This is a genomic window from Pseudotabrizicola sp. (assembly GCF_030684215.1).
In the GTDB taxonomy this organism is placed as follows: domain Bacteria; phylum Pseudomonadota; class Alphaproteobacteria; order Rhodobacterales; family Rhodobacteraceae; genus Pseudotabrizicola.
This window is the reverse complement of record NZ_JAUXOV010000077.1, coordinates 112423-197354: the sequence shown is the minus strand read 5'-3', so window position 1 is coordinate 197354 and position 84932 is coordinate 112423. Positions and strand designations below refer to the sequence as shown.

At 58.5% G+C, this 84932-nt stretch carries 86 protein-coding genes and 1 pseudogene (1 of these 87 running past the window's edge); 48 read left to right on the top strand and 39 right to left on the bottom strand.

From position 1 onward, the window contains the following. Positions 1 to 34: 34 nt before the first annotated feature. The 4 genes and pseudogenes from Q8K08_RS21245 to Q8K08_RS21230 all read right to left on the bottom strand — a co-directional run. Positions 35 to 142 (bottom strand): annotated as a pseudogene (locus Q8K08_RS21245) (transposase); the annotation flags it as partial. 294 nt (positions 143 to 436) lie between these two features. Beyond that, positions 437 to 778: a DUF2853 family protein gene (locus Q8K08_RS21240; RefSeq protein ID WP_304799705.1), complete on the bottom strand. Its 342-nt coding sequence runs from the start codon at positions 776 to 778 to the stop codon at positions 437 to 439. Between the two features lie 188 nt (positions 779 to 966). Further along, on the bottom strand, positions 967 to 2352 hold the full coding sequence (ahcY, locus tag Q8K08_RS21235) for an adenosylhomocysteinase (protein ID WP_305251630.1): 1386 nt from the start codon (positions 2350 to 2352) through the stop codon (positions 967 to 969). Between the two features lie 74 nt (positions 2353 to 2426). After that, positions 2427 to 2855, bottom strand: coding sequence for a hypothetical protein (locus tag Q8K08_RS21230; protein WP_304799700.1), 429 nt, complete (start codon positions 2853 to 2855; stop codon positions 2427 to 2429). A 169-nt stretch (positions 2856 to 3024) separates the two neighbouring features. On the opposite strand from Q8K08_RS21230, the gene Q8K08_RS21225 reads away from it, so the two are divergent. Then, the gene (locus tag Q8K08_RS21225; RefSeq protein WP_304799706.1) at positions 3025 to 3591 is read left to right on the top strand and encodes an HD family hydrolase; all 567 of its coding nucleotides are present in this window, start codon (positions 3025 to 3027) and stop codon (positions 3589 to 3591) included. Positions 3592 to 3624: 33 nt separating this feature from the next. Here Q8K08_RS21225 and Q8K08_RS21220 read toward each other — a convergent pair whose 3' ends face one another. The 3 genes from Q8K08_RS21220 to Q8K08_RS21210 all read right to left on the bottom strand — a co-directional run bounded on the left by Q8K08_RS21220 (position 3625) and on the right by Q8K08_RS21210 (position 5271). Then, complete coding sequence (locus tag Q8K08_RS21220) at positions 3625 to 3939, bottom strand: H-NS histone family protein (RefSeq protein WP_304799698.1); 315 nt, start codon at positions 3937 to 3939, stop codon at positions 3625 to 3627. Between the two features lie 81 nt (positions 3940 to 4020). Further along, positions 4021 to 4575 (bottom strand): ActR/PrrA/RegA family redox response regulator transcription factor, encoded by a 555-nt coding sequence (locus Q8K08_RS21215; protein ID WP_304799696.1) that lies wholly within the window; start codon positions 4573 to 4575, stop codon positions 4021 to 4023. Positions 4576 to 4635: 60 nt separating this feature from the next. Further along, on the bottom strand, positions 4636 to 5271 hold the full coding sequence (locus tag Q8K08_RS21210) for an SCO family protein (RefSeq protein WP_304799694.1): 636 nt from the start codon (positions 5269 to 5271) through the stop codon (positions 4636 to 4638). Between the two features lie 91 nt (positions 5272 to 5362). Between Q8K08_RS21210 and regB the strand changes: the two genes are divergently transcribed. The 11 genes from regB (at position 5363) to hslU (ending at position 20316) form a co-directional block, all read left to right on the top strand. Next, the gene (gene regB / locus Q8K08_RS21205) at positions 5363 to 6751 is read left to right on the top strand and encodes a sensor histidine kinase RegB (RefSeq protein ID WP_304799692.1); all 1389 of its coding nucleotides are present in this window, start codon (positions 5363 to 5365) and stop codon (positions 6749 to 6751) included. Positions 6752 to 7103: 352 nt separating this feature from the next. Next, positions 7104 to 8438, top strand: a complete 1335-nt coding sequence (locus Q8K08_RS21200; RefSeq protein ID WP_305251629.1) for a PAS-domain containing protein — start codon at positions 7104 to 7106, stop codon at positions 8436 to 8438. Between the two features lie 45 nt (positions 8439 to 8483). Continuing rightward, the gene (gene tsaE / locus Q8K08_RS21195; RefSeq protein ID WP_304799686.1) at positions 8484 to 8948 is read left to right on the top strand and encodes a tRNA (adenosine(37)-N6)-threonylcarbamoyltransferase complex ATPase subunit type 1 TsaE; all 465 of its coding nucleotides are present in this window, start codon (positions 8484 to 8486) and stop codon (positions 8946 to 8948) included. Then, positions 8941 to 9954: an aminoglycoside phosphotransferase family protein gene (locus tag Q8K08_RS21190; protein WP_305251628.1), complete on the top strand. Its 1014-nt coding sequence runs from the start codon at positions 8941 to 8943 to the stop codon at positions 9952 to 9954. The genes tsaE and Q8K08_RS21190 overlap by 8 nt, the downstream gene beginning before the upstream one ends. Continuing rightward, entirely contained in the window at positions 9933 to 10640 is a 708-nt protein-coding gene (locus Q8K08_RS21185) for a nucleotidyltransferase family protein (RefSeq protein WP_305251627.1), read from the top strand. The genes Q8K08_RS21190 and Q8K08_RS21185 overlap by 22 nt, the downstream gene beginning before the upstream one ends. After that, positions 10633 to 13590, top strand: a complete 2958-nt coding sequence (gene addB, locus Q8K08_RS21180; protein ID WP_305251626.1) for a double-strand break repair protein AddB — start codon at positions 10633 to 10635, stop codon at positions 13588 to 13590. Before Q8K08_RS21185 ends, addB begins: the two co-directional genes overlap by 8 nt. Continuing rightward, complete coding sequence (gene addA / locus Q8K08_RS21175; RefSeq protein WP_305251625.1) at positions 13587 to 16928, top strand: double-strand break repair helicase AddA; 3342 nt, start codon at positions 13587 to 13589, stop codon at positions 16926 to 16928. Before addB ends, addA begins: the two co-directional genes overlap by 4 nt. 59 nt (positions 16929 to 16987) lie before the next feature. Continuing rightward, positions 16988 to 17314, top strand: coding sequence for a thioredoxin (gene trxA / locus Q8K08_RS21170; protein WP_304799372.1), 327 nt, complete (start codon positions 16988 to 16990; stop codon positions 17312 to 17314). Between the two features lie 97 nt (positions 17315 to 17411). Further along, positions 17412 to 17972, top strand: coding sequence for an ATP-dependent protease subunit HslV (hslV, locus tag Q8K08_RS21165; RefSeq protein WP_304799370.1), 561 nt, complete (start codon positions 17412 to 17414; stop codon positions 17970 to 17972). Further along, the gene (locus Q8K08_RS21160) at positions 17969 to 19024 is read left to right on the top strand and encodes a hypothetical protein (protein WP_305251624.1); all 1056 of its coding nucleotides are present in this window, start codon (positions 17969 to 17971) and stop codon (positions 19022 to 19024) included. The genes hslV and Q8K08_RS21160 overlap by 4 nt, the downstream gene beginning before the upstream one ends. Next, complete coding sequence (gene hslU / locus Q8K08_RS21155; protein ID WP_304799366.1) at positions 19021 to 20316, top strand: ATP-dependent protease ATPase subunit HslU; 1296 nt, start codon at positions 19021 to 19023, stop codon at positions 20314 to 20316. Before Q8K08_RS21160 ends, hslU begins: the two co-directional genes overlap by 4 nt. Positions 20317 to 20345: 29 nt before the next feature. Here the strand turns inward: hslU and Q8K08_RS21150 are convergent, their stop codons facing one another. From Q8K08_RS21150 to Q8K08_RS21140, 3 genes are read right to left on the bottom strand one after another with little or no spacing between them, the layout of a single operon-like run. Then, complete coding sequence (locus tag Q8K08_RS21150; RefSeq protein WP_304799364.1) at positions 20346 to 20948, bottom strand: Smr/MutS family protein; 603 nt, start codon at positions 20946 to 20948, stop codon at positions 20346 to 20348. Positions 20949 to 20951: 3 nt separating this feature from the next. Beyond that, positions 20952 to 21932: a murein transglycosylase A gene (locus tag Q8K08_RS21145; protein ID WP_305251623.1), complete on the bottom strand. Its 981-nt coding sequence runs from the start codon at positions 21930 to 21932 to the stop codon at positions 20952 to 20954. Positions 21933 to 21991: 59 nt separating this feature from the next. Further along, entirely contained in the window at positions 21992 to 22651 is a 660-nt protein-coding gene (locus Q8K08_RS21140; protein ID WP_304799360.1) for a Tim44/TimA family putative adaptor protein, read from the bottom strand. Positions 22652 to 22790: 139 nt separating this feature from the next. On the opposite strand from Q8K08_RS21140, the gene Q8K08_RS21135 reads away from it, so the two are divergent. Both Q8K08_RS21135 and secB read left to right on the top strand, forming a co-directional pair. Beyond that, positions 22791 to 23267, top strand: a complete 477-nt coding sequence (locus Q8K08_RS21135) for an FxsA family protein (RefSeq protein ID WP_304799358.1) — start codon at positions 22791 to 22793, stop codon at positions 23265 to 23267. A 60-nt stretch (positions 23268 to 23327) separates the two neighbouring features. Continuing rightward, positions 23328 to 23831 carry a protein-export chaperone SecB gene (gene secB, locus Q8K08_RS21130; protein WP_305251622.1) on the top strand — a complete coding sequence of 168 codons (504 nt, stop codon included), beginning with the start codon at positions 23328 to 23330 and terminating at the stop codon, positions 23829 to 23831. Positions 23832 to 23883: 52 nt separating this feature from the next. Here secB and dnaQ read toward each other — a convergent pair whose 3' ends face one another. From dnaQ to Q8K08_RS21110, 4 genes are read right to left on the bottom strand one after another with little or no spacing between them, the layout of a single operon-like run. After that, entirely contained in the window at positions 23884 to 24585 is a 702-nt protein-coding gene (dnaQ, locus tag Q8K08_RS21125; protein WP_305251621.1) for a DNA polymerase III subunit epsilon, read from the bottom strand. Continuing rightward, the gene (gene coaE / locus Q8K08_RS21120) at positions 24578 to 25168 is read right to left on the bottom strand and encodes a dephospho-CoA kinase (protein WP_304801083.1); all 591 of its coding nucleotides are present in this window, start codon (positions 25166 to 25168) and stop codon (positions 24578 to 24580) included. Before coaE ends, dnaQ begins: the two co-directional genes overlap by 8 nt. Beyond that, positions 25165 to 26004, bottom strand: a complete 840-nt coding sequence (locus Q8K08_RS21115) for a shikimate dehydrogenase (RefSeq protein ID WP_305251620.1) — start codon at positions 26002 to 26004, stop codon at positions 25165 to 25167. The genes coaE and Q8K08_RS21115 overlap by 4 nt, the downstream gene beginning before the upstream one ends. Further along, the gene (locus Q8K08_RS21110) at positions 26001 to 26594 is read right to left on the bottom strand and encodes a nucleoside triphosphate pyrophosphatase (protein WP_304801078.1); all 594 of its coding nucleotides are present in this window, start codon (positions 26592 to 26594) and stop codon (positions 26001 to 26003) included. Before Q8K08_RS21110 ends, Q8K08_RS21115 begins: the two co-directional genes overlap by 4 nt. 413 nt (positions 26595 to 27007) lie before the next feature. Between Q8K08_RS21110 and Q8K08_RS21105 the strand changes: the two genes are divergently transcribed. From Q8K08_RS21105 to Q8K08_RS21075, 7 genes are all read left to right on the top strand, one after another. Then, complete coding sequence (locus tag Q8K08_RS21105) at positions 27008 to 27457, top strand: CopD family protein (protein WP_304801075.1); 450 nt, start codon at positions 27008 to 27010, stop codon at positions 27455 to 27457. A gap of 121 nt (positions 27458 to 27578) precedes the next feature. Further along, positions 27579 to 28850 (top strand): transcription termination factor Rho, encoded by a 1272-nt coding sequence (gene rho, locus Q8K08_RS21100; protein ID WP_304801073.1) that lies wholly within the window; start codon positions 27579 to 27581, stop codon positions 28848 to 28850. Positions 28851 to 28874: 24 nt separating this feature from the next. Further along, entirely contained in the window at positions 28875 to 30155 is a 1281-nt protein-coding gene (gene mnmE / locus Q8K08_RS21095) for a tRNA uridine-5-carboxymethylaminomethyl(34) synthesis GTPase MnmE (protein WP_304801070.1), read from the top strand. A gap of 2 nt (positions 30156 to 30157) precedes the next feature. Further along, entirely contained in the window at positions 30158 to 32032 is a 1875-nt protein-coding gene (mnmG, locus tag Q8K08_RS21090) for a tRNA uridine-5-carboxymethylaminomethyl(34) synthesis enzyme MnmG (RefSeq protein WP_305251619.1), read from the top strand. Further along, positions 32032 to 32655, top strand: a complete 624-nt coding sequence (gene rsmG / locus Q8K08_RS21085; RefSeq protein ID WP_304801065.1) for a 16S rRNA (guanine(527)-N(7))-methyltransferase RsmG — start codon at positions 32032 to 32034, stop codon at positions 32653 to 32655. The genes mnmG and rsmG overlap by 1 nt, the downstream gene beginning before the upstream one ends. Further along, a complete protein-coding gene (locus Q8K08_RS21080) occupies positions 32648 to 33475 on the top strand; it encodes a ParA family protein (RefSeq protein WP_304801063.1) in 828 nt (275 codons plus the stop codon). The genes rsmG and Q8K08_RS21080 overlap by 8 nt, the downstream gene beginning before the upstream one ends. Beyond that, positions 33476 to 34390 (top strand): ParB/RepB/Spo0J family partition protein, encoded by a 915-nt coding sequence (locus tag Q8K08_RS21075; RefSeq protein WP_305251618.1) that lies wholly within the window; start codon positions 33476 to 33478, stop codon positions 34388 to 34390. Positions 34391 to 34400: 10 nt separating this feature from the next. Here the strand turns inward: Q8K08_RS21075 and hemW are convergent, their stop codons facing one another. Genes hemW through rph form a run of 3 tightly spaced genes read right to left on the bottom strand, consistent with a single transcriptional unit; the run spans position 34401 to position 36942 of the window. Continuing rightward, positions 34401 to 35561 carry a radical SAM family heme chaperone HemW gene (gene hemW / locus Q8K08_RS21070; protein WP_305251617.1) on the bottom strand — a complete coding sequence of 387 codons (1161 nt, stop codon included), beginning with the start codon at positions 35559 to 35561 and terminating at the stop codon, positions 34401 to 34403. A gap of 53 nt (positions 35562 to 35614) precedes the next feature. Then, complete coding sequence (gene rdgB, locus Q8K08_RS21065; protein ID WP_304802374.1) at positions 35615 to 36223, bottom strand: RdgB/HAM1 family non-canonical purine NTP pyrophosphatase; 609 nt, start codon at positions 36221 to 36223, stop codon at positions 35615 to 35617. Between the two features lie 2 nt (positions 36224 to 36225). Continuing rightward, on the bottom strand, positions 36226 to 36942 hold the full coding sequence (gene rph / locus Q8K08_RS21060) for a ribonuclease PH (RefSeq protein WP_304802376.1): 717 nt from the start codon (positions 36940 to 36942) through the stop codon (positions 36226 to 36228). Between the two features lie 112 nt (positions 36943 to 37054). On the opposite strand from rph, the gene hrcA reads away from it, so the two are divergent. Then, positions 37055 to 38125: a heat-inducible transcriptional repressor HrcA gene (hrcA, locus tag Q8K08_RS21055; protein ID WP_304802378.1), complete on the top strand. Its 1071-nt coding sequence runs from the start codon at positions 37055 to 37057 to the stop codon at positions 38123 to 38125. 32 nt (positions 38126 to 38157) lie between these two features. Further along, on the top strand, positions 38158 to 38691 hold the full coding sequence (locus tag Q8K08_RS21050; protein WP_304802380.1) for a nucleotide exchange factor GrpE: 534 nt from the start codon (positions 38158 to 38160) through the stop codon (positions 38689 to 38691). Between the two features lie 24 nt (positions 38692 to 38715). Here the strand turns inward: Q8K08_RS21050 and Q8K08_RS21045 are convergent, their stop codons facing one another. Further along, the gene (locus tag Q8K08_RS21045) at positions 38716 to 39858 is read right to left on the bottom strand and encodes an alpha-D-ribose 1-methylphosphonate 5-triphosphate diphosphatase (RefSeq protein ID WP_305251616.1); all 1143 of its coding nucleotides are present in this window, start codon (positions 39856 to 39858) and stop codon (positions 38716 to 38718) included. A 41-nt stretch (positions 39859 to 39899) separates the two neighbouring features. On the opposite strand from Q8K08_RS21045, the gene Q8K08_RS21040 reads away from it, so the two are divergent. Next, entirely contained in the window at positions 39900 to 40640 is a 741-nt protein-coding gene (locus Q8K08_RS21040; protein WP_304802385.1) for a DUF1045 domain-containing protein, read from the top strand. Here Q8K08_RS21040 and Q8K08_RS21035 read toward each other — a convergent pair. The 8 genes from Q8K08_RS21035 to phnG are packed head-to-tail and all read right to left on the bottom strand — an operon-like array spanning position 40616 to position 46576. Further along, on the bottom strand, positions 40616 to 41146 hold the full coding sequence (locus Q8K08_RS21035) for a phosphonate metabolism protein/1,5-bisphosphokinase (PRPP-forming) PhnN (protein WP_304802387.1): 531 nt from the start codon (positions 41144 to 41146) through the stop codon (positions 40616 to 40618). The two genes, Q8K08_RS21040 and Q8K08_RS21035, sit on opposite strands and share 25 nt — an antisense overlap. Next, positions 41143 to 41826: a phosphonate C-P lyase system protein PhnL gene (phnL, locus tag Q8K08_RS21030; RefSeq protein ID WP_305251637.1), complete on the bottom strand. Its 684-nt coding sequence runs from the start codon at positions 41824 to 41826 to the stop codon at positions 41143 to 41145. Before phnL ends, Q8K08_RS21035 begins: the two co-directional genes overlap by 4 nt. A 5-nt stretch (positions 41827 to 41831) precedes the next feature. Further along, positions 41832 to 42791 carry a magnesium transporter CorA family protein gene (locus Q8K08_RS21025; RefSeq protein WP_304802389.1) on the bottom strand — a complete coding sequence of 320 codons (960 nt, stop codon included), beginning with the start codon at positions 42789 to 42791 and terminating at the stop codon, positions 41832 to 41834. 3 nt (positions 42792 to 42794) lie between these two features. Further along, entirely contained in the window at positions 42795 to 43574 is a 780-nt protein-coding gene (gene phnK, locus Q8K08_RS21020; RefSeq protein ID WP_305251615.1) for a phosphonate C-P lyase system protein PhnK, read from the bottom strand. A 14-nt stretch (positions 43575 to 43588) separates the two neighbouring features. Further along, positions 43589 to 44479, bottom strand: coding sequence for an alpha-D-ribose 1-methylphosphonate 5-phosphate C-P-lyase PhnJ (locus Q8K08_RS21015; RefSeq protein ID WP_305251614.1), 891 nt, complete (start codon positions 44477 to 44479; stop codon positions 43589 to 43591). Then, positions 44476 to 45558, bottom strand: coding sequence for a carbon-phosphorus lyase complex subunit PhnI (locus tag Q8K08_RS21010; RefSeq protein ID WP_304803558.1), 1083 nt, complete (start codon positions 45556 to 45558; stop codon positions 44476 to 44478). Before Q8K08_RS21010 ends, Q8K08_RS21015 begins: the two co-directional genes overlap by 4 nt. After that, positions 45558 to 46127 carry a phosphonate C-P lyase system protein PhnH gene (phnH, locus tag Q8K08_RS21005; RefSeq protein ID WP_305251613.1) on the bottom strand — a complete coding sequence of 190 codons (570 nt, stop codon included), beginning with the start codon at positions 46125 to 46127 and terminating at the stop codon, positions 45558 to 45560. The genes Q8K08_RS21010 and phnH overlap by 1 nt, the downstream gene beginning before the upstream one ends. After that, positions 46124 to 46576 (bottom strand): phosphonate C-P lyase system protein PhnG, encoded by a 453-nt coding sequence (gene phnG, locus Q8K08_RS21000; RefSeq protein WP_305251612.1) that lies wholly within the window; start codon positions 46574 to 46576, stop codon positions 46124 to 46126. The genes phnH and phnG overlap by 4 nt, the downstream gene beginning before the upstream one ends. Before the next feature lie 102 nt (positions 46577 to 46678). On the opposite strand from phnG, the gene phnF reads away from it, so the two are divergent. Then, entirely contained in the window at positions 46679 to 47401 is a 723-nt protein-coding gene (phnF, locus tag Q8K08_RS20995) for a phosphonate metabolism transcriptional regulator PhnF (RefSeq protein ID WP_304803564.1), read from the top strand. Between the two features lie 7 nt (positions 47402 to 47408). Here phnF and Q8K08_RS20990 read toward each other — a convergent pair whose 3' ends face one another. From Q8K08_RS20990 to mutS, 6 genes are all read right to left on the bottom strand, one after another. Further along, positions 47409 to 48026, bottom strand: a complete 618-nt coding sequence (locus tag Q8K08_RS20990) for a chloramphenicol acetyltransferase (protein WP_305251611.1) — start codon at positions 48024 to 48026, stop codon at positions 47409 to 47411. Between the two features lie 46 nt (positions 48027 to 48072). Next, positions 48073 to 49392: a phosphonate ABC transporter, permease protein PhnE gene (gene phnE, locus Q8K08_RS20985; protein ID WP_305251610.1), complete on the bottom strand. Its 1320-nt coding sequence runs from the start codon at positions 49390 to 49392 to the stop codon at positions 48073 to 48075. A 1-nt stretch (position 49393) separates the two neighbouring features. Further along, on the bottom strand, positions 49394 to 50272 hold the full coding sequence (gene phnE, locus Q8K08_RS20980) for a phosphonate ABC transporter, permease protein PhnE (RefSeq protein WP_304803570.1): 879 nt from the start codon (positions 50270 to 50272) through the stop codon (positions 49394 to 49396). A 63-nt stretch (positions 50273 to 50335) separates the two neighbouring features. Beyond that, positions 50336 to 51235, bottom strand: coding sequence for a phosphonate ABC transporter substrate-binding protein (gene phnD, locus Q8K08_RS20975; protein ID WP_304803573.1), 900 nt, complete (start codon positions 51233 to 51235; stop codon positions 50336 to 50338). Positions 51236 to 51258: 23 nt separating this feature from the next. Further along, positions 51259 to 52077 carry a phosphonate ABC transporter ATP-binding protein gene (gene phnC / locus Q8K08_RS20970; protein WP_304803575.1) on the bottom strand — a complete coding sequence of 273 codons (819 nt, stop codon included), beginning with the start codon at positions 52075 to 52077 and terminating at the stop codon, positions 51259 to 51261. 91 nt (positions 52078 to 52168) lie between these two features. Next, positions 52169 to 54772, bottom strand: coding sequence for a DNA mismatch repair protein MutS (mutS, locus tag Q8K08_RS20965; RefSeq protein ID WP_305251636.1), 2604 nt, complete (start codon positions 54770 to 54772; stop codon positions 52169 to 52171). A gap of 148 nt (positions 54773 to 54920) precedes the next feature. Here mutS and Q8K08_RS20960 point away from each other — a divergent pair, with 148 nt between their 5' ends. Both Q8K08_RS20960 and Q8K08_RS20955 read left to right on the top strand, forming a co-directional pair. Next, the gene (locus tag Q8K08_RS20960) at positions 54921 to 56639 is read left to right on the top strand and encodes a DUF563 domain-containing protein (RefSeq protein ID WP_304803577.1); all 1719 of its coding nucleotides are present in this window, start codon (positions 54921 to 54923) and stop codon (positions 56637 to 56639) included. Positions 56640 to 56714: 75 nt separating this feature from the next. After that, positions 56715 to 58976, top strand: a complete 2262-nt coding sequence (locus tag Q8K08_RS20955) for an NADP-dependent malic enzyme (RefSeq protein WP_304803580.1) — start codon at positions 56715 to 56717, stop codon at positions 58974 to 58976. Positions 58977 to 59009: 33 nt separating this feature from the next. On the opposite strand, the gene msrA is transcribed toward Q8K08_RS20955, so the two are convergent. Then, a complete protein-coding gene (gene msrA / locus Q8K08_RS20950) occupies positions 59010 to 59642 on the bottom strand; it encodes a peptide-methionine (S)-S-oxide reductase MsrA (RefSeq protein ID WP_370870575.1) in 633 nt (210 codons plus the stop codon). A 142-nt stretch (positions 59643 to 59784) separates the two neighbouring features. Between msrA and Q8K08_RS20945 the strand changes: the two genes are divergently transcribed. Further along, positions 59785 to 60684, top strand: coding sequence for a D-amino acid aminotransferase (locus tag Q8K08_RS20945; protein ID WP_304803582.1), 900 nt, complete (start codon positions 59785 to 59787; stop codon positions 60682 to 60684). 54 nt (positions 60685 to 60738) lie between these two features. Next, positions 60739 to 61455: an HAD family hydrolase gene (locus Q8K08_RS20940; protein WP_305251609.1), complete on the top strand. Its 717-nt coding sequence runs from the start codon at positions 60739 to 60741 to the stop codon at positions 61453 to 61455. 46 nt (positions 61456 to 61501) lie between these two features. Here the strand turns inward: Q8K08_RS20940 and Q8K08_RS20935 are convergent, their stop codons facing one another. Further along, the gene (locus Q8K08_RS20935) at positions 61502 to 62734 is read right to left on the bottom strand and encodes an argininosuccinate synthase (protein ID WP_304803586.1); all 1233 of its coding nucleotides are present in this window, start codon (positions 62732 to 62734) and stop codon (positions 61502 to 61504) included. A gap of 125 nt (positions 62735 to 62859) precedes the next feature. Here Q8K08_RS20935 and ilvA point away from each other — a divergent pair, with 125 nt between their 5' ends. Further along, positions 62860 to 64107 (top strand): threonine ammonia-lyase IlvA, encoded by a 1248-nt coding sequence (gene ilvA, locus Q8K08_RS20930; RefSeq protein ID WP_305251608.1) that lies wholly within the window; start codon positions 62860 to 62862, stop codon positions 64105 to 64107. Here ilvA and Q8K08_RS20925 read toward each other — a convergent pair. After that, complete coding sequence (locus Q8K08_RS20925) at positions 64104 to 64430, bottom strand: Hpt domain-containing protein (RefSeq protein WP_304796613.1); 327 nt, start codon at positions 64428 to 64430, stop codon at positions 64104 to 64106. The two genes, ilvA and Q8K08_RS20925, sit on opposite strands and share 4 nt — an antisense overlap. Before the next feature lie 189 nt (positions 64431 to 64619). Between Q8K08_RS20925 and Q8K08_RS20920 the strand changes: the two genes are divergently transcribed. Next, the gene (locus Q8K08_RS20920) at positions 64620 to 65882 is read left to right on the top strand and encodes a PP2C family protein-serine/threonine phosphatase (RefSeq protein WP_305251634.1); all 1263 of its coding nucleotides are present in this window, start codon (positions 64620 to 64622) and stop codon (positions 65880 to 65882) included. On the opposite strand, the gene Q8K08_RS20915 is transcribed toward Q8K08_RS20920, so the two are convergent. Further along, positions 65870 to 66316, bottom strand: a complete 447-nt coding sequence (locus Q8K08_RS20915) for an NUDIX hydrolase (protein ID WP_304796615.1) — start codon at positions 66314 to 66316, stop codon at positions 65870 to 65872. The genes Q8K08_RS20920 and Q8K08_RS20915 overlap by 13 nt on opposite strands. Positions 66317 to 66394: 78 nt before the next feature. On the opposite strand from Q8K08_RS20915, the gene Q8K08_RS20910 reads away from it, so the two are divergent. The 8 genes from Q8K08_RS20910 to Q8K08_RS20875 all read left to right on the top strand — a co-directional run bounded on the left by Q8K08_RS20910 (position 66395) and on the right by Q8K08_RS20875 (position 75462). Beyond that, a complete protein-coding gene (locus Q8K08_RS20910; protein WP_304796618.1) occupies positions 66395 to 67381 on the top strand; it encodes an Hsp33 family molecular chaperone HslO in 987 nt (328 codons plus the stop codon). Further along, complete coding sequence (locus Q8K08_RS20905) at positions 67374 to 67967, top strand: CoA pyrophosphatase (protein WP_304796621.1); 594 nt, start codon at positions 67374 to 67376, stop codon at positions 67965 to 67967. Before Q8K08_RS20910 ends, Q8K08_RS20905 begins: the two co-directional genes overlap by 8 nt. After that, complete coding sequence (locus Q8K08_RS20900) at positions 67964 to 69106, top strand: CCA tRNA nucleotidyltransferase (protein ID WP_305251607.1); 1143 nt, start codon at positions 67964 to 67966, stop codon at positions 69104 to 69106. Before Q8K08_RS20905 ends, Q8K08_RS20900 begins: the two co-directional genes overlap by 4 nt. 62 nt (positions 69107 to 69168) lie before the next feature. Continuing rightward, positions 69169 to 71010: an ABC transporter ATP-binding protein gene (locus Q8K08_RS20895; protein WP_304796628.1), complete on the top strand. Its 1842-nt coding sequence runs from the start codon at positions 69169 to 69171 to the stop codon at positions 71008 to 71010. Next, positions 71007 to 72857: an ABC transporter ATP-binding protein gene (locus Q8K08_RS20890; protein WP_304796631.1), complete on the top strand. Its 1851-nt coding sequence runs from the start codon at positions 71007 to 71009 to the stop codon at positions 72855 to 72857. Before Q8K08_RS20895 ends, Q8K08_RS20890 begins: the two co-directional genes overlap by 4 nt. Beyond that, complete coding sequence (locus Q8K08_RS20885; RefSeq protein WP_305251606.1) at positions 72854 to 74074, top strand: class I SAM-dependent RNA methyltransferase; 1221 nt, start codon at positions 72854 to 72856, stop codon at positions 74072 to 74074. The genes Q8K08_RS20890 and Q8K08_RS20885 overlap by 4 nt, the downstream gene beginning before the upstream one ends. A 32-nt stretch (positions 74075 to 74106) precedes the next feature. Beyond that, positions 74107 to 74898 carry an ion transporter gene (locus tag Q8K08_RS20880; RefSeq protein ID WP_304796636.1) on the top strand — a complete coding sequence of 264 codons (792 nt, stop codon included), beginning with the start codon at positions 74107 to 74109 and terminating at the stop codon, positions 74896 to 74898. Between the two features lie 66 nt (positions 74899 to 74964). Next, on the top strand, positions 74965 to 75462 hold the full coding sequence (locus tag Q8K08_RS20875) for a murein L,D-transpeptidase family protein (RefSeq protein WP_304796639.1): 498 nt from the start codon (positions 74965 to 74967) through the stop codon (positions 75460 to 75462). A gap of 20 nt (positions 75463 to 75482) precedes the next feature. Here Q8K08_RS20875 and Q8K08_RS20870 read toward each other — a convergent pair whose 3' ends face one another. After that, complete coding sequence (locus Q8K08_RS20870; protein ID WP_304796641.1) at positions 75483 to 75998, bottom strand: CAP domain-containing protein; 516 nt, start codon at positions 75996 to 75998, stop codon at positions 75483 to 75485. Positions 75999 to 76175: 177 nt separating this feature from the next. On the opposite strand from Q8K08_RS20870, the gene Q8K08_RS20865 reads away from it, so the two are divergent. Together Q8K08_RS20865 and Q8K08_RS20860 are read left to right on the top strand one after the other, a co-directional pair. After that, complete coding sequence (locus Q8K08_RS20865) at positions 76176 to 76781, top strand: L,D-transpeptidase (protein WP_304796644.1); 606 nt, start codon at positions 76176 to 76178, stop codon at positions 76779 to 76781. Between the two features lie 147 nt (positions 76782 to 76928). Then, entirely contained in the window at positions 76929 to 77108 is a 180-nt protein-coding gene (locus Q8K08_RS20860) for a hypothetical protein (RefSeq protein WP_305251605.1), read from the top strand. Between the two features lie 92 nt (positions 77109 to 77200). Here the strand turns inward: Q8K08_RS20860 and hemH are convergent, their stop codons facing one another. Together hemH and Q8K08_RS20850 are read right to left on the bottom strand one after the other, a co-directional pair. Continuing rightward, positions 77201 to 78280 (bottom strand): ferrochelatase, encoded by a 1080-nt coding sequence (hemH, locus tag Q8K08_RS20855; protein ID WP_305251633.1) that lies wholly within the window; start codon positions 78278 to 78280, stop codon positions 77201 to 77203. A gap of 79 nt (positions 78281 to 78359) precedes the next feature. Further along, positions 78360 to 79178 (bottom strand): SAM-dependent methyltransferase, encoded by an 819-nt coding sequence (locus tag Q8K08_RS20850; protein WP_304796651.1) that lies wholly within the window; start codon positions 79176 to 79178, stop codon positions 78360 to 78362. 24 nt (positions 79179 to 79202) lie between these two features. Here Q8K08_RS20850 and Q8K08_RS20845 point away from each other — a divergent pair, with 24 nt between their 5' ends. The 7 genes from Q8K08_RS20845 to Q8K08_RS20815 form a co-directional block, all read left to right on the top strand. Beyond that, on the top strand, positions 79203 to 79928 hold the full coding sequence (locus Q8K08_RS20845; protein ID WP_304796654.1) for a ComF family protein: 726 nt from the start codon (positions 79203 to 79205) through the stop codon (positions 79926 to 79928). Between the two features lie 45 nt (positions 79929 to 79973). Next, complete coding sequence (gene grxC / locus Q8K08_RS20840; RefSeq protein WP_305251604.1) at positions 79974 to 80231, top strand: glutaredoxin 3; 258 nt, start codon at positions 79974 to 79976, stop codon at positions 80229 to 80231. Beyond that, a complete protein-coding gene (locus Q8K08_RS20835; RefSeq protein WP_305251632.1) occupies positions 80231 to 81061 on the top strand; it encodes a carbon-nitrogen hydrolase family protein in 831 nt (276 codons plus the stop codon). Before grxC ends, Q8K08_RS20835 begins: the two co-directional genes overlap by 1 nt. Continuing rightward, complete coding sequence (locus tag Q8K08_RS20830; RefSeq protein ID WP_304796659.1) at positions 81058 to 81507, top strand: MarR family winged helix-turn-helix transcriptional regulator; 450 nt, start codon at positions 81058 to 81060, stop codon at positions 81505 to 81507. Before Q8K08_RS20835 ends, Q8K08_RS20830 begins: the two co-directional genes overlap by 4 nt. Before the next feature lie 42 nt (positions 81508 to 81549). Beyond that, on the top strand, positions 81550 to 82179 hold the full coding sequence (locus tag Q8K08_RS20825; protein ID WP_304796661.1) for a sugar transferase: 630 nt from the start codon (positions 81550 to 81552) through the stop codon (positions 82177 to 82179). A gap of 173 nt (positions 82180 to 82352) precedes the next feature. Then, positions 82353 to 84200, top strand: coding sequence for a nucleoside-diphosphate sugar epimerase/dehydratase (locus Q8K08_RS20820; protein ID WP_322573393.1), 1848 nt, complete (start codon positions 82353 to 82355; stop codon positions 84198 to 84200). A 105-nt stretch (positions 84201 to 84305) separates the two neighbouring features. Further along, on the top strand, positions 84306 to 84932 hold the 5' portion of the coding sequence (locus Q8K08_RS20815; RefSeq protein ID WP_305251602.1) for a YjbH domain-containing protein. Its footprint extends 1587 nt past the window's final position; only the first 627 of its 2214 coding nucleotides appear in the window; its start codon is at positions 84306 to 84308; its stop codon lies beyond the right edge, outside the window.

Here is an 84932-nt window from a genome sequence, read left to right as displayed (position 1 = left end):
GGGCGTTCTCGTCCTAAAGGCCTTTAAGTTGTTTCGCCTCGCTGACGCCGTGCTCGCGGCACAGATCGGCGACGGAAACCCCCGCCCCATGCTCTTGCAGAATGCCGACAATCTGGTCTTCGGTGAACCTGCTGCGCTTCATCTCTGGTCCTTTCGGTTGGGCCAGAGTCTACCTCAAACTGGATTAGGCGGATGCGGCAACGTCAATGTAAATGGAGGGCCCCGAATCACGCAGGACCCTCCATCCACCCCACGTGCTCCCCTAGCACCACACGTGTTCTGAAAAAGGGTCCGAGGCATACTGCCTGTTACATCCGACGTTATGCGCAGTCGCCCCCCACTCGCAAGCGATGCGAACTTAAAACTGTCTCGACTTTTGAAACACAACAAAAGACCCCGCAAGACGGGGCCTTTTTGGGTCAACCCAATGAAACCCTTAGGCGTAAGCGCTTTCTTTGCCGAAATGCTTGACGAGCATATAGTAAACGACTGCCCGGTACTTACTGCGGTTCGACCGGCCATAGGTGTCGATCACAGCGTCGATGGCTTCCATCAGCTTTGGGCTGTCTTCCAGACCAAGCTTTTTCATCAGGAAGTTCTTTTTGATCGTCTCCAACTCTGACGGATCACTGCCTGCGACAGTTGACGCATCATTGTTATAGATCGCGGGGCCGCACCCGATGGTCACCTTCGTAAGAAGCGCCATATCGGGTGTCATGCTGCACTTGGAGGAAAGGTCTTCGGCGTATTTCGCGATTAAATCGTCACGTTTGCTCATGCTTACTGTCCCTGTCAGGCTTGGTTACCGTTCACCAAGTACCTTTATGTCTTGGCTAACACGAAGCTTAGCCAGAAAAGACCCAATGAACCAAGGGAAAAGTCGTGGGGTTTTCACCCCAGACCCTGACGTGGAAGGCCACCACCGCTGACCTACAAGAGAGGCGCAGCGGTGGCGGTGGCATCACTTCAATAGCGATAGTGTTCCGACTTGAACGGCCCATCAATCGCCACACCGATGTAATCGGCTTGATCGCGGCGCAGTTCGGTCAGCTTTACGCCAATCTTTTTCAGGTGCAGACGCGCTACTTTTTCATCAAGTGCCTTGGGCAGGATGTAGACACCCGGCTTGTATTCCGTGCCTTTGGTCCAAAGTTCAATCTGCGCCAGAACCTGATTGGTAAAGCTTGCCGACATCACAAAAGACGGGTGGCCGGTGGCATTGCCAAGGTTCAGCAGGCGCCCCTCGGACAGAAGAATGATCCGGTTGCCCGAAGGCATCTCGATCATATCCACCTGTTCCTTAATGTTGGTCCACTTGTGGTTCTTCAGCGCGGCAACCTGGATTTCATTGTCGAAGTGGCCAATGTTTCCGACAATCGCCATATCCTTCATCTCACGCAGGTGCTCGATGCGGATGACATCCTTGTTGCCGGTTGTCGTGATGAAGATATCCGCCGTGTCGATCACGTCTTCCAGAACAACAACTTCAAACCCATCCATGGCGGCCTGTAGTGCGCAGATCGGGTCAACTTCCGTTACCTTGACGCGCGCACCCGCACCCTGAAGCGACGCAGCAGAGCCTTTGCCCACATCGCCATAACCGCAGACAACAGCGACCTTGCCGGCCATCATGGTGTCGGTGGCGCGGCGGATGCCATCGACCAGCGATTCCTTGCAGCCGTATTTATTGTCGAACTTCGACTTGGTCACCGAGTCGTTCACGTTGATCGCCGGGAAGGGAAGCTGGCCCGTCTTGTGCAGTTCATAAAGACGGTGAACACCCGTGGTGGTTTCTTCGGATACACCCTTGATCGCAGCTTTGGTCTTGGTGAACCAACCGGGGCTTTCCTTCATCCGCTTGTGGATCTGCACCTTGATTACTTCTTCTTCTTCGGACTGCGGCACAGCGAGGATTTCTTCGCCAGCTTCGGCACGCGCACCCAAAAGGACGTACAGCGTGGCATCGCCGCCATCGTCCAGAATCATGTTGGCGCCTGCCGGGAACATGAACGACCGGTCGAGGTAATCCCAATGCTCGGTCAAGGTCTGGCCCTTGACTGCAAAGACCGGCGTGCCGCCCGCAGCGATGGCGGCGGCAGCGTGGTCTTGGGTTGAAAAGATATTGCATGAGGCCCAGCGCACATCGGCTCCAAGGGCGGTCAACGTCTCGATCAGAACCGCTGTCTGGATTGTCATGTGAAGCGATCCGACAATGCGCGCGCCTTTCAGAGGCTGGCTTGCGCCGAATTCCTCGCGGCACGCCATCAGGCCGGGCATTTCGGTTTCTGCGATGGTCAGTTCTTTACGCCCAAAGTCTGCGAGCGTGATGTCCTTAACGATGTAGTCAACCATGTCCTGAACTCTCCTGTCTGTTGGACGTGGCTTTATCATCGAAGGCTTGTTTGAACAACTTGCCAAACCGGGCATTAGCTGAGCGGACGATCCGGAACAACATCCTGCACACCCATCCCGTCAGTCCAGCCGAAGCCGGATGCGACAATGCATGCCAGACCGTCTTCTTGCACTTGCAACAACGTCCATGTGCCCATCAGTTCCGACGCCCAAAGTTCCATCGATACCTGCTGTTGCTGCATCCATGTGCTTTCAAACGTTTCGGCGAAATCATCCGCAAGGGATGCGGTCAAAACGTCTGTATCATCGCACAACGGATCCTGAATCGACTGTGGCAGTTGCCCGACAAAGCCTTGCACCGACAGATTGGGCGCGGCGGCAAAAGCCACGATCGACGGATTGGCATCCGGACCAAGATCGTTTGCGCTTCTCAGATTATCGACAGCACCCGCATATCCGGCTGCCACGACGCCAAGGGCCAACAATGGAAGTGGATTGAACATTTTACGTCTTCCGTTCTACTTCAACACAGCGGTAACGATCCAAGAGTGCTAAAAGTTCCATTTATGGAAACGGATAGGGTTTGAACCCGCCGTGACGCTGCGTTACGCAGCGATACTGAAAAGACCGCCGGAGGCGAACGTGGCAAAACCAAAACGTGCATGGCAACGCATGCTGTCGGGCCGCCGCCTTGATTTGCTGGACCCGACGCCTGTTGATATCGAGATCGAAGATATTGCACATGGATTGGCGTTTGTTGCACGGTGGAACGGCCAGACGCGCGGCGATTGGCCCTATTCGGTTGCCGAGCATTCGCTTTTGGTCGAAGCGATCTTCAGCCGCCAAAATCCTGGCATTTCCGCAAAATGGAAGCTTGCAGCTTTGCTGCATGATGCGCCCGAATACGTCATCGGTGATATGATTTCACCGGTAAAGGCCGCCGTTGGTCCAGCCTATGGCGCGCTGGATGAAAGACTGACAGCAGCAGTTCACTTGCGGTTTGGCCTACCTGCGACATTGCCTGCTGCGATCAAAGCTCAGATCAAGGCGGCAGACCATATTTCCGCCTGGATGGAGGCCGTGAATATCGCAGGCTTCTCCGAGCAAGAGGCAAACAAGCTGTTTGGCAACCCAAAAGCCCCGCTTTTCACGGGGCTGGCCATTCGCTTGCGTCCACCTGCAGTGGTGCGGTCCGATTTTGTCAGCCGCCATCTGGTTCTTCTGGCCGAGATCGGCTGACAGTAAAAAGCCACCCCGAGGGGTGGCTTTTGTTCAGATTGCCAGATCTTCGGGCTTCTTCCCGGCCCGAAGAGCCGCTTCAAACCAGCGAGGCTTGCGGCCGCGACCCGACCATGTATCGGAAGGATCGGTAGGATTGGCATATTTTGCCGCTGCGGGCGTGCGCTTGCGAACAGGCGCAATGCCCGTCAGTTCTGCAAGCGAAAAGCCCATCGCGCGTGCTTTTTCTTCAAGCTCTATTAAGGCTTCTTTTTTACGGCGATCCTCAAAACCACTAATCGCCTTGGCGACTTGGGATTGAAGATCTTTCAACTCTTTAAGGGACAGTGCGTTCAGATCCATGTCCACGGTTGTTTTCCTTGTTGGAAGTATATTTAAACTTAATTAAACCCAAACTCCCAAATACTCAAGCTCTTGTGGTGCAGTGGGTTATTTTGGACTCCGCTTCGCCAAAATACGTTGAAGGGTCCGGCGATGCATCGAAAGCCTGCGCGCTGTTTCAGATACATTGCGGTCGCACATCTCATACACTCGCTGAATATGTTCCCAGCGCACACGGTCGGCTGACATTGGGTTTTCTGGCGGGCCCGGCAACGCTTCGCCCTTTGCCAACAAAGCGTTGGTCACATCATTCGCATCTGCGGGCTTTGACAGATAGTCCGTCGCGCCGATTTTCACAGCCGCAACCGCCGTGGCAATGGCACCATAGCCGGTCAGAACAACGATACGACAGTCAGGCCGACGTTCGCGCAACGCCTCAACAACATCCAGCCCGTTGCCGTCCTCCAGACGAAGATCAACCACGGCATAGGCTGGCGGGCGCGACTGGGCGATTGCCTTTCCGGCGGCAACGCTTTCAGCGGTTTCGGTAATGAAACCACGGCGCTCCATGGCGCGGGCAAGGCGTTTGACAAAGGGCTCGTCGTCGTCGACCAGCAGCAGAGTCCGGTCCGGTCCAAGGTCTGCCGTAACGTCATCTGCCATCTTCTGTCCCCTTTAAGGTCTGTCTTCTGCCGTGAAAGGTAGGGCGGAGAGTCTACGCGGTCAATTTATCTTGGCGTTTGGGGCATTCAGCACAAAGCAGGCCACCCGGTCTGCCATCTGAACAGCCGTATCCTCGCGCCGAAAAAAATCGACAAAGCCAATTCCGGGCAAGGTCAGATAGGTAAATGTAGAGTGGTCGACCAGATAAAACTCTGGGTCGCCACCGTCTTGCTTGCGATAAAAGGTCTTATAGGCCTGTGACGCCACCCTGACCTGTTCAGGCGATCCTGTCAGGCCAATCATGTGAGGGTGTAGGTTCTCGGTAAATTCGGCCATGACCTCTGGCGTGTCACGTTCAGGGTCGATCGAGATAAAGATGGGTGTGACGTCAAAGCCCTGCTCTTCCAGAATATCCACCGCTTCGGCATTGCGGGCGGCATCCAAAGGACAGACATCCGGGCAGAAGGTATAGCCGAAGTAGATAAGCGATGGCTTGGCCAGCACGTCAACATCGGTCACGGTCGCGCCGGCTTCGTCGACCAGCGTGAAGGCGCCGCCAATATCACCACCGCCAACCTGCCCGCCGCGACACTGGGCAAAGGCGTCGTCGCCCTGCCCCAGATAGATGTAAAGCGCCGTGCCTCCCAGAAGCCCGACCACCGCCGCCGCTGCCATAGCCGCATACGTCTTTTCCATTGTCACACCTCACCTGCCTCATCGCCGCATTGATCCCGGATCGCTGCGGGCCTAACACTGAGTGTGATAATGCCTTTGGATAAGGGATGCCATGCTTTCCCCCGGTATAAACCTGCTTTCCCGCGACACGCGTAGCGATTGGGTTCGCCTGCGTACCCTTATTCTACTGCGCTGGATGGCAATTGCAGGACAACTTGCCGCAATCACGGTTGCGGACCGCTACTATGAAATGCAGTTGCCGCTTGGGCTTTGCTACCTTGCGGTTGGGGCGTCGATCATCGCCAACTTGGTGTCTGTGTTCGTTTTCCCGGAAAACAAGCGTCTGTCAGAGGCAGAGGCGATGCTGACCCTGCTGTTCGATCTGTCGCAACTATCGTTTCTCTTGTATCTGACCGGAGGGCTTGCAAACCCGTTTGCGCTGCTCATCCTTGCACCGGTTACCATTTCGGCTTCAGCGCTGGAGCTTCGGACAACGCTGTTTCTGGGCAGCCTGTCGATTGTCTTCATCACACTGATCGCATTTGTCCATGTTCCCCTGCGATATGCCGATGGGTCCGTCCTGTCGGTGCCCGTTCTGTTCGAGTTCGGGTTCTGGCTGTCGATTGTCATTGGTATCTTGTTTCTTGGCCTTTACTCGCGCCGCGTGGCAACCGAGATCCGGTCAATGTCAGACGCTTTGCTGGCCACTCAGATGGCCTTGGCGCGTGAACAGAAACTGACCGATCTTGGCGGCGTTGTCGCGGCTGCCGCGCATGAGTTGGGCACACCATTGGCCACCATCAAATTGGTTTCCGCCGAGATGATGGATGAGCTGAAAGACCAACCCGCACTGCTGGAAGATGCGCGTCTGATCCGGGAACAGGCCGACAGATGCCGCGATATCCTTCATTCCATGGGCCGCATGGGCAAGGATGACCTGCACATGCGCATCGTGCCGCTTGCCCTGTTGGTGCAAGAGGCCGCCGAACCGCATCAAGGGCGTGGAAAGCGGCTTGAGTTAACGTTTCAGGCAGGTCCAGGCGGGGGTGAGCGCCAGCCTACGGTAAACCGAAGACCAGAGGTGGTTCACGGCCTGCGCAATCTGATTCAAAACGCCGTAGACTTTGCCCGCAGCACTGTCTGGATTCATGGCGAGTGGTCGGCAGATGCTATCACAATCCGCATTGCAGATGATGGCGAAGGGTTTCCATCGCATGTTATCGGCCGGATTGGCGATCCCTTTGTGCGCAGCCGCAGGTCGTCGCAGGATTTGGCGATGCGCCCGGAGTACGAAGGTATGGGTCTTGGCCTGTTCATCGCAAAAACACTTCTGGAGCGCACCGGGGCAGAGCTGACGTTTGCAAATGCTTCTGATCCGTTTTTAACGCCCAGCGAGAGGCCGGAAAGAAGCGGAGCGGTTGTAGAGGTCGTCTGGCCAATGGCCCGGATTGCGCAGTCAAACGAGCACGGTCTTGGACAAAACAAACAGATCAAGGTGTGAGCCATGGGCCTCAGTGTTGAAACTTTAAAACGCGGGCACATGTAGGCCTCTGGTTAACTCATCATTAATAAAATAACCCTTAGGTTGATCTCAGCCCCTAAACGAGACACCTATGGATTCGCACGATATCATTGGAATAGGATTGGGGCTGACGGCTATGCTGTCCGCGCTGGGCGGTCTTTTTCTGATAACAGCATTCCATTCTTCTAAACCACAGGCATTAAACAGTATTTTTGAAGAACATCAAAAGGGAACTTTGTTTCTTTTTGATGGTGAGGTTTTGGTTGACTGCACACCGGGCGGTCGCGCGGTCCTTTCCTCGTCACCCGTGCCAGGCCCTGATTGGGCTAAGATGCTTGCATATCTCTCGGTCCCATTTCCTCAGGTTGAACAGCATCTGGCGCGCCTTCCTGAAGAGGGCGCGATCACACTGGCATCAGAGGATTCGGACGGCCAATCCTTGGTGTTGATTGCAGAATATCGCGGTGGATTGTCGCACATCACCCTGATTGACCCGGAAACGCGCGGAGCGTCTTTTGGCTTTGATTTGCTTGCGCAGCAATCAATGACGGAAGAAGTGGCCTTCCTGCGGTCAATGATGTCTCATGCGCCATTTCTGGCATGGCGCGAAAGGGAAAACGGCGATGTGATCTGGGCGAATACCGCGTATTTGTTGCGCGCAGGTGACCTTTTGCCGCCCGGACAGGAACTGACGTGGCCATTGCCACGATTGTTTGATCGCACCGCAACAGTCCAGGGCGTCGACGGTCAACGGCAAAAGCTGCGCTTCCCGGACGGGTCAGTTTTGTGGTTCGAACTTGTCAGTATGCCCGATGGCGACGGGCGACGGGTCTATGCGCTACGCGCCGATTCTGCAGTGCAGGCTGAAACCAATCTACGCGACTTCATGCAGACACTGACCAAGACCTTTGCCCATCTTCCGATCGCCCTTGCGATATTTGACAGTCGGCGCCAATTGCAATTGTTCAACCCCGCACTGCTGGATCTCACCGGGTTGCCACCTGATTTTCTATCGTTGCGTCCATCACTTTTGTCCGTTCTGGATGCACTTCGCGACCGCAATATGGTTCCTGAACCAAAAGATTATCGCGGCTGGCGGCGACAGATCACAGACCTGGAGCGGGCGGCATCGACTGGTGTCTATGAGGAAACCTGGAACCTGCCAGGCGGTCAAACGTACCGGGTGATCGGCAGGCCACATCCGAATGGGGCCTTGGCGCTGATGATTGAAGATATTTCAACCGAGATAACGCGAACCAGACGCTATCGAGCGGATCTGGAGCTTGGGCAGTCTGTCATCGACACCATGGAAGAAGCGATGGCCGTGTTTTCGGAAACCGGGCTTCTGGTGATGACCAACGCCTCTTATCCAAAGCTTTGGGGTCACGATCCTGCCGAGGATTTGGCAGGCGGGGGGATAGCGTCAGTCTCACGCATGTGGCGCACCCAGACTGCGCCCAGCGCGCTGTGGTCTGAGGTTGAAGACTTTGTCTGCACCGTCGGTGACCGTGAAGCGTGGAGCGGGGACGCGCGTCTGCTGGACGGCCGGCTTATCAGCTGCAAGCTGACCCCGCTTGCGGGTGGGGCAACTCTGGTCGGGTTTCGGGTGCACGTGGCCGCAGCAGAAGAGGCTCCCGCCTCTCCGCCTGATCGACGCTCGGCCTGACGGGTTCAGCTTGCGGCTGCGCCCGGCAGCGTTAAGACTGCATTTATGTTTGATCCGCTTCGCCACTCCCTGTTTTTGCCCACAGACGAAGCGACCGATGCGCTTGGTCGGCTTTTGGCAGAACGGTTGGCGCCGGGCGATACGGTTCTGCTGTCCGGGCCAATCGGCGCCGGAAAATCCCACCTGTCACGCGCTATTATCCGGGCACGGCTGGGCCGGATGGAAGACGTGCCATCACCGACATTTACGCTGGTTCAGACGTATGAAGATCCGGCTGGTGATATCTGGCACGCCGATCTTTACCGGCTTTCCCACCCGGACGAGGTGCTGGAACTTGGTCTGGAAGACGCATTCACAACGGCGATTTGTTTGGTCGAATGGCCTGACAGGCTTGGGCCGCATCAACCGGAAGATGCCATCCACATCTCCCTTGCGGTTGAGGGAGATGGCCGTAACGCCCTGATTTCGTTCTTCGGGCGACCCGAACTGGCAAGGGCGCTTGATGGCTGACCGGAAAACTGCCTCCACCAGCTTTCTGAGCGCCCAAGGTTGGGGAAATGCCCGGAGGCACTTCCTTGCTGGTGATGCGTCTGACCGCAGGTATGATCGTGTGGTGCTGTCGGGCAAAACGGCCATTCTGATGGACGCTCCGCCCGGCACGGGCGATGATCCGGCAGATTTCGTATCTGTCGCCCACCATTTGCACGGCATCGGACTGTCTGCGCCAAAAATCTTAGCTAAAGATCTGACGCAGGGCTTTTTGCTGATCGAAGACTTGGGCGACGAACTTTTCGCGCGTGTGCTGGACCATGCACCCCAGCGCGAAGCCGCGCTATACCAAGCGGCGGCAGCGGTGCTGGCGCATCTTCACCGCCACTCCCCGCCGCCCGGCCTGCCCGATCTGTCCGCGCAAGACTGGGCGTCGGCCGCTGCTTTTGCGCTGGATTGGTATGCTTTTGGCGCCACGGGCGAACGGCCGGACCGCGCGGCCTTTGTCGCTGCCTTGGCGGATGCTTTGCACAACCATGCCGACGGCCCACGCGTGATGATCCTGCGCGATTACCATACCGAAAACCTTCTGGATCTGCCAGACCGGGATGGGGTGGCAGCGGTAGGATTGCTGGATTTCCAACTCGCGCAGATGGGGCAGCCGGGATATGATCTGGTGTCGCTGCTGCAAGATGCGCGCCGCGATGTATCGGCCGATGTTGCAACCCTGACAATGGCCCGGTTTGCAGATGCAACCGGGCGCGACAGGCATACATTCGAGGCGTCCTGCGCGGTTCTGGGCGCCCAGCGCGCTTTGCGCATCTTGGGAATTTTTACGCGGCTCTGTATGGTTGGGGGAAAGCCCGGCTATCTTCGCCTGATGCCGCGGGTCTGGGGGCAGCTGCATCACAATCTTGCGCACCCGGCCCTGTCAGACCTGCGCCAGATTTGCGCGACGCTCTTGCCCGCGCCCACAGACACCATTTTGCAAAAGATCGGGGATCAATGCGCCACCCATTCCCCCTGATGCTGTTTGCTGCCGGGTTCGGCACCCGCATGGGCACGCTGACCAAACATCAGCCCAAGCCGCTGATTAAAGTGGCCGGTCTGCCGCTGATTGATCATGCCCGCCGGATTGCCGCGCAAGCCGGGATCACGCATCAGGCCGTCAACCTGCATTACCGGGGCGATCAGCTGGCCGCCCATCTGCAAGGCAGCAATGTCGCGCTGTCATGGGAGCGTGATGCAATTCTTGACACAGGCGGCGGGCTGAAGGCCGCATTGCCGTTGCTTGGGGATGGCCCCGTGCTGACACTGAACACCGATGCCGTCTGGACCGGGGAAAACCCACTAGCCCGCTTGCTTGACACATGGGACGACGACCGGATGGACCAGTTGTTCCTGCTATTGCCTGCCGATCAGGCCCGCAGCGCGTCAGGTCGGTCTGACTTTGTGTTGGACGATCAGGGCCGGGTAGATTGGGCCAAGGGGCGTGATGGCTTCCTGTACCTTGGGGCGCAGATCATTCACCCACGCCTGCTGACAGAGGCCGGGCCCGCGTTTTCCCTGCATGCGCCATGGACACGCGCAATGGCAGCAGGGCGTGCCTATGGTGTGATCCACAATGGCGGCTGGTGTGACGTGGGCCACCCCGCTGGTATCGCCAAGGCAGAGGCAATGTTGCGCGATGCAGGAGAATGCCCTGATGTTTGACCCAAGCGCGCCCCGTCTTTTTGCCCTGCCGCCCGGCGCTGATTTTCCTGCCGTTCTGGTCGCGGGTCTGCGCGCCCGGATGCAGGATCAGCCGCCCGAGGCAATGGCGCGGGTGACGCTGTATCTGAACACCACGCGGATGCGCCGCCGTGTGGTTCAGATCTTTGGCCAAAAGGGCGCGGGATTTCTGCCGCGCATCCGGTTGGTCAGCGATCTTGCCGCGGATATGGTTGTCCCCGACCTGCCACTTGCGATCCCGGCGCTGCGGCGCAAGCTGCAACTGACCGTCCTTATCGGACGCTTGCTTGACGCACTGCCCGATCTGGCGCCCCGCTCAGCGCTGGCCGATCTGGCGGAAAGCCTGTCATCGTTGATGTCTGAAATGCAGGGCGAAGGTGTCGCGCCCGAACGGGTGGCCGCGCTGGATGTGTCAGACCATTCCGAGCATTGGGCGCGCACCCGTGAATTCCTGACCATCATCGCCCCGTTTTTCACCGATACCGAGCAGCCCGATGCCGAAGGCCGCCAGCGTCGTCTGGCGCTGATGTTGGCAGAGCTTTGGGCCAAGGCCCCGCCCGGAGACCCGGTGATCGTTGCCGGGTCTACGGGTTCACGCGGGACAACGGCGCTTTTCATGCAGGCGATTGCACGGTTACCCCAAGGCGCGATTGTGTTGCCGGGGTATGATTTCGACATGCCGGATCAGGTTTGGGCAGGGCTGGGCGATGCGCTTACGTCGGAAGATCACCCGCAGTTCAGGTTCCACAAGCTGATGGTACTGACAGGCGCTGACCCTTCCGACGTGCAGCTTTGGCACGATTGCACCCCGCCCAGCGCGGCGCGCAACCGTGTTGTGTCGCTTGCCTTGCGCCCTGCCCCGGTCACCGATCAGTGGCTAGTGGAAGGGCCGCACCTGCCCGATCTGCCGGGGGCGATGGAGGGCGTGGCGCTGATGGAATCCGCCACCCCGCGCCAGGAGGCGCTTTCAATCGCGCTGATCCTGCGCGACGCGGCTGAACACGGCACGCCTGCCGCGCTGATCTCTCCCGACCGGGTGCTGACCCGTCAGGTCGCTGCGGCGCTGGATCGTTGGGGCATCCGGCCCGACGACAGCGCGGGCGTGCCGCTGAACCAATCAGCGCCGGGTCGGTTTCTGCGCCATGTGGTGCGGATGTTCGGGCAAAAGCTGACCGCAGACTCGCTACTGACGGTGCTGAAGCACCCGCTGACAGCTTCGGCAATGGACCGCGGCCAGCATCTGCTGTTGACCCGCGATCTGGAGCTGAAACTGCGCAGCAAGGGGCCCGCGTTTCCAACCGGGCCCGATCTGATCACTTGGGCAATGACGCAGCCGAATGACCATGCGCTGGGTTGGGCAACCGCTTTGGCGGGGGCGATTGATGGGCTCGAAGATGCCGGCAGCGTCCATCTGGTCGATCATCTGGCCCGCACCCGCACGCTTGCCGAGCGATTGTCGCGAGGCCCGGCCCCGGAGGGAACGGGCGGGTTGTGGGATGAAGCGGCAGGCGAGGCCGCCATAGATTTCTTGACCCAGCTTGAGGCCGAAGCCGCGCATGGGGCCATCCTGTCCCCAGGTGAGTTCCGTGACCTGTTTGAGGGCCTGATCTCGGGTGCCGAGGTGCGCGCGCCTATGATCGTGCATCCCGGCGTGATGATCTGGGGCACGTTGGAAGCGCGGGTGCAGGGTGCCGAACTGGTAATCCTTGCCGGGCTGAATGATGGCACATGGCCCGCGCTGCCGCCGCCAGACCCGTGGCTGAACCGCAAAATGCGGTTGGATGCAGGGCTGTTGTTGCCCGAACGGCGCATTGGTCTGTCGGCGCATGACTTTCAGCAAGCGGTTGCCGCGCCAAGGGTCATTCTCTCGCGGGCGCTGCGCAATGCCGAGGCTGAAACCGTGCCGTCCCGTTGGATCAACCGCCTGACCAACCTGATGGACGGTTTGCCAAACCGAAACGGGCCAGATGCGTTGCGCCAGATGCGCGCGCGCGGGCGGGTCTGGATAGACCTTGCGGCAGCGATGGACCGCCCGCTGCCCAACCCCGATGCGGGGTTGCTGCCTGCCCGCCGCCCTGCCCCGCGACCACCGCTGGCGGCGCGACCCAAGGCGCTGTCATTGACACGGGTAGAGGTTCTGATCCGCGATCCCTATGCCATTTATGCCGATAAAGTGCTGAACCTGCGCCCTCTGGACCCGATACGGCAAACCCCGGATGCGCGCGACCGTGGCACCGTGGTGCATGAAATCCTTGAACGGTTCGTGCGCAAGCGCCCTGTTGTTGAGGACCGGGCTGACGCCCGTGCGCGGCTGATGGCCATTACCGCAGAGGTGTTGGACGCTCAGGTGCCGTGGCCCGCCGCTCGCGCACTTTGGGCCGCACGGATGGACCGGGCGGCCGATCACTTCCTGACGATTGATGCGGCCGAGGGCGGCGAAAGTGTGCTGGTCGAGGGCCGGGGAGAGCTTTCATTGCAAGACCTGGACTTCACCCTGTTCGGCACGCCTGACCGCATTGACATGCTGCCCTCTGGCAGGCTGCACCTGATCGACTATAAAACCGGCAGTCCGCCGTCTGACAAAGAGCAGAAGTCCTTTGCCAAGCAGCTGCACCTTGCAGCGCTTTTGGCGGAAGACGGCGGGTTCAAAGGCTTGGGCCCGCAAGAGGTGGCCAAGATTACCTATGTAGGGCTTGGGTCTGCGGGCAAGGTGACCGAAGATGACATCACCCCCGAAAAACTGGCTGCGGTGCGTGACGGCTTGTATCATCTGATCGGATCTTATGCACGGCTGGGTCAGGGCTATACTTCGCGTCGTGCGGTGTTCACCGAACGGTTTCCCGGCGATTACGATCATCTGGCGCGCTTTGGCGAATGGGAAATGACCGACAGTCCAGACCCGCAAGACGTGGGCCAAGGGGGCAAGACATGACCCATGATGCCAGCCTTGCGCAAATGGCAGCAGCCCAACCTGCCCTGTCCACATGGCTTTCGGCCAATGCCGGTTCGGGCAAAACACGGGTGCTGACTGACCGGGTGGCGCGGCTTTTGCTCAGCAATGTGCAGCCCCAGCACATCTTGTGTCTGACATATACCAAGGCCGCCGCCACCGAGATGCAAAACCGTCTGTTCCGTCGACTGGGCGAATGGGCGATGAAGCCGGATGCCGAGCTGCGCGCAGATCTGGTAGATCTGGGCGAAGGCGACAAACTGGACGCCGCCCAACTGGCACTTGCTCGCCAGTTGTTTGCGCGCGCCATTGAAACACCGGGCGGTCTGCGGATTCAGACGATCCACAGCTTTTGCGCCACCTTGCTGCGGCGCTATCCGCTAGAAGCAGGCGTGACGCCCGGTTTTCAGGAAATGGATGACCGCACTGCCAGAACCCTGCGCGAAGACATCGTGCAGGACATGGCTGACAGGCTGGCCCCACAGCAGGTGGCGCAACTTGCCCGGCACTACACCGCCGAAGACTTTGGCGCCCTGATGGGCGAGATTTGCAGCCGCGCCGATGACTTCGCCGTGCCGCTTTCCCGCGCGGCAGCACTCGCCCGCTTTGGCCAGCCCGACGGCCTTTCCACAAACAGCCTTTTGACCGCGGTGTTTTTGGGGGATGAGGCAGACATTCTTGCCGAACTGACCGCGCGGCTGGCGATGGGCAAGTCCACAGACCTGAAGGCCGCCGAAAAGCTGGCGGCGCTGGACCCCTTCACCCCCGATCTGCGCAGCCTTTCAATTTTGGAAGGCCTCTTTCTCTTCGGATCCGGCGACAAGATTCACACGGCAAAGGTTGATAGCTTTCCGACCAAAGACCTGCGCGATGCGCTTGGTCTTCTTGGTGAGAGATTGAAAAACCTGATGGGGCGTGTCGAAGCCGCACGGGCCGTCCGCGTGGCACTGGAAGCGGCCGAGAAAACCATCGCGTTGCATGACTTTGCCCGAGTGTTCCTGCGGCTTTACACAGCGCGCAAGGCTGATCGCGGATATCTCGATTTCGACGACCTGATCCGCAAGGCAGGACAATTGCTGAACGATCCGGGTCTTGCGGCGTGGGTTTTGTTTCGGCTTGATGGCGGCATTGACCACATTCTGGTCGACGAAGCGCAAGACACCTCGCCCGCACAATGGGCGGTGATCGAAAAGCTGACGGGTGAATTCACGGCAGGCCAAGGGGCCAGTGACAAAGCTCGCACGCTGTTCGTGGTGGGCGACAAGAAGCAGTCAATCTATTCATTTCAGGGCGCAGACCTGTCTGCCTTTGACGCCAAACGGGGGGAGTTTGGCGCGAGGTTTGCCGCCGTTGAACAGCCGATGCAGGACCGAACGCTGGACTATTCGTTCCGGTCGTCGCGCGCAGTGCTGGATGTGGTGGACGCCAGCTTTGGCGACGCCTTTCCCGCCGCGCTTGGCGACCCCCCGCGCCATCTGGCGTTTTTCGACGGCCTTCCGGGCCGGGTAGACCTGTGGCCACTGATCCCAAAGGCCGACACCACCGCCGACGAAGATGGCTGGAGCCCGGTCGATCTGATCTCTGACAGCCATCACACGGTGGAACTGGCGCGCATGGTTGCGGCGGAAATTCGCGACATGATAGATGCGGGCGTTCATATTCCAACCGCCAATGCAGAAAGCCGCCCGGTTCAGGCAGGGGATGTGCTGATCCTTGTGCAGACCCGCGGCCCGTTGTTCGCGCAGATCATCCGGGCCTGCAAACAGGCCGGGTTGCCAATCGCCGGAGCAGACAGGCTGAAACTGGGCGAAGAGTTGGCCGTGAAGGATCTGGTGGCACTGCTGTCGTTTCTGGCCACGCCCGAAGATAGCCTGTCGCTTGCCGCCGCCCTGCGCTCACCCTTGTTCGGCTGGTCCGAAGATCGGCTGTTTCGTTTGGCCCATGGTCGGCCTGAGCGTCATCTTTGGGCCAGCTTGCGCCACGCAGATGCGCCCGAAACGCTGGCCGTGCTGCATGATCTGCGCAACCAAACCGACTTTCTGCGCCCTTATGAGATGCTGGAACGCATTCTGACCCGGCATAATGGTCGACAAAGACTGCTGACCCGGCTGGGGCCAGAGGCCGAAGATGGCATCGACGAATTGCTTAACCAGGCGCTGGCCTATGAGAACAACGATGTGCCAAGCCTGACCGGTTTTCTGATCTGGCTGGAGAGCGATGTGGTCGAAGTGAAGCGTCAGCTTGACAGCGAAGGCACGAACATTCGGGTGATGACGGTGCATGGGTCAAAGGGGTTGGAGGCCCCCATCGTCATATTGCCCGACACCGCCGACCGCAGCCCGCGCGACCGGGGTGAAACGATAAAACTGGCCGATGGTCTACCTGTGTGGAAGACCTCGGAAAAGGAAAGCCCACCCGATGTTGCGGCGGCGCTGGGTCTGCGCAAGGAAAAGATGGCCGAGGAAAACCTGCGCCTGCTTTACGTTGCGCTGACGCGCGCGCGGTCATGGCTGATTGTAGCCGGAGCCGGAGAGGCCAAGGTGACATCTGGCAAAGACGCCAAACCGCGCGAGAAATGGGCGTGGTATCGGCAGGTAGAGGCGGGCTTGAAGGCTTTGGGTGCGCCCGCCGATGCAGCGGGGCGTTTGCGCCACGCGTTCGGGGTGTGGCCTGCGAATGCGCCGGCGCCAGTGGCACAGGCCGCGCCTTTGGTCATGCCCGAATGGGTATCACACCCCGCACCAGAGGTGATACGCGACCTTGGCGCGCTTTCACCATCAGACCTTGGCGGAGCAAAGGCACTGCCGGGCGAGGGCGATGAGACGCGGATCGCAAAGGCGCGCGGCACGATCCTGCATCGCTTGTTGGAACATTTGCCCGCCGATGACCCCAGCCTGTGGCCCTCGCTTGCGCAGGCCGTGACCCCGCCAGAATTTGACGCTGGCCAGCTTTTGTCCGAAGCTGTTGGCGTCTTGTCATCGCCCGAACTGTCGGGCCTGTTCGCACCCGACACTCTGGCCGAGGTATCTGTCACGGCGAACCTGAACGGACGGCAAATCGCGGGCACGATTGACAGGGTGATCATTGCAGCTGACCGGGTACTGGCCATCGATTTCAAATCCAATCGCGTAGTGCCTTACACTGCGGCACAATTGCCTGACGGGATTTTGCGCCAGATGGGAGCCTATGCGCATGCCTTGGCCCAAATCTACCCTGATCGGCGGATTGAGACGGCGATTTTGTGGACGGCAACACCCAGACTCATGTATCTTGATCCCGATGCCGTGACGGCGGCCTTGGCACGTGCCGCCATCGCTTGACCTTTCCTTCACCAGTGCCTAGCTTCGATAGCTAATACATTCCATTCAGGAGATATGAAATGGGCGCTGCGACCGTTGCCGTCACCGACGCCACCTTTGATGCCGAAGTCCGCCAGTCGGACATTCCGGTTGTGGTGGATTTCTGGGCCGAATGGTGCGGCCCTTGCCGCCAGATCGGCCCAGCTCTGGAGGAGTTGGCCACCGAATATGCGGGCAAGGTGAAGATCGTGAAGATCAACGTCGATGAAAATCCTGACAGCCCGGCACAACTGGGCGTGCGTGGGATTCCGGCGCTGTTCCTGTTCAAGGATGGCCAGGTCGTGTCGAACAAGGTTGGCGCCGCACCAAAGGCGGCACTTGCCACTTGGATTCAATCGGCCATCTGATCCTTGGTTTTACAGATTAAGGGGCGGTCCATCGGGCCGCCCTTTTGTTTTGACACCCAGTCGCCATATAAAAGGGCGCAGTGACGGAGGCGCGGCGATGGCAGAAGACAAATTTCCCGGCTGGCATGGGACAACAATTCTGGCGGTGCGCCGGGGGGGTGAGGTTGTGATGGCTGGTGACGGTCAGGTCAGTCTTGGGCAGACGGTGATCAAGGGCTCGGCGCGTAAGGTGCGGCGGCTGTCACCCGGCGGTCATGACGTGGTGTGCGGGTTTGCCGGATCAACTGCAGATGCCTTTACCCTGCTGGAACGGCTTGAGAAAAAGCTGGAGGCCGCGCCCGGCCACTTGGCCCGCGCCTGCGTTGATCTGGCGAAAGACTGGCGCATGGACAAATACCTGCGCAATCTGGAGGCCATGCTGATCGTGACTGACGGGCAGGGACTTTACGTCATCACCGGGGCGGGCGATGTGCTGGAGCCCGAACACGATGTTGCGGCGATTGGGTCGGGCGGGAATTTTGCGCTGGCAGCCGCGCGCGGACTTATGGAAACCGATCTGGACGCCGAAGAGGTCGCCCGCAAGGCCATGGCGATTGCCGCCAGCATTTGCGTTTACACCAATGGCAACCTGACGGTTGAACGGATCGCCGCCGCATGATCGACCCCCAAGATCTTCGCACCGCCGTTCAACGCGGGCTGATAACAGAATCGCAGGCCGCTGGTCTGACTGGCATAGCCGAGTCTCGCAGGCAGGCCGTTGCAGGGGTAGAGCCCGGCGAGGAACCCTTTGTGCTGTTCAAAGGCTTTAACGAAATCTTCATCGTCATTGGCCTGAGCATTCTGTTCATGGGCTGGGTCGGTGTTTCGGCAGTGCTTGGTGCTGAAGTCTTTAACCCCGGCGGGCTGGATACGGTTCTGGTGGCGCTGGTCACGCTGGGCGGCCTGGCGGTTGTGCAGGGGTATTGCACGCTGACGCGCCGGATGATTGCGCCCTCGATCGCGCTGGCCATCATGTCTGCACTGACCGCATGGGTGCTGGGGGCGGCCTTTGCTGATGTGATCGGGCTGCGGGGTCTGACGGCCTCGGCCCTGACATCGGCCGTGGTCGCGGCGCTGATGCTGCTGCATTACCAGCGCTTTCGGGTGCCGTTTGATGCCGCCATCATTGCGACAGCGGTGTTTTCCACCGTCTGGTCGCTTTTGGCTGGGGCGGGCGTCTTGCCAGACACCAGCGCCGGGTTCCTGCACCTGTCGGGAACCGGGTCGCTTTCCGTTTTGTCGCTGATCTTTGGGTTGCTGACCTTTGCGTTTGCCATGCGGTTTGACATGACAGACCCGTTACGCGTGTCTACCCGCAGCACAACCGGGTTCTGGCTGCACGTCACGGCCGCCCCCGCCATCGTTAACACAGTCGCGGTGTTTCTGTTGTCGGGCGGGCAGGGCGGCAAGCTGGTATTGATGGTTTTCCTGCTTGCGATTGCTTTGGTCGCGCTTGCCATCGACCGGCGGTCGTTTCTGGTGTCGGGCGCGGGCTATGCGGTCTGGCTGATATTCGAGCTGTTCGACGGGTCAGCCATGGTGATCCTGTTTCTTGGCTTTGGCCTTGTTTTCCTTGGGGCGCAATGGGAACGCTTGCGCTCTGCCCTGATGCGGGGCTTGCCTGACTTTCCCGGCAAAACCCGCCTTCCCCCCTATGGGAGCAATACATGACAGACCTGACCCCGCGCGAGATTGTCTCCGAGCTTGATCGCTTTATCATCGGCCAGAATGACGCAAAGCGCGCCGTTGCCGTGGCCTTGCGCAACCGCTGGCGGCGCAAGCTGCTGGCCGACGATCTGCGCGATGAGGTTTATCCGAAAAATATCCTGATGATCGGGCCGACCGGCGTGGGCAAGACCGAGATTTCGCGCCGTCTGGCCAAGCTGGCGAAAGCCCCGTTCCTGAAGGTTGAGGCGACCAAGTTCACCGAGGTGGGCTATGTGGGCCGCGACGTCGAAAGCATCATCCGCGATCTGGTTGATGCCGCCATGATCGACACCCGTGACCGCATGCGCGAGGATGTGAAGGCCCGCGCACAGGCCGCCGCCGAAGAGCGCGTGATAGAGGCTTTGGCAGGCAAGGATGCCCGCGACCAGACCCGCGAAATGTTCCGCGGCAAGCTGCGGCGCGGCGAGTTGGACTCGACCGTGATTGAGCTGGACATCGCCGACACCTCCAGCCCGATGCCGATGATGGGCGCGCCGGGGATGGAAATGCAGATGCAGGGGCTGCAAGACCTGTTCAAGGCGTTTGGCGGCCGAACTGTGCGCAAGAAAGTGACCGTCTCTGACAGCTATGAACTGCTGATCGGTCAAGAGGCCGACAAACTGCTGGATGATGAAGCGGTAAAGGCGGCGGCCATGTCGGCTGTGCAAGAAAACGGCATCGTATTTCTGGACGAAATCGACAAAATCTGCGCCCGCTCTGACGCGCGGGGCGGCGATATCAGCCGTGAAGGCGTGCAACGCGATTTGCTGCCGCTGATCGAAGGCACAACCGTTTCCACCAAGTACGGACCGGTAAAGACCGACCATATCCTGTTTATCGCCAGCGGGGCGTTCCACATTGCCAAGCCGTCCGACTTGCTGCCCGAATTACAGGGCCGCCTGCCGATCCGCGTCGAGTTGCGCCCGCTGACCGAGGGTGATTTCGTGCGTATCCTGACCGAGACCGAAAACGCGCTTACGCGTCAATACTCTGCCCTGATGGCCACTGAACAGGTGTCGGTGTCGTTTACGACCGACGGAATTGCGGCCTTGGCTCGCATCGCTGCCGAGGTGAACCAATCGGTTGAAAACATCGGGGCCAGACGGCTTTACACCATTCTGGAGCGGGTTTTCGAAGAGCTGAGTTTTACTGCGCCAGACCGTTCAGGCGACTCTGTCACCATTGATGCAGAGTTTGTCGAGGTAAATGTCGGCGCGCTTGCCCGGTCTGCCGATCTGTCACGATATGTGTTGTAGGGCGGGACCGAATAGTTTTGGCTCTGGCGTCATCTACCCCGGCGCAGATAGACATAATAAGCCCCCGTGCCACCATGGCGCACATGGGATTCAGTGACCTGAAGCACAAGAGGCCCAAGGGGCGGCAGGCGCAGCCATTGCGGCACATGATGGCGCAGAACGCCAATGCGCGATGGGATCGGGCCATGGTCGGGCTTTGCCTTGCCTTTGCCTGTGATCACCAAAACCAGCCGCAATCCCTGCCCATGCGCATTCAGGATAAACCGTGTGAGATCAGGGTGGGCCTCGGCCAAGGTCAGGCCATGCAAATCTATGCGCGCCTCTGGCACCAGCTTGCCGCGCGTCATCCGACCAAAGGCTTTCGCATCCATCTGCAACGCCGCACCTGTCAGACTTGCAGGAAGGCTGGGGGCCACGTGCTGACTCATGGCCGATTTCGCCCGTTCGCCAAGCCGAAATTTCGGCAGCGGTGTTGCCGCATCATGCTTTGAGGGAGGTGTGGTTTGCCTTTTAGGGGCCTCAGCGCTGCCGTGAAGAATCTTTGTGCCGTTGGAATGCATCGCACGGGCCGTGCGGGCCACCGCATGCCATAGGTCTACTTCATCCGGACGAAGGGTGCGACGCCGTGCCATCGATCATCCGTCGGACAAAAGCGCATAGGCGCGGTCGATGGGTAAAAGCTGGATCAATCGGCCACCGTCTTTGATCCGTCCGGCTTCCTCACCCGCGGCAAGGCCGGTTCCATAAAAGATATCCGCCCGCTGCGCGCCCTTGATCGCACCGCCGGTATCCTGGGCAATCATCAATCGCCGCAGGGGTTGGCGGCCCTCTTTCTCGATCCAGACGGGCGCGCCAAGAGGGACATGCGCAGGGTCAATCGCAACCGAACGCATACCCGTGATCGGTCGCCCCATTGCGCCAATCGGACCGCTTTCTGCGGGAAGATTATCAAGCTTTCGAAAAAACACGAAAGACGGATTTGTATTCAGCAGCGCCCTGCCGGGGCCGGGGTTGGACCGGACCCACGCTTTGATATCCTGCGCGGAAACATCGGCCATAGAAGCGCCCCGGCGGATAAGTTCCTGCCCGATAGAGCGGTATGGGTGGCCATTCTTGCCACCATAAGCCACTCGCATCACCCGGCCATCTGGCAGGCGAATGCGGCCAGAGCCTTGAACTTGAAGAAAATAAACCTCTACCGGGTCATCCAGCCAGACCAGCTCCAGCCCCCTCCCGCGCAACGCGCCAGACTCGATCATCTCACGCGAGTGATACTGCTGCCCTTCGGTCATTTCCGACGGCTTGCGGTAAAGTGGATAGGTAAAGCGTGGGGTGCGGGTCAGTGATCCACTAAGTTCCGGTTCATAATAGCCGGTGAACAAGGCAGGTGGCGATCCGACGATGACTGGGCGGAACAGAAGCTCAAAGAACTGACGCGCCTCAACCCGGCTGTCACCCGTAGCGCTGGCCAGCCTGCAAATCGGCGACCAAAGCGGGTCACGAAGAAGGCTGCAGGTGCTGCGGAAAACGACAAACGCTGCGCGATGATCATCCTGCGCCCAGCCGTCAAGATCTTCAAAATCAAGGACTTGTGCAGGGGCGGCGGGCGCGGACATCAGCGCCGCGCCAACCAACATAGCGTTAAGAGCATTCCCGACCCACCCCACGCGAAACCTTAGTCGCCCGTGGCGACAAGTTGCCAGTTTGGATCAGAGGCACCCATCACGCGCGCAAAGGTCCAGACGTCGCGCTGGCGCTTGATTTCTCTGGTGTTGCCTTCAACCACTTCGCCAGCCTTGTTTCGGATAACAGAGGTGAGTTCGCCAACATAGCGTACCGAAATTTCTGCGCGCTTGGTGTCACGGTTAAAGGTGGCATTGTGCAGCGCCAATTCGCGCAGACCGACAAAGGTTGCTTCGATTGTCAGCCCTTCGGCCTCACGCGCGTTGATGGCCTGAGCGAAGGCTGCTTCGATCTCGTCATCCAGAAATGGCCGGATCGGATCCAGCTCGCCACGCTCGAATGACATGAGGATCATCTCATAAGCGCCGCGCGCACCCTGAAGAAAGGTGTTCACCGAAAAGCTCGGCTCGGCCACTTTCATCGCTGCAAGCGCCTTGGCGGCATCAGATCCGTCAGCAACATGGTCAGTGATATCCTGATCAGGGCCGCCTTCGATCACCTCAAAGTCGCGCCTCACTTTCGGGCGCACGTCATCCAAAGGAACGGGCGGCTTTTCAAAACCGTCGCGCGTTCCCAGAACCGAACGCAGCTTCAGGATCAGGAAAACTGCGATCCCGGCGAGGACAAGAAGCTGGATCAGGGAAGAGTTCATTCATAACCTCGATCAGACGCCGCGATAGGCACGGCTTGTATTGGGGGTTGGTAACTTTGACCATCGGATCTTATGTAGGGCTGGCAACGGGCGGTGTCTACCGCCACTCCGCCCGCAATTATCGATGAAGGAGGCCAAGATGTGGCTTTTCGCACTGTTCTTGATTGTTCCGCTCGTCGAAATTGCTCTTTTCATCACAGTTGGGGGCTGGCTGACGTTGTGGCCCACGCTGGCACTGGTGATGCTGACCGGTATTGTCGGAACGATCCTGATGCGGTGGCAGGGGCTTAAGGTTCTGGCCGAATTACGCGGCGATATGGGCCAGCTGAAGAATCCGCTGTCACCGCTTGCCCATGGTGCACTGATTGTTCTGGCTGGGCTGCTGCTGCTGACGCCGGGGTTTTTCACCGACACGATCGGATTTCTTCTGATGGTGCCAAAGCTGCGCGAGGCGGTGATCGCCTTTGTCGGGTCACGGGTTCAGGTCCAGACCTTTGGCGCAGACACACGTGAGGGGCGCAACACAAGCGGTGGACCAACAGTGATTGACGGCGAGTATTTCGAGGTGGAAGAAAACCCGCCACCAAACCGCCCCTCTGGCTGGACCCGGCATTGAGAACGCTTCTGTGACCTGCTAGGAACGCACCCGAACAGTTTCTCAGGGAGACGAAACAGTATGGCCGAGGAAAATGGCGCTGATGCCCAGCCACAGGCCCAGCCGCAGATCAAGATGCAAGTGCTGGCCCAATTCATCCGTGACATGTCTTTTGAAAACGCTGTCGCTCAGAAGGGTTTGAACGGCGGAGAAGTGCAGCCTGACATTCAGGTTGCAGTCAGTCTGGATGCGCGCAAGCGCCCACAGGATCACCAGTACGAGGTGATTCAGAAGTTTCGGGTGACATCCAAGAACCGCGCCAACAATGAGACCCTGTTCTTGCTGGAGGTCGACTACGGCGGCGTTTTCCACATCGAGGGCGTCCCGGACGAGCAGATGCATCCGTTCCTGCTGATCGAATGCCCGCGCCTTTTGTTCCCGTTCATCCGCCGCATCGTCAGTGATGTAACCCGTGACGGTGGCTTCCCGCCACTGAACATCGACACGGTGGACTATCTGGCGCTGTATCGTCAGGAATTGGCCCGCCGCGCGCAAACGCCTGCGCAAGAAGGTCAGCCGAACTAGGGTTCAGACCTCTGAGCCGTTGGGCCGGCCCATTTGGGCCGGCCTTTTGCGTTTACTGGCGCTTTAGCCAGATTGCCGCATCGCCCAGTTTGGCCACAAAGCTGGCATGCGCAGCCGCCTCTTCCTCTGTCACCCGCGTGGGAAGGGCAGTCGGGCGCGGACGCGGACGCCAGTTGGCAACAGCATCAGACGCGTCGGCCTGTCTGGTCTTGTCTGACGCCGCAGACAAAACCAGATCCGGCTGTCGTCCGCCGATCAGTTCCAGATAAACCTCGGCCAGAATTTCAGAGTCGAGCAAAGCGCCGTGTTTTTCACGCGCCGAATTGTCCACACCAAAGCGTCGACACAGCGCGTCAAGCGAAGCAGGCGACCCGGGATACTTTTGGCGTGCGATTTGAAGCGTGTCTGTGGCCCGGCTGTTAGGCAGGGTCGGAAGGCCAGCGCGCTGCAATTCGAAATTCAGAAACTTCATATCAAAGGCCGCGTTATGGATGACCATCTGCGCATCGGCAACAAAATCGAGAAAGGCTTGCCCGACCGCAGTAAACAAAGGCTTATCCCTTAAGAAATCATCACCCAGACCGTGAACTTCGAACGCTTCTTTGGGCATGGAGCGTTCAGGGTTGATATATTGGTGATAGGTTTTGCCTGTCGGCAGGTGGTTGAACAGCTCTACCGCGCCGATTTCGACGATCCGGTGACCTTCGGACGGCTCAAAGCCGGTGGTTTCGGTATCAAGAACGATTTCACGCATAGCCACTCCGCAGATGGGCAATCAGCGCCTGAACATAGGAGCGCGTCTGGTCGATGGACAGGGTTTCGACAATATGTGTGGCGCGGGCGCGCTTTTCCGCATCGGGCATCTGGCGCGAGAGGATCAGCGCGAACTGTTCTGCTGTCATGCCGGGGCGCGACAGGACCCGCTGACGTTGAATCGCGGGCGGTGCCGTCACCAACAGGGTGGCATCCATTTCTGCCTCGGTGCCTTTTTCGAACAGCAACGGAATGTCGAACACAACAATGCCGTCTGCCTGTTGATCTGAAAACGCTGCGCGGTCTGCTGCCACAAACGGGTGCACCACAGCCTCTAGCCGGGGGAGGGCGGAGGGATCAGATTTGATCCACTCGCGTAAAATCGTGCGGTCAATGCTTCCATGGTCAAGCGCCACCGGGCACAGATCGGCGACCACACCAACGGCCAGCCCCCCCGGTGCGTAAAGGCGATGCACTGCGGCGTCGGCGTCCCATACCGGGATGTCCTCTGCGGCGAACAGGGCCGCCGTGGTGGATTTACCCATGCCGATAGAGCCGGTCAGGCCCAGCCGAAGAAACGTCATGCCAACAGCACAGCGCGGCGGGTTGCGTCGTCCACCTCGGGCCTGGTGCCGAACCAGCGCTCAAAGCCGGGGGCGGCCTGATGCAGCAACATGCCCAAACCATCAACCACGGTGCAGCCCATGGCCTGTGCCTCGATCAGAAACTGAGTCATCAGCGGAGTGTAGACCAGGTCAGTCACGACAGCATCTGACCGCAACCCGTCGAGCGGAACCCGGAAATCAGATTTGCCGGTCATGCCCAGCGAGGTTGTGTTTACAACCGTGGTCGCGCCATCGAGCATATTCGCGGCCTGCACCCATTCACTGACCACGAGTTTCGCACCGAAATCAGACCGAAGCGCCTCGGCCCGTCGGCGGGTGCGGTTGGCGATTCGAATTTCGGGAACGCCCACTTCTATCAGCGCGGCAACCACTGCACGCGCAGCGCCCCCGGCACCAAAGACCACGGCGGGACCGCTGGACGGAACCCAATGCGGCGCGTTCTGGCGCAGGTTGGCGATAAAGCCAGAGCCGTCGGTGTTGTCGGCCTGAATCCGGCCATCCTTTCGGAATATCAGGGTGTTGGCAGCCCCGATCAGCGCCGCGCGGTCAGTGATGACATCCGCAATCTGAAGAATGGCCTCCTTGTGCGGGATCGTAATGTTTACCCCGACAAAGCCCATCCGCGGCAAGGCCTGCAGCATATGGGCCAGATCGGCCGGTGCGATATCCAGCGGGATGTAATGGCCACGGATGCCGTAGCGCTTCAGCCAATATCCGTGCAGCGCCGGAGAACGGCTATGCGCGATCGGGTGACCGATAACGCCGGCAAGGGGGATACGCGGATGATCTGTCATGTCGGGATGATGCCTCTGTCCCCCAGATAGCCCAAAACCGGTAAAAGAGGAAGACCGAGCACGGTGAAGTAATCCCCATCGACCGCGGAAAACAGCCGGGAGCCTTGCTCCTCAAGCTTGTAAGCACCGACACTGTGGCGGATACTGTCCCAGTTGCGGGTGACGTAGTCATCAAGATACGCGTCCGACAGGGGGCGCATCGTAAGCCGGGCCTCACCCATGAACCGCCAGACTGGCTTGGCATCATGATAGATCACGGCCGCAGACCAGAGTTTGTGGGTCTGACCTCTGAGACGGCGCAGTTGGGCGCGGGCCTCATCCGGTGTTTCGGGCTTTGCGAGTACGTCTCCCTGAATGTCGAGGACTTGATCGCAGCCCAGCACCATGGCTTCTGGGCTACGCTCGGCAATCTTGCGGGCCTTCATTTCAGCAAGCGTGTCAGCGATATCGCGCGGACGGGCATGTTCGGCTTGCAGCGCCCGGCGGATGGTGTCCTCATCAACACGTGCAGCATGTGCGGTGAACGGTACGCCTGCCGCGGTCAGCATTTGCTGTCTGATCTGAGAGGTGGAGGCAAGGATCAGCTTCATTTTGGGTGGGACAGCTCTGTGGATATGCTTGCTTTGTTCTTGCTGTGCCAAATGTGCGCATCTTCTTGGCAAAGGTGAAGGGTGATGATGGGGACTGTTTTGTCAAGCTGCCCACGGAAGATATCCCGCTGTGCATAGCGACGCCTTGGCCTTCTGAACAGTTGGTATTTTTGGTGGATCAGCGAAAACCTGTATAGTTCTGCTGGGAGTCTTAAGATATTAAACTACTGATATTTATATACTTATGACAAATTATCCACAGAGTTACCGAGTTTTCCATAGGCTTATACAAGATGCCCGCGCTGTGGACAGACCAAGGGAAAAGATCGACAATTCTGTTTTCCACAGGCCCTACAACTACATTCCTTTCCTATATTTCTTTTAATAAAGAAGAAGAGAACGAAGAGGATGCGATGACTGATTTTCTGGCTGACTGGTATCTTTGGACGAAGTCTCTGCATGTGGTGTCAGTCATCGCGTGGATGGCAGGCTTGTTCTATTTGCCGCGACTATTTGTGTATCACGTAGAAGTTGTTGAGGCGGCTACCAAAACGGATCAGTTGTTTCAGACAATGGAGCGACGCTTGCTGCGGGCCATCATGAACCCTGCGATGATTTCTACCTGGGTGTTTGGGTTGTTGTTGGTTGCAACGCCCGGTGTGGTGGATTGGTCGATGGTCTGGCCTTGGGTGAAGGCTGGGTCCGTTCTGATGATGACCTGGTTTCACATGTGGCTGGCCGGGCGGCGCAAGGATTTTTCCCTTGGATTGAACGTGCTGAGCGGGCGGCGATATCGGATGATGAACGAAGTTCCGACTGTCTTGCTGCTTTTGATCGTGTTCTCGGTGATTGTGAAATTCTGATTTGTTGACTTTTTCTGCGTCTGGCCTTAACCGACGCGTAACGGGACCGTCCGGTCTTTGTTTTTCCCCCTGACACTGTGGCGCTGCTTGTTGATCAGACAGGTAGCCAAAGGACTATTCCATGACCGTAGAACGTTTGAACCTTGCCGATCTGAAGGCCAAGACCCCAGCCGATTTGCTGGCGATGGCTGAAGAATGGGAAATTGAGAACGCGCCCAGCATGCGTAAGGGCGAGATGATGTTCCAGATTTTGAAGGAACATGCGGAGGAAGGGTTTGAGATCGGGGGAGACGGTGTTCTTGAGGTGCTGCAGGACGGGTTTGGCTTCCTTCGCAGCCCGTCAGCCAACTACTTGTCTGGACCGGATGATATTTATGTTAGCCCGGATATGATCCGGCAGTTCAGCCTTCGGACTGGTGATTCCATAGAAGGGGTCATTCAGGCGCCGCGTGAAAACGAGAAGTATTTCAGCCTGATCAAGGCGACAAAGATCAACTTTGATGATCCGGAGCGTGCAAAGCACAAGGTTCATTTCGACAACCTAACGCCGTTGTACCCGGATGAGCGGTTGAAGATGGAGGTTGACGATCCGACGGTGAAGGATCGGTCAGCGCGGATCATTGACCTGGTCTGTCCAATCGGCAAGGGACAGCGGGCTTTGATCGTTGCGCCGCCGCGGACGGGTAAAACCGTTCTGTTGCAGAACATCGCTCATTCGGTGGCGACAAATCATCCGGAATGCTACCTGATCGTTCTTTTGATCGATGAACGCCCCGAGGAAGTCACCGACATGCAGCGCAGTGTGCGGGGCGAAGTTGTTTCGTCAACCTTTGATGAGCCGGCAACCCGCCACGTCGCCGTGGCGGAGATGGTGATTGAGAAGGCAAAGCGCCTTGTGGAACACAAGCGCGATGTGGTGATTCTTCTTGATTCGATTACACGTTTGGGCCGCGCCTTTAACACGGTTGTTCCGTCATCGGGCAAAGTGTTGACGGGCGGCGTGGACGCAAACGCCTTGCAACGGCCAAAGCGGTTCTTTGGAGCGGCGCGGAACATCGAGGAAGGCGGGTCGCTGACCATCATCGCCACGGCGTTGATCGATACAGGCAGCCGGATGGATGAAGTGATCTTTGAGGAATTCAAAGGAACAGGTAACAGTGAGATCGTGCTTGATCGTAAGGTTGCTGACAAGCGTGTGTTCCCGGCGATTGATATTCTGAAATCCGGGACGCGGAAGGAGGATCTTTTGATCGAGAAGATCGATCTTCAGAAGACCTACGTTCTGCGTCGGATTCTAAACCCGATGGGCACCACAGATGCAATCGAGTTCTTGATTTCGAAGCTTAAGCAGACCAAGTCGAACGCTGAGTTCTTCGAATCAATGAACACCTAAGCTCTTAACCCTAGAGAGTTTATCATGACGGATACGATCTTTGCGCTGGCCACGGCACGCGGCAAGGCAGGCATTGCTGTTGTGCGTGTTTCCGGGCCGTTGGCATTGGACTCCGCTGCGTCCTTCGGTGTGGTTGGACTAACGCCAAGACGTGCAACTTTGCGTGATCTGGTTGTTGGCGGCGAGTTGTTGGATACTGCGCTTGTCCTGTTTTTCGAAGCGGGCGCCAGTTTCACTGGTGAGACCAGCGTTGAGTTTCAGATACACGGCAGTGAAGCGGTTGTCGCAGCGGTCTTAGCTTCCTTGGGGGGGCTTTCCGGCCTGCGGATGGCCGAGGCGGGCGAATTCACTCGAAGGGCGCTTGAAAACGGGATGCTGGACCTGACGCAGGTTGAGGCGCTTGCGGATCTGATAGATGCAGAGACCGAGGCCCAGCGGAGGCAAGCGCAGCGCGTTTTATCGGGTGCGATCGGGGCGCGGGCGGCAGAGTGGCGGAAGGAATTGATCCGTGCGGCAGCCTTGATAGAGGCCACGATTGACTTTGCGGATGAGGATATTCCGGTCAACGTTATCCCAGAGGTCAGTGAGATTGTAGACCGGCTATGTTCTGCCTTTTTGGCAGAAGTCGCTGGCAGCCATGCGTCAGAGCGGATTCGTGCGGGCTTTGAGGTTGCGATTATTGGCGCCCCTAATGTTGGAAAATCTAGTCTTTTGAATGTGTTAGTGGGTCGCCAAGCCGCAATCACATCGGCTGTCGCCGGGACGACGCGTGATATCATCGAGGTTCGGATGGATATCGGGGGATTGCCCGTTACTTTGCTTGATACGGCTGGACTGCGCGATGCGACAGACGAGATTGAAAGGATTGGCGTCGAGATTGCGAAAGAGCGTGCGCAGCTTGCAGATCTACGGATTGCTTTGCTTGAGCCCGGAGACAGCGCAGAGTCAGGCGGTGGTGCTGATATTATTGTATGGGGGAAGGCCGATATTGTTCCTGGACCAAATTCGATATCAAGTCATACCGGTTTTGGTCTGGATCGACTTTTGGAAGATATTCGTGCAAAGCTCGAGGGCAAGGTTTCGGGCTCGGGGCTTCTGATCCGAGACAGACAGCGAACAGCGTTGTTGGCCGCTAGCGAATCCATGGTATCTGCCCAGCGTTGTCTATATACTGAAGATCCGTCTTTGGAGCTGGTAGCGGCTGATATTCGATCTGCCTGCCATGCGTTGGATTTGCTTGTCGGTAAAATTGGGGTCGAGATGCTGTTAGATGAGATATTCAGCAGTTTCTGTATTGGGAAATAGGATTGTTTCACGTGAAACATTTTGATGTCATAGTGATAGGTGGAGGCCATGCTGGCACAGAGGCAGCCTCTGCCGCGTCCCGTGCGGGGGCAAGTGTCGCGCTGATTACCCAAAGCCTGAAGTCAATTGGAGCAATGTCATGCAATCCTGCGATTGGGGGTCTTGGAAAGGGTCACCTTGTCCGGGAGATTGATGCTTTGGATGGCCTGATGGGCCGTGCGGCAGATGCTGCAGGGATTCAATTCAGGCTGCTGAACAGGCGAAAGGGCCCCGCCGTCCAAGGCCCCAGAGCCCAAACGGACAGGTCATTGTATCGCGCGTTTGTGCAAGCAGAGCTTGTCAAGTTGCAGAACTTAACTCTGATTGAAGGCGAGGTCGTAGATCTGCTTCTTCGAAACTCTCGCGTTGACGGCGTTGTTATGGCCGACGGACAGGAGGTCAGTGCTCATGCTGTCGTGTTGACTGCTGGCACATTTTTAAACGGTGTGATCCACATTGGGGATAAACAGCATCAAGGCGGTCGGATGGGCGACGCGGCATCAACGCGGCTTGGTCAGCGTTTGAATGATTTGGGATTGAATCGCGGTCGGCTTAAGACGGGCACACCCCCTCGGCTTGATGGTCGGACAGTTGATTGGTCAAGCCTTGAGAAGCAAGGTGGCGATGATGTTCCAACAATGTTCTCATTTTTGAACGCTCGACCATTTGTCCGTCAGGTATCCTGTGGGGTCACGCGCACAAATGAGCTTACCCACGACATAATACGACGCAACCTTTCGAAATCAGCGCTGTATAGCGGCAATATCGAGGGCGTTGGCCCCAGATACTGCCCATCAATTGAGGATAAGATTACACGCTTTTCTGATAAGGACAGCCATCAGATTTTCTTGGAGCCAGAGGGGCTGGATGACCATACCGTTTACCCAAACGGTATATCTTCATCGCTTCCAATCGAAGTGCAGAAGGCATATGTTGCCTCCATAGAGGGTCTAGAGAACGCAACAATTCTTCAGCCTGCTTACGCGATTGAATATGACTATTTCGATCCTCGTTCGCTGTCTGCATCACTTGAGCTTGATCGCCTTCAAGGGTTGTTCTTTGCGGGTCAGATCAATGGTACAACGGGGTATGAAGAAGCCGCTGCCCAGGGCCTCGTCGCAGGCTTGAATGCGGCGCGCCTCTCGCTTGGAGCGTCATTGGTGGCCTTCTCAAGGTCCGACAGTTACATTGGCGTGCTTGTTGATGACCTTCGGTCGAGGGGTGTCTCAGAGCCCTACAGGATGTTTACGTCTCGTGCTGAATACCGTCTGTCTTTGCGTGCAGATAACGCCGATCAGAGATTGACAGAGATGGGATGTCATATCGGCATTATATCGCAGACAAGAAGTGTAGCATTCCATAGTAAACTTGAAGAGTTGGAGCGCGCAAAGTCTTACTTGTCACAGGTGGTTTTTACCCCGCGAGATTTAGTTGAGCATGGCATCCATGTCAGCTTGGACGGTTCACGTAGAAATGGGCTCGAAGTGTTGGGCGCATATCCGATGACACTTGATGCCCAAGAGCAGTTGCTTCCAGGGTTGAAGGCTGTCGAGGCGCCAATCCGCGAACAAGTTTTGCGCGACGCGCAGTACGGTCGTTATCTTGACCGCCAGCACGACCAAATCACTCAATTGAAGCTGCAAGAGCAAACTCTGATCCCGGCATCAATTTCTTTCATTGATATGCCGGGACTGTCGGGTGAGTTAAGACTAAAGCTATCAAGCCGCAGGCCGGCGTCGCTTGCTGACGCCGCTCAAATCGAAGGAATCACGCCCGCTGCCATGGCGTTGATTTTGGCGAATATTCGGAAGGCGGATCTAACGCGAAAGGCCGTCTGATGTCCGGCGCGACGGAAAAGGATCTGAACGCAATTGTTTCACGTGAAACACTGGGTCGTTTGTTGTTGCTTGAGGCTTTGGTGAAAAAGTGGAATCCTGTTATTAATCTGGTTTCCGCCGGTACGATTCCCCATATTCAGCAGCGCCACATCCTTGATTCAATTCAGATATTCAGACTTTCAGGGCCAAACCAAGGTGTTTGGTGTGATTTGGGGAGTGGCGGCGGCTTTCCGGGACTGGTGGTGGCCCTGTTGGCGCAAGAAGATGGGGATAGATTTCACGTCCAGCTTGTTGAGTCTGACGGGCGTAAATGCACGTTTCTTCGCGAGGCTGCACGGCAACTTGGATTGAATGTCACTGTATTCAATTCAAGAATAGAAGATCTGCCAGCCATATCTGCCAGCGTCCTTTCTGCGAGAGCGCTCACCTCGCTTCCAAACCTCTGCAAGTTTGCAAGCCTTCATCTTGACTCCAGCGGCGTTGCGCTTTTTCCAAAGGGAGCCAGATATCATGACGAAGTTATCAGCGCGCGCCAGCATTGGCGCTTTGATTTAACCGTACATCCCAGCAAAACAGATTCAGCGGCGGCTGTCCTGGAAATGAGGAATATTCGTCATGCCTGAACCAGAGCGTCGGGGCTCTCCCCACATTATTGCTGTGGCGAATCAAAAGGGTGGCGTTGGAAAGACCACAACAACGATCAATCTGGCTGCAGGCTTGGCTGAATTTGGCTACCGCGTCCTTGTGATCGACATGGACCCGCAGGGAAACGCTTCGACCGGCCTAGGAGTCCCTCCAGAGGCACGATCGAAAACCAGTTATGAATTGCTCTTAGAGCAGGCCTTGTTGATTGATCTGATCCAGAAAACGACGGTCCCTGGAATATCCCTGTGTCCGGCAAATGCGGACCTTGCTTCTGCTGATATTGATCTCGTGGCCAGCGAAAAGCGGTCCTTTCTGATGTCTGATGCAATGCATGAAGCAAGCTTTCTGGCGGCGGAATTTGACTTTGTGCTGGTGGATTGTCCACCATCATTGTCGCTGCTGACCGTCAACGCTCTTGTAGCCGCCGAATCAGTTCTCATTCCGTTGCAGAGCGAGTTTTTTGCACTTGAGGGTTTGTCGCAGCTCATGCTGACGATCCGAGATATTCGTAAATCCGCTAATCCACGCTTAAGAATTGAGGGTGTTTTGGTAACGATGACTGACAGCAGAAACCGGCTGTCTCAACAGGTAGAGGCAGATGCGCGCGCCAATCTTGGTGACATGGTTTTCTCAACGACAATTCCACGCAACGTTAGGGTTTCTGAGGCGCCTTCGTTTGCATTGCCTGTCTTGCAATATGATCCGACGTCAAAGGGCGCTGAAGCTTACCGGCGCTTGTCGCTTGAAGTTATTGCACGCAGATCAAATGGTCGAGTGGCCAGTAAGGAAAAGGTATAAATGGAAAAGAAACAGGAAAGAAAAGGGCTGGGTCGCGGTCTATCCGCGCTGATGGCGGACGTTAACCTTGTTAGGGGTGATATTGAACCTCAAGACGGCCCCCGCAGTCAGCCAGAGTCCTTTCTACCGATTGAGCAGGTTTTTCCAAACCCCAATCAGCCAAGGCGTGATTTTGATCCTGCTCTTCTTGAGGAGCTTGCAGCATCTATTCGGGCCAAGGGTATTATCCAGCCGCTGGTCGTTAGACTGAACGAGAAAGATGGAAATTATCAGATTGTAGCGGGTGAGCGGAGATGGCGCGCCGCTCAGATGGCTCGGTTGCACCGGGTTCCAGTCGTCATCCGTGATTTTTCTGATGACGAAGTTCTTGAAATTGCTATCATTGAGAACATTCAGAGAGCGGATCTTAATGCGGTGGAAGAGGCTTTGGGCTTCAGGCAGCTGATGGACAACTTTGGGCATACGCAAGAGAAGCTTGCCGAAGCGTTGTCCAAAAGTCGGTCTCACGTCGCCAACACCATGCGCCTTTTGAGCCTGCCTGACGGTGTTCTTACCATGATACGATCTGGTAAACTGACCGCTGGCCACGCGCGGGCGATGATTGGCTCTCCCGATCCTCTGGCTTTGGCTCAGAAGGTGGTCGGAGCTGGTCTTTCTGTTCGCGAGACAGAGAAACTTGCAAAAAGCGTAACGACGAGCCCATCGAAGGGAGCAAAGAGGTCTGACAGATCGGAAAAAGATGCGGATACTCGTGCGATCGAATCGGACTTGGCAGCAAACTTAGGTATGTCCGTCAGCATCGATCATGATGCCTCGGGCGAGGGGGGTAGCCTGCGCCTGCGATATAAAACCCTGGAACAACTGGACATGCTTTGTCAGGTTTTATCCGTTGTGCCGCGCGACTTCACCCCATAGGAAGTCGCGCCTACTCCTGTAGCAATCTGTTCAGCACCCAATTGAGCACAAGTCGCCCTTTTAGCGTTGTCCGCAGGCGGCCATCAGAAATGTCGACGACACCTTGCGTGCGCAGTCGCTCAATTCTCTCCAAAGGAAGGGGTGCGCCCGCAATGCTTTGATATTCCTTAAGGCATACGCCTGACACCAGCCGCAGGCCCATAAGAACAAACTCTGTCGCCTGTGCGTCGCGCGATAAGTCCTCACGATCATGCTTCCCATCAGAGGTTGGGTGACTTGCTGCGAGCCAGAGATTTGGCGCAGACGGTTGGACAGTAGAAACCCGCCGTCCCTCTGCATCTGTTAGCCTCCCATGCGCCCCCGGTCCTATGCCGATATAGTCTCCGCAGCGCCAATATATCATGTTGTGGCGCGACTCTCCGCCAAGGGGAGCATGATTTGAAATCTCGTACTGTGGTCTTCCGTGTGCGATACAGACGTCTTGGGTCAGCTCATACATGTCAGCGGCAGCATCTTCTTCCGGCAGGCCCCGCAACAGTCCGAGAGCGTGGCGGGCGCCAAAGACGGTTCCGGGCTCAATTGTAAGCTGATAAAGTGAGAGATGGTCACCCGCGAGCTTCAGCGCTTCTGAAAGCTCTGCTTCCCACGCCACGAGGCTTTGATCTTGTCTTGCGTAGATCAGATCAAAGCTTGTTCTGTCAAAAACCTTTTGCGAAATATCAATTGCGGCCCGCGCTTCTTGCGCATCATGCATTCGACCAAGTCGTCGAAGGTCAGCATTGTTTAGGGCTTGAACTCCAACAGAGACGCGGTTGACGCCAGCGGCCCGAAAATCTTTGAAGCCACCAATCTCCACAGACGTTGGATTGGCCTCCAGCGTAATCTCTATGTCATTTGCCGGGGTCCAAAGTTGTGTTGCCTCGTCAATGATCGCCGCCACAGTGCGCGCGCGCATCAGAGAAGGAGTGCCGCCACCAAAAAAGATACTCTGTAGGACTCGGCCTGGAGTTTCCTCGGCGAACCGGCGTAACTGTGCAAGATACGCGACTCTCCATTCATCGTGGTCAATTTGCGATGAAACGTGACTGTTGAAGTCGCAGTAGGGACATTTTGATTGGCAAAAGGGCCAGTGAACATAAAGGCCAAAGCCGGCGGTCTGCCATCTGTGCACCGATCATACTCCCAAATCACCATATTCTGCTGCCGTTGATCCCACAGTTTGTTTCACGTGAAACAATGCGCAATCAGCTTTCGAAAGGCCTCTGCCCTATGGCTGACTTTTCCCTTTTGGTCACCTGACATTTCGGCAAACGTGGTTCCAAACCCCACGGGTTGAAACATCGGGTCGTAGCCGTGGCCTTGCTCTCCGCGCATCGGCCAGACCAAAGTTCCTGAAACGGTGCCCTCAAAAACAAAGTCGCGACCATCCGGCCAAGCGAGGACCAACGTACAGCAAAACTGGGCGTGACGGGGAAGTGGCGCGCCAATCGCGTCGCACGCATTCCAGGTTCGGGTCATTGCCAAGGAAAAGTCGCGACCTTTTTCAGTCTCCGCCCAATCTGCTGTATAAACCCCAGGCGCCCCCTCCAGAGCATCAACACAGATACCCGAGTCATCCGCCAGCGCGGGCAGCCCAGTTGCCTTTGACGCCGCATGCGCTTTGATGCGCGCATTTCCAACAAAGGTGCTCTCAGTTTCTTCTGGCTCTGGCAGGCCAAAATCAGCCGCTGAGATTGCCTCAACTCCGTAGGGCTGCAGGAGGGAGAGCATTTCCTGAAGCTTACCCTTGTTGTGCGTCGCGATCACCAATTTTGGCCCGATAATATTCGCCATTCTCACGATCCCAGTGCCTGACTTTGTGCAGAAACCAATAGGCGTGAACCTGCTTCTGCCAAATCCAGAAGCTGCCCCATCTCATCGCGAGAGAACGAGGCACCTTCCGCAGACATCTGCACTTCGATCAATCGACCCCGTCCCGTCATCACAAAGTTGCCATCGGTTCCCGCCGCAGAATCTTCAGGGTAATCCAGATCAAGCAGGGGCTGCCCGGCATAAATCCCGCACGAGATGGCAGCAACATGATCGATAATCGGATCACTAGTAATTGTGCCAGCGGTCAAAAGCCGGTTTACAGCCAAGCGCAGGGCGACCCAGCCGCCAGTGATAGAGGCGCAACGTGTCCCTCCGTCGGCTTGAAGTACGTCACAATCGACAACAATCTGCCGCTCGCCCAGCGCGCTGCGATCCACGCCAGCGCGCAGAGATCTTCCGATAAGCCTTTGAATTTCTTGTGTTCTTCCACTTTGCTTCCCAGCAGCCGCCTCTCGGCGCATCCGGCTGTTTGTGGCGCGCGGCAACATTCCGTACTCGGCGGTAACCCAGCCCAGCCCGGTGTTCTTCAGAAACGGTGGCGCCTTGTCTTCGATTGTTGCAGAGCACAATACATGGGTGTCGCCCATTTTAATCAGGCACGATCCTTCCGCGTGTCGCATTACACCGGTTTCAATTGAAATCGACCGCATTTGGTCCAGTTGCCGTCCAGAGGGGCGCATCTTTGTTCCTTTCCATGAATAGGAGCCAGATATGCGTCCCGATGGGTCTGATGCAACCCCGATTGACCATTGCGCTGATCGGAATACTCTGGCGATCCAAAGGGAGTCTCAAATGAGCGACGGCGCAAATTTACTCGCAGAGATGAATGACCGCTCTCGGGAAGTGTTCCGGCGTGTGGTTGAGGGGTATCTGACCTCGGGCGAGCCGATGGGCTCCCGCAGTCTGTCGCGCACCATGACAGAAAAGGTGTCTGCCGCCACGATCCGCAACGTAATGCAGGATCTGGAGTTTCTCGGCCTGCTCGACAGCCCCCATGTTTCTGCGGGGCGCATCCCAACACAGCGTGGCTTGCGGATGTTTGTTGACGGCCTGCTCGAAGTCGGAACTGTCGCAAAAGAAGACCAGGAGCGGATCGACGCAACCCTTGGCGATTCAGATCGCGATGTGGCCACCTTGCTGGATCAGGTTGGCTCCACCCTGTCAGGCATTACACGCGGTGCCAGCCTTGTTCTTTCGCCAAAGCATGAAGCCCCAATCAAACATATCGAGTTTGTCAGCCTGTCTCCTGATCGCGCGCTTGTGGTTCTGGTTTTTGCCGATGGGCATGTCGAGAACCGCCTGTTCACGCCGCCCGCCGGTCAGACTCCGTCCTCTATGCGAGAGGCCGCAAACTTTCTGAATGCTCTTGCCGGGGGACGCACGCTGTCTGACCTGCGTCGGACAATGACCCAGGATATCGCCAGGCATCGGCAGGAAATTGACGTGCTTGCTCGCGAACTGGTCGAGAGCGGGCTTGCGATCTGGGAAAATGGCGGTGAACAGGGAGAGAGGTTGATCGTCCGGGGCCGTGCCAATCTGCTGGAAGGCGCGACCGAAGGGCAAGAGATTGACCGCATCCGCAGCCTCTTTGACGATCTGGAACGCAAGCGTGACATCTCAGACTTCCTTGAATTGACCGAGGCGGGCGACGGTGTGCGCATTTTTATCGGTTCAGAGAACAAGCTTTTCTCACTTTCGGGTTCCTCTCTGGTGGTCTCTCCCTATATGAACGCTGATCGTAAGATCATCGGTGCCGTTGGCGTCATTGGTCCGACGCGTCTCAACTACGGACGTATCGTTCCAATCGTCGATTACACGGCGCAGCTTCTCGGGCGCCTGGTGTCCGATCGCGGCAAGGGATGATCGCCCGAACGTAAGAGCAAGGAAGACAAAAGATGGCGCAGGAAAATCCGAGCCCCGAGAACATTGAGATCGACGAGATCGAGGAATTCATCGAAGCCGAAGAGCTGGACGCTTTGCGCGCAGAGCGCGACGAACTTCGTGATCGCTTCATGCGTGCTCTTGCAGATGCTGAGAACGCACGCAAGCGCGCCGATCGTGATCGTCGTGAAGCCGAGCAATATGGCAGCACCCGTCTGGCCCGCGATTTGCTGCCAGTGTTCGACAACCTGAATCGCGCGCTTGAGGCGGCAACAGATGAAACCCGCACACAAGCCTCTGCGCTGATCGAGGGGGTGGAGCTGACACTGCGGGAACTGACAAATGTCATGACCAAACACGGCATGACGCCAATTTCCCCAGCGCCGGGCGATACGTTTGACCCGCAGCTGCATCAGGCCATGTTCGAAGCCCCGGTTCCCGGCACAAAGGCTGGCCATATCATTCAGGTGATGACAGACGGGTTCATGCTGCATGATCGCCTGTTGCGTCCGGCACAGGTCGGCGTGTCATCCATGCCTGCGTCCTGATCCTAGCGGATCGGGGTGGCCGTCTCAGGCCACCCTGTTCCCCATGACCCAAGTTCCGTGCACAGCAGCTGCTCCGGAAATCCGCTTGACCCGAAGCACATCGGCCCGCGCGCCCACGGCGAGTTGTCCGCGGTCCGTCAGGCCGGTCGCCAGAGCGGGGGCGCGTGTCACGGTCTGCACGCCGCGCGCAATGTCGCCCCACAGATCCCCCAGCAGCAAAGCCGCAGACAGCAGAGACGACGGCACATAATCCGAAGAGACGATATCCAGCAGATCGGCCTCTGCCAATGTGCTTGCCGCCACATTACCCGAATGAGAGCCGCCCCGGATCAGGTTCGGCGCACCCATCATCACCTTGATGCCGTGCTGCACACAGGCCTTTGCCGCCTCTACAGTCGTGGGAAACTCGGCAAAGGTTACGCCATGACTAGCCGACGCCGCCACCTGCGATGTTGTCGTATCGTCATGGCTGGCCAAAGTTGCGCCATAGCGCCGAGATTCTGCCACGGCCGTTGCCTCATGCAGCGCGCCCAGCCTGTCGCGCAGCGCACGCTGGCTGGCAACGTGGTCATCAAAACCTTCGTCTGTCAGACCGTGTTTGCCGCAAACATAGTCCCTCAATTTCGAAACATCCCGGAACTGCCGTTCTCCCGGTGTATGGTCCATCAAGCTGACGATGCCGATCCGGTCTTCCGGCCCGAACTTTGCCATTTCGCTGACCAACGTTTCCGAACACACTTCAGCCCTCAGGTGCAGAAAGTGGCTGATCCGAAGCGCGCCGCGGCTCCTCAGGTCCAGAATCTCATCGGCCAGCGCGCGGGCATATTCGCCGTAGTTCGCCTTTGCGTTTGATGTCACCGACCCGACCCGCAGGGCGTCAAACACTGTCGTAATCCCAACGCTTGCCAGTTCTGCATCATGTGCAATGATCGCCGCCTGATGGGGCCAGTTTACCTTTGGCCGAGGTTCGATATGGCGCTCCAGATTGTCTGTGTGCAACTCGATCAGCCCCGGCATCACCAGATCGCCTTCACAATCCACCACGCCTGCCACGCGGCTGGGGCTGTCGCTGATATCAACAATCACGCCCTCTTTCATGCGAACAGAGCCTCTGCGCACCCCGTCAGGCAACACCAGCATGGCATTTTCAAGGATTACATCCGTCATGTTTCAAGTCCTGTCTTGCGATCCGTGGGGCAAGGGGTGCAATGACACGGAAGCGTCACGCTTGTGTGACAATTCCACCTTATGCCGTCGCCATGGATCAGATGAATCGTTTCGCCGTCTATTTCGCGCCGCGCCCCGGAGCGTTTGCCGATGCAACGGCCGCGCTTTTGGGTTGGGACAGCGTATCGGGCCTGTCCGTGCCACAGCCGGCCCTTCCCGGCCTGCACGCGCCCTTGTCTGAATTGACCGCCGAGCCGCGCAAATATGGCTTTCATGGAACAATCCGCGCGCCATTCCGGCTTGCGCCCTCGCTGTCGCCCGATGCTGTTGTCCACACGGTTCGCGCTCTCTCGACGGGGCTTTCGCCAGCGGTCTGTGATGGGCTGCGCGTTGAAAACCTCCACGGCTTTCTTGCCCTCATCCCATCTGGTGATCTGGCCGACCTGAACCACCTCGCGGCAAAGGTTGTGCGTGCAACCAACCCCCTGCGCGCGCCGCTCAGCCCGGAAGAGCGGTCGCGGCGTCGCCCCGAGTCGCTCTCGGACCATCAGCGCGCGTTGCTTGATGAATGGGGCTACCCGCATGTGATGGATGAGTTCCATTTTCATCTGACACTCACCAACCGCCTTGCGCCCCAGCATGCCGAAAACACAGCGGCTGCGTTGTCCGCATATCTTGCGCCGGTGCTGCCAAGCCCCTTTCGCGTCGATGATCTCTGCCTGTTTGGTGAGGATGCGCAGGGCCTCTTTCATCTGCTTCACCGTTTCCCATTAGGCGGGTAGAGCGCAGCAAGAAAGCGGGCAACACCTATGTCCGGGCTGCTGTCATTCACCACAATCCGTGGGACAATCCCGTCAGGCAGCGCAAACCCGGCCCGCTCCAGTCTTGCGCGCACGTCTTCCACGCATTCACGCCCCCGCGCAGCCAATCGCATGGCCAGAACCTCGGCCGGGGCTGTGACAAGAATAACCACCAGATCCGGCATAAGCGCCATCGCGGCCATAAGTGCAGCGCGAGAGCCGTTGAACAAGATTGGCCCGTTTGCTGTTAGGTGTTGTTTTGGTATACCATACCAAAGCCCATGTGCCTGCCAGTCCAGTGCGAATTCACCCATTGCGCGACGCCGCAGAAACTGCGCCTCGGTCACGCCTTCGAAATCTTCTCCACCTGCATCTGCAGGCCGTGTGATCACCCGGCGCACCAGCTGAAGCTCAGGATACAAGGCACAGGCACCTGCGATCAGCGTGTCCTTTCCAGCGCCCGATGGGCCAACAACGGCAAAGATCATGCGGCAAGGCCCGGCGTAAACCCGGTCACATCCACCAAGCGGTCACAGACCCGCGCCCGCGCGCCTTCGTCGTGAAAAATCCCAAGGATCGCCGCGCCCCGCGCCTTGGCTTCCTCGATCAGGGTCAGCACCACGTCGCGGTTTGCGGCGTCGAGGCTGGCTGTCGGCTCATCCAGTAGCAGAACCGGAAAGGTGTGGGCAAAGCCGCGCGCAATGTTAACGCGTTGTTGCTCACCGCCCGAAAATGTGGTGGGCGACAAGGGCCAAAGCCGGGTTGGGATATTCAGTCGCGACAGCAGATCTTCAGCCCTCGCCCTCGCCTTTGTGGGGTGCATACCCAACCGCAGCAGTGGTTCGGCGACCACATCCACTGTCGGCACACGTGGCACCACCCGCAGAAACTGGCTGACATAGCCCAGAGTATTCCGTCGCAGGGCGATGATGTCACGTGGCGCGGCCTGCGCCACATCCGTTCCGGCCACCAGCAGCCGGCCCCCGGCCGTCAGGTAATTGCCATACACCATCCGCATCAGCGTTGATTTGCCGGCGCCCGATTGCCCGGTCAGGCCAACGCATTCGCCTGCCGCCACCTGCAACGCCGCCCCTGCCATCACCGGTATTACTGCCCCGCCCTGATTGTGCAGGATGAATGCCTTGGACAGGTCGGAAATTTCGATCATCGCTGTCATAGCCAGCGCCTCCATTTGAAGAAAAGATAGGTGCCCACTGCCGAGGCCACCATCATGCTCAGCGCCATCGGATAGCCGAGCGTCCATTGCAATTCGGGCATGACCTCGAAGTTCATGCCATAAGCGCTTGCGATCACTGTAGGTGGCAGGAACACCACTGCCACGACGGATACGATCTTGATGGTCTGGCTCTGGCTCAGATTGATCATGCCCATCGTCGAGTCGCTGGCCAGCGCCACGCGCGCCGACAGATGATCGGCATGAACCTCCAGCGCATGCAGATCTCGCATCAAGCCCTTCACGGGGCCTTTTAGCGCGGTCCCGCGATGCTCGGTCGTCAGGCTTTGGCCAAAATAGCTCACCGCGCGTTCGATGGTCAGCAATGACAGCCGCACACGGGCAATTTGTTCGCCTTCGCGACCTGTGCGGCGCAGCGCGCCCTGCAGTTGGGCGGCATCTGTGGTCCCGGTCTCACTGTAAACCTCGCGTGCCAGCGCATCGAGTGCCCGCCCCGACCCTTCCAGCAGATCGGCCAGTCGACCGGTCACTTCCTCCAGCAGGCTCAGGAACAGGCGCGCGCTGTCGGTGCAGCCCGGCCCCACCTTGTTGGCCCGCTCGGGGTATGTGGTGAAGGGTCGTGGCGCATGGTGGCGCACCGTGAACAGACGCTCCGGGGTCATGATAAAGGTCACAGGCCCCGAGATTGGTTCGTTGGTTTCCGACATGCCCGGCAGCACTACAGTCATGTAATCGAAGCCGTTTTCGCGATACAGCCGGTTAGAGATTTCGATCTCCTCCATATCGGCAAGGGTCGGCACCTCGATGCCCATGGCCTGCGCCGCCAGCACCTGAGCGTCCAGCGGCTGGTAAAGGTCGATCCATACCGCCTCGTCCAGCGAGCCATCATTTGGCAGTTTTTCAAGTTTCGTATCAGTCGGGCGATAGGCAAAGAGCATAGGTCACACCTGCAAGACAGAGGAGACCAGAAGCTGGGTATAGGCGTCCTGCGGATCGTCCAGCACCTGATCGGTCAAGCCCTGCTCTACCACGCGCCCGCCTTTCATGACCATCAATCGGTCAGCCAGCAACCTCACAACAGCCAGATCATGTGTTACGATGATTGCCGACAGACCCAGATCTCGCACCAGCCCACGCAGCAGGTCCAGCAACCGCGCTTGTACGCTGACATCAAGTCCCCCGGTCGGTTCGTCCATGAACACCAGCCGTGGCGCGGTCACCAGATTGCGCGCAATCTGCAACCGCTGCTGCATGCCGCCGGAAAAAGCGCTTGGTCGTTCGTCTATCCGATCGGCTGCAATTTCCACGCGGCCAAGCCAGTCTGTTGCCGTGTCGCGGATGCTGCCATAGTGGCGGGCGCCGACGGCCATCAGCCGCTCGCCAACGTTACCGCCCGCACTGACCCCCATACGCAAGCCGTCGCGTGGGTTTTGGTGAACATAGGCCCATTCTGTGCGGGAAAGCCGCCTGCGCTCCGTCTCGGGCATGGCCAAAACATCGCGGCCGCAATAGGTTACCCGCCCCAGATCGGGCTGCAAATGCCCGGCAAGGCACGACAGCAAGGTTGATTTCCCAGATCCGCTCTCGCCGACAATCCCAATCACCTCGCCGGGGAAGAGGTCAAAAGACACATCTGCACAGCCAATCCGTATGCCGTAGCGTTTGGTCAGGGTGTTGACGGTCAACAAAGGCCGATCCAGCCCCAGGTTTTGCACAGTCATATCTATGACCCCCATCACATTCCCTTTCCGGCGGCTTTGGGTGATAATCGCCCGCGATGGCCTGCCGTTTGCCGCCCAGCACAAAAGTCGGTGTCGGAACAGACAAACATTCGTCCTCCAGCGTCATCGATAATCACCTCATCCAGATAACTTTCATCGGCGCCGCACAAGTCGCAGTCGTGCGGTGCCTTGGATGCGGTAAAGGGGTGATCGTCGAAATCCAGACTCACTACCGCGGTATAGGGTGGCAGGGCGTAGATCCGCTGTTCGCGTCCCGCCCCAAAGATCTGAATGGCCGGACAGCCCCCCAGTTTTGGGTTATCGAATTTTGGTATGGGTGAGGGGTCCATGACATAGCGCCCCTCGACCTTGACCGGATAGGCATAGCTGGTGGCAATCTGGCCGTGACGCGCGATGTCTTCGTATAGCTTCACATGCATAAGACCGTATTCTTCCAACTCGTGCATCTTGCGGGTCTCTGCTTCGCGTGGCTCCAGAAAGCGCAGGGGTTCGGGGATCGGCACTTGATACACAAGGATCTGCCCTTCGTGCAGCGGCACCTCAGGGATGCGATGCCGGGTTTGAATCACGGTTGCATCTGCTGTCGCCTCGGTTGCGGCAACGCCGGCGGTCCGCTGAAAAAACTTGCGGATGCTGACGGCGTTTGTGGTGTCGTCTGCCCCTTGGTCGATCACTTTGAGAACATCATCGGGCGTCAGGCAGGCGGCAGTCACCTGCACACCACCCGTGCCCCAGCCATAGGGCATTGGCATTTCTCGACTGGCAAACGGCACCTGATATCCCGGCACGGCAATTGCCTTCAGGATTGCGCGACGGATCATCCGCTTGGTCTGTTCGTCCAGGTAGGCGAAGTTATAGGCTGGGTCTTGGGTCAGGGCGGTCATTCTGCGGCCTCCTGTGCGGCCATCGCCTCGGCACGCAATCGCCGGACCAGCTCCAGCTCTGATTGAAAATCAACGTAGTGGGGCAGCTTGATATGCTCCAGAAATCCGGTGGCCTGAATATTATCGCAATGCATCAGCACGAACTCCTCATCCTGAGCCGGGGCGCCGATGGAATCTTCTCCCAACTCTTTCCAGCGCAGGGCCCGGTCCACCAAAGACATCGCAATCGCCTTGCGCTCGCTTTGGCCAAATACAAGGCCGTAGCCGCGCGTGAACTGGGGCGGCTCTGTCTTTGACCCTTTGAACTGATTGACCGTTTCGCATTCTGTCACCTCGATTTCACCAATCTCGATAGGGAAGCCAAGCTCTGGAATGTCCATCGACACAGACACCGTGCCGATCCGCAACTCGCCGACGAAGGCATGGGTGCGCCCATATCCGCGCTGCGTCGAATAGGCCATCGACAAGATAAATCCCTCATCACCGCGCGTAATAGCCTGCAAACGCAAGGCGCGGTCGGCGGGCAGCTCCATTGGCTCGCGGGTCAGGTCCGGGGGGGCGGTGTCAGATGGCTCTGCGGTCTCGATCAGGCCATCCCGGTTCAGGAACTCTGTCACATGAGGGACCGGGGCGGAATCTGCCGGGGCGGTGTGGGCCGTCGGGCTTTCTCCTTCCGCCGCCAGTTTGAAATCCAGCAGACGATGGGTGTAGTCGAATGTTGGCCCAAGGATTTGCCCGCCCGGCAAGTCTTTGAACGTTGCGCTGACCCGGCGATCAACGGCCATGGCGTCAGTGCTGATGGGCTGTGATGCGCCAAATCTGGGAAGTGTTGTTCGATAGGCGCGAATCAGGAACACCGCTTCAATCAAGTCGCCGCGCGCCTGTTTGATCGCAAGCGCAGCAAGATCCGGGTCGTAAAGCGACCCCTCTGCCATCACACGATTGACGGCCAGCTTCAGTTGCTCACGAATTTGCGTGACGCTCAGCTCTGGCACAGAGGGATCACCCCGGCGCTCTGCTGCCAGCCATGCGTGGGCGTTGTCGATGGCCCGCTCGCCTCCCTTGACCGCAACATACATTACGCGCCCTCCACTTTGGTAGATCGGGGCAGACCTGCCACGCGGTTGCCTGCAACAAACAGAAAATCGAGGCCCAGGGGAAACCGAGCCGCATTGTCTTGAAATGCCGCAATCTCGGGCAATGACAGAAGGGTCTTCGTTGCAATTCCCGGCCCGGTCAGGTGCGCGCCGCTGTTTGACAACCCGTCCATCAGAACAATCAGCGTTGCCGCCCGGTCAGGGTAATCCGGCGCGCCGATGTGAAACCGGCTCAGGGGGGCCAGGCTTTCCCATCGGCCAATCGCAAACATGGCTTGCTGTGGGGCCACCAGCGGTGCGCCGATATGAAAGGTGATCCAGTCGCGCACAGGCTGGCAATCTGCATCTCCAGCCAGATGAACCGGCGTTGTCCCGTCCGCAAGCGTCAGCAACGCGGTGCCCGCCGCCACTGAAAGCGGTGCAGGAGGTTGCGCGCCGCGAATGGTCAAAAGGGTTCCGGGGCGCGCAAAAGACTCTAGTATGGCGCGAAAAGCATGTGATGATTGGTGTGGCGGGTTGGAAAAGCCACCGGATAGCGCTTGCGCGGTCATGCGTCTTCTCCCCGAACCATTGTGAAGAAATCTACCTTTGTCGCGGCTGCCTTTTCTGCGCGCAGCGCTCGTGCCAACTCGGCCTTTGCCGTCAGCACGTCTAAAATGCGTGTCCGAACCTGCGCTGCCTGATCAGTTTGCATCAGCGCATCAAGGACCGCTGCCCGCAGTGCGTGGGGTTTGTCCCGTCCCTGCGCGTAGCCATGTCCCACAGTGCCGTCAGACAGTCGGACCGAACAGCGTGTGACGGTCATTTCGCCAAGATTGAATGGCGCGCCTGTCGCCCCGATCCGTCCCTGAACCATCACGGCCCCAACCTCTGGTGGGCGAAGGCAGGTCAACGGCGGAAGATCCGGCATCAGTTCTTCCAGTCTGGCGGGGTTCGCTTTGGCTATGGCCGACATCCATATCTGCCGCTCTCGCTGCCCTGTGTTTGCGCCTTCGGTCATGCTGCCCTCGACATCTTGCAAATACGTCTGCTTTTCTATACAACTATACAACTTCTATCGCCAACTAGACCCAAAGACAACAAACCGAGGCATGAAATTTTCATGACAGACACCACCGCCCGCAGCGCACTTTGGAAATCCATCGCGCAAACCCTGTCGGACGAGATTGCGAAGGGGCACTACCAGCCGGGCGACAAGCTGCCGACCGAAGCGCACCTTTCGACGCGCTTTGGCGTGAATAGACACACAATTCGTCATGCTACTCAGTCTTTGGTACAGGACGGTGTGCTGCATTCACGTCGCGGCTCGGGTGTCTATGTCGTGATGCAGCCAACGGAATACCCGCTTGGCCGCCGGGTCCGGTTCCATCAGAATATTACCGCGTCTGGCCGCACTGCTTCGCGCAGTTTCAGTCGGCTAGAGACGCGCGCTTCGGACCCAACCGAGGCTGACGGTCTGAACCTTGAATCCGGCGCTTTTGTACATGTGGTCGAAGGAACGTCCATGGCGGACGATCAGCCCGTGGCGGTGTTCCTGTCGGTGTTCCCGGCAGAACGGTTTCCCGCGCTACTGGTGCAGATTGAAAACCTACAGTCGATCACGGCGGCGCTGGGTGCTTGTGGGGTCGAGGATTACACCCGGCAGTCAACCCGGATAACTGCAGGCGTTGCAACGACGGTGCAAGGCATTTCGCTGCGTCTGGCCGAGGGCGCGCCAGTCCTGCGCACCGAAGCTATCAATGTGGACAGTACCGGGCGCCCGGTCGAGTATGGGATAACATGGTTTGCCGGGGATCGGGTCACACTGACCTATGCCCCCGAATAGCCCCCAATTAGCCGTTGTATTTCTCTAGAAACGCTTCTGCTTCCAGAGAGCGAAAATCCATCAGCGCAGTTCGCAGCAGATCGTGGCTCCAATCCCACCAGGCTAGCGCCATCAACCGGTCTGCGATTGCTGGCGTGAAGCGCGGGCGCAGGGGGATCGCGGGCACACCGGCAACAATGGTATAGGGTGGCACATCGCGCGTGACCACTGCACCAGCGGCGATGACCGCGCCTGCACCGATAGTAACATCCGGTTTGATAATCGCGCCGTGCCCGACCCAGGTATCTGGGCCAATCACGGTGCGTCGGGTCTTACGGCGTTCAAAAAAGGCCGCGTCATCTTCGACGTCGTCCCAGTAGTAGCTGGAGCGATACGAAAAGTGGTGCAGGCTTGCGTGATCCATCGGGTGATCAGTCGGACCAATGCGGGTCATCGCGGCAATGTTGGCGAATTTGCCGATTGTCGCATTGGCAATGTCGGAAAGGCGGTCGCAATAGGCGTAGTCGTCAAAACGCGTGTTCTGGATCCGGCTACCCGGCCCCACCTCGACATAAGCGCCAAAGGTGCTGCCAGAGATTTGGCAATCGGATTGGATCAATGGAGCGTCGGGCGATAGTTTGGGCATGGGCGGGCCTTATACCATTGAAAACGTGTGGCGGGGTGAACCCGCCCTACGACCCTTTTATCAGCTTGCGCCGCAACCAGCCGGAAAGCGTGTCCATCGCCATCACCATCAGCACGATCAGCGTCATGTAATAGGCGACTTCTTCCCAGTCCTTCTGAGTCTGGATTGCCTGTGTCAGCAACAGTCCGATGCCGCCGCCCACAATCGCGCCAATCACGGTGGCGCTGCGGGTGTTTGACTCCAGATAGTACAAGACCTGTGAAATCAGCACTGGCGTAACCTGTGGGATCACACCAAAGCGAGCGCGCAGCAGGCTGTTGGCTCCGGTGGATCGGACCCCCTCGACCTGCTTTTCATCGATATTTTCTAACGCTTCAGAAAACATTTTACCAAAAGAGCCAGTATCGGTGATGAGGATCGCCAGAGCGCCCGTCATCGGACCGGGCCCAAAGGCGCGCGACAGGATGATGGTCCAGATCAGACCGTCCACCCCTCGGATGAAGTCGAACACCCGGCGGAAGGCAAAGCGCAAAGGGGCCAACGGGTTGAAGTTGGAAGCCGCCAGAAAGCCAAGCGGCAGAGCGATGATCGCCGCACCCATTGTCCCTAGAAATGCCATCAGAATCGTCTCAAACAATGCCCAGAATACATCTGAGTGCCGCCACATCTTGTTGGTCCAGAACTCTGAAACCATGTAGCCGATATTGCTGCGATCAGGGTCAACCCGGTCGCCCCACGCGGCCAGATTAAGCAGCTCCAGCGGGCCTTTGCGGGCAAATGGGCTGTCGAGGGTGAAGAAAAACAGCTCCCACCCGGCTTGATATTTGAATGTCTCAACCTTTGACCGGGTGTAATTGAACCGGCCAGCCGGGGTGGTCACAGCGATGCGGGTATCGCTGGCGTTTATCCAGCCGGGTAGCGGTTTAGGTGCGCTCAGGACCAAGCGGTTGCCATCCGGACGAATGTCGATGGTGCCGTAGCCGGGCACGATCATGCGCGCGCCCGCAGCGTCATAGGTGACGATATGGCCGGTGCCAAGGTCAATGGTTGTCACATCGCCCGCGATGGTGACCCAGTAAGGAAACTCGCCCGGGGGATAGGCGCCTTTGGATTCACCCTCAATCGCAGCCGAAACTGCGCCGTTGCGGTTGTCACGGGTGATATGGGTTTTGTGGGTCCAGAAATCTGATAGCAGGATCGCGGCATTGTCCATCCGGGCGCGCTGGGCTAGACCGGCAAGGTCAAACGCCACGGCGGTATACAGCAGATATAGCAGGATCACACCCGGCACGGCAAAGGCCATAAGCCGCTTGCGGGCGAAACCGGCAGTGATCTGGCCGGACAGGTTGATATCAACAGCGGCCATCTTAACGCCCTTTCACCAGACGATTGCGGAAATAGTCAGAGGTGCGGTCGATGACCACAATGGCAAAGAACAGCAGCAGGAAGATCGCAACCACCTGATCATAGCGCCCCTGACCCCATTGCATCGCAAGCTTCAGGTCATAGCCGATGCCGCCTTCACCGACGAACCCAAGGATGGCAGAGGCGCGTACGTTGATTTCAAAGCGCAAGAGCGCATAGGACAACCAGTTTGGCGCAACCTGCGGGATCACGCCAAGCCACATGCGCTGGGTCCAGTTGGCACCAACCGATTGCAGGCCTTCGACCGGCTTCAGATCTGCGTTTTCGGCAACTTCGGAAAACAGTTTACCCAATGCGCCGCCCGTATGCAGGGCGATAGCAATGACAGCGGGGACGGGGCCGCCGCCTAGAATATAAATCAAAACCAATGCTATAACGATTTCAGGAATTGCCCGCAGTGCATCCATGCTGCGGCGAAACACCGGGATCATCGTGGGCCAGCGTGCAAGGCCGCGTGTGGCCAAGAGTGACAGCGCCATGGCCGCAAGGCCGCCCAGCAGCGTGGCAACCGCGGCGATATTCAGCGTCTCGATCAACGAGGGCATGTGCTTGACGAACAGCGCCGGGATAGCCGCGCGCTTTTCCCAAGCCTCGGCGACAACTTCGGAGGGGAATTCAAATACATTGAGGATGCCATTCCAGAACCCGCCCGCATTGCGGCTGTCGGCCAGAATCCAGCCTGAGGCCATGGTGGCGATGAACAAAGCCAGCAGAATGCCGCCATACATCCGCTTGCGGCGGACCATTTCAAGATAGGTGTCTTGTAAGTTGGCGGTGTCGGGGCGCTTTCCCCGTTCTGGCCCGAAAGCGATATCAACCATGTCTGGCCTCCAAAAAAATTGCCGGGCCACCCATGGGGCGGCCCGGCAGATCATGATCAGATCTTACATGCCTTCTTGCAGCTTGCGGGCGGCAAGGACGCCCAGATAGTCTTCGTGCGAGACCGGAACGAAGTCTTGTGCTTCACCGGCGGCTACGTTGTAGGCGCATTCCGGATCGGTTTCCCACATGGTGTCAAGCAGGGCGAACATCTTGTCCTTGGCGTCTTGCGGCAGCGATCTGCGCAGAACCATTGGGCCTTCGGGGATCAGTTTGGAGCGCCAGATTTCGACCAGATCATTCATGTCGACGAGACCGGAATCCGCAGCCTTGCGGAACGCTCCCGAGGTAAAGCCGTCTTCCCATTCGCCAAGCCCGTCGGCCCAAGCGACAGCAGCATCGAAATCACCGTTCGCGACGCCGACCAGAGATTGCTCATGACCGCCCGACATTTTGACTTGGGAAAAGTAAGATTCCAGGTTGCCAAATTTCTCGCGCAGCTCTGCGCCAGGGATCAGATAGCCCGAAGCTGAGTTCGGATCGGCGAAAGCAAAGGTCTTACCCTTGGCATCTTCCATCGAGGTGATGCCGGAGTCAGCGCGCGCAAAGCCAATGGAGTAATAGCCGGTGGTGCCGTCCAAGTTCTGCTTGGTCAGGATAACATCAACTGCTTCGGGGTTGGTCAGGTAGGTCTTGGCATAGGCCGAGGCGCCCAACCATGCATAGTCAAGCGTGCCGCCCAGAAGGCCCTGGATCACGCCGTCATAGTCGGCGGGAGTGAACAGCTTGACCGGAACGCCCAGTTCAGCTTCGACCATTGCGCGGAAACACTCGGTGTTGGTCATGCGGTCCTGTGCGTTCTCGCCGCCCAGGATGCCAATGTTAAAGCCGGTGATGGCGTCTTGTGCCATGGCAGTGGATGCAAGCGCGGTAGAGACAACAAGGGAAAGGAGCAGCGGTTTCATCAGAAAGTTCCTTTGGTTGAGGATCAGGAAAGCATCATGTCCGCGTAGGTGCGGTCTGCTGTGTCATCAGCGGGAATCGCCGTGGAGGTCGCGGATTCGTTGAACGAAGCGTCGGCACCGTAAATGTCGCGTGCAACGCCGGTCGAAAGCTGGTCGGGCGTGCCGTCAAACACGATGCGGCCGTCGCGCATACCAATCACGCGGTCACAATAGCGGCGGGCCGTGTCCAGGGTATGCAGGTTGGCGATGACCATGCGGCCATCCTCGACATTGATCTTTTTGAGCGCGTCCATAACGATTTGCGCGTTCATAGGGTCAAGCGAGGCAATCGGCTCGTCTGCAAGAATGATTTTTGGGTCTTGCATCAGGGCGCGGGCAATGGCTACGCGCTGCTGCTGGCCGCCCGACAAGGCCTCGGCGCGTTTAGGCGCTTGTTCCGCAATGCCAAGACGGTCGAGGATTTCAAGCGCGCGAATGATATCCGCCCGCGGCCAAAGGCTGAACATGGTCTGAACGGTCGAGCGGCGATTGAGGATACCGTGCAGCACGTTCGAGGCAACATCCATCCGGGGGACCAGATTGAACTGCTGAAAAATCATCGCGCACTGGCTTTGCCACGCGCGCGCCTGAGCGCCACGAAGGGCCAGAATGTCGGTGCCATCGATGCGGATCTCGCCCGATGTGGCATCGGTCAAACGGTTCATCATGCGCAAAAAGGTGGACTTGCCCGCACCAGAACGACCGATGATCCCGACAAAGGCTGGTCCGTCTACTGAAAAGCTGACCCTATCAACGGCGGCTTTTTCCCCGAACATACGGGTTACGTCTTTTACGTGCAGCATTGTCAGGCCCCCATGGCAGTTGAGGGCTGCATAGGCGCAATCTGTGACGGTTCTTCTGCGCGGGCGTGAAGTTTTGGTAACGCAGCGGGCGCTAGAGCAGTTGTTTTAATTCATAGACCAGACGCAGCGCCTCGATCGGGGTTAACTCGTCGGGCTGAATGCTGCGCAAGCGCGCCTCAATGTCCGAAGGTTTGGCGTTGGCTTTGGGTGCGGGGGACGGTGAGGCTGCGCGGAACAGGGGTAGATCGTCGATCAGGGCCATTTGTTTGCCGCCGTCGCGGTCGCCTTTCTCCAGCGCCTCCAGCACAGCTTTCGCCCGGTCCACGACCGATTGCGGCAATCCGGCCAGCTTTGCCACCTGTACGCCATAGCTGCGGTCGGCGGCTCCCTTGCGCACTTCATGGAGGAAAATGACGTCGCCTTTCCATTCCTTGACAGCTACGGTCGCATTCTCGACCCCGGCCAGCTTGCCCGACAGGGCTGTCATCTCATGGTAATGGGTGGCGAACAGCGCGCGGCAGCGGTTGGTTTCGTGCAGATGTTCCAGCGTGGCCCATGCAATCGACAAGCCGTCATAGGTGGCCGTGCCGCGCCCGATCTCATCAAGAATGACCAGCGCCCGGTCGTCGGCTTGGTTCAGGATGGCTGCGGTTTCCACCATCTCTACCATAAATGTAGAGCGTCCACGTGCCAGATCATCGGCGGCCCCGACCCGACTGAAAAGTTGGCTGACAAGACCGATATGGGCAGCGCGCGCCGGAACAAAACTGCCAGCTTGGGCCAGCAGTGCAATCAGTGCGTTCTGGCGCAAAAAGGTGGATTTACCGGCCATGTTCGGCCCGGTCAGCAACCAGATCGCGGGGGTAGCAGCATCGGTCAGGGCACAGTCATTCGCTACGAACGGGCCGCTTCCCTGCCGCTTCAGGGCGCGCTCAACAACCGGGTGTCGCCCGGCTGTGATGGTGAATGCGTGGCTGTCGTCAACGGTGGGTGCCGCCCAATCCTCGGCCACGGCCAGATCTGCAAAGCCGCAGGCCAGGTCGATTTCCGCCAGCGCGCGTGCGGTCGCGCCAATGGGGCCTGATCCTGCCATAATCGCCTGTTTAAGGCGGTCATAGTATCGCTTTTCAATCTCAAGCGCGTGATTGCCGGCGTTCAGGATGCGGGTTTCAATCTCGTTCAGATCGACCGTTGTAAAGCGAACCTGCCCCGCTGTGGTCTGGCGGTGAATGAAAAGGTCGGGTTTGGCGCGCATCCGGTCTTCGTGAGTGGTTGTAACCTCAATGAAGTAACCCAGCACGTTGTTATGCTTGATCTTTAGCCCCGGAACACCGGAAATCTCGGCATATTCCGCCTGCATCTTGCCGATGACAGAGCGGCCTTCATCCCGAAGCGCGCGGGTGTCGTCCAGTTCGGTATCGTAGCCAGTGGCGATAAAGCCGCCATCGCGCGCCATCAGCGGCGGTTCGGCGACCAGTGCGGCATCCAGCAAATTGACCAGATCATCGTGGCCGAGCAGTGCCGTTGCGGCTTCGGCCAGCAGGTCAGGCGCATCTTGCAGCATGGGATGAATGGCATTGGCCTGCGCCAGACCGGCGCGAATCGCGGTAAGATCACGCGGGCCACCCCTGTCCAGAGCAAGCCGTGACAGAGCCCGGTCGATGTCTGGCACGCGGCGCAAATGGCTGCGCAAATCCTCGCGCAATCGACCCTGTTCCAGCAAAACACGCACGGTTTCATGTCGGGCGCGAATGGTGGGCAGATCGCAGGACGGCGCAGAAATGCGCCGTTCCAGCAGGCGTGCGCCCGCAGGGGTCACGGTGCGGTCGATGGCCAGCAGAAGCGAGCCTTCGCGGCCACCAGACAGTGCTTGGGTCAGTTCCAGATTGCGGCGGGTGGCAAAATCTATCTGCATCGCGCCGCCCGCGGTTTCACGCACAGGCGGGCGCAACAGGGGCAGCTTGCCGCGCTGTGTCAGATCAAGATAATCCACCAGTGCGCCCATAGCCGACACCTCGGCCCGGTCAAAGCTGCCGAAAGCATCCAGCGAGCCGACGCCGAACAATGCGCAGAGCCGCTTTTCTGCCGAAACAGAGTCGAAACTTCCCCGCGAAAGCGGCGTCAGCGCGGACCCCAGATCTTCAGCAATCGGCGCAAGATCGCGGTCGCGGGTTTCACTGACCAACACCTCACGCGGGGCCAGCCGCGCCAACTCTGGCGACAGGCGCGACAAGGGGCAGGCAATGACGCGCAGCTCGCCCGTCGAAATATCGGCCCACGCCAATGCCGCTTGATCGCGCACCTCGGACCATGCGGCCAGATAGTTATGGCGGCGGGCGTCCAGCAGCGCATCTTCGGTCAGGGTGCCGGGGGTGACAAGGCGCACCACATCACGTTTGACCACGGACTTGGAGCCGCGCTTTTTCGCCTCTGCCGGATCTTCAAGCTGTTCGGCAATGGCCACGCGAAAGCCCTTGCGGATCAGGGTCAGCAGGTAGCCTTCGGCGGCATGAACCGGCACGCCGCACATCGGAATCGGCTCGCCCATGTGAAAGCCGCGCTTGGTCAGGGCGATATCCAACGCTTCGGCCGCTGCAAGGGCGTCGTCGAAAAACATCTCGTAGAAATCGCCCATGCGGTAAAACAGCAGCGAGCCGGGGTTTGCCTGCCGGATCTCAAGGTATTGCGCCATCATCGGCGTTACATTGGCGTCGTCTTGCGGCACACTTTGCCCCCCTGCTGCGGGCTGACCCTACAAAACCGGGGCGACGGGGGAAAGGGCTATCCCTCTGGACCTGTGCGGGCCACATGCTAGGGTGCATTTCTCGGATAAAGGGGAAATCGTGCGCAACCAGATTGATCACGAGGCGGAGGCAGGGGCGCTGTTTCTGGACCCGGCGCGGGATCCGGGGATCGGGTTTTTGGCCGCGCCGGCCTTCTGGTGGCGCTTGCGTGATCCGGCGGTGATTGAAGGGTTCGCGGCGTCTGGTGATGCTGGCATGAACGCCCGGATTGAGGCGCATGTCCGGCAAGTGAAGCGGCACCGAACCTTTGCGCGAGTGGCCGAGTTCAACGTGGTTCCGGTACTGCTTCAAGGCGCTGCGTTTCGCAGATCTTACGCGACCGTGGGGGGCAAAGCGCTTTTGAATGGCGCAGCGGGGGCGCGGTTGTTGAACCGGTACAACTGGGACCGGGTGGGTGAAGACAGTGAGGCCGCGCTGAGCCGATACTTCGCAGGTTGTCAGGTGGCGAATGAAGGTGCGGCGCTGCCTCTGGTCGTGGCACCAGAGGATCTGGATTTTGCGTTGGAGTGTCGCAATACTTTCAATTTCTTTCACTTTCTGACCGAAACCCTGCCGCAGCTTTGTGTACTGGACGCGATGACGTTTCGGGGCCGGGTGTTTTTGCATTTTCCCAACCACCCCGACAAAACCCGCGCCTTTGTGCTTGCGTTTATCGAAGCGCTTTTTCCTGAACTGGCGGGTCGGGTGGTGCTGGAGCGCACACCAAAGGATTATGCCCAAGTGCTGTCTGCGTTCAGCTTTCAGTGGACCTATTTCCAGATGCCGCCCTCGGTGATCGGGTCGCTGGACGGTTTGGCGCCGTCGGGTCTGTCTTGGCACGGTCACAGCGGCACCCGGACCACGCGGGCCATGGTATCGATGAACTCTGTCGAAAGCAGCTTGCCGGCTTTGCGCGAGCGTGCACTGCGGGCGATTGAGGGTCTGGATTTCAGCCATCTGCCTAAACGTGTCTACATTGCCCGCGCTCCGGGGTTGGCTCGTGACCGCAAGATGCTGGGCGAGGCCGCGTTGGTGGAACTGCTAGAAGCGTTCGGCTTTGTCCGGTTGGCGTTCGAGGATCTTACCCCACTGGAGCAAATTGCCCTGATGGCGCGGGCCGAAGTGGTTGTGTCGGCGCATGGGGCTGGGTTCGCCAATATGCTGTTCGCCAACCCGGATGCCACGATGATCGAGATCGCCACGTTGCAGACCGCACAAATTCGCTGGGGCGATTTCTGGCCGGTCGCCCATGCCTCGGGTTGCCGCTATGTGTCGTTCATTGCCGATCATCACAGCGATGCCCCGCTGGAAGTGCCGGATTTCAACACCGCAGGAATCGTGCCAGCGCACTTGACCGAGCGTGGTTTGGGCCGGGTGATGGCCTTTATCGCCGCGCTATGTGGCCATGTTCCGCGCTTGAACCGGGCCGAGGATGTGGCGCGGCTGGCAGGGCAATTGCTGCGCTCGGGCCATCTGGATCGGGCCGGGGCGGTGCTGGACCGCCACCATGACATGCAAGCGGACCATGCTGATCTGTGTCTGGCGCAGGCCGAGTTGCACAAGGCGCGCGCGGAATGGGGTGCAGAACTGGTTGCCCTGTATGGGGCGCGGCAGGCGGACCCCAGCCGTTGGCAGATTCTGGCGCAAGTGTTGTGGTGCGCGCGCCGCCTGAACAAGACCGAAGTGCAGGTCTGGGCCATCCGGTTGTTGCAGGCCGAATTCCCCGACCGCATTGCCGAGTTGTCAAAGGGTCGCGACTGGGTAAGGCAACTGCTGTAGCTCCGCCACCTGTGCATTGTGCGGTGCGCTTTGCCTCGCTATGACGGACGAAACCCATCAAGGAACATATGGCCCATGTCCTCGAAAAACCGTGTGACCCCCGAAGAAGCGCTTGCCTATCATCTGGAGCCGCGCCCCGGAAAATATGAAATTGTCGCATCGACCCCGATGGCGACGCAGCGCGATTTGTCGTTGGCCTATAGCCCTGGCGTTGCGGTGCCCGTGCAGGCCATCGCAGACAATCCGGCGTTGGCCTATGACTATACGGTCAAGGGCAACATGGTGGCGGTGATTTCCAACGGCACTGCAATCCTTGGCATGGGCAACCTTGGCGCTCTGGCGTCAAAGCCGGTGATGGAAGGCAAGGCGGTGCTGTTCAAGCGCTTTGCCGACGTGAACGCGATTGATATCGAGCTGGATACCGAAGACCCCGAAGAAATCATCAAGGCAATCAGCCTGATGGGCCCGACGTTTGGCGGCATCAACCTTGAAGATATCAAGGCCCCCGAATGTTTCATCATCGAGCAGCGGCTAAAGGAAATCATGGACATTCCGGTGTTCCACGACGACCAGCACGGCACGGCGGTGATCTGTGCGGCAGGGCTTATCAACGCGCTGGAGCTGTCGGGCAAAAAGATTGAAGACTGCCGGATCGTGCTGAATGGTGCGGGCGCGGCGGGGATTGCCTGTCTGGAGCTGTTGAAATCCATGGGCGCCAAACATGATAATTGCATCATGTGCGACACCAAGGGCGTGATCTATCAGGGCCGCACCGAGGGCATGAACCAGTGGAAATCGGCCCATGCCGCGCGCACCGATCTGCGCACTCTGGATGAGGCGATGAATGGTGCCGACGTGTTCCTTGGTGTGTCGGCCAAGGGCGCGGTGACACCTGAAATGGTGTCGAGTATGGCGGAAAACCCGGTCATTTTCGCCATGGCCAACCCCGATCCAGAGATTACCCCGGAAGAAGCGCATGCCGTGCGTCCCGATGCGATTGTAGCCACGGGGCGGTCGGACTATCCCAATCAGGTCAATAACGTGCTTGGGTTCCCCTACCTGTTCCGGGGCGCTTTAGATATTCATGCCCGCGCCATCAATGACGAAATGAAGATCGCCTGTGCACGTGCGCTTGCGGCCCTTGCGCGCGAAGATGTGCCCGATGAGGTGGCGATGGCTTACGGTCGCAAGCTGTCATTTGGCCGCGACTACATTATCCCGACCCCGTTTGATCCGCGGCTGATCTATGTGATCCCGCCTGCCGTGGCCAAGGCCGGTATGGATACCGGGGTTGCCCGACGCCCGATCATCGACCTGAAGGCCTATGAGCAAGCCCTCAAAGGCCGCATGGATCCGACCGCCAGCATTTTGCAGGGCATTCATGCACGCGCCAAGCAAGCACAGGCCCGCATGATCTTTGCCGAAGGCGACGACCCGCGTGTGCTGCGCGCCGCCGTCGCCTATCAGCGCGCCGGTCTGGGCAAGGCGATCGTGGTGGGCCGCGAACCGGATGTGCGCGAAAAGCTGGAAGCTGCCGGCCTTGGCGACGCGGTGCGCGAGCTGGAAGTGGTAAACGCCGCCAACACCCGGCATCTGGAGACCTATAAGGAGTTTCTGTACAGCCGCCTTCAACGCAGCGGCCATGACCGGGAGGATATTCACCGACTCGCGGCCCGTGACCGGCACGTGTTTTCGGCGCTGATGCTGCAACACGGCCATGGTGATGGTCTGGTCACCGGGGTGACGCGTAAATCGGCGCATATCCTTTCGCTGATCAATCACGTCTTTGATGCAACCGCCGCCGATGGCGCGGTGGGCGTCACGGCGCTGCTGCACAAGGGGCGAATCATTCTGATTGCCGATACTTTGGTGCAGGAATGGCCAGAGCCGGAAGATCTGGCAACGATTGCGATCCGCTCTGCCGGGGTGGCGCGGTCCCTAGGGTTAGAGCCGCGTGTGGCGTTTGTGTCGTTCTCCACCTTTGGCTATCCGGTATCTGAGCGGGCAACCAAGATGCATGCCGCACCACGGGTTCTGGACAAGATGGGCGTCGATTTCGAATACGAAGGCGAAATGACCGTCGATGTCGCGCTGAATGCAGACCAGATGAAGCACTATCCGTTCTGCCGCCTGACCGGGCCTGCCAATATTCTGGTGGTGCCCGCGCGGCACTCGGCCAGCATCTCGGTCAAACTGATGCAGGAAATGGCGGGGGCCACGGTTATCGGGCCAATCCTGACCGGGGTGAAAAAGCCGATCCAGATCTGTTCGACCAATTCGACGGTGAACGATATTCTGAACATGGCAGTGATGACCGCCTGCAAGATTGGTCAGTAAAGCAAAAGGCCCGCCGGTGTGGCGGGCCTTTGGTTACTTGGCAAAGGCAGCCTGACTGCCCCAGAGCTGCTTGACCCTTGCATCGCGCCCACAGGCTTGGCGGTAGAAGGTATAAGCGTTCTTCTTCTGCTTTGGCCCGGCGCGTGTCAGGATGATTTCAGAGCTTTTGTAGTAGTCCTGATGATAGGCCTCGGCCATCCAGAAGGTGCTTGCTGGGATAACCGGGGTCACAACCTTTTTGCCCAAGGCGCGTCCGGCCTCGACCACCGCAGCCTCGGCTGCGGCCTTTTGTGCTGGGTTAGAGACGAAAATCGCTGTGCGATAGGCTGGCCCACGGTCACAGAATTGCCCCTCTGCATCGGTCACATCAACCGAACGCAGAAACATCGCGATCAGTTGGGCATAAGTGATCCTGCTGTTGTCAAAGGTGATCTCGACGGCCTCATAATGGCCGTCATGGTTTTGATAGGTCGGGTTCTGCATGCGTCCGCCGGTATAGCCCGACACCACAGACCGCACCCCCGGCACCTTTTCAAAATCCGACTCAACGCACCAGAAACAGCCCCCGGCCACAATTGCCTTTTCGGTTGCGGCATGGCTGCCACCCGTGGCTGCGACCAGCACCATAAGGGCCAGACCGGCCACAATCGACAACATCCGCTTCATACCGCGCTCCTTGTTCTGATTTTTAACATGCTCTGTTTGCCTGCGGCGTCCACTCACCCCTGAGTGATGTCACGCATAGGTGAAGCCACCCCTTTCCCTTCGCGCACGACCCGCATAGCGTTACACCGAAACGGAGGGCCCCATGACCAACCATGTCTCAACCCATCAGGCCGAAGATGATGCGCGCAACGAAAACATCCTGATCTGGGTGAATGGGGCGCTGAAGCCACGGGCCGAAGCAACTGTATCAGTCTACGATTCCGGCTTCATGCTCGGCGATGGTGTGTGGGAAGGAATAAGGCTCTATAATGGCGCTTGGACGTTCCTTGATGAACACATGGACCGCCTGTTCGAGGCGGCAAAGGCGATCGATCTGGATATCGGGATGACCCGGAATCAAATCATCGCCGCCGTGCTGGAAACGCAGGCCGCAAACGCGATGACCACGGATGCCCACGCACGGCTGATGGTGACGCGCGGCGTCAAGACCCGCCCGTTCCAGCACCCCAAGCTGTCGCAGCGGGGCCCGACCGTGGTGATCATCATGGAACATTCACGCCAAAAACTGCCGCGCCCCATTCGCTTGGCCACAGTGCCGCATCTGCGCGGCTTGCCAATGACGCAAGACCCCAAGCTGAATTCGCATTCCAAGCTGAACTGCATTCTCGCCTGCATTGCCGCCGAAAAGGCTGGCGCGGATGAAGCGCTGATGCTGGATGCGCATGGCTTCGTGAACACCACCAACGCCTGCAATTTCTTTATCGTGAGAAAGGGGCAGGTCTGGACCAGCACCGGCGACTATTGCATGAACGGAATCACTCGGGGCAAGGTCATCGACCTGTGCCGCGCCAACGGCATCCCGGTGTTTGAACGCAACTTCAGCCTTGTCGACACCTATGGCGCGGATGAGGCATTTCTGACAGGAACCTTCGGCGCGCAGACTCCGGTGGGTATGATCGACGGGCGCAGGATCGGTGACGGTCAGATGGGCCCGATGACCGAACGCCTGCGCGGGCTTTACAAGGCCTTGGTCGGTGCGTGAACGTAGGGCTGTCAGCCATACACTTGCCATACATGAACTATACGGAAATCAGCCATGAAAATCGCGATGTGGTCCGGGCCACGCAATCTGTCGACGGCCATGATGTATGCCTTTGCCGCGCGGGGCGATTGTGCGGTTTGGGATGAGCCGTTTTATGCGGCGTATCTGCGGCAAACCGTGATTGACCACCCGATGCGCGATCAGATCATCGCAGCGCATGAGTCAGACCCCGCTAAGGTTGCCGCCACCTGCATCGGTGAGATTCCGCAAGCTCAGAGCCTATTTTACCAAAAACACATGACGTTGCACATGATCCCGCAGTTTGACCGACAGTTTATGCGGGATCTGACCAATGTGTTTCTGATCCGCCATCCGGCGCGGGTGGTGGCGTCCTATGCGAAAAAGCGCGAGGGGCCGACCCTGATGGATATCGGCTTTGTTCAGCAGGCGGAATTGTTCGATCAGGTGGCCGATTGGATGGGTGAGGCACCGCTGGTCATCGACAGTGCCGATCTTCGTGCAGACCCGTATGCGGCGCTTAACAATCTGTGCGATGCGCTGGGCATTCTGTTCATTAAAAACATGCTGCACTGGCCCGCCGGGCCAAAGCCCTATGACGGGGTTTGGGGGCCGCATTGGTATGGGGCTGTGCATCGGTCGACCGGGTTCGAAGACCCGGAGGGGCCTTTGCCCGATCTACCCAGCGGCTATCAATCAATTGTCGATCAGGCACTGCCTTACTACAAAAAACTGGCCGCATTCAAAATGTGAAAAAGGGCCAGAGTACCGGCCCTTTTCGCAAGCACAGAGGCTATTTTCAGCCCTTGCCTGCCACCCGCGTGTTGCGGTTGGCAATCAGTTTCAGGCGCAGAGCGTTCAGGCGGATAAAGCCCGCGGCGTCTTTCTGGTCATAGGCGCCGGCGTCGTCTTCAAAGGTCACATGAGCCTCTGAATACAGCGAATGATCCGACCAGCGGCCAATGCAGGTGGCGGAACCCTTGTAGAGCTTCAGCCGCACGGTGCCGGTCACGTGTTCCTGACTCTTGTCAATCAGGGCTTGCAGCATTTCCCGCTCGGGCGAGAACCAGAAGCCGTTGTAGATCAGCTCGGCATAGCGCGGCATGATGCTGTCTTTAAGGTGGCCTGCACCTGCATCCAGCGTGATCTGCTCAATCCCGCGATGTGCCTCCAGCAGAACGGTACCGCCGGGGGTTTCATAAATGCCGCGCGATTTCATGCCAACAAATCGGTTTTCCACGAAATCGAGACGGCCAATGCCATGCGCGCCGCCCAGCTCGTTCAGCTTGGTAAGGATCGTGGCGGGCGACATCGCTTCGCCGTTGATCGCCACCGCGTCGCCGCGCTCAAAGCTGATCTCGACGTATTCCGGCGTGTTTGGCGCGTCTTCGGGCGATACGGTACGCTGATAGACATACTCTGGCGCTTCTTCGGCCGGGTTTTCCAGCGCCTTGCCTTCGGACGAGGTGTGCAACAGGTTGGCATCAACTGAAAACGGTGCCTCGCCGCGCTTGTCTTTGGCAATCGGGATCTGGTTCGCCTCGGCAAATTCGATAAGCTTTGTGCGGCTGGTCAGATCCCATTCGCGCCAAGGCGCAATCACCCGGATCGACGGGTCAAGCGCATAAGCCGACAGCTCAAACCGGACCTGATCATTGCCCTTGCCGGTCGCGCCATGCGCCACCGCATCTGCGCCATGGGCATGGGCGATATCAACCAGGTGTTTGGAGATCAGCGGGCGGGCGATGGAGGTGCCCAGAAGATACAGCCCCTCATACAACGCATTGGCGCGGAACATCGGGAAGACGTAATCGCGCACAAACTCTTCGCGCACGTCAACGATGTGGATGTTTTCTGGCTTGATCCCCAGCAGGACCGCCTTTTCGCGGGCTGGCTCCAGCTCTTCTCCCTGGCCCAGATCGGCGGTAAAGGTGATTACCTCGCAGCCGTATTCTGTTTGCAGCCATTTCAGGATGATCGAGGTATCCAGACCGCCGGAATAGGCGAGGACGACTTTCTTGGGTTTCGACATGTGCACGCTCCCTTTGGGATTTGCGCGGGTCTAAGGGGATTTGGCGCAAAGGGCAAGAAACACGGGTGTTATGGATACAAAATCGTCGTGCTTGCCAAAGCACTGCCGCTGCGGCATCCAAGGGCATGAGTGATTTTGCCGCAAACGCCCGCCTTGCCACCGATGCCCTGCGCGATCTTTTTGATCCGACGCCGTTGCAGCGAAATGACTATCTGTCGCAGCGGTTCGGCGCTGATATCTGGCTTAAGCGCGAAGACCTGTCGCCTGTGCGATCCTATAAGTTGCGCGGCGCGTTTACTGCCATGCGCAAGGTGCGGGAGGGGCAGCCGGGGCAAGAGCACTTCGTCTGTGCCAGTGCGGGCAATCATGCGCAGGGGGTAGCTTTTGCTTGCCGTCATTTTGGCGTGCGGGGCACGATTTTCATGCCGGTGACGACGCCACAGCAAAAAATTGACAAGACTCGGGTTTTTGGCGCCGGTCAGGTGAAGATTGTGCTGACTGGCGACTATTTTGACCAGACCTTGGCGGCAGCCAAGGCGTTTTGCGCCGAACAAGGGGCGGTGTTTCTATCGCCCTTTGATGATGACGACGTGATCCTTGGTCAGGCTTCTGTCGCGGTCGAGATGCTGGATCAGTTGGGCGGCGCGCCTGATCTGGTGATCTTACCGGTCGGCGGTGGCGGATTGTCGTCAGGGGTCACACGGTATCTGCGAAGCATTGCGCCAGAGGTGGAGTATCGCTTTGTCGAGCCCATGGGTGGTGCGTCTTTGACAGCGGCGCTGCAGGTTGGCGCCCCGGAAACCTTGGGGCAGGTGAACAGTTTTGTCGATGGGGCGGCTGTAGCGCGGTTGGGGGACAAGACCTTTGCCCTGCTGGATTGGGTTGATCCGGCCCATGTGTTGCTGGCACCAGAGGACCGCATCTGCATCACGATGCTGGAGATGCTGAACGTTGAAGGCGTGGTTCTGGAGCCTGCCGGAGCGTTGTCGGTGGATGTGCTGGCCGATGTGGCGGACGTGATCCGGGGCAAGACGGTGGTTTGTATCACCTCGGGCGGGAATTTTGATTTTGAGCGCTTGCCCGAAGTGAAAGAGCGGGCGCAGCGTTTTGCTGGGCTGAAGAAGTACTTCATTCTACGAATGCCGCAGCGACCGGGTGCGCTGCGTGAGTTCTTGGAAATGCTGGGGCCAGAGGATGACATCGCGCGGTTTGAGTATCTCAAGAAATCTGCACGAAACTTTGGATCGGTTCTGATCGGGATCGAGACAAAAGCACCAGAGAATTTCACGCGGCTTTTTGCGCGGTTGGATCAGGCGGCGTTTCCGTACCGTGACATCACCAATGACGGTATTTTGTCAGAGTTCCTGATCTAGGCCGCCACGCCATTTATTCCGCCCAGAAAGGCACTGCGCGACTTTTGATAAATCTCTATCACGGTTTCAATCGCCACATCGACAGAGCCAGATGCCGCCTCACGCTCACCGTTCTGACAAATCCGTGCCAGATCTGAAAAGCCAAGGTTCAGGGCGCTTCCCTTCAGGAAATGCAGATCATTTTCCAGCGATCTTGCATCGGCCAGCGCCCGCAGCCGGCTGATGACATCATCGGCTTCCTCAAGGAAAAGTGCGACAATTTCGCCAAAGCAATCCGGCCCGATTTCCGTTTGCAGTTCCTGCACGCGGCCCCAGTCAATCATAACACCACCCACCGCTTTACCCCAAGGGGTGACCAACCCTCAGGACTACTATTTACATTTGCCTTTAAAGTTCTGTTACCGTGCAAAGGCAAGGTTTGGTTGTTCGACGAAAGCTTTATTTTTCACAGACGGTTAAGGTCCTCGCCGCAAATGTGCTTTAAAGCGCATGGACCTGACCTGATGACTTTAATGGACCTGACCAACCCCACCCTGACCGGCGCCGTCACTGCGCCTGTGCTGCCGTTGCGTGTGCTTGTGGTCGATGACAGCAAAGCGCAACGGGTGATGTTGTCGATGTCCCTGTCCCGTTGGGGGTATCACGTGACAGAAGCTGCATCGGGCGAAGAGGCTTTGCTTGCCTGTCAGGCAGCGGCTTTTGATATTATTGTGTCCGACTGGATGATGGACGGAATGTCGGGTCTTGATCTGTGCGCAGCGTTCCGGTCGCTTGGACAAGAGGGGTATGCCTATTTCATTCTGCTTACGTCTAAGTCCGAAAAAACGGAAATCGCCAAGGGGTTGGAGGGGGGGGCCGATGATTTTCTGACCAAACCCGTGTCACCCGATGAATTGCGCGCGCGCCTGCGTGCGGGTGAGCGAATTGTCGGGATGCAAAAGGAATTGGTGCAGAAGAATCGCCTGCTGGGCGCAACGCTGACGGAGCTGCAGCGGGCACAGGAAATGGTAGATCGCGATCTGATCGAAGCGCGCAAGTTGCAGCAAACATTGGTCCGCGACCGGTTTCGCGATTGGGGGCGTGGGGCGGCTACATTGTTTTTGCGCACATCGGGGCATGTCGGTGGTGATTTGGCCGGGTTCTTTGAACTGAATGCAACGCATGTGGCGCTATATTCGGTGGATGTCTCTGGGCATGGGGTGGCCTCGGCCATGATGACGGCGCGTTTGGCGGGTTATCTGTCGGCGGCATCGCCTGACCAAAATATAGCACTGCAGCGTCGCGCTGATGGTGGGTTTGATCCTTTGCCCGCTGAACAGGTGGCGGCAAGGTTCAACCGCACCATGCTGGAGGATTTGCAGGTCGATCAGTATTTTACCATGGTCTATGCGCAGGTTGATCTTTTCAGCGGCGCAGTTTCGCTGGTTCAGGCGGGGCATCCACACCCGTTGATCCTGCGGGCGGATGGTCGGATTGACCGGCTTGGTGGGGGTGGTTTACCGATTGGTCTTTTGGGGGATGCAGTGCACGATCGGGTGACGGCACAGCTATATGCAGGTGATCGGCTGTTTCTGCTGTCCGACGGGCTGACAGAATGCCCATCGCGGCAGGGGGAGGAACTGGGCGAAGCTGGGTTGGAGGCGTTGATCAGAAAGAACAGCGACCTTGAATCCGCGCAACTGCTGGATGCCCTGATATGGGATCTTTCGGCTCATATGGGGTCTGAAGATTTCCCCGATGACGTTTCCGGGCTTTTGTTCGATTACCGGGGCTGACTGCGCAACGCGTGCGCCAGAAAGGCACGGTCGCCGACATTGCTGATCTGTCCCACCGCGTGTTCGGCGCTCATCCAGATGGCGCTGTGACCCGGTTCTGACGGTGGCCCAAGGCGCAGGATGGGACGGGCCAGATAGATGGTGCAGATTTTCTCGGCCCATTTGTCGTAATCGGGCATATAGGTAAACCGACGATATACCCCCATTTTTCGGGTCACTTCGATTTTCCATCCGGTTTCTTCAAGCACTTCGCGGTGTAGCGCGGGGATCGGGTGTTCGCCCGGATCAATGCCGCCGCCGGGCAGTTGGTATTCAGGAATTGGCTCTGCCTGATACGTTGTCAGCAGGCGATTGCCATCCAGCAGCACGGCATAGACGCCTGGCCTGGGGCGGTATTTCTGGCCGGCTTTGACGGGTTCTCCATAGCGTCGCATGCGATTGCCCCCTTGGTCGTGGTGTTGCCCTGCCTATATAGGCGCGGTATGCCAAGATTGGCTCGCTAAGGAAACCCCATGACCACCGGTTCGCAGATCGCCTGGGACGATACCGTCCTGCCCTTTCAACTTGACCAGTCCGATATCCGGGGCCGTGTGGTGCGGCTGGATGGTGTGCTGGAGCAGGTTTTGTCGCAACACAATTACCCCCCGCTGATCGAGGCGTTGGTGGCGGAGGCCGCATTGCTGACCGCGCTGATTGGGCAGACGGTGAAACTGCGCTGGAAGCTGAGCCTGCAAATTCGCGGCAATGGACCGGCGCGGTTGATCGCGACTGATTATTATGGGCCAACGGATGATGGCGAACCCGCGCGCATTCGGGCCTATGCCAGCTATGACGCCGACCGGCTGGACCTGAACGCAGACCGGTTCAGCCAGATCGGCACCGGTTATTTCGCGGTGATGCTTGATCAGGGCGAAGGCATGCTGCCGTATCAGGGCTTTACCCCGATTGCGGGCAATTCGCTTGCGGACTGCGCAGAGACATACTTCGCCCAGTCCGAACAGCTACCGACGCGGTTCTCGCTTTCCTTTGGCCAAAGTGCCGAGCCCGGTCGCGAAGCCCATTGGCGCGGTGGCGGGGTGATGTTGCAGCACATGCCGAAAGTTGGCATGAGCGTGGCTGCCGAGGCAGGCTCGGGCGAGGGCGGGTTGCTGATGCACAGCGACATTTTGGGTGGTGAGGAAGGCGAAAGCTGGACCCGCGCGAATGTGCTGCTGGATACAGTTGAAGAGATCGAGCTGATCGGCCCGCAGGTCACCCCGGCAGAGTTGTTGGTGCGGCTGTTCCATGAGGAAGGCCCAAGGGTGTTCGAATCGCAGCCGATCCGTTTCGGCTGCTCGTGTTCCGAGGACAAGGTGCGCAACACGATGTCGATCTATTCGCAGAAAGACATTGAAAAGATGACAACGCCCGAAGGTGTGGTCACGGCCGATTGCCAGTTCTGCGGGGCGCATTACGAAATGGACCCGAAGACTTTGGGCTTTGAGGGCAAAAATGGATGAGGTGACCCGCCTGCTACGCGCCATACAGCGTCCGGCAGGCGAGTCGTCTGATTTTGACCTGAACCCCGGCATTCAGCCGCCCGCCGGCCGTAGTTTGCGCCCGGCGGGCGTGCTGGTTCCGGTCTGGTTGCGGCCCGAGGGCGCGCGGGTGATTTTGACCAAACGGGCATCGCACCTAAAGCACCATCCGGGGCAGATCTCTTTGCCGGGGGGCAAGGTCGAGCCGGGTGATGCATCAGTGCAGGCAGCAGCACTGCGCGAGGCGATGGAAGAAATCGCCCTGCCGCCCGGATTGGTCGAGGTGCTTGGCCATCTGCCGATGCATGAAACCGTGACAGGGTTCAGCATGACGCCGGTTTTGGGCATTATCAGAGACGATTTTGTGCCGTTGCCTGAAGTGGGTGAGGTGGACGAAGTGTTCTCTGTACCGCTGTCGCATGTGCTGGACCCAGCACATTATGTGATTGAACGGCGTCTGTGGATGGGTCAGTGGCGGCGCTATTATGTTGTGCCTTATGGGCCATATTACATCTGGGGGGCCACAGCGCGGATTCTGCGTGGACTGGCCGAGAGGGCGTCGTCGTGAAGGTGGCGGGAGATTGGGTAGATCATCCGGGCACTCAAGCGCTGTGCCGGGTGTTGGAGGACGCGGGGCATCGCGCGCTGTTTGTTGGCGGCTGTGTGCGCAATGCGCTGATGGGGGTGCCGGTCAGCGATATTGACATAGCGACCGATGCGCTGCCAACAATAGTGTCTGAGCTGGCGGAAAGTGCTGGCTTTCGGGTGATCCCGACTGGAATTGACCACGGCACGGTGACGGTGATCGCAAACGGAGTCGCGCATGAGGTGACAACCTTTCGTCGTGACGAGGAAACGGATGGCCGCCATGCCGTGGTAGCCTTCTCGGCACGGGTCGAAGAAGACGCGGCGCGGCGCGATTTTACGATGAACGCGCTTTATGCCGACCGGGCAGGCGCAGTGATTGATCCGCTTGGCGGACTGCCTGACCTTATGGCGCGGCGCGTGCGGTTTGTTGGGAATGCCGATGCGCGGATTATCGAAGATTTTCTGCGCATCCTTCGGTTCTTTCGTTTCCATGCGCATTATGGCGACCCCGACAGTGGGGTTGACGTCGAAGGATTGGCAGCGTGTGCGGCCTATTCCACTGAAATAGAGACGCTTTCAAGGGAACGTATCGGCGCTGAAATGCGCAAACTACTCGCCGCACCCGACCCTGCACCCGCAGTGGCAGCAATGGCGGCGGCTGGGGTTCTGGCGGTGGTTTTGCCCGGTGCAGAAGCGAGGGCCTTGGCGCCCTTGGTGTATCTGGAGTCGGGGCGCTCACCGGGTTGGTTGCGGCGGTTGGCCGTTCTGGGCGGGCAGGATGTGGGCAATCGTTTGCGCTTGTCGCGGCGCGAAGCGGCAGATTTGGGCCGTATCAGAGCCGAAATTGGCGGTGTGCTTGGCCCAGCAGCGCTGGGGTTTGTATTGGGCGATGCTCTTGGTGCGGACGCTGTTCTGGCACGCGCGGCGATGCTGGAGCAGGCCTTGCCCGAGGATTGGGAGAAGGACATTGCGCGGGGCGCTGCGGCACAGTTTCCTTTGCGGGCAGCCGATTTCATTGATCGCGTGCAGGGCCCTGCTCTGGGCGCTGCTCTGGCGGCGGCCCAAAAGCGGTGGTTGGCAAGCGACCTGATGCTTACCCGCGCAGAACTTTTGGGCTGACCGGTTTTACCCGGGCATTATTGGGCGTATATGCCCTTGGTAACCAGCAAGAGGTTGTCCCCGTGTTTTCCTATTTTGAACGGCTCGTGGATCCTTACGGTCCTTACGAGCAGACCGATACGCCACCGCGCAAACTGTGGCCGTTTTTAAAGCAATATATTCAACCTTTCCGGGGCGTTTTTGCCATTACCGCGACGCTGTCTGTGGTGTCGGCTTTCGCGGATGTCGCGATGATCTGGTATGTCGGGCGTTTGGTGGATTTGCTGTCAACGACCGGCCCACAAGCGGTTTGGATCGACCATGGGACCGAAATTCTGTCTGTGGCTGCCGCGATCCTGATTTTGCGCCCCATCTTGTTGGTCGCCAATGTGGCCTTGTTGCACAATACGATTTTGCCGAACTTTGGCACCATGATTCGCTGGCGGGCGCATAGTCATGTGATCCGGCAACCTGTGGGCTGGTTCGAGAGCGATTTTGCAGGGCGGATTGCCAATCGAATCATGCAGACCCCTCCGGCGGCCGGGGATGCGGTCTTTCAGACCTTTGACGCGGTGGCGTTTGCCAGCGTGACCGTGGTGGGCGCTGCAATTATGCTGGCCGGAGCCGATGTGAGACTTTTGTTGCCGCTGGTAATCTGGTTTGTGCTGTATGCGGTATTGGTGCGCTGGACGGTGCAGCGCGCCGGACCTGCGGCCAAGGCGAGTTCGGATGCCCGCTCGGCCGTTACCGGGCGGGTGGTGGATGCCTATACCAATATTCATTCGGTAAAGCTGTTCGCGCATCATGATATGGAGCTGAATTACGCCCGCGATGCGATTGAACATGCGCGCAGCACTTTTGCGCGCGAAATGCGGATCGTTACCAAGATGGATCTGGCTCTGACCGTGCTGAATGGCGGCTTGATCGTGGGGGTGACTGGCTGGGCGCTGGTGCTTTGGTATCAGGGGCAGGCGACGGTTGGCACGGTGGCGGCGGCAACGGCATTGGTTTTGCGGCTAAACAACATGACCTATTGGATCATGTGGGCGTTTACCTCGTTGGTGCAGGCACTTGGCATCGTGGCCGAGGGCATGGAGACGATCACCCAGCCGATTCATCTGGTGGATGCGAAAGGGGCAAAGCCATTGGTATTGACCGCTGGCAAGATTGAGCTGGACAGGGTGAGCCACCATTATGGCCGTGGGTCGGGCGGGTTGCAGGATTTGTTGCTGACCGTGCAGCCGGGCGAAAAGATCGGTGTTGTTGGGCGATCGGGCGCGGGGAAATCGACCCTCGTCAAGCTGCTTTTGCGGTTTTACGACACCGAGGGCGGGATCATTCGTATTGATGGTCAGGATATTGCGCAGGTCACGCAGGATTCTGTTCGCCGGGTGATCGGGATGGTGCAACAAGACAGCAGCCTGATGCACCGATCCGTGCGCGACAACATTCTGTATGGCCGCCCTGATGCGTCAGAGGCCGATATGATTGCCGCCGCCAAGCGAGCTGATGCACATGAGTTTATTCTTACGCTGGAGGACCCCGAGGGTCGTACAGGTTATGACGCGCATGTGGGTGAACGTGGGGTGAAGCTGTCGGGCGGGCAGCGGCAACGCGTCGCGTTGGCGCGGGTAATCCTGAAAGACGCGCCGATCCTGATTCTGGACGAGGCGACAAGCGCGCTTGATTCCGAGGCCGAGGCGGCGATTCAGGAGGCCCTGTTTGGGGTGATGCAGGGCAAGACAGTGATCGCGATTGCGCACCGTCTGTCCACCATTGCTGCGATGGACCGGATCGTGGTGCTGGAAGACGGGCACATTGCCGAGCAGGGAACGCATGCCGAGCTTTTGGCGTTGAACGGGCTATATGCAAGGTTCTGGTCTCGCCAATCTGGGGGGTTTATCGGGCTTGAGGAAACGGCATGAGTGTTTTGCGGCGGCTGGGCGGATTTATCGACGCGTTTCGTCCGGCAGACGGACAACCACCGCAACAATTGTGGCCGTTCATGCGCTGGTGCCTGAAGGGGTCTTGGCCGATGCTGGGGCTGGCCGGGGTGTTCTCATCCATTGCCGGGGCCACAGAGGTGGTTTCAGCCATCATTCTGGGCTGGGTGATTGATGCGGCGTTAAACGCGGGACCCGAGCGGTTTTTCAGCGATCATGTGGTGCTGATCGGCATGTTTGTGCTGTTCTATCTGGTACTACGCCCGATGGCCTTTGGCATTGCGGCGGCGTCGAACAGCATTGTGGTGGGGCCGAATGTAATGCCGCTGGTGCTGTCGCGGTTGCATCGCTGGACGCTGGGTCAGGCGGTGACGTTCTTTGACAATGATTTTGCGGGCCGGATCGCGCAAAAGCAGATGCAGGCGGCGCGGGCGGTGACGGATGTGGCGACCGAGGTGATCAACACGGTCTGTTTTGCGCTGGCTTCGGTCATAGGGTCGGTGGTGTTTCTGGTGGCGATTGACGCGCGGATTGCCTTGGCGCTGGCGGCGTGGCTGGTGGTTTACATTCTGCTTATCCGGTTTTTTATGCCGCGGGTGCGGGTGAATTCGGCGGCGCGGGCATCGGCACGGGCGATGGTTTCCGGGCAGGTGGTGGATACGATCACCAATATCAAGACGGTAAAACTGTTCGCTCATGCCGCTTTTGAGGACCGGGTGGCATTGAAAGCAATGGAGGTTTTCCGCGAGCGTAGTCTTGAGTTCGGGGTGATCTCGACGTGGTTCCGGCTGTCTTTGATGACCGTGGCGGGCGTTTTGCCAGTGCTGCTGATTGGTGGCACGGTGGTGCTGTGGCAGCAGGGACAGGCGACTGCGGGCGCGATTGCGGCTGCGGGCGCGATTTCGATGCGGATCGCACAGATGTCGGGTTGGGTCAGCTTTACGCTGATGTCGATTTATACTTCGGTGGGTGAGGTAGAGGACGGGATGAAAACTCTGTCGGCGCCGCACGATCTGGCCGATGCGTCGGATGCGGTGGATCTGGTCAAGGTGCAGGGCCAGATCACTTTTGCCGGTGCCAGCTTTGCCTATGGGCGTCGTCGGGGTGGGGTCGAAGACCTGAACCTGACAATTCGCGCCGGGGAAAAGCTGGGGATTGTCGGGGCCAGCGGGGCGGGAAAATCGACGCTGGTTGCAATGCTGTTGCGGCTCTATGATTGCGAAAAAGGGGCAGTTCTGGTTGACGGGCAGGATGTGCGCCATGTGACGCAGGAAAGTCTGCGGCGGCAGATCGGGATGGTCACGCAGGAAACTGCGATGTTCAATCGCAGTGCGCGCGACAACATCGCCTATGGCCGTCCGGATGCGACCGAGGATGAGATTATTGCCGCTGCTCGTTCGGCCGAAGCGGATGGGTTCATCAGCCAGATGATCGACCATACCGGTCGCAAGGGCTATGCAGCGTTTCTGGGTGAGCGCGGCGTTAAGTTGTCAGGCGGGCAACGGCAACGGATCGCGCTGGCGCGGGCCTTTGTGAAGGATGCGCCGATTCTGGTGCTGGATGAGGCGACGAGCGCGCTGGATTCGGAAGTTGAGGCCAATATCCAGAGCGCGCTGGACCGGGTGATGGAAGGCAAAACCGTGCTGGCGATTGCGCACCGTTTGTCCACGATCGCGGCGATGGACCGGATTGTGGTGCTTGACGAAGGGCGGATTGTCGAACAAGGCAGACATGAAGCGCTTTTGGCGCAAAATGGCCTGTATGCCCGCTATTGGAACCGTCAATCGGGCGGGTTCATCGGGGCAGATGAAAAGGAAGCGGCAGAGTGATCATTACCATAGAGCGGCTGGGACACCTTGGCGACGGGATCGCCCAAGGCGAAAACGGGCCGATCTTTGTCGCCGGCATGCTGCCCGGCGAGGTGGTTGAGGGCGATCTGGAGGGCGACCGTCTGGTCAACACAAAGATCGTGACGCCAAGCGCGGCACGCATCAAGCCGCCCTGTTCGCATGCGCGAGCCTGTGGCGGTTGTCTGATGCAGCACGCATCTGACGACATGGTGGCCGATTGGAAGACTGCGAGCGTTGAGGGCGCGCTGGCTGGTCAGGGCCTGCACGCGCCATTCCGGCCGATTATGACATCTCCGCCTCGGTCGCGGCGGCGGGCGACATTTGCCGCCCGGCGAACCAAGGGCGGGTCGATGATCGGGTTTCATGCCCGCGGGTCGGATGCCTTGGTGCAGATCCCGAATTGCCAGCTGGTGCATCCCGATCTGATGGCCGCGATGCCGGGGCTGGAAGAGTTGGTGCGTCTTGGAGGATCACGCTCGCAGGAAGTGGCGCTGATGGTGACACGCGCACTGGGCGGGCCGGATGTGGTGGTGACGGGCGGCAAGCCGCTTGATGGACCCTTGAGGCTGGAACTGGCGCGGGTGGTCGAAGCGCATGCGTTGGCGCGGCTGACGTGGGACGGCGAAACGGTCGCGCTGCGGGCAACGCCAATTCAGACCATTGGCAAAGCCAAAGTCGCCCCTCCTGCCGGCGCATTCTTGCAGGCCACAGAGCATGGCGAACGTGCCTTGTTAGAGACGGTTCGTGAGGCTTTGGGGCCACAGAAAAAGATCGTCGATCTGTTTGCCGGAATTGGTACATTCGCGCTGCCACTGGCCGAGGGGGCCGAAGTGCATGCGGTGGAAGGTGACCCGGCCATGGTGGCCGCATTGGACAAAGCCTCACGCAATACCGAAGGACTTAAGCCGATCAAGGCCGAAGCGCGCGACCTGTTCCGCCGTCCGCTTGAGCCGGATGAGTTCAAATATGTAACCGGGGTGGTTGTTGACCCGCCACGTGCCGGGGCTGAGGCGCAGATGCGCTGCCTGGCAGAAGCCAAGGTTCCGGTGATTGCCATGGTGTCGTGCAACCCGGTGACATTCGCACGGGATGCAAAGATTCTGGTTCAGGCGGGTTATTTGCTGGAATGGATACAAGTTGTCGATCAATTCCGCTGGTCGGCGCATGTGGAACTTGTGGGCCGCTTCGTTCGGTAGCATATCCCCTGACAACCTTGGATCAGGAGACGATGATGACGCGCGAAAATGTGGGTGACTGGCTGGATCGCCCATGGGTCAGAAACGCCATTATTGGCGTGATCCTGTTCAACGCGGTGATTCTAGGGTTAGAGACCTCGTCTGCGGTGATGGGGCGGGTTGGTGGTTTGATCCTGCTGTTGGATAAGATCTGCCTGGCGATTTTCGTCGCTGAAATTGCGGCAAAGCTTTACGCGCAGGGGCTGCGCTATTTCCGCAATGGCTGGAACCTGTTTGATTTTGTGATCGTCGGCGTGGCGCTGGTGCCTGCTGGCCAGGGCCTATCTGTGCTGCGGGCACTGCGGATTCTGCGGGTGCTGCGGGTGATTTCAGTCGCGCCGCGTCTGCGTCGCGTGGTCGAGGGCTTTATCACTGCTTTGCCCGGTATGGGGTCGGTGTTCTTGCTGATGGCGATCATCTTCTACATCGGCGCTGTCATGGCGACAAAGCTGTTCGGCGGGGCTTTTCCTGATTGGTTCGGCGACTTGGGCAATTCGGCTTATACTCTGTTCCAGATCATGACGCTGGAAAGCTGGTCGATGGGTATTGTGCGCCCGGTGATGGACGCATTCCCCTATGCGTGGATGTTCTTTGTGCCGTTCATCATGGTCACCACATTTGCGGTGGTGAACCTGCTGGTGGGCCTGATCGTAAACTCGATGCAAGACGCCCACTCTGCCGAAGACAACTTGAAAACTGACGCTTATCGCGACGAGGTTCTGACCCGGTTGGCAGCGATCGAGGCGCGTCTGTCCAAGGGTGATGACACAGGCGTGAGCAAGTGAGCCGCCAAACCCGCTAGGCAGAACCGGGAAAATTCGGTATGCGGGCAAAAAAGTGGGGCAGAGCAGATGTGGGTTTTTCGGGTATTGGTGCTTTTGGTGTTGGCTTTTGGGCTGGCGGCCTGTGGCAACAAAAGCAAGTTTAAAACATATAACGGTCCCGAAGTCACATCGGTTCAGGTCCACAAGGGCGCGCGCAAGATGTATTTGCTGCATCATCAGAAGGTGTTGAAAAAATACGATATTGCGCTTGGGTTTGCGCCTTCTGGGCATAAAGAGTTTGAAGGCGACGGCCGGACGCCCGAAGGAACCTACATCATCGACCGGCGCAATCCGAATTCGGAATTCCACCTTTCAATCGGCATTTCCTATCCCAATCAGGCTGACCGCGAATACGCAAAATCATTGGGCAAATCGCCGGGTGGCGACATCTTCATTCATGGCGGGCCGCGCAGGCCGGTGTCACGTCGCGACTGGACCGCAGGCTGTATTGCGGTGACCGACAAGGAAATGGAGCGGATTTATGCGATGGTGAAGAACGGAACACCGATTCAGATTCTACCCTGAGGTTTTGGTGCCCGCCGGGGTCAGCCCCCGGTCACAACACACCACCAGATCTTGCCGCTTGGCTCTTGATACCAGGAGAAGCCCATTTCACGGGCAGATGTATCAAGGATGATGGCGCGGGTTTCGGGCTGGCGCATCCACGCTGCAAGCGTGACCAGTTCGGTTTCGAATGTCTCAGAGATAAGCTCGCCCTTCAGGCCGCCTGTGTAGCCGACACGCTGCACGCGGGTCAGCGGCGAAGAGCCGTCAGAGCCGAAGTGCCAAGGACGATTCTGTACCGCCATATCACGCGCATGGGTGGCGGCGGCGGCGTTCAGCGCGGCATTGAACGCAAGTGGCTGGGCGTTTTGGGCGCGGCGCAGCGCGTTAACCGAATCAAGCAGGCGGAATGAAATCTCATTCTCGGAGCCAGGGGCGATCTTGTAGACCTGTGGCAATGGCTGGCCGCTGGCATCGACCGGCACCGCCGACATTTGTTGGGCACATGCTGAAAGCAGACCAACCGCACCGAGGGTCAGAACCACGCGTCTGTTCATCTTGAATTCCGATCGTTCCCGCCCGAGGGCATCATGTTTCCTGCGCTGTGTATCTAAACTGCATGGGCATTTCAAACCCAACTCTGCGTGACTCCGCCGGTTGACGGCGGTTTGATTTGCGGGTTTTGGCCGATGGGCGTATGAATCCCCCAATAAATCAATCTCAGGAGACCTCGTATGAGCGTCGAAGATCGGACCAAACTGAACCGGCGGGCCTTTCTGGGAACCGCTGCTGCCGGCCTTGGGGCCGGACTGTCCCCCGCTTTTGCAATGGACGGATCAACGGAAATGGATGGCAGCGTTGCGACTGGCAGCGTTCGCAACAATGTTTCCAGCTTTAGGATGCTTCGTTGGCAGGACTACTTTGACAGCACCCGCAACGGGGCGATTCTTGTCGACCTGACATCGCGCGCGCTGCACTATTGGTCTGACGATCAGGGCACCTATCGGCTTTACCCGACGTCAGTCCCGCTGTCCGAAGATCTGACCCGTCGCGGGCGGACGGAAGTGGTGCAAAAGGTCGTCGCCCCAAGCTGGCGCCCGACCCCTTCAATGAAGCAGCGCAACCCTGAATGGCCCGATGTGGTGGAGGGCGGCTCGCCTGACAACCCACTGGGATCGCATGCGCTTTACCTGTCCTGGACCTATTACCGAATTCATGGCACCCATGACACACGCAAGATCGGTCGCCGATCTTCGAACGGATGTGTCGGACTTTATAATGAACACATCTCGGAACTCTTTTCGATGACGAAAGTTGGCACTCAGGTGTTGCTAATTTGACGACAAGTCGGTGAAGCGAAGGCTGCTTCAACAAGCCAGATTGCAAATCTTGTGCCAAGCTGGTTATGAAGTCGATACGAGGTACAGTCTTGGGTGCATGCCGTCGCCTCTGCAACATTCGGCGGTATGCTATAACTGGAGGTTATTATGAAGAAACTTGCGCTTGCTGCCGCTCTGACGGTCGCTGCTTCCACCGCTTACGCTGGTGGTATGATGGAACCTGTTATGGAACCAACCGTTGTTGCCGCTCAGACGTCTTCGTCGGCTGGTGGTATTGTTGTTCCTTTGCTGCTCCTGCTCATCATTGCAGCTGCTGCATCGAAGTGATCTGATCCTAGGATCGGTTTTAAGGAAAAGGCGGTGGGATATCCCACCGCCTTTTTCTGTTTCTGGCCTAAGTTTCGCGATGATAAGTTGCGTCAGCGCAGCCAGCCCGAGAGGTTCTCAGAAATGACCGCCATCAACGCGGTGATGTGGGCGTCGTCATCATTCAGGCAGGGGATATAGGTAAAGGTCTCGCCGCCCGCGTGTTCAAAAGCCTCGCGAATCTCTCCGTTGATTTCTTCCAGCGTTTCAATGCAGTCGGACGAAAAGGCCGGAGCCATCACGGCGATGTTCTTTTTGCCCTGCTTTGCCAATTCGGCCACATGCTCAACGGTGTAGGGTTTCAACCACTCCTCGGGGCCAAATACCGACTGGAACGTGGTGTCGATGCTGCCCTTTTCCCAGCCCAGCCGCTCGCGCAGCAGGCGCGAGGTTTTTGCGCATTGGCAATGGTAGGGATCGCCCTCCATCAGATACCGTTTGGGCATGCCATGGTAGCTGGCGACCAGCACATCGGGCTTTGCATCCAGCGCGGCATATGCGTGTTCAACCGATTGCGCCAAGGCCTCGATATACAGCGGGTGGTCAAAGTATTCGGGGACCGTGCGCACGGATGGCTGACGCTTTTCCTTCATCAAGGCGCGGAAAAACTCATCATTTGCGGTTGCTGATGTGGCCCCTGCGTAATGTGGGTAAAGCGGGAAGAACAGGATCTTCTCGCATCCCGCCTCAACCATTGCCCGGACTTTTGATTCGGTAGACGGGTTGCCATAGCGCATGCAGAAATCAACCATGATGCCATCGCCATATTTGGCGGCGATGCCTTCGGCGATCTTGCGGGTCTGATCCTTGGTGATGGTCAGCAGCGGGCTTTCATTGCGATCGTGATTCCAGATCAGCTTGTAGTTTGCGCCCGAGCTAAAGGGGCGTTTGGTAAGAATCACCAATTGCAGAAGCGGTTGCCAAAGCCATGCCGAGTAATCGACGACGCGCTTGTCAGACAAAAACTCATTCAGATAGCGGCGCATCGACCAATAGTCGTAATTATCAGGCGTGCCCAGGTTGGCCACCAGAACACCGATCTTTGCCTGTCGCACCGGGGGGTGGTCGACAGGCGCATGGGCAAGACGGCCCTGACCGGGCGCAATGACAGTGCCCTGTGTGGCATGGGTCATTTCGTGCTTGGCATCGAGCATCGCGTACGTCCTTGGCTGATCAGGTAATAGGCGGGACATATAGGCTTATTCGCCGGGGTCAACCTTTGCGCGGGTGCAGGGGCAGCGGCATTTCAGCCGTATTCAGCGCATCTGCCAGACTTTGGACTGCTGAACCGGGGCGAAGCGGCTTTTGCTGGCTGTCATGCGGGGCCCAGCCCGTGAGGCAGATGATTTCAAACGTGGCGGGGATACGGCCCTCGGCATCCGCATATTGCGTCTGATAAATCTCGGCAGCACGCAGCAGCACGGCGCGGCGGGTGGGGTGACGCAGGCGCGCGGTAAGCGCGTTGCCCTCGCCCATCAGGCGCAGGTCGCGCATCAGGTGCAGTGCATCGCGGTAGCGCACCGTTTTGGTAAAGCTGTCCGCGACCGGCAGGGCGAAACCCGCGCGTTGCAGCAGACCCCCCAGATCACGGATTTCGCCCATCGGCAGCACGCGGGGTGACAGGCCACCTGCGATCTCGGCCTCGGCCTCGGCCAGACAGGCGCGCAGCTCGTGCAAGGTCTGGCCGCCGAACATCAGCGCAAGGAAAAGGCCATCGGGGCGCAGAGCGTGGCGACACTGCACAAGTTGACCCACGGGGTCGTTCGCCCAGTGCAGGCACAGCGCATGGATCACCAGATCATGCGCGCCAGGGGTAAGGGCCAGCAGGTCATCATCCGCGACGGGGGTGCCGATATCTTGCCAAAGTTTCGGAAAACCTGTCACCACGGCAGGCGATGTAAAGGCTCTGTTAACCTCGATCAGTCTTTCCTGAACTTCGGCGTGCGCCTCGTCTTGCAAAAAGAACTCAGTGGCCCGGTTGCGATTGCGCAACAGGGCGGGGCGGTCGGTCAGGATGGGTGGCGTCTGCATGGCGCGGAAGATGGGGGGCGGATGATGGGAATGCAAGCGGCGCTGCTGCATATGGTCTATCCGCCGCAATGCGTGGCCTGCGATGCGATGGTGGCCAGTGATTTCGGGCTGTGCGGGGCATGCTGGCGCGAGACGCCGTTTGTGACCGGGTTGGTCTGCGACCAATGCGGCACGCCCTTGCCGGGGCAGGATCCGGGCCACGCGGTGCATTGTGATGACTGTCTGGCCATCGCGCGGCCCTGGTCTCGGGGGCGGTCGGCGATGCTTTATCGGGACAAGGCGCGCAGCTTGGTCTTGCAGCTAAAGCATGCCGACCGGCAAGATCTGGCACGGCCTGCGGGTGGGTGGCTGATGCGGGCGGCGCAGCCGATCTTGCGGCCGGGTATGCTGATCGCCCCGGTGCCGCTGCACTGGCTGCGGCTGCTCCGGCGGCGCTATAACCAGTCGGCGCTGCTGTCGGCGCAGGTGGCGCGGTTGTCGGGCCTCGATCATTGCCCGGATCTGTTGCAGCGCCAACGCAACACACAAACTCAGGAAGGCCGAAGCCGCGACGGGCGGTTTGCCAATCTGGCCGACAGTATCCGGGTTCATCCACGTCGGAGTGCGCGGGTAGAGGGGCGGCATGTTCTGCTTATTGATGATGTGATGACATCGGGTGCGACTCTGGCTGCCTCGGCAGAGGCCTGTCTGGCCATGGGCGCAGCCGAGATTTCGGTTCTGGTGCTGTGCCGCGTTGCGAAGGAATGCTAAATCCGTATAGTCCCGCGCAACACCGCCGCTTGCGCAGGATCTGCCATGAAACCCGTTGAAATCTATACCACGCCTTATTGCCCCTATTGTATCGCGGCCAAGCGGCTGCTGGATAAAAAGGGTGTCGTCTATGCCGAAACCGATGTCAGCCGTGACCCTGATTTGCGCGCAGCCATGACCAAGCGCGCCGGCGGCTCGCGGACAGTGCCGCAGATCTTTGTCGGCGGACAGCATGTGGGTGGATGTGATGATCTGCACGCGCTGGACCATCGCGGTGCTCTTGATCCGTTGCTGGCCGGATGATGCGGGTCGGTTTGGTGCAACTGACGGTCAGCGATGACCCGGTGGCGAACCTGACCGGGACGCTTGCTTTGGTTCGGGAAGCTGCCGCCGGAGGTGCGGGCTTTGTGCTGACCCCGGAATGTACCAATGCGCTGTCGTCCAGCCGCGATCATCAGTGGGCAGTGTTCCACCATGAGGCGGCGGATCCAAGTCTTGCCGCGCTCCGGGCAGAGGCAAAGGCGCTTGGCATCTGGTTGTTGATCGGATCACTTGGGCTAAAGACAGATGACGTCGATGGCCGCTTTGCCAACCGATCATTTTTGATCGGGCCAGATGGCGCGGTAGCGGCGCGCTATGACAAGATCCACATGTTTGATGTAACGGTGTCAGAGGTTGAATCCTATCGCGAATCGGCAGGCTATCGGCCCGGTGCCCGCGCGGTGGTTGTGGAAACGCCCTTTGGCCAAGTGGGCATGACGGTGTGCTATGATGTGCGGTTTCCCTATCTTTACAGGGCTTTGGCGCAGGCTGGCGCGCAGATCATCACCGTGCCTTCCGCCTTCAACCACATTACAGGGGTCGCCCATTGGGAAGTGCTTTTGCGCGCGCGCGCGATTGAAACCGGGTGTTTTGTTCTGGCCCCGGCGCAGACCGGGTTTCACCCCGAAAGCGCGGGCAAGGGCCGGCGGACGCATGGGCATTCACTTGTGATTGCCCCTTGGGGCGAGGTGTTGGCCGATGCCGGGGAAGAGACTGGGGTGACATTTGCCGATCTGGATCTGTCCCGCGTGGCAACGGCGCGGGGGCGGGTGCCGTCTCTGACGCATGACCGGAGGTTCACCGGACCATGAGCGAGCGGGAGAGGGTTGAGGAAATTGCGGTTGCCCTGTTTGGCGAATTGTTCATGGCCGATCAGTTGGCGCGCAACCGAATTTCCAAAGTGCTGCCCAAAGGAATGGAACTGTCGCATTTCGGGGTGCTGAACCATCTGGCGCGGCTGAACGAAGAGCGGACCCCGGCGCAACTTGCACGGTCTTTTCACGTAACGCGCGGGGCGATGACCAACACGTTGGCCAAGCTCGAATGGGCAGGGCATGTGCATATCCGCCCTGACTGGGATGACGCCCGGCGCAAGTTTGTGGCGATCAGCCCTTCAGGTCGCGCGGCGCGCGATGCGGCTGTGCAGGCGGTTGCCCCGTTGATCGGAGAAGTGGTGCAGGCGTTGGGTGCCGAGCGGGTGCGGGCGCTGGTGCCTGTCCTGCGGGAAATGCGGACGCGCCTTGAAGGTGATGGCTAAGGTGGATCACATTGTCGTGACGCGTTTGGGTGGAGAAGCCCGGTGACCCCTGCAAAGCGTCTGTTTGATATTGCTACGGCACTGTTTCTGGGGTCGTTGTTGGCGGCGCCTTTTGGGCTTTTGCTGATCTATCTTTTGCTACGTGAAGGGCGGCCTGTGTTTTACGTATCCGAACGGATGTCCACACCGGGGCGTCCCTTTATGTTGTGGAAGCTGCGCACGATGCGTGTGGTCGAGGCGGACTGGGGTGTGTCGGGCGGCGACAAGGCGGATCGTGTGACACCCATGGGAAAGTGGCTGCGCAAATACCGCGCTGATGAAATTCCTCAGCTTTGGAATGTGTTGAAGGGTGACATGAGTTTCGTCGGGCCAAGACCGCCGTTGCGAAGATATGTCGAACGCTTCCCTGACCTATACGCAAAAGTGCTGCAATCTCGTCCCGGCGTGACGGGGCTTGCGACCCTTTACTTTCACGCCCACGAAGAACGTCTGCTTGGCGAATGCGTTACGCCTGAGCAGACAGACGAAGTCTACGCCCGCCGCTGCGTTCCGAGAAAGGCGCAACTGGATGAAATTTACGGCAGGCGTCGAAATCTTTGCATGGATGTCATGCTGATGATAGAAACCGTGCGCGGGATAACGCACATCAACAAGAAATCCCGTTCTGGTTGAACGATGCGGCGGTTAAGGTTACCAAGCCGGAGTAAGGTCGAAAAACGCCTTTCTCATCCCTTTTGATGTTTTTTTGTGTCGGGGCCCTACCGTTGAAAATTACTGCATCCAGACTTTTACTTCGACTGGTCGGACATCTGTCCAGACTTCAAAAGCAGATCATCCTCTTTTTGATGGATGTATTTTTGGCACCTCTGTCTTTGTTGGCCAGTTACTACTGTCTGTATCAGGCATCCAGCGCATCTGCGATGGCGGCAGCCGGGATTTTTGGCTTTGGGGCCGTTACCCTTTTCACCGCTATTGGATCGCTGTTGCTTGGCATCCCGCTGATCAAGCTGAAGTCCTATGAGGCAGTCGGTGCCGTGAAGACGGGCCTCTTGGCGATCTTTGCCGGGTTTGGGCTTTTGCTGGCACATAAACTGTCAGATTTTCGGCCGCCAATTGCAGTACTGCCTTTGTTTTTACTGATTTTTATTCTGTCGATGGTGGTCGCACGCTTTGCGCTCCTCGCTTTATTGCTGGCCGTGTTGCGTCAGGGTCAGGTGCGCCGAAATGTGGTGATTTACGGTGCCGGCAGCACCGGCGCGATGCTTGCCACGGCACTGCGGTCGCATGAAAGCATTCACGTGGTGGCCTTTGTCGATGACGATCCGCAGGTACAGCGCATGACGCTGCTGGGCCTGAAGGTTTATCCTGCTAACCAGCTGGAACGAATCGTTCTGCGCTACGATGTCGAGCGGGTGCTTCTTGCAATGCCATCCGCATCATCGGCCCGGCAGGCTATGATCGTGCGGGATCTGGTGTCGCGGGGGCTGGATGTTCACGCCCTGCCGTCCTTTGCCCAGCTGGTCGGAACAGAGGTCATTGTGGATGCACTGGCGCCTGTGTCCCCCGGTGTGTTTTTGGGCCGTGATCCGGTCACCGATTTGCGACCTGAAGCAACCGATGCCTATGGCGGCAAGACCATTCTGGTCACAGGTGCTGGTGGGTCTGTCGGATCTGAACTGTGCCGCCAGTTGTTGCCGTATCGGCCGGCCCGGATCGTTTTGTACGAAGTGAGTGAAATCGCGCTTTATACGATCGAGCGGGAGATGGCCGAACGTGCGGATGCGCAAGGCATCAGCTTCGTGGCGGTGCTTGGCACGGTCACAGAATCACGGCAGGTCAGGGCCGTTCTGGCGGAATACAAAGTCGATGTGATCCTGCATGCAGCGGCTTACAAGCATGTGCCTTTGGTTGAGAGCAATCCTATTGCTGGTCTGGTCAACAATGTGCTGGGCACCCGCACTTTGGCCGAAGCCGCGCTGGAGCAGGGGGTGAAGCGGTTCATCCTGATTTCGACCGACAAAGCCGTGCGCCCGACAAATGTGATGGGCGCATCCAAGCGGATGGCAGAGTTTGTCGTGCAGGATATGGCGCGTCGGTCTTCCAACACAGATTTTTCGATTGTGCGCTTTGGGAATGTGCTTGGAAGTTCGGGATCGGTCGTTCCTCTGTTCCGCGAGCAGATCAAGAAGGGCGGCCCGGTTACGCTGACCCATGAAGACGTGACCCGCTATTTCATGACGATTTCTGAAGCCGCCAACCTTGTACTGATCGCCGGGGGGCTGTCACTGTCCCGTGGGGCGCATGAGGGGGATCTGTTTGTTCTTGATATGGGGCAACCAATCAAAATCAGGGATCTGGCCGAACGCATGATCTGCGCCGCCGGGTTTACCGTCAAATCGGCAGAAAACCCCGATGGCCATATTGAAGTTTCGGTGATCGGTCTGCGACCGGGTGAAAAGCTGCACGAAGAACTGTTGATCCAGCCCGGAATGCTGACCACGCCACATGAAAAAATCCTTCGTGTTCAAGAGCGTGGCCTGACAAGCATACAAATGACGTCTGCTTTGCGTGAATTGCGCAACGCGGTTGCGGTTGGCAATGCAGCCGCGGCCCGTCGTGTCATTGAAGCCTATGTTGAGGGGTATGGAAATTCGGCAACCTCGGCGATCCGCATGGAGCGCACTGGTGCATGATTGTGCAACTTTGCACCAGCGGTCAGGCAAGTTGGGCTTGGATATTGCGACCCGGCACGTCGTGTCTATGATGCACCAAACTCGCGCTAAAAGGACGGCAGTCGGATGATCAAGCTTAAGATATCAACGGCTGTAGTGGCGCTGGTCGCCGCTGGGGCCCTTGCTACAACAGCGGCTCTGACAGAGACCCGGCCCACTCTCAATATGTATGGCGCGACAGGCCTGATTGACATGCCGTCGGCTGAAATGCAGCCCGATGGAATTTTGTCAGGAACTTCCAGCCATTTCGGTCCGATCAGCCGGACAACGCTTACTTTTCAGATCACGCCGCGCATTTCGGGCAGCTTTCGGTTCCAGGGGATTCGTGATTGGAACAAGGTTCTTTGCTGCGATGGCGTGAACCAGTTTGAAACGTACTACGACCGCTCGTTTGATCTGCGATACAAGATCCTTGATGAAGGGCGCTATCTGCCAGCGATCGCTATTGGCCTGCAGGATTTTGTGGGAACGGGCGTGATCGCGGGCGAATATGTGGTCGCGACCAAGCATGTTACCCCTGATGTAAAGGTTTCAGCCGGTTTGGGCTGGGGACGTCTGGGCAGTTTTCAATCGATCGGCAGTCCTTTGGGTGACCGGCCCGAACTGGTGATCGGCAAGGGTGGGAATTTCAATTTCGGCCAATGGTTCCGTGGCCCTGCGGCACCCTTTGCCGGTGTTGAATGGCAGATAAAC

Excerpts from the sequence above, each read along its gene's own strand:
- Q8K08_RS21240 (WP_304799705.1), bottom strand. The coding sequence starts at position 778 with ATGAGCAAACGTGACGATTTAATCGCGAAATACGCCGAAGACCTTTCC.
- ahcY (WP_305251630.1), bottom strand. The coding sequence starts at position 2,352 with ATGGTTGACTACATCGTTAAGGACATCACGCTCGCAGACTTTGGGCGT.
- Q8K08_RS21230 (WP_304799700.1), bottom strand. The coding sequence starts at position 2,855 with ATGTTCAATCCACTTCCATTGTTGGCCCTTGGCGTCGTGGCAGCCGGA.
- Q8K08_RS21225 (WP_304799706.1), top strand. The coding sequence starts at position 3,025 with ATGCTGTCGGGCCGCCGCCTTGATTTGCTGGACCCGACGCCTGTTGAT.
- Q8K08_RS21215 (WP_304799696.1), bottom strand. The coding sequence starts at position 4,575 with ATGGCAGATGACGTTACGGCAGACCTTGGACCGGACCGGACTCTGCTG.
- Q8K08_RS21210 (WP_304799694.1), bottom strand. The coding sequence starts at position 5,271 with ATGGAAAAGACGTATGCGGCTATGGCAGCGGCGGCGGTGGTCGGGCTT.
- regB (WP_304799692.1), top strand. The coding sequence starts at position 5,363 with ATGCTTTCCCCCGGTATAAACCTGCTTTCCCGCGACACGCGTAGCGAT.
- Q8K08_RS21200 (WP_305251629.1), top strand. The coding sequence starts at position 7,104 with ATGCTTGCATATCTCTCGGTCCCATTTCCTCAGGTTGAACAGCATCTG.
- tsaE (WP_304799686.1), top strand. The coding sequence starts at position 8,484 with ATGTTTGATCCGCTTCGCCACTCCCTGTTTTTGCCCACAGACGAAGCG.
- Q8K08_RS21190 (WP_305251628.1), top strand. The coding sequence starts at position 8,941 with ATGGCTGACCGGAAAACTGCCTCCACCAGCTTTCTGAGCGCCCAAGGT.
- Q8K08_RS21185 (WP_305251627.1), top strand. The coding sequence starts at position 9,933 with ATGCGCCACCCATTCCCCCTGATGCTGTTTGCTGCCGGGTTCGGCACC.
- addB (WP_305251626.1), top strand. The coding sequence starts at position 10,633 with ATGTTTGACCCAAGCGCGCCCCGTCTTTTTGCCCTGCCGCCCGGCGCT.
- addA (WP_305251625.1), top strand. The coding sequence starts at position 13,587 with ATGACCCATGATGCCAGCCTTGCGCAAATGGCAGCAGCCCAACCTGCC.
- trxA (WP_304799372.1), top strand. The coding sequence starts at position 16,988 with ATGGGCGCTGCGACCGTTGCCGTCACCGACGCCACCTTTGATGCCGAA.
- hslV (WP_304799370.1), top strand. The coding sequence starts at position 17,412 with ATGGCAGAAGACAAATTTCCCGGCTGGCATGGGACAACAATTCTGGCG.
- Q8K08_RS21160 (WP_305251624.1), top strand. The coding sequence starts at position 17,969 with ATGATCGACCCCCAAGATCTTCGCACCGCCGTTCAACGCGGGCTGATA.
- hslU (WP_304799366.1), top strand. The coding sequence starts at position 19,021 with ATGACAGACCTGACCCCGCGCGAGATTGTCTCCGAGCTTGATCGCTTT.
- Q8K08_RS21150 (WP_304799364.1), bottom strand. The coding sequence starts at position 20,948 with ATGGCACGGCGTCGCACCCTTCGTCCGGATGAAGTAGACCTATGGCAT.
- Q8K08_RS21145 (WP_305251623.1), bottom strand. The coding sequence starts at position 21,932 with ATGTCCGCGCCCGCCGCCCCTGCACAAGTCCTTGATTTTGAAGATCTT.
- Q8K08_RS21140 (WP_304799360.1), bottom strand. The coding sequence starts at position 22,651 with ATGAACTCTTCCCTGATCCAGCTTCTTGTCCTCGCCGGGATCGCAGTT.
- Q8K08_RS21135 (WP_304799358.1), top strand. The coding sequence starts at position 22,791 with ATGTGGCTTTTCGCACTGTTCTTGATTGTTCCGCTCGTCGAAATTGCT.
- secB (WP_305251622.1), top strand. The coding sequence starts at position 23,328 with ATGGCCGAGGAAAATGGCGCTGATGCCCAGCCACAGGCCCAGCCGCAG.
- dnaQ (WP_305251621.1), bottom strand. The coding sequence starts at position 24,585 with ATGCGTGAAATCGTTCTTGATACCGAAACCACCGGCTTTGAGCCGTCC.
- coaE (WP_304801083.1), bottom strand. The coding sequence starts at position 25,168 with ATGACGTTTCTTCGGCTGGGCCTGACCGGCTCTATCGGCATGGGTAAA.
- Q8K08_RS21115 (WP_305251620.1), bottom strand. The coding sequence starts at position 26,004 with ATGACAGATCATCCGCGTATCCCCCTTGCCGGCGTTATCGGTCACCCG.
- Q8K08_RS21110 (WP_304801078.1), bottom strand. The coding sequence starts at position 26,594 with ATGAAGCTGATCCTTGCCTCCACCTCTCAGATCAGACAGCAAATGCTG.
- Q8K08_RS21105 (WP_304801075.1), top strand. The coding sequence starts at position 27,008 with ATGACTGATTTTCTGGCTGACTGGTATCTTTGGACGAAGTCTCTGCAT.
- rho (WP_304801073.1), top strand. The coding sequence starts at position 27,579 with ATGACCGTAGAACGTTTGAACCTTGCCGATCTGAAGGCCAAGACCCCA.
- mnmE (WP_304801070.1), top strand. The coding sequence starts at position 28,875 with ATGACGGATACGATCTTTGCGCTGGCCACGGCACGCGGCAAGGCAGGC.
- rsmG (WP_304801065.1), top strand. The coding sequence starts at position 32,032 with ATGTCCGGCGCGACGGAAAAGGATCTGAACGCAATTGTTTCACGTGAA.
- Q8K08_RS21080 (WP_304801063.1), top strand. The coding sequence starts at position 32,648 with ATGCCTGAACCAGAGCGTCGGGGCTCTCCCCACATTATTGCTGTGGCG.
- Q8K08_RS21075 (WP_305251618.1), top strand. The coding sequence starts at position 33,476 with ATGGAAAAGAAACAGGAAAGAAAAGGGCTGGGTCGCGGTCTATCCGCG.
- rdgB (WP_304802374.1), bottom strand. The coding sequence starts at position 36,223 with ATGGCGAATATTATCGGGCCAAAATTGGTGATCGCGACGCACAACAAG.
- rph (WP_304802376.1), bottom strand. The coding sequence starts at position 36,942 with ATGCGCCCCTCTGGACGGCAACTGGACCAAATGCGGTCGATTTCAATT.
- hrcA (WP_304802378.1), top strand. The coding sequence starts at position 37,055 with ATGAGCGACGGCGCAAATTTACTCGCAGAGATGAATGACCGCTCTCGG.
- Q8K08_RS21050 (WP_304802380.1), top strand. The coding sequence starts at position 38,158 with ATGGCGCAGGAAAATCCGAGCCCCGAGAACATTGAGATCGACGAGATC.
- Q8K08_RS21045 (WP_305251616.1), bottom strand. The coding sequence starts at position 39,858 with ATGACGGATGTAATCCTTGAAAATGCCATGCTGGTGTTGCCTGACGGG.
- Q8K08_RS21040 (WP_304802385.1), top strand. The coding sequence starts at position 39,900 with ATGACACGGAAGCGTCACGCTTGTGTGACAATTCCACCTTATGCCGTC.
- Q8K08_RS21035 (WP_304802387.1), bottom strand. The coding sequence starts at position 41,146 with ATGATCTTTGCCGTTGTTGGCCCATCGGGCGCTGGAAAGGACACGCTG.
- phnL (WP_305251637.1), bottom strand. The coding sequence starts at position 41,826 with ATGATCGAAATTTCCGACCTGTCCAAGGCATTCATCCTGCACAATCAG.
- Q8K08_RS21025 (WP_304802389.1), bottom strand. The coding sequence starts at position 42,791 with ATGCTCTTTGCCTATCGCCCGACTGATACGAAACTTGAAAAACTGCCA.
- phnK (WP_305251615.1), bottom strand. The coding sequence starts at position 43,574 with ATGACTGTGCAAAACCTGGGGCTGGATCGGCCTTTGTTGACCGTCAAC.
- Q8K08_RS21015 (WP_305251614.1), bottom strand. The coding sequence starts at position 44,479 with ATGACCGCCCTGACCCAAGACCCAGCCTATAACTTCGCCTACCTGGAC.
- Q8K08_RS21010 (WP_304803558.1), bottom strand. The coding sequence starts at position 45,558 with ATGTATGTTGCGGTCAAGGGAGGCGAGCGGGCCATCGACAACGCCCAC.
- phnH (WP_305251613.1), bottom strand. The coding sequence starts at position 46,127 with ATGACCGCGCAAGCGCTATCCGGTGGCTTTTCCAACCCGCCACACCAA.
- phnG (WP_305251612.1), bottom strand. The coding sequence starts at position 46,576 with ATGACCGAAGGCGCAAACACAGGGCAGCGAGAGCGGCAGATATGGATG.
- phnF (WP_304803564.1), top strand. The coding sequence starts at position 46,679 with ATGACAGACACCACCGCCCGCAGCGCACTTTGGAAATCCATCGCGCAA.
- Q8K08_RS20990 (WP_305251611.1), bottom strand. The coding sequence starts at position 48,026 with ATGCCCAAACTATCGCCCGACGCTCCATTGATCCAATCCGATTGCCAA.
- phnE (WP_305251610.1), bottom strand. The coding sequence starts at position 49,392 with ATGGCCGCTGTTGATATCAACCTGTCCGGCCAGATCACTGCCGGTTTC.
- phnE (WP_304803570.1), bottom strand. The coding sequence starts at position 50,272 with ATGGTTGATATCGCTTTCGGGCCAGAACGGGGAAAGCGCCCCGACACC.
- phnD (WP_304803573.1), bottom strand. The coding sequence starts at position 51,235 with ATGAAACCGCTGCTCCTTTCCCTTGTTGTCTCTACCGCGCTTGCATCC.
- phnC (WP_304803575.1), bottom strand. The coding sequence starts at position 52,077 with ATGCTGCACGTAAAAGACGTAACCCGTATGTTCGGGGAAAAAGCCGCC.
- mutS (WP_305251636.1), bottom strand. The coding sequence starts at position 54,772 with ATGATGGCGCAATACCTTGAGATCCGGCAGGCAAACCCCGGCTCGCTG.
- Q8K08_RS20955 (WP_304803580.1), top strand. The coding sequence starts at position 56,715 with ATGTCCTCGAAAAACCGTGTGACCCCCGAAGAAGCGCTTGCCTATCAT.
- msrA (WP_370870575.1), bottom strand. The coding sequence starts at position 59,642 with ATGAAGCGGATGTTGTCGATTGTGGCCGGTCTGGCCCTTATGGTGCTG.
- Q8K08_RS20945 (WP_304803582.1), top strand. The coding sequence starts at position 59,785 with ATGACCAACCATGTCTCAACCCATCAGGCCGAAGATGATGCGCGCAAC.
- Q8K08_RS20940 (WP_305251609.1), top strand. The coding sequence starts at position 60,739 with ATGAAAATCGCGATGTGGTCCGGGCCACGCAATCTGTCGACGGCCATG.
- Q8K08_RS20935 (WP_304803586.1), bottom strand. The coding sequence starts at position 62,734 with ATGTCGAAACCCAAGAAAGTCGTCCTCGCCTATTCCGGCGGTCTGGAT.
- ilvA (WP_305251608.1), top strand. The coding sequence starts at position 62,860 with ATGAGTGATTTTGCCGCAAACGCCCGCCTTGCCACCGATGCCCTGCGC.
- Q8K08_RS20925 (WP_304796613.1), bottom strand. The coding sequence starts at position 64,430 with ATGATTGACTGGGGCCGCGTGCAGGAACTGCAAACGGAAATCGGGCCG.
- Q8K08_RS20920 (WP_305251634.1), top strand. The coding sequence starts at position 64,620 with ATGGACCTGACCAACCCCACCCTGACCGGCGCCGTCACTGCGCCTGTG.
- Q8K08_RS20915 (WP_304796615.1), bottom strand. The coding sequence starts at position 66,316 with ATGCGACGCTATGGAGAACCCGTCAAAGCCGGCCAGAAATACCGCCCC.
- Q8K08_RS20910 (WP_304796618.1), top strand. The coding sequence starts at position 66,395 with ATGACCACCGGTTCGCAGATCGCCTGGGACGATACCGTCCTGCCCTTT.
- Q8K08_RS20905 (WP_304796621.1), top strand. The coding sequence starts at position 67,374 with ATGGATGAGGTGACCCGCCTGCTACGCGCCATACAGCGTCCGGCAGGC.
- Q8K08_RS20890 (WP_304796631.1), top strand. The coding sequence starts at position 71,007 with ATGAGTGTTTTGCGGCGGCTGGGCGGATTTATCGACGCGTTTCGTCCG.
- Q8K08_RS20880 (WP_304796636.1), top strand. The coding sequence starts at position 74,107 with ATGATGACGCGCGAAAATGTGGGTGACTGGCTGGATCGCCCATGGGTC.
- Q8K08_RS20875 (WP_304796639.1), top strand. The coding sequence starts at position 74,965 with ATGTGGGTTTTTCGGGTATTGGTGCTTTTGGTGTTGGCTTTTGGGCTG.
- Q8K08_RS20870 (WP_304796641.1), bottom strand. The coding sequence starts at position 75,998 with ATGAACAGACGCGTGGTTCTGACCCTCGGTGCGGTTGGTCTGCTTTCA.
- Q8K08_RS20865 (WP_304796644.1), top strand. The coding sequence starts at position 76,176 with ATGAGCGTCGAAGATCGGACCAAACTGAACCGGCGGGCCTTTCTGGGA.
- Q8K08_RS20860 (WP_305251605.1), top strand. The coding sequence starts at position 76,929 with ATGAAGAAACTTGCGCTTGCTGCCGCTCTGACGGTCGCTGCTTCCACC.
- hemH (WP_305251633.1), bottom strand. The coding sequence starts at position 78,280 with ATGACCCATGCCACACAGGGCACTGTCATTGCGCCCGGTCAGGGCCGT.
- Q8K08_RS20850 (WP_304796651.1), bottom strand. The coding sequence starts at position 79,178 with ATGCAGACGCCACCCATCCTGACCGACCGCCCCGCCCTGTTGCGCAAT.
- Q8K08_RS20845 (WP_304796654.1), top strand. The coding sequence starts at position 79,203 with ATGGGAATGCAAGCGGCGCTGCTGCATATGGTCTATCCGCCGCAATGC.
- grxC (WP_305251604.1), top strand. The coding sequence starts at position 79,974 with ATGAAACCCGTTGAAATCTATACCACGCCTTATTGCCCCTATTGTATC.
- Q8K08_RS20835 (WP_305251632.1), top strand. The coding sequence starts at position 80,231 with ATGCGGGTCGGTTTGGTGCAACTGACGGTCAGCGATGACCCGGTGGCG.
- Q8K08_RS20830 (WP_304796659.1), top strand. The coding sequence starts at position 81,058 with ATGAGCGAGCGGGAGAGGGTTGAGGAAATTGCGGTTGCCCTGTTTGGC.
- Q8K08_RS20820 (WP_322573393.1), top strand. The coding sequence starts at position 82,353 with ATGGATGTATTTTTGGCACCTCTGTCTTTGTTGGCCAGTTACTACTGT.